At 71.0% G+C, this 115343-nt stretch carries 94 protein-coding genes, 4 tRNA genes and 1 riboswitch (2 of these 99 only partly in view); of the genes, 57 read left to right on the forward strand and 41 right to left on the reverse strand.

Annotation, left to right across the window (positions count from 1 at the left end; translation table 11 throughout):
* The 5 genes from ACZ6QO_RS02755 to ACZ6QO_RS02775 form a co-directional block, all read left to right on the forward strand.
* A protein-coding gene (locus ACZ6QO_RS02755) for an ADP-ribosylglycohydrolase family protein (RefSeq protein ID WP_465846978.1) crosses the window boundary here: on the forward strand, positions 1 to 1028 show its 3' portion. 415 nt of this gene lie to the left of the window's left edge; 1028 of the gene's 1443 nt are visible here — the last part of the coding sequence; the start codon falls outside the window, past its left edge; it ends in the stop codon at positions 1026 to 1028.
* A gap of 145 nt (positions 1029 to 1173) precedes the next feature.
* Entirely contained in the window at positions 1174 to 2082 is a 909-nt protein-coding gene (locus ACZ6QO_RS02760; protein WP_465846979.1) for a ribokinase, read from the forward strand.
* Positions 2079 to 3251, forward strand: coding sequence for a CaiB/BaiF CoA transferase family protein (locus ACZ6QO_RS02765; protein WP_465846981.1), 1173 nt, complete (start codon positions 2079 to 2081; stop codon positions 3249 to 3251). Before ACZ6QO_RS02760 ends, ACZ6QO_RS02765 begins: the two co-directional genes overlap by 4 nt.
* Before the next feature lie 116 nt (positions 3252 to 3367).
* Complete coding sequence (locus tag ACZ6QO_RS02770) at positions 3368 to 4201, forward strand: HpcH/HpaI aldolase/citrate lyase family protein (RefSeq protein ID WP_465846983.1); 834 nt, start codon at positions 3368 to 3370, stop codon at positions 4199 to 4201.
* A gap of 219 nt (positions 4202 to 4420) precedes the next feature.
* Positions 4421 to 5536: a phosphotransferase enzyme family protein gene (locus ACZ6QO_RS02775; protein WP_465846984.1), complete on the forward strand. Its 1116-nt coding sequence runs from the start codon at positions 4421 to 4423 to the stop codon at positions 5534 to 5536.
* Positions 5537 to 5557: 21 nt separating this feature from the next.
* On the opposite strand, the gene ACZ6QO_RS02780 is transcribed toward ACZ6QO_RS02775, so the two are convergent.
* On the reverse strand, positions 5558 to 5740 hold the full coding sequence (locus tag ACZ6QO_RS02780; RefSeq protein ID WP_465846985.1) for a hypothetical protein: 183 nt from the start codon (positions 5738 to 5740) through the stop codon (positions 5558 to 5560).
* Between the two features lie 22 nt (positions 5741 to 5762).
* On the opposite strand from ACZ6QO_RS02780, the gene ACZ6QO_RS02785 reads away from it, so the two are divergent.
* From ACZ6QO_RS02785 to ACZ6QO_RS02795, 3 genes are all read left to right on the forward strand, one after another.
* Positions 5763 to 6959 carry an RNA-guided endonuclease InsQ/TnpB family protein gene (locus ACZ6QO_RS02785; RefSeq protein ID WP_465846987.1) on the forward strand — a complete coding sequence of 399 codons (1197 nt, stop codon included), beginning with the start codon at positions 5763 to 5765 and terminating at the stop codon, positions 6957 to 6959.
* Between the two features lie 316 nt (positions 6960 to 7275).
* On the forward strand, positions 7276 to 8772 hold the full coding sequence (locus ACZ6QO_RS02790) for a PQQ-dependent sugar dehydrogenase (protein ID WP_465846988.1): 1497 nt from the start codon (positions 7276 to 7278) through the stop codon (positions 8770 to 8772).
* A 559-nt stretch (positions 8773 to 9331) separates the two neighbouring features.
* Positions 9332 to 10099 (forward strand): bestrophin-like domain, encoded by a 768-nt coding sequence (locus ACZ6QO_RS02795; RefSeq protein ID WP_465846990.1) that lies wholly within the window; start codon positions 9332 to 9334, stop codon positions 10097 to 10099.
* Here ACZ6QO_RS02795 and ACZ6QO_RS02800 read toward each other — a convergent pair.
* A complete protein-coding gene (locus tag ACZ6QO_RS02800; RefSeq protein ID WP_465846992.1) occupies positions 10065 to 10265 on the reverse strand; it encodes a hypothetical protein in 201 nt (66 codons plus the stop codon). The genes ACZ6QO_RS02795 and ACZ6QO_RS02800 overlap by 35 nt on opposite strands.
* A gap of 328 nt (positions 10266 to 10593) precedes the next feature.
* On the opposite strand from ACZ6QO_RS02800, the gene ACZ6QO_RS02805 reads away from it, so the two are divergent.
* Complete coding sequence (locus ACZ6QO_RS02805; protein WP_465846994.1) at positions 10594 to 11223, forward strand: hypothetical protein; 630 nt, start codon at positions 10594 to 10596, stop codon at positions 11221 to 11223.
* Positions 11224 to 11248: 25 nt separating this feature from the next.
* Entirely contained in the window at positions 11249 to 12295 is a 1047-nt protein-coding gene (locus ACZ6QO_RS02810; RefSeq protein WP_465846995.1) for a LacI family DNA-binding transcriptional regulator, read from the forward strand.
* A 415-nt stretch (positions 12296 to 12710) separates the two neighbouring features.
* On the opposite strand, the gene ACZ6QO_RS02815 is transcribed toward ACZ6QO_RS02810, so the two are convergent.
* Entirely contained in the window at positions 12711 to 13892 is a 1182-nt protein-coding gene (locus ACZ6QO_RS02815; RefSeq protein WP_465846997.1) for a TIGR03118 family protein, read from the reverse strand.
* A gap of 332 nt (positions 13893 to 14224) precedes the next feature.
* On the opposite strand from ACZ6QO_RS02815, the gene arfA reads away from it, so the two are divergent.
* The 4 genes from arfA (at position 14225) to ACZ6QO_RS02835 (ending at position 18455) form a co-directional block, all read left to right on the forward strand.
* Positions 14225 to 15727, forward strand: a complete 1503-nt coding sequence (gene arfA, locus ACZ6QO_RS02820) for an arabinosylfuranosidase ArfA (protein WP_465846999.1) — start codon at positions 14225 to 14227, stop codon at positions 15725 to 15727.
* A 223-nt stretch (positions 15728 to 15950) separates the two neighbouring features.
* Entirely contained in the window at positions 15951 to 16853 is a 903-nt protein-coding gene (locus ACZ6QO_RS02825) for a dihydrodipicolinate synthase family protein (protein WP_465847001.1), read from the forward strand.
* Positions 16854 to 17010: 157 nt separating this feature from the next.
* Positions 17011 to 17886, forward strand: a complete 876-nt coding sequence (locus ACZ6QO_RS02830) for a ribonuclease activity regulator RraA (protein ID WP_465847003.1) — start codon at positions 17011 to 17013, stop codon at positions 17884 to 17886.
* Between the two features lie 206 nt (positions 17887 to 18092).
* The gene (locus tag ACZ6QO_RS02835) at positions 18093 to 18455 is read left to right on the forward strand and encodes a hypothetical protein (protein ID WP_465847005.1); all 363 of its coding nucleotides are present in this window, start codon (positions 18093 to 18095) and stop codon (positions 18453 to 18455) included.
* Positions 18456 to 18626: 171 nt separating this feature from the next.
* On the opposite strand, the gene ACZ6QO_RS02840 is transcribed toward ACZ6QO_RS02835, so the two are convergent.
* From ACZ6QO_RS02840 to ACZ6QO_RS02855, 4 genes are all read right to left on the reverse strand, one after another.
* Positions 18627 to 19313, reverse strand: a complete 687-nt coding sequence (locus ACZ6QO_RS02840; protein WP_465847007.1) for a GntR family transcriptional regulator — start codon at positions 19311 to 19313, stop codon at positions 18627 to 18629.
* A gap of 170 nt (positions 19314 to 19483) precedes the next feature.
* A complete protein-coding gene (araD, locus tag ACZ6QO_RS02845; RefSeq protein WP_465847009.1) occupies positions 19484 to 21208 on the reverse strand; it encodes an L-arabinonate dehydratase in 1725 nt (574 codons plus the stop codon).
* A gap of 89 nt (positions 21209 to 21297) precedes the next feature.
* A complete protein-coding gene (locus ACZ6QO_RS02850) occupies positions 21298 to 22044 on the reverse strand; it encodes a Clp protease N-terminal domain-containing protein (protein ID WP_465847011.1) in 747 nt (248 codons plus the stop codon).
* A gap of 91 nt (positions 22045 to 22135) precedes the next feature.
* Positions 22136 to 23266, reverse strand: coding sequence for a hypothetical protein (locus ACZ6QO_RS02855; RefSeq protein WP_465847013.1), 1131 nt, complete (start codon positions 23264 to 23266; stop codon positions 22136 to 22138).
* Between the two features lie 220 nt (positions 23267 to 23486).
* Here ACZ6QO_RS02855 and ACZ6QO_RS02860 point away from each other — a divergent pair, with 220 nt between their 5' ends.
* Complete coding sequence (locus ACZ6QO_RS02860) at positions 23487 to 24944, forward strand: glutamate-cysteine ligase family protein (RefSeq protein WP_465847015.1); 1458 nt, start codon at positions 23487 to 23489, stop codon at positions 24942 to 24944.
* Here ACZ6QO_RS02860 and ACZ6QO_RS02865 read toward each other — a convergent pair.
* The 5 genes from ACZ6QO_RS02865 to ACZ6QO_RS02885 form a co-directional block, all read right to left on the reverse strand.
* Positions 24941 to 25777 carry a sirohydrochlorin chelatase gene (locus ACZ6QO_RS02865; protein ID WP_465847017.1) on the reverse strand — a complete coding sequence of 279 codons (837 nt, stop codon included), beginning with the start codon at positions 25775 to 25777 and terminating at the stop codon, positions 24941 to 24943. The two genes, ACZ6QO_RS02860 and ACZ6QO_RS02865, sit on opposite strands and share 4 nt — an antisense overlap.
* Before the next feature lie 259 nt (positions 25778 to 26036).
* The gene (locus ACZ6QO_RS02870) at positions 26037 to 26591 is read right to left on the reverse strand and encodes a hypothetical protein (protein ID WP_465847019.1); all 555 of its coding nucleotides are present in this window, start codon (positions 26589 to 26591) and stop codon (positions 26037 to 26039) included.
* 88 nt (positions 26592 to 26679) lie between these two features.
* Positions 26680 to 27909, reverse strand: a complete 1230-nt coding sequence (locus tag ACZ6QO_RS02875) for a Bcr/CflA family efflux MFS transporter (RefSeq protein ID WP_465847021.1) — start codon at positions 27907 to 27909, stop codon at positions 26680 to 26682.
* 238 nt (positions 27910 to 28147) lie between these two features.
* The gene (locus ACZ6QO_RS02880) at positions 28148 to 28987 is read right to left on the reverse strand and encodes an SAM-dependent methyltransferase (RefSeq protein ID WP_465847023.1); all 840 of its coding nucleotides are present in this window, start codon (positions 28985 to 28987) and stop codon (positions 28148 to 28150) included.
* Between the two features lie 102 nt (positions 28988 to 29089).
* Positions 29090 to 29623 carry an ATP-binding protein gene (locus tag ACZ6QO_RS02885; protein ID WP_465847025.1) on the reverse strand — a complete coding sequence of 178 codons (534 nt, stop codon included), beginning with the start codon at positions 29621 to 29623 and terminating at the stop codon, positions 29090 to 29092.
* A 288-nt stretch (positions 29624 to 29911) separates the two neighbouring features.
* Here ACZ6QO_RS02885 and ACZ6QO_RS02890 point away from each other — a divergent pair, with 288 nt between their 5' ends.
* Entirely contained in the window at positions 29912 to 30148 is a 237-nt protein-coding gene (locus tag ACZ6QO_RS02890; protein ID WP_465847027.1) for a DUF397 domain-containing protein, read from the forward strand.
* A gap of 140 nt (positions 30149 to 30288) precedes the next feature.
* Positions 30289 to 31191: a helix-turn-helix domain-containing protein gene (locus ACZ6QO_RS02895; protein ID WP_465847029.1), complete on the forward strand. Its 903-nt coding sequence runs from the start codon at positions 30289 to 30291 to the stop codon at positions 31189 to 31191.
* A 47-nt stretch (positions 31192 to 31238) separates the two neighbouring features.
* On the opposite strand, the gene ACZ6QO_RS02900 is transcribed toward ACZ6QO_RS02895, so the two are convergent.
* The gene (locus tag ACZ6QO_RS02900) at positions 31239 to 32879 is read right to left on the reverse strand and encodes a DUF6119 family protein (protein WP_465847030.1); all 1641 of its coding nucleotides are present in this window, start codon (positions 32877 to 32879) and stop codon (positions 31239 to 31241) included.
* 268 nt (positions 32880 to 33147) lie between these two features.
* Here ACZ6QO_RS02900 and ACZ6QO_RS02905 point away from each other — a divergent pair, with 268 nt between their 5' ends.
* The 7 genes from ACZ6QO_RS02905 to ACZ6QO_RS02935 all read left to right on the forward strand — a co-directional run bounded on the left by ACZ6QO_RS02905 (position 33148) and on the right by ACZ6QO_RS02935 (position 45412).
* Entirely contained in the window at positions 33148 to 35262 is a 2115-nt protein-coding gene (locus tag ACZ6QO_RS02905; protein WP_465847032.1) for an N-6 DNA methylase, read from the forward strand.
* A 63-nt stretch (positions 35263 to 35325) separates the two neighbouring features.
* Positions 35326 to 37362 carry a type I restriction-modification system subunit M gene (locus ACZ6QO_RS02910; RefSeq protein WP_465847034.1) on the forward strand — a complete coding sequence of 679 codons (2037 nt, stop codon included), beginning with the start codon at positions 35326 to 35328 and terminating at the stop codon, positions 37360 to 37362.
* Complete coding sequence (locus tag ACZ6QO_RS02915) at positions 37359 to 38669, forward strand: restriction endonuclease subunit S (RefSeq protein WP_465847036.1); 1311 nt, start codon at positions 37359 to 37361, stop codon at positions 38667 to 38669. The genes ACZ6QO_RS02910 and ACZ6QO_RS02915 overlap by 4 nt, the downstream gene beginning before the upstream one ends.
* Positions 38666 to 39943, forward strand: a complete 1278-nt coding sequence (locus tag ACZ6QO_RS02920; RefSeq protein WP_465847038.1) for an AAA family ATPase — start codon at positions 38666 to 38668, stop codon at positions 39941 to 39943. Before ACZ6QO_RS02915 ends, ACZ6QO_RS02920 begins: the two co-directional genes overlap by 4 nt.
* Entirely contained in the window at positions 39940 to 40551 is a 612-nt protein-coding gene (locus ACZ6QO_RS02925; protein WP_465847040.1) for a DUF4276 family protein, read from the forward strand. The genes ACZ6QO_RS02920 and ACZ6QO_RS02925 overlap by 4 nt, the downstream gene beginning before the upstream one ends.
* Positions 40552 to 40557: 6 nt before the next feature.
* Positions 40558 to 43749 (forward strand): type I restriction endonuclease subunit R, encoded by a 3192-nt coding sequence (locus ACZ6QO_RS02930; protein ID WP_465847041.1) that lies wholly within the window; start codon positions 40558 to 40560, stop codon positions 43747 to 43749.
* Between the two features lie 109 nt (positions 43750 to 43858).
* Positions 43859 to 45412: a serine/threonine-protein kinase gene (locus tag ACZ6QO_RS02935; protein WP_465847043.1), complete on the forward strand. Its 1554-nt coding sequence runs from the start codon at positions 43859 to 43861 to the stop codon at positions 45410 to 45412.
* A 76-nt stretch (positions 45413 to 45488) separates the two neighbouring features.
* Here ACZ6QO_RS02935 and ACZ6QO_RS02940 read toward each other — a convergent pair whose 3' ends face one another.
* Both ACZ6QO_RS02940 and ACZ6QO_RS02945 read right to left on the reverse strand, forming a co-directional pair.
* Complete coding sequence (locus ACZ6QO_RS02940) at positions 45489 to 45701, reverse strand: DUF397 domain-containing protein (protein ID WP_465847045.1); 213 nt, start codon at positions 45699 to 45701, stop codon at positions 45489 to 45491.
* The gene (locus ACZ6QO_RS02945; protein ID WP_465847047.1) at positions 45692 to 46510 is read right to left on the reverse strand and encodes a helix-turn-helix domain-containing protein; all 819 of its coding nucleotides are present in this window, start codon (positions 46508 to 46510) and stop codon (positions 45692 to 45694) included. The genes ACZ6QO_RS02940 and ACZ6QO_RS02945 overlap by 10 nt, the downstream gene beginning before the upstream one ends.
* Before the next feature lie 366 nt (positions 46511 to 46876).
* Here ACZ6QO_RS02945 and ACZ6QO_RS02950 point away from each other — a divergent pair, with 366 nt between their 5' ends.
* The gene (locus ACZ6QO_RS02950; RefSeq protein ID WP_465847048.1) at positions 46877 to 47809 is read left to right on the forward strand and encodes an ATP-binding protein; all 933 of its coding nucleotides are present in this window, start codon (positions 46877 to 46879) and stop codon (positions 47807 to 47809) included.
* Between the two features lie 79 nt (positions 47810 to 47888).
* Here the strand turns inward: ACZ6QO_RS02950 and ACZ6QO_RS02955 are convergent, their stop codons facing one another.
* From ACZ6QO_RS02955 to ACZ6QO_RS02965, 3 genes are all read right to left on the reverse strand, one after another.
* Positions 47889 to 51308 (reverse strand): type ISP restriction/modification enzyme, encoded by a 3420-nt coding sequence (locus ACZ6QO_RS02955; RefSeq protein ID WP_465847050.1) that lies wholly within the window; start codon positions 51306 to 51308, stop codon positions 47889 to 47891.
* Positions 51309 to 51668: 360 nt separating this feature from the next.
* Positions 51669 to 52580, reverse strand: a complete 912-nt coding sequence (locus tag ACZ6QO_RS02960; RefSeq protein ID WP_465847051.1) for a helix-turn-helix domain-containing protein — start codon at positions 52578 to 52580, stop codon at positions 51669 to 51671.
* Positions 52581 to 52735: 155 nt separating this feature from the next.
* Positions 52736 to 52885 carry a DUF397 domain-containing protein gene (locus ACZ6QO_RS02965; RefSeq protein WP_465847052.1) on the reverse strand — a complete coding sequence of 50 codons (150 nt, stop codon included), beginning with the start codon at positions 52883 to 52885 and terminating at the stop codon, positions 52736 to 52738.
* A 119-nt stretch (positions 52886 to 53004) separates the two neighbouring features.
* Between ACZ6QO_RS02965 and ACZ6QO_RS02970 the strand changes: the two genes are divergently transcribed.
* On the forward strand, positions 53005 to 53388 hold the full coding sequence (locus ACZ6QO_RS02970) for a type II toxin-antitoxin system RelE/ParE family toxin (RefSeq protein ID WP_465847054.1): 384 nt from the start codon (positions 53005 to 53007) through the stop codon (positions 53386 to 53388).
* Positions 53385 to 53723: an XRE family transcriptional regulator gene (locus ACZ6QO_RS02975; protein ID WP_465847056.1), complete on the forward strand. Its 339-nt coding sequence runs from the start codon at positions 53385 to 53387 to the stop codon at positions 53721 to 53723. Before ACZ6QO_RS02970 ends, ACZ6QO_RS02975 begins: the two co-directional genes overlap by 4 nt.
* Before the next feature lie 263 nt (positions 53724 to 53986).
* Here ACZ6QO_RS02975 and ACZ6QO_RS02980 read toward each other — a convergent pair whose 3' ends face one another.
* The 5 genes from ACZ6QO_RS02980 to ACZ6QO_RS03000 form a co-directional block, all read right to left on the reverse strand.
* Positions 53987 to 54751, reverse strand: a complete 765-nt coding sequence (locus ACZ6QO_RS02980; protein WP_465847057.1) for a DUF72 domain-containing protein — start codon at positions 54749 to 54751, stop codon at positions 53987 to 53989.
* Positions 54752 to 54872: 121 nt separating this feature from the next.
* Positions 54873 to 56399 carry an aromatic amino acid ammonia-lyase gene (locus ACZ6QO_RS02985; protein WP_465847059.1) on the reverse strand — a complete coding sequence of 509 codons (1527 nt, stop codon included), beginning with the start codon at positions 56397 to 56399 and terminating at the stop codon, positions 54873 to 54875.
* A gap of 142 nt (positions 56400 to 56541) precedes the next feature.
* Positions 56542 to 56922, reverse strand: coding sequence for a PepSY domain-containing protein (locus ACZ6QO_RS02990; RefSeq protein WP_465847061.1), 381 nt, complete (start codon positions 56920 to 56922; stop codon positions 56542 to 56544).
* Positions 56923 to 57014: 92 nt separating this feature from the next.
* Positions 57015 to 58292: a sensor histidine kinase gene (locus ACZ6QO_RS02995; protein ID WP_465847063.1), complete on the reverse strand. Its 1278-nt coding sequence runs from the start codon at positions 58290 to 58292 to the stop codon at positions 57015 to 57017.
* A 4-nt stretch (positions 58293 to 58296) separates the two neighbouring features.
* Positions 58297 to 58986, reverse strand: coding sequence for a response regulator transcription factor (locus ACZ6QO_RS03000; RefSeq protein WP_465847065.1), 690 nt, complete (start codon positions 58984 to 58986; stop codon positions 58297 to 58299).
* 99 nt (positions 58987 to 59085) lie between these two features.
* Between ACZ6QO_RS03000 and ACZ6QO_RS03005 the strand changes: the two genes are divergently transcribed.
* The 8 genes from ACZ6QO_RS03005 to hutI all read left to right on the forward strand — a co-directional run bounded on the left by ACZ6QO_RS03005 (position 59086) and on the right by hutI (position 68857).
* Positions 59086 to 59532, forward strand: coding sequence for a hypothetical protein (locus ACZ6QO_RS03005; RefSeq protein ID WP_465847066.1), 447 nt, complete (start codon positions 59086 to 59088; stop codon positions 59530 to 59532).
* A gap of 670 nt (positions 59533 to 60202) precedes the next feature.
* Positions 60203 to 61039, forward strand: a complete 837-nt coding sequence (locus ACZ6QO_RS03010; RefSeq protein WP_465847068.1) for a MurR/RpiR family transcriptional regulator — start codon at positions 60203 to 60205, stop codon at positions 61037 to 61039.
* A 123-nt stretch (positions 61040 to 61162) separates the two neighbouring features.
* Positions 61163 to 62833 carry a urocanate hydratase gene (gene hutU, locus ACZ6QO_RS03015; protein ID WP_465847070.1) on the forward strand — a complete coding sequence of 557 codons (1671 nt, stop codon included), beginning with the start codon at positions 61163 to 61165 and terminating at the stop codon, positions 62831 to 62833.
* A 119-nt stretch (positions 62834 to 62952) separates the two neighbouring features.
* On the forward strand, positions 62953 to 64182 hold the full coding sequence (locus ACZ6QO_RS03020) for an allantoate amidohydrolase (RefSeq protein WP_465847072.1): 1230 nt from the start codon (positions 62953 to 62955) through the stop codon (positions 64180 to 64182).
* A 106-nt stretch (positions 64183 to 64288) separates the two neighbouring features.
* Positions 64289 to 65623 (forward strand): formimidoylglutamate deiminase, encoded by a 1335-nt coding sequence (locus ACZ6QO_RS03025; RefSeq protein ID WP_465847074.1) that lies wholly within the window; start codon positions 64289 to 64291, stop codon positions 65621 to 65623.
* Between the two features lie 68 nt (positions 65624 to 65691).
* Complete coding sequence (locus tag ACZ6QO_RS03030) at positions 65692 to 66228, forward strand: RNA polymerase sigma factor (protein ID WP_465847075.1); 537 nt, start codon at positions 65692 to 65694, stop codon at positions 66226 to 66228.
* Entirely contained in the window at positions 66225 to 67418 is a 1194-nt protein-coding gene (locus ACZ6QO_RS03035; protein WP_465847077.1) for a TolB-like translocation protein, read from the forward strand. The genes ACZ6QO_RS03030 and ACZ6QO_RS03035 overlap by 4 nt, the downstream gene beginning before the upstream one ends.
* A 251-nt stretch (positions 67419 to 67669) precedes the next feature.
* Positions 67670 to 68857 (forward strand): imidazolonepropionase, encoded by a 1188-nt coding sequence (gene hutI / locus ACZ6QO_RS03040; protein ID WP_465847079.1) that lies wholly within the window; start codon positions 67670 to 67672, stop codon positions 68855 to 68857.
* Positions 68858 to 68966: 109 nt separating this feature from the next.
* Here the strand turns inward: hutI and ACZ6QO_RS03045 are convergent, their stop codons facing one another.
* From ACZ6QO_RS03045 to ACZ6QO_RS03060, 4 genes are all read right to left on the reverse strand, one after another.
* A complete protein-coding gene (locus tag ACZ6QO_RS03045; RefSeq protein WP_465847081.1) occupies positions 68967 to 69857 on the reverse strand; it encodes a carbohydrate ABC transporter permease in 891 nt (296 codons plus the stop codon).
* A 1-nt stretch (position 69858) separates the two neighbouring features.
* Positions 69859 to 70782 (reverse strand): carbohydrate ABC transporter permease, encoded by a 924-nt coding sequence (locus ACZ6QO_RS03050; protein WP_465847083.1) that lies wholly within the window; start codon positions 70780 to 70782, stop codon positions 69859 to 69861.
* Complete coding sequence (locus ACZ6QO_RS03055; RefSeq protein WP_465847085.1) at positions 70779 to 72140, reverse strand: extracellular solute-binding protein; 1362 nt, start codon at positions 72138 to 72140, stop codon at positions 70779 to 70781. Before ACZ6QO_RS03055 ends, ACZ6QO_RS03050 begins: the two co-directional genes overlap by 4 nt.
* Before the next feature lie 244 nt (positions 72141 to 72384).
* Positions 72385 to 73440, reverse strand: a complete 1056-nt coding sequence (locus ACZ6QO_RS03060) for a PucR family transcriptional regulator (RefSeq protein WP_465847086.1) — start codon at positions 73438 to 73440, stop codon at positions 72385 to 72387.
* 883 nt (positions 73441 to 74323) lie between these two features.
* Between ACZ6QO_RS03060 and ACZ6QO_RS03065 the strand changes: the two genes are divergently transcribed.
* The 5 genes from ACZ6QO_RS03065 to ACZ6QO_RS03085 all read left to right on the forward strand — a co-directional run bounded on the left by ACZ6QO_RS03065 (position 74324) and on the right by ACZ6QO_RS03085 (position 80582).
* Complete coding sequence (locus tag ACZ6QO_RS03065) at positions 74324 to 76210, forward strand: AfsR/SARP family transcriptional regulator (protein ID WP_465847088.1); 1887 nt, start codon at positions 74324 to 74326, stop codon at positions 76208 to 76210.
* A 101-nt stretch (positions 76211 to 76311) separates the two neighbouring features.
* On the forward strand, positions 76312 to 77745 hold the full coding sequence (locus ACZ6QO_RS03070) for an aspartate aminotransferase family protein (RefSeq protein WP_465847090.1): 1434 nt from the start codon (positions 76312 to 76314) through the stop codon (positions 77743 to 77745).
* The gene (locus ACZ6QO_RS03075; protein ID WP_465847092.1) at positions 77727 to 78767 is read left to right on the forward strand and encodes an NAD-dependent epimerase/dehydratase family protein; all 1041 of its coding nucleotides are present in this window, start codon (positions 77727 to 77729) and stop codon (positions 78765 to 78767) included. Before ACZ6QO_RS03070 ends, ACZ6QO_RS03075 begins: the two co-directional genes overlap by 19 nt.
* A gap of 164 nt (positions 78768 to 78931) precedes the next feature.
* The gene (locus ACZ6QO_RS03080; RefSeq protein ID WP_465847094.1) at positions 78932 to 79768 is read left to right on the forward strand and encodes a UbiA prenyltransferase family protein; all 837 of its coding nucleotides are present in this window, start codon (positions 78932 to 78934) and stop codon (positions 79766 to 79768) included.
* A gap of 22 nt (positions 79769 to 79790) precedes the next feature.
* The gene (locus tag ACZ6QO_RS03085) at positions 79791 to 80582 is read left to right on the forward strand and encodes an AfsR/SARP family transcriptional regulator (protein ID WP_465847096.1); all 792 of its coding nucleotides are present in this window, start codon (positions 79791 to 79793) and stop codon (positions 80580 to 80582) included.
* 66 nt (positions 80583 to 80648) lie between these two features.
* On the opposite strand, the gene ACZ6QO_RS03090 is transcribed toward ACZ6QO_RS03085, so the two are convergent.
* The 4 genes from ACZ6QO_RS03090 to ACZ6QO_RS03105 are packed head-to-tail and all read right to left on the reverse strand — an operon-like array spanning position 80649 to position 84469.
* Complete coding sequence (locus tag ACZ6QO_RS03090; RefSeq protein WP_465847098.1) at positions 80649 to 81692, reverse strand: glycosyltransferase; 1044 nt, start codon at positions 81690 to 81692, stop codon at positions 80649 to 80651.
* 3 nt (positions 81693 to 81695) lie between these two features.
* Positions 81696 to 82727 carry a glycosyltransferase family 2 protein gene (locus tag ACZ6QO_RS03095; protein ID WP_465847100.1) on the reverse strand — a complete coding sequence of 344 codons (1032 nt, stop codon included), beginning with the start codon at positions 82725 to 82727 and terminating at the stop codon, positions 81696 to 81698.
* A gap of 41 nt (positions 82728 to 82768) precedes the next feature.
* Positions 82769 to 83455 (reverse strand): sulfotransferase family protein, encoded by a 687-nt coding sequence (locus ACZ6QO_RS03100; protein WP_465847102.1) that lies wholly within the window; start codon positions 83453 to 83455, stop codon positions 82769 to 82771.
* A gap of 6 nt (positions 83456 to 83461) precedes the next feature.
* The gene (locus ACZ6QO_RS03105) at positions 83462 to 84469 is read right to left on the reverse strand and encodes a glycosyltransferase family 2 protein (protein WP_465847104.1); all 1008 of its coding nucleotides are present in this window, start codon (positions 84467 to 84469) and stop codon (positions 83462 to 83464) included.
* 202 nt (positions 84470 to 84671) lie between these two features.
* Between ACZ6QO_RS03105 and ACZ6QO_RS03110 the strand changes: the two genes are divergently transcribed.
* From ACZ6QO_RS03110 to ACZ6QO_RS03120, 3 genes are read left to right on the forward strand one after another with little or no spacing between them, the layout of a single operon-like run.
* Positions 84672 to 85895, forward strand: coding sequence for an endonuclease/exonuclease/phosphatase family protein (locus tag ACZ6QO_RS03110; RefSeq protein ID WP_465847105.1), 1224 nt, complete (start codon positions 84672 to 84674; stop codon positions 85893 to 85895).
* 18 nt (positions 85896 to 85913) lie between these two features.
* A complete protein-coding gene (locus ACZ6QO_RS03115; protein ID WP_465847107.1) occupies positions 85914 to 86996 on the forward strand; it encodes a glycosyltransferase in 1083 nt (360 codons plus the stop codon).
* 32 nt (positions 86997 to 87028) lie between these two features.
* Positions 87029 to 88114 carry a lysylphosphatidylglycerol synthase transmembrane domain-containing protein gene (locus ACZ6QO_RS03120; protein ID WP_465847109.1) on the forward strand — a complete coding sequence of 362 codons (1086 nt, stop codon included), beginning with the start codon at positions 87029 to 87031 and terminating at the stop codon, positions 88112 to 88114.
* 125 nt (positions 88115 to 88239) lie between these two features.
* On the opposite strand, the gene ACZ6QO_RS03125 is transcribed toward ACZ6QO_RS03120, so the two are convergent.
* The 4 genes from ACZ6QO_RS03125 to ACZ6QO_RS03140 form a co-directional block, all read right to left on the reverse strand.
* Positions 88240 to 88314, reverse strand: a tRNA-Val gene (locus ACZ6QO_RS03125).
* A gap of 16 nt (positions 88315 to 88330) precedes the next feature.
* Positions 88331 to 88403 (reverse strand) — tRNA-Gly (locus ACZ6QO_RS03130).
* A gap of 75 nt (positions 88404 to 88478) precedes the next feature.
* Positions 88479 to 88549, reverse strand: a tRNA-Cys gene (locus ACZ6QO_RS03135).
* A gap of 12 nt (positions 88550 to 88561) precedes the next feature.
* A tRNA-Gly gene (locus ACZ6QO_RS03140) sits at positions 88562 to 88634 on the reverse strand.
* A gap of 234 nt (positions 88635 to 88868) precedes the next feature.
* Here ACZ6QO_RS03140 and ACZ6QO_RS03145 point away from each other — a divergent pair.
* The 10 genes from ACZ6QO_RS03145 (at position 88869) to ACZ6QO_RS03190 (ending at position 101881) form a co-directional block, all read left to right on the forward strand.
* The gene (locus ACZ6QO_RS03145; RefSeq protein ID WP_465847111.1) at positions 88869 to 89147 is read left to right on the forward strand and encodes a hypothetical protein; all 279 of its coding nucleotides are present in this window, start codon (positions 88869 to 88871) and stop codon (positions 89145 to 89147) included.
* Positions 89148 to 89175: 28 nt separating this feature from the next.
* Positions 89176 to 90984, forward strand: coding sequence for a glutamine--fructose-6-phosphate transaminase (isomerizing) (gene glmS, locus ACZ6QO_RS03150; protein ID WP_465847113.1), 1809 nt, complete (start codon positions 89176 to 89178; stop codon positions 90982 to 90984).
* A 94-nt stretch (positions 90985 to 91078) separates the two neighbouring features.
* Positions 91079 to 92026: a pirin family protein gene (locus tag ACZ6QO_RS03155; protein ID WP_465847237.1), complete on the forward strand. Its 948-nt coding sequence runs from the start codon at positions 91079 to 91081 to the stop codon at positions 92024 to 92026.
* Between the two features lie 155 nt (positions 92027 to 92181).
* Positions 92182 to 93204 carry a LacI family DNA-binding transcriptional regulator gene (locus ACZ6QO_RS03160; RefSeq protein ID WP_465847115.1) on the forward strand — a complete coding sequence of 341 codons (1023 nt, stop codon included), beginning with the start codon at positions 92182 to 92184 and terminating at the stop codon, positions 93202 to 93204.
* Position 93205: 1 nt separating this feature from the next.
* A complete protein-coding gene (locus tag ACZ6QO_RS03165; protein WP_465847117.1) occupies positions 93206 to 94594 on the forward strand; it encodes an extracellular solute-binding protein in 1389 nt (462 codons plus the stop codon).
* Positions 94594 to 95598 carry a carbohydrate ABC transporter permease gene (locus ACZ6QO_RS03170; RefSeq protein WP_465847119.1) on the forward strand — a complete coding sequence of 335 codons (1005 nt, stop codon included), beginning with the start codon at positions 94594 to 94596 and terminating at the stop codon, positions 95596 to 95598. Before ACZ6QO_RS03165 ends, ACZ6QO_RS03170 begins: the two co-directional genes overlap by 1 nt.
* Positions 95599 to 95609: 11 nt before the next feature.
* Positions 95610 to 96425, forward strand: a complete 816-nt coding sequence (locus ACZ6QO_RS03175; protein ID WP_465847121.1) for a carbohydrate ABC transporter permease — start codon at positions 95610 to 95612, stop codon at positions 96423 to 96425.
* Between the two features lie 36 nt (positions 96426 to 96461).
* Positions 96462 to 97979: a glucoamylase family protein gene (locus ACZ6QO_RS03180; RefSeq protein WP_465847122.1), complete on the forward strand. Its 1518-nt coding sequence runs from the start codon at positions 96462 to 96464 to the stop codon at positions 97977 to 97979.
* Between the two features lie 139 nt (positions 97980 to 98118).
* The gene (locus ACZ6QO_RS03185) at positions 98119 to 100059 is read left to right on the forward strand and encodes a GH39 family glycosyl hydrolase (protein WP_465847124.1); all 1941 of its coding nucleotides are present in this window, start codon (positions 98119 to 98121) and stop codon (positions 100057 to 100059) included.
* A 604-nt stretch (positions 100060 to 100663) separates the two neighbouring features.
* The gene (locus tag ACZ6QO_RS03190) at positions 100664 to 101881 is read left to right on the forward strand and encodes an MFS transporter (RefSeq protein ID WP_465847126.1); all 1218 of its coding nucleotides are present in this window, start codon (positions 100664 to 100666) and stop codon (positions 101879 to 101881) included.
* On the opposite strand, the gene ACZ6QO_RS03195 is transcribed toward ACZ6QO_RS03190, so the two are convergent.
* The 3 genes from ACZ6QO_RS03195 to ACZ6QO_RS03205 form a co-directional block, all read right to left on the reverse strand.
* Complete coding sequence (locus ACZ6QO_RS03195; protein ID WP_465847127.1) at positions 101874 to 103859, reverse strand: tetratricopeptide repeat protein; 1986 nt, start codon at positions 103857 to 103859, stop codon at positions 101874 to 101876. The two genes, ACZ6QO_RS03190 and ACZ6QO_RS03195, sit on opposite strands and share 8 nt — an antisense overlap.
* A complete protein-coding gene (locus ACZ6QO_RS03200) occupies positions 103856 to 104761 on the reverse strand; it encodes an SIR2 family NAD-dependent protein deacylase (protein ID WP_465847129.1) in 906 nt (301 codons plus the stop codon). Before ACZ6QO_RS03200 ends, ACZ6QO_RS03195 begins: the two co-directional genes overlap by 4 nt.
* 144 nt (positions 104762 to 104905) lie before the next feature.
* On the reverse strand, positions 104906 to 105058 hold the full coding sequence (locus ACZ6QO_RS03205) for a hypothetical protein (protein ID WP_465847131.1): 153 nt from the start codon (positions 105056 to 105058) through the stop codon (positions 104906 to 104908).
* Positions 105059 to 105302: 244 nt separating this feature from the next.
* Between ACZ6QO_RS03205 and fxsT the strand changes: the two genes are divergently transcribed.
* Entirely contained in the window at positions 105303 to 107843 is a 2541-nt protein-coding gene (gene fxsT / locus ACZ6QO_RS03210) for an FxSxx-COOH system tetratricopeptide repeat protein (RefSeq protein ID WP_465847133.1), read from the forward strand.
* Here the strand turns inward: fxsT and ACZ6QO_RS03215 are convergent.
* Both ACZ6QO_RS03215 and ACZ6QO_RS03220 read right to left on the reverse strand, forming a co-directional pair.
* Positions 107840 to 109144: an HEXXH motif domain-containing protein gene (locus ACZ6QO_RS03215; RefSeq protein ID WP_465847134.1), complete on the reverse strand. Its 1305-nt coding sequence runs from the start codon at positions 109142 to 109144 to the stop codon at positions 107840 to 107842. The two genes, fxsT and ACZ6QO_RS03215, sit on opposite strands and share 4 nt — an antisense overlap.
* Complete coding sequence (locus ACZ6QO_RS03220; RefSeq protein ID WP_465847136.1) at positions 109141 to 110319, reverse strand: FxsB family cyclophane-forming radical SAM/SPASM peptide maturase; 1179 nt, start codon at positions 110317 to 110319, stop codon at positions 109141 to 109143. The genes ACZ6QO_RS03215 and ACZ6QO_RS03220 overlap by 4 nt, the downstream gene beginning before the upstream one ends.
* A 521-nt stretch (positions 110320 to 110840) precedes the next feature.
* On the opposite strand from ACZ6QO_RS03220, the gene ACZ6QO_RS03225 reads away from it, so the two are divergent.
* On the forward strand, positions 110841 to 111443 hold the full coding sequence (locus ACZ6QO_RS03225; RefSeq protein WP_465847137.1) for a TetR/AcrR family transcriptional regulator: 603 nt from the start codon (positions 110841 to 110843) through the stop codon (positions 111441 to 111443).
* Here ACZ6QO_RS03225 and ACZ6QO_RS03230 read toward each other — a convergent pair.
* A complete protein-coding gene (locus tag ACZ6QO_RS03230) occupies positions 111375 to 112964 on the reverse strand; it encodes an MFS transporter (protein WP_465847139.1) in 1590 nt (529 codons plus the stop codon). The two genes, ACZ6QO_RS03225 and ACZ6QO_RS03230, sit on opposite strands and share 69 nt — an antisense overlap.
* A gap of 289 nt (positions 112965 to 113253) precedes the next feature.
* On the opposite strand from ACZ6QO_RS03230, the gene ACZ6QO_RS03235 reads away from it, so the two are divergent.
* Positions 113254 to 114216 carry a tripartite tricarboxylate transporter substrate-binding protein gene (locus tag ACZ6QO_RS03235; protein ID WP_465847141.1) on the forward strand — a complete coding sequence of 321 codons (963 nt, stop codon included), beginning with the start codon at positions 113254 to 113256 and terminating at the stop codon, positions 114214 to 114216.
* Between the two features lie 63 nt (positions 114217 to 114279).
* A riboswitch (cobalamin riboswitch) is annotated at positions 114280 to 114477 on the forward strand.
* Positions 114478 to 114687: 210 nt separating this feature from the next.
* Positions 114688 to 115343, forward strand: the start of a protein-coding gene (locus ACZ6QO_RS03240) for a ribonucleoside-diphosphate reductase subunit alpha (RefSeq protein WP_465847143.1). 1627 nt of this gene lie beyond the right edge of the window; the window shows 656 of its 2283 coding nt (coding positions 1–656); its start codon is at positions 114688 to 114690; its stop codon lies beyond the right edge, outside the window.

The following is a 115343-nucleotide window of genomic DNA, read 5'->3' on the forward strand; positions in this document are numbered from 1 at the left end:
TCGGGCGGGCGGCGGGCTGCGTGCTCGGCAAGCCGGTGGAGAAGATCCCCCGCGAGGGCATCAGGGAGATCGCGGAAGCCACTGGCAACTGGCCGATCCGCGGCTGGTTCACCGCCGTCGGCCTGCCGGCCGATGTGGCGGCCCGCCGGCCGTGGAACCGGCGCAGCGCCGCCACCTCGCTGGCCGAGAACCTCGACGGCGTGCCCGAGGACGACGACCTGAACTTCCCCCTGCTGGCGCTGTCGCTGCTGGAGCGGCACGGCCGCGGCTTCACCACCGCCGATGTCGCCTCCATGTGGCTGGACGAGCTGCCGGCCGGCCGCGTGTTCACCGCCGAGCGCGTGGCCTACCGCAACCTGCTGGAGGGCGTCGAACCGCCGGGGACGGCCACCTGGCGCAACCCGTTCAGGGAGTGGATCGGTGCGCTGATCAGGGCGGACGTGTACGGCTGGGTCAACCCCGGCGACGCGCGCACGGCGGCCGAGTTCGCCTGGCGGGACGCGCGCCTCAGCCACACCGCCAACGGCCTCTACGGCGCGATGATGGTCGCCGCCATGTGCGCCCGCTCCCTGGTCGTGCCGTCCGGAGACCCGGCCGCGGCGGTGGAGGAGGTGGTGGCGGCGGGGCTGTCCGTCGTGCCCGCCGGCTCCAGGCTGGCGCGGGCCGTACGCGACGCCGTCGCCGACGCGCGTGCCGAACAGGACTTCGAGCGGGTCGTGGACCGGCTCTACGAACGGCACGGACGGCTGCACTGGGTGCACACCGTCAACAACGCCGCGCTCATCGCGGCGGCCCTGACACACGGCCGCGGCGACTTCACCGCCTCCATCGCGGGCGCGGTCGCCGCGGGCTGGGACACCGACTCGGCCGGCGCCACGGTGGGGTCCATCGCCGGCGGCCTGCTCGGCGCCTCGCGGATTCCGGCCCGCTGGGCGCTCGGCGACCGGCTGGCCAGCAGCGTGCGCGGTTTCGACGGCGTCGGCTTCGGCGAGCTCACTCGCCGCACCCTCGCCGTGGGGCCCGGATGAGCGGCACGGCGGGTGACGGTCCGTGCCGGGCCCCGGCCGGACGGGCCGCCCCGCTTCGCGCGGGCGGTGACGCCGCGGCCGCCATGGCCGGCGGGCGTGGCATGGTGATCTTCACAGTGGCGCCGGGCAGGGGAGAGGACGCGGCATGATCTCGGTTTTCGGCAGCGCCAACATGGACCTGGTGGCCTACACCTCGGTCGTGCCCGCGCGCGGCGAGACGGTGACCGGCCGCGCCTTCAGCACGATCCCCGGCGGCAAGGGCGCCAACCAGGCCATCGCGGCCGCCCGCGCCGGAGCGGCCGTCGCCTTCCTCGGCGCGGTCGGGGACGACACGTTCGGGCCGGTCATGCAGGACACGCTGGCCGCGGCGGGTGTCGACGTGAGCCGCCTGCGGGTCGTGCCCGGATCGTCGGGCATCGCGCACATCGTCGTGGACGACGATGGCGGCAACTCCATCATCGTGATCCCGGGCGCGAACGGCACGATCACCGGTCCCTCCGCCGAGGACCTCGCCGTCATCGACCGCTCCCACGCGCTGCTGCTGCAGCTGGAGCTGCCCATGGAGGCCGTGGTGGCGGCGGCGTCCCGGGCGCGCGTCCCGGTCGTCCTCACCCCCGCCCCGGCGCGGGACCTGCCCGGCGAACTGCTCGACGCGGTCGACCTCATCGTCCCGAACGAGCACGAGGCCGCCTCGATCACCGGCGTCGCCGACCCCGGCGAGTCGCTGGAGGCGCTGCTCGACCTCGTGCCCGAGGCGCTGATCACCCTCGGCTCCCGGGGCGCGCTGTACGGCTCCCGGGACGGCCGCCGGCTGCGGGTGCCCGCCGTCGCGGTGAAGGCCGTCGACACCACGGCGGCCGGCGACACCTTCGTCGGCGCGCTGGCAGCGGCCCGCGCCGAGGGCAGGCCGCAGGAGCTGGCCCTGCGCTTCGCCGCCACCGCCGCGGCCCTGTCGGTCCAGCGCCCCGGCGCGAGCACCTCGATGCCCACCCGCCCCGAAATCGAGGCGGCGCTCCTGCGTCCCGCGGCCGGCCTTCTGGAGGACCACCGATGAAAGCGCTGGAGGGCGTGCGCGTCCTCGACCTCGCGACGCTCTTCGCCGGGCCGATGGCCGCGATGCTGCTCGGCGACTTCGGCGCCGAGGTCGTCAAGATCGAGCACCCGGCCAAGCCCGATCCGTCCCGAGGGCACGGGCCCGGCGGCCTGTGGTGGAAGATGCTCGGCCGCAACAAGCGCGCGATGACTTTGAACCTCTCGGCGGCCGAAGGCCAGGAACTGCTCCTTGCGCTCGCGCGCGACGCCGACGTCGTCATCGAGAACTTCAGGCCGGGGACGCTGGAGCGCTGGAACCTGTCCTACGACCGGCTCCGCGAGGCCAACCCCGGCCTGGTACTGGCCCGCGTAACCGGATTCGGCCAGTTCGGGCCGTACGCGCGCCGTCCCGGGTTCGGCACCCTGGCCGAGGCGATGAGCGGGTTCGCCGCGATGACCGGCGAGCCGGACGGGCCGCCCACCTTGCCCCCGTTCGGACTGGCGGACGGCATCTGCGCCCTCGCCACCGCCTACGCCGTCATGGCGGCACTCCACGCGCGTGAGAACACCGGAGCGGGCCAGGTGGTCGACATGTCGATCATCGAGCCGATCCTGACCGTGCTCGGCGCCCAGCCGACCGTCTACGACCGGCTCGGCGTCGTCCCGCCCCGCACGGGCAACCGCTCGGTCAACAACGCGCCGCGCAACACCTACCGTTGCGCGGACGGTTCCTGGGTCGCCGTCTCGACGTCCGCGCAGAACATCGCCGAGCGGGTGATGCGCCTGGTCGGCAGGCCCGAGTACATCGACGAGCCATGGTTCGCCACCGGCGCGGGACGCGTCGAGCACGCCGACGAACTGGACGGGGCCGTCGCCGCGTGGGTCGGCGCGCGCACCCGCGATGAGGTGCTGGCCGCCTTCGAACGGGCCGAGGCGGCGGTCGCCCCCGTGTACGACGTGCGCGACGTCCTGGCCGACCCCCAGCTCGCCGCCCTGGACGCCGTCACCACCGTCGAGGACCCCGACCTCGGCCCGCTGCGCATGCAGAACGTCATGTTCCGCCTCTCGGGCACGCCGGGGGAGATCCGCTGGACCGGCCGCCCGCACGGCGCCGACACCGCGGCCGTCCTGGCGGAACTGGGCCTGTCGCCGGCCGACGTCGAAGCCCTGCGCGGCAAGGGCGTCGTCTAGCCCTGTGAAGGCGTCCGCCCGCCGTGTGAAGGCTTCTGTCCGCCGTGTGAAGGCGTCCGCCCGCCGTGTGAAGCCTTCCGTCCCGCGACCCCGCTCGACACCCGAGGAGTGACCCGATGCTGACCTGGCTGTACGCGCCCGCCGACCGTCCCGAGATCGTGGCCAAGGCCCTCGCCGGCCCCGCCGGCGTGGTGATCGTCGACCTGGAGGACGCCGTCGCGCCCGAGAACAAGGACCGGGCCCGGGCCGAGGTCGTCGCGCTGCTCGCCACCCCGCGGCCGCGCGTGCAGATCCGGATCAACGACGTGCGCACCCCGTACGGACAGGCCGACCTGCAGGCCATCGGCGCCCTGTGCGAGGGTACGGCGGGCATCCGGATCCCGAAGACCGAGTCGGCCGACGAGGTGCGCCAGATCTCCGGAGCCGCCCCCGGCGCTGCCCTGCACCCGCTGATCGAGTCGGCCCTCGGCCTCGAACGGGCCTACGAGATCGCCACGGCCGGCCCCGCGGTGGCGGGCATCGGGCTGGGCGAGGCCGACCTGCGCGCCGACCTGGGCGTCGGCGACGAGGCCGGGCTGGCCTGGGCGCGGTCCCGCGTCGTGGTCGCCGCCCGCGCCGCCGGGCTGCCCGCCCCCGCCCAGTCGGTCTACGTCGACTTCCGCGACCTCGCGGGCCTGGCCGCGTCCTGCCGCGCCGGCCGCGCCATGGGCTTCCGGGGCCGCGCGGCCATCCACCCGGCCCAGCTCCCGGTCATCGAGGCCGCCTACCGCCCCACCGAAGAGGAGATCGCGGCGGCCGGCCAGGTGGTGGCAGCGGCCGGCTCCGGCGCGGTCGCCCTCCCGGACGGCCGCTTCGTCGACGAGGCGATCGTCCGGCAGGCCAGAGCCGTCCTCGCCGACGCCCCCCGCTCGACGATCAGCAGGTCCGGCGGTAAGGGATCTCGGATATGAGGGTCTTCCAGTTCGCTTCGGACAGAGGCCTGAACTGACGCAGAACACGGCTTTGAGGACGTCCCGGCGGCTCCGGTTCTCGATGACGCCGCCGGTCGCGCGGACCTGGGCCCTGAGCGGGGTCCGCCCGGTGGTCCCGGTGGTCCCGGTGGGATGGGCTGGTGGCCGGCGTCCTTATGATGGGCGGCCGGTTCGTGGTCTGGGTGTCGAGGGGGGCTCATGGAGGTCTGCGGCTCGGGGGGCGTGCTCGCGGGCGGTGGGCGGGCCGGGGGCCAGCCGGTGGTCGGCGGTGCGGACGGGGCGGGTCTTCATGACCTGTCGGGCGGGGACGGCGTGCTCGCCCGCGTGGCGGAGGTCGCGCGGCGGGCCCTGCGGCGCTACGACGTCGGGCCGGACGCCGAGGTGAGCCTGATCAACGTGTCGGAGAACGCGACGTTCCTCGTCACCGGCGCCGGCCGGCGCCTGATCCTGCGGGTGCACCGCCTCGGCTACCACTCGCCCGAGGCGATCGGCTCGGAGCTCGACTGGCTCACGGCGCTGCGCGAGGAGGCGGGCGTGCCGACCCCGCACGTGGTACCGGCGCTGGACGGCGCGAGGGTGGTCGGCGTGGCCGACCCCAGAGCGGCCCCGCGCCACTGCGTGATGTTCGAGCACGTCCCCGGCGCCGAGCCCGCCGAGGACCGTCTGGCCGAGCACTTCGGCCCGCTCGGCGCGATCACCGCGCGCATGCACCTGCACGCCCGCGCCTGGCGGCGTCCCGCCGGGTTCACCAGGTTCCACTGGGACGAGGACGCCGTGTTCGGCCCGGCGCCCCGCTGGGGCAGGTGGCAGGACGGCGCCGGGGTGGACCGCGCGGCGCACGCGGTGCTGACCAGGCTCTCCTCCGCGTTGCGCGACCGCCTGGCCCGCTTCGGCAAGGGACCCGAGCGGTACGGCCTCGTCCACGCCGACCTGCGCCTGGCCAACCTGCTGGTCGACGGGCAGGCGGGCGGCGGGGGAGTCACGGTCATCGACTTCGACGACTGCGGTTTCGGCTGGTACCTCTACGACCTCGGGGCCGCGCTCAGCTTCATCGAGCATCACCCGGACGTTCCCGAGATGGTCGAGGCGTGGGTCGCCGGCTATCGCACCGTCCACGAACTCCCGCCGGGCGACGAGCGGGAGATCTGGACGTTCATCATGTTGCGCAGGCTCCTGCTGGTCGCCTGGATCGGCTCCCACCCGGCCGTCGACATCGCCCGGGAGCTGGGCGCCGGGTACACGGTGGGAACCTGCGAGCTCGCCGAGCGCTACCTAAATGCGGGCCCGGTGCTCCGGCGTTCACGCCGGGGGTGAAGACGCGCGCGGGGGTGCCCGCTAGGGCGCGACCGTGTCCTGGCCTTCCTGGTCTTGCTGCTTGATCCACCAGGTGTAGGGCACCAGGACGGCGAAAGGCCGGCCGTTGCATTCGATGATGGTGTGCTCGCCAGGGTAGTGGGCGGCGTTGGCGCGGTCGCCGATGTGTTCACGGATCGCTCGGATTCCCCTACGTTCAGTCACCGATCGGGTGACAATGAGGACCGTGCGGCTTCGTTACCGGTACCGGCTCTACCCGGATGCCACCCAGCGTGAGGCGCTGGCGCGGGCGTTCGGGTGCGCGCGGGTGGTGTTCAACGACGGACTGCGCGCACGGACCGACGCCCGCCAGGCGGGCCTGCCGTACATCTGCGACGCGGAGCTGTCCAAGCGGGTCATCACCCAGGCCAAGCAGACCCCCGGACGGGCCTGGCTGGGTGAGGTCTCAGCGGTCGTCCTCCAGCAAGCGCTCGCCGATCTGAATACCGCCTACCGCAACTTCTTCGCCTCGATCACCGGCAAGCGGAAGGGGCCGAGGGTGGCCGCGCCCCGGTTCCGCTCCAAGAAGGACAACCGGCAGACGGTCCGCTTCACCAAGAACGCCCGGTTTGCGATCACGACAGGCGGCAGGCTGCGCCTGCCGAAGATCGGGGACGTGCCGGTGCGGTGGTCGCGCCCCCTGCCGTCGCAGCCGAGCTCGGTCACGGTGGTCAAGGATGCGGCGGGCCGGTACTTCGCGTCCTTCGTCGTCGAGACCGGCCAGGAGCCGTTGCCTGAGACATCCGCCGAGGTGGGCATCGATCTGGGGTTGACGCACTTGGCGGTCACTTCCGACGGCCGGAAGATCGACAATCCCCGGTTTCTGCGCCGGGCGGCCAAGAAGCTCCGCAAAGCCCAGCAGGCCCTGTCCCGCAAGGCGAAGGTCTCGGCGAACCGGGCCAAGGCCAGGATGAAGGTCGCCAGGGCGCACGCCCGGGTGGCCGACGCGCGCCGCGACTTCGCCCACAAGCTTTCCACGCAGCTCATCCGCGACAACCAAGCGGTGCACGTGGAGAACCTGTCGGTGAAGGGACTGGCGCGCACGAGACTGGCGAAGAGCGTCCATGACGCGGGCTGGTCGCAGTTCGTCGGGATGTTGGAGTACAAGGCCGCCCGGTACGGACGGGCCTTCGTCAAGATCGACCGCTGGTTTCCCTCGTCGAAGCTGTGCTCGGCGTGCGGGGCGGTCGTCGAGTCGATGCCGCTGTCGGTCCGGTCGTGGATCTGCGCCTGTGGCGCGGCCCACGACCGGGACGTCAACGCGGCGATCAACATCCTGGCCGCCGGGCGGGCGGACAGGTCAAACGCCTGTGGAGACCAGGTAAGACCACCGCTCGCGGTGGCACAGGCCGACGAAGCAGGAAGCCACAGAGGTGCCGCATGACGCGGCACGGGCTGAATCCCCGGCCTTCAGACTTCAGGCCGGGAAGCGCGTCAACTGAGCTCCATCTAGCGCGCTCCCGTCCGGGGCGGAGCCGAGCGCACAGGACACGCCGTCCGGTGTAGGAAGTTATGGGACGTCCGATGAAACTTTCCGTGCGGACACGTCTCAGCATCCGGTACCGCCGGACGAACGCGCAGGCCATGACGGTGCAGCACGCATGGCAGGCGCGACCAATGATTGCTCGCGCCCACACCGCCGCATACGGTCGTGAACCAGGCTTTGACATCGTGCCTTACATAGCGTAGGGAGCACGCGAATGCCCGTTATGTCGGCGACGCGGAAGCGCATCGCCTCCATCCTGACCTTCATCGTCGCCGCGGTCGCCGCCGCGGCTGTCCTTGTCGTCACCCGGCCACCCGCCGCCGGAGCCCTCGCGACCGGCGGCTTCGACTTCACCCGGGCGCAGGTCGCCAACACCGGGCTGCAGGTGCCCTGGGGGCTGGCCTTCCTGCCCGATGGCAGCGGGCTGGTCACCGAACGCGACACCGCCCGCATCATGCAGGTGCGTCCCGGTGCCGCGCCCACCGCGGTGGCCACCGTGCCGAACGTCGTGCCGTCCGGCGAGGGCGGCCTGCTCGGCATCGCCGTCTCGCCCACCTATGCCCAGGACCAGTACGTCTACGTGTACTACTCCGCCGGTTCCGACAACCGCGTCGTCCGGCTCCGGCTGAACGCGCCCGGCACCCAGCAGGTCATCGTCTCCGGCATCCCCAAGGCGAGCTTCCACAACGGCGGGCGCCTCGCCTTCGGCCCCGACGGCATGCTGTACGTGTCCACCGGGGACGGCGGCACCACCTCCAACGCCCAGAACCAGAACAGCCTCGGCGGCAAGATCCTGCGCATGACGCCGACCGGCGGAGTGCCGTCCGGCAACCCGTTCGCCAACTCGCTCGTCTACAGCATGGGACACCGCAACGTTCAGGGCCTGGCCTGGGACCAGCAGGGACGGCTGTACGCCAGCGAGTTCGGCCAGAACACCTACGACGAGCTCAACTACATCGTCGCCGGGGCCAACTACGGCTGGCCGACCTGCGAGGGCATGTGCAACAACCCCTCATTCCGCAACCCGCTGGTGACCTGGACCACGGCCGAGGCGTCGCCGAGCGGCCTGGCCTACGCCAACGGCACGCTGTTCGCCGGGGCGCTGCGCGGCACGCGGCTGTGGACGGTGCCGGTGAACGGCGGCGCGACCACCGGCTCGCCGGTCGCCGAGTTCCAGGGGACCTACGGGCGGCTGCGCGCGGTCGCGGTCGGGCCGGACGGATGGCTGTGGGTGACGACGAGCAACCGGGACGGCCGGGGGACGCCCGTGAGCGGCGACGACCGCGTCATCCGGGTGCCCCCGACGGGGACCACGCCGTCTCCGTCGGCCACCCCCACCGTGACGCCCACGGTCACCCCGACGCCCACGCCGACCGTGACCCCCACCCCCACGCCCACGGCCGGGCGTGCCTGCGCGGCCACGTACCGGGTCGTGAACCAATGGAACGGCGGGTTCCAGGGCGAGATCGCGGTGCGCAACTCGGGCACCTCCGCCCTCACGTCATGGACGGTCGCCTTCACCTTCCCCAATGCCCAGACCATCACCCAGATGTGGGGTGGCCGGTACACCCAGTCCGGCTCCGCCGTTACGGTGCGCAACGAGACCTGGAACGGCACGCTGCAACCCAACGCCTCGACGACGGCCGGCTTCCAGGCCGGCTGGACGGGCACCAACGGCACGCCGACCACCCTCACCTGCACGGCCGGCTGACCAGGCCCCCGGAACGCGCGTGAAGGCGGCGCACTACAGCGCCGCCTTGACCGCCCCCAACACGATGACCGCTTGCCCCGGCCGGAGAGACCCCGGGAATAGCTCTCACCACTCATAGCGTGCTGACCGCGTGCCTTCGTCGGAGGTGCTTGTCGCCGTTCGCAGCGTGGTGACGGCTCGTCTTTGCCGGTGGTGTTTCCTCCCGTTCCTCCGGTGAGGTTCCCCATCGGCGCCGGGGCGGCGGGATGGTGGACTGCGGATGCCGGCGCCGTCCTACGGCGGGGACGCGGAGCGCCTTTCCCACCGTCGCGCTAGACGTACCGGAGGGGCGCTCTCCGATGCGGCGCCCCGTGCCGTGCGCGCGGGCGAAGGGGGCCGGAACCGCTGTACCTGCGGGGTTTCCGCTTCATGGGCACTTCCGAGGCGACCTCCGGAAAGGAAGCTGGAGCCACCTTTTCGATCACCTCCCATGGCCGTCACGTAATGTGATAGCTATGTGACGGCATGCGATCGGTAACGGGTGGTGTGCGACCGCCCGCAGAAAGTTATGGAGATGGTCATGCTCGTCAGCGTACTGGCGGTTGCGGCGGCGGTCGGTGTGGTGGCCATCGCCGCCTTTCTTTTCCGCAGGCTCGACAACGGCACCGACGACCTGCTCCCGAACGGTCCCACGGCCGGCCACGCCGGCTCAATGCTGTCGTCCCTGTTCCTCCTGGTCTTCGCCATCGCGATCGTCGTGCCGTGGACCACGGCCGACTCCGCCCGGCAGAACACCTACACCGAGAGCCGGGCGGCCGTGGAGGCCTACTGGGCCGCGGCCGGGCTCCCCGTCCCGGTGGGCGCGCAGGTGCAGCAGCAGATCCGCGACTACGTCCAGTACGTCGTCCAGAAGGAGTGGCCGCTCATGGCCGACGGCCGGCTCAGCCTTGAGGGCGCCTCGCGGCTGGACGCGCTGCGCACTCAGGTGGCGGGCCTGATCGTCAGCGGCGACGACGCCAAGAACGCCAAGAGCGCGACCATCGACGAGTTGAAAGAGCTGTCCGCGGCCCGGCGCCAGAGGTCGGCGGACGCCGAGGCCAGACCGCCCGCGGGCGTGCTGCCTCTGACGATCCTGACCGGGTCCATCGTCATGCTCTACCCGTTCCTGGCCGGCGCCCGTCCGCGCGGCAAGACGCTGGTGCCGCTGCTGATCATGGCCGCGCTGCTCGGCTTCGGCATCTACCTCACCTGGCAGATCTCGCACGTGTTCTCCAGCGGGCTGTCGGTGGGGCCCGAGGCCTTCCGCACCGCCCTCACCGACTTCCAGCGCATCCCATGGAGCGGATGATGACGGCCCGTTCGCGCGCGGTCTTCCTGGCCGTCCCGCTCGCCGCCGCTTCGCTGGCCGGCGTCGTCGTGGCCGCCGCCCCGGTGCCGCCGTCCAGCGCCGCCGCCTCCCGTCCCTCACCGCCGAACTCCCCGACCACCGCGAGCACGGCCGTGCCCGAGAACACCCCCAGTGGTACCGGCGCCTCCCGGGGCCCGGGGACGGGCGCGGGCGAGCGAAGCAGGCCCTCCAGGGCTGGGCGAGGGCGTCCATCCAAGAGTGCCGCTGAACGCGGTCACACCTCCAGGTCCGGCGGTGTGCACAGTCCTTCCCGGGACGCGGACGAGCGAGGCCGTTCGTCCACGGTGTCCCGCGGGCGGGGTCGTACAGCCGGGGTGTCCGGTGAGCGAGGCGGTTCGTCCGCGGTGGCCGGTGGGCGGGGACGCTCTTCTGGAGTCGCGGGTGAGCGGGGTCGCTCGGCCGGGGGAACCGTCCGGGTTCGGCGGGGGGTACGGGTGGTCGACCAGCCTGCGGATGACAGAGCGCTGGTCGGCGTCGAGGCGGAGGCCGGGGCGAAGGCGCGCGGCGACGCGGGGCTCGTCGGTGCGACATTGCGCGTGTCGGACGACGACGGCGGCCTCCTCGGCGTCGTTCCCGGCGTCACGCTCTGCCTTGACGTCGACGTGCTGGTGAGCCTGCGGGTCGGCGTCACCGTGGCCGGGCCGCCCCCCTGCCGGCGCGCGGCCGCTCCGCTCACGCCGACCCCGGCGCCGACCTCCGCACCCACTGCGGCGCCCACGCGCACGCCGTCCGCGCCGCCCTCACCGGCCTCACCGCTTCCCACCCCGAAGCCCTCCCGGACTCCGTCGTCCCAGCCCGCCGCTCCCGTGGTTCCGCGCGCCCCTTCCCAGCCCCAGGCGGCGCCCCGCCCGGCGCCGGCTCGGCCGCAGGCCACCCCGACGCCCTCCCCGGCCGAGCCCAGCCCCACACCGCCCGCGGCCACGCCGTCCACCGCGGTGCGCCCGCTGCGCGCCGACCTCCCTCGGTCGCGCCGCGTGCAGCCGCTCGCGACGGTGATGGTCATGGTGATCCTGTCACTGGTCATCGCGCTCGCCGCCGGCCTGGCGTTCGGCACCATCCGTTAGAGGGCGGGGTGCGTAAAATGGGGCGGTGACCACGACGGGTGCAGGCCTCGCCGAAGAAGGATCACAGCGGCACGATCTGACCGTCGCCGAGATCGCCAGGCTGGCGGGGGTCTCCCCGCCCACGGTGTCGCGGGTGATCAACGGGCATCCCGGCGTCGCGCTCAGCACTCGGCAGCGGGTCGAGGCGGTGCTCCGTGAGCACGGCTACCGCCGCAGAGAGAGCAGCACGTCCGTCGCCATCGTCGAACTGGTCTTCCACGCGCTCGAGAGCCTGTGGGCCCTTGAGATCATCCGCGGCGTCGAGCAGGTCGCCCGCGAGTGCGAGCTGGCCGTCGTGCTCACCGAGATGCAGGGCCGGCTCACCCCGGGCAGGGCCTGGACCGAGCAGGTGCTCGCCCGGCGCCCGAGCGGTGTCATCGCGGTGTTCTCCGAGCTGACCGTTCAGCAGCAGTCGCAGCTCGCCACCCGGTCGATCCCTCTGGTCGTGATCGACCCGACCGGCGAGCCGCTGCACCACACCCCCTCCGTCGGCGCCACCAACTGGAGCGGCGGCGTGGCCGCCACCCGCCATCTGCTCGAACTCGGCCACCGCCGCATCGGCATGCTGAGCGGGCCCACCCAGTGGCCGTGCTGCCGGGCGCGGCTCGACGGGTTCCGCGCCGCCATGGACGCCGCCGGCGTCCCGGTGGATCCAGACCTGGTGCGCGTCAGCACCCTGTACGTCGAGGGCGGGCTGCGCGACGGCGCCGAGCTGCTGCGCCTGCCCGACCCGCCGACCGCCATCTTCAGCGCCAACGACCTGCAGGCGCTCGGCGTCTACGAGGCCGCCCGGCGGGCCGGGACGCGCATCCCGGACGACCTGAGCGTCGTCGGCTTCGACGACCTGTCGTTCACCCAGTGGGCCGGTCCGCCGATGACCACGGTGCGACAGCCGCTGGTCCAGATGGGCGCCGCCGCGGTCCGCATGATCGCCGCGCTGGCCGCGGGCGAGGAGCTCGAACAGCATCGGGTCGAGCTGACCACCGAGCTGATCGTCCGCGAGAGCACCGCGCCCCCGCCCTCCCGCCGCTGAGTCCCGCAGCGGGGGCATGCCGCGACGATGTCCCATCTCGCCGGCTACGGAGGCCGGAGAATGCGGAGATCCGGTGTCGCGCCGGGCGCCGGGCCGGCACGGGCACGAGTGGCGGCCGACAGGGCGGACGCGACGGCCGGACGCGCGGGCCCGTCATCTCATGGCCCGGCGGCGCAGGCAGGTGTGCCGGGCCATGAGACGGGCGGTTCCCGGCACGCGTGACGCGCCGGGGCGGACCTCTCCGCCGAGGGGGACGGAGATGTCCGAACAACCGAAAGCCGGCTGCGGGGCGCGCCACCCCGCAGCCGACTTCCGCTCATTCGGGCGGGTCGTGTTGATCTTCAGGAAAGATGGTGAATCCTCGGTTGGCGGGAGCCCTCGGTCATCGAAGGGCTCGGTGGTCGTTCACCTCCTGTCAGTAGCCGGAATTGTTGGAGTTGGAGTTGGAGGACGGCGAGGCGGACGGGCTGGGCGAGGTGGTGGGTGTGGTGGAGGAGCCGGCGGCGTCGGCCGGCATGATCAGTCCGATCAGGCCGTGCTGCGCCTTCTGGACGCCGGCGGAGAACCATACGGAGTTCTTGCCGCCGACCTCGGCGGATCCCCGCTCCAGGTCCCACAGGCCCTCGATGGCGATCGCCTTGCCGTCGGCCTTGCGCAGCGGGCCGAGGTAGCGGCCGTTGCGGTAGGCGTTGATCCAGCCGTCGCCGAAGTTGCCGACCAGCAGCGCTCCGGTATAGACGCCGAAGCCCTCCGGGGCCTTGATCATCGCCCAGGGCGCGTTCAGGGCGCCACGGGCGGCGACGCGACCGGCGAAGCGTCCCGAGGCGGTGAAGCGGCTGATGAAGCCGAAGCCGCGGCCGGCGATCGACTTGCCGGTCTCGGAGTCGCGCTTGGCATAGGCGACGTAGACGGCGTCGCCCACGATCTCAACGTTGAAGGCGGAGTAGTCACGCGGCAGGCCGCGGTCGCGGAAGGCCCACTTCGACAGCCGCACCCGGCGGAAGTCGTCGTCGAAGACGTCGACCCGGTTGTGGGCGAAGTCGGCGGCGAGCAGGAACCGTCCCCGGTTGGTCGGCATCAGGGCCAGGCCCTTGTAGTCGGCGTGACGGGTGAAGGCCGCGATGATGGCGCTGGTCGGGTTCACCTCGGCGTTCCAGCCGGTGATGGCGCCGCTGGGGCTGGCGAAGATGAACGTCGCCGGTCCGGAGGCCCCCTTGCTGGAGATCTCGAAGCCTTCGGCCTCGTCGTTGAAGATCTGGCCGGTCGGCGTGCCTCCAGGGATCCAGACCTCGGTCTTCTCCTTGGTGAGCTGGCCCGCCCCGCCCGAGTACACGGTCGCCGTGCCGGTGCCCGCGTTGGAGACCCACAGCGTCTTGCCCATCGCCAGACCCCAGGGGTTGACCACCTTGGCGTCGGTGACGTCCGCCTTGCCTGCCACGTCCGAGATGAGGGGGATCTCGGCGAATCGGTTCTTGGTATGTGTGGTGGACCTGGTGGACTCCTTGGACTGCGTGGACTCAGCGTGCGCCGGGATCGTGCCGGTGGAAATGCCCAGGACGAGTGCCGCAGCGCAGAGCGTGACGATGCGTGACCGCATCAGGCCTCCTATGTCGTCTGCATGTGCGTACGGACGGAGGTACGCGGCGACCCGAGACCCGGTTCAAACCGATTTGTAATCTGTTCTGGACCCCGAACGGCGCTGTGCGCCCCCGGGGCGAAGGACTGCGCCTGCGGGGAGAAGAGACGCGCGGCGCCGTGCCGAAGCCGTGCGGCCCGCAGGCCGGGGGCGTGGCGGCCGGGACCACGCCCGCCCGCCGGTGAGATCGAATCGTTACCGCGTCCGGTCCTTGACTGCGACGATGAGAGCGCTAACAATCGGCACAAATATCTCATTTGTTAACAGACCCTCGCGAAGGTGGCAGAAGCTCCGTGAATACGGCATCCCTCACGATCGATCCCGCCTTCCGCGTCGCCCCGGTGCGGCGGCGCACGTTCGGCACCTTCGTCGAGCACCTCGGCCGCTGTGTCTACACCGGGATCTTCGAGCCGGGCCATCCCACCGCCGACGAGGACGGCTTCCGCCGGGACGTCCTGGACCTCACCCGCGAGCTGGGCGTCAGCACCGTGCGCTATCCGGGTGGCAACTTCGTCTCCGGCTACCGCTGGGAGGACGGCATCGGCCCCGTCGACTCCCGCCCCGCCCGGCTCGACCTGGCCTGGCACTGCACCGAGCCCAACCAGGTCGGCGTGGACGAGTTCATGCGCTGGGCGCGCAAGGCCGGCGTCGAGCCCATGATGGCCGTCAACCTCGGCACCCGCGGCGTCCAGGAGGCCCTGGACATCCTTGAGTACTGCAACATCGAGTCCGGCACGCACTGGTCGGACCTGCGCGCGACCAACGGGTCCAAGGAGCCGCACGGCATCAAGATGTGGTGCCTGGGCAACGAGATGGACGGCCCCTGGCAGATCGGTCACAAGACCGCCCGCGAGTACGGCAGGCTCGCCGCCGAGACCGCCCGCGCCATGCGCATGATCGACCCGGACCTCGAACTGGTGGCCTGCGGCAGCTCGGGCTCCGCGATGCCGACCTTCGGCGCCTGGGAGGCCGAGGTGCTGGAGGAGGCCTACGAGCAGGTCGACTACATCTCCTGCCACGCCTACTACGAGGAGAAGAACCGCGACCTGGCGAGCTTCCTGGCCTGTTCCACCGACATGGAGAACTTCATCGCCTCGGTGGTCTCCACCGCCGACCACGTGCGGGCCAAGCTGCGCGGCACCAAGCGGATCAACGTGTCCTTCGACGAGTGGAACGTCTGGTACATGAGCCGGACCCAGGCCGAGCAGGCCGAACGGGCGCGGCAGGACTGGCCGGTCGCCCCGCCGCTGCTGGAGGACCGCTACCACCTGGCCGACGCCGTGGCCGTCGGCGGACTGCTCATCACGCTGCTGCGCAACAGCGACCGGGTCACCGCGGCCAGCCAGGCCCAGCTCGTCAACGTCATCGGCCCCATCATGACCGAGCCGGGCGGCCGCGCCTGGCGTCAGACCATCTTCCACCCGTTCGCGCAGGCCTCCCGGTACGCCTCTGGCGATGTGCTGCGTGTGGAGCAGGTCTCGCCGGTGCACGAGACCGCCGAGTACGGCGAGGTGCCGCTGCTGCACGCGGTCGCGACCAGGGACGAGGACGTCACCACCGTCTTCGCCGTGAACCGCTCCACCGACCAGCCGCTGGAGCTGACCCTGGATGTCCGCGCGCTCGGCGACGTCCGCATCATCGAGGCCACCACGCTCAGCGACTCGGACGTCTACGCCGTCAACACCGCCGACGACCCGGACCGGATCGTCCCGCGCGCCAACCCCGACGTGGACGCCGACCCGCTGCGCGTCGTGCTGCCCCCCGTGTCCTGGAACGTCATCCGCCTGGCCCGCTGAACCCCGCCGCCGGACCCCACGGCCGCGCCCGTCACGGGCGCGGTCGGGTGGCCGCGGCCCCGTACGGCTGAGCGACCCTCCCAGCCCCGAGACGACCTGGTGGATGGCGCGTACGAGGGCGAGAGCCTCTATGCGCATGCCCGGTAGGTCGACATACCGGCATACTGATATACCAGAGCTTGGGCTGGGAGTCGTTCCATGCCGCTGAGGAAGGGGATCGGCGATGCTGGATGACGTCAGGCGCTCGCTCGCCTCGGTGGTCTCCGTACCGGTGACACCGTTCGACGAGACCGGCCGCATCGACGAGAAGGCCTACGCCGCCGTGGTCTCGCGCATGGTCGCGGCGGGCATCTCCGCAGTCACGCCGAACGGCAACACCGGCGAGTTCTACTCGCTGTCCGCCGAGGAGCCGAACCGCGTGGTGGCGCTCGCGGTGGAGTCCGCGGGCGAGGCGTGCGTCATCGCCGGCGTCGGGCACGACGAGAGGCGGGCCGTCCGGCTCGCCGTCGACGCCGCCCGGCTCGGCGCGCACGCCGTCATGGTGCACCAGCCCGTGCACCCCTACCAGTCGCAGGAAGGCTGGGCCGACTACCACCGGGCCGTCGCCGAGGCGGTCCCCGGCCTCGGGGTCGTGTGCTACCTGCGCTCTCCGCTGATCACCGCCGAGACGGTGCGGGCCCTGGCGGGCGCGTGCCCCAACGTGGTCGGGGTGAAGTACGCCGTGCCCGACCCGGTGCGGTTCGCCGAGCTGGCGCTCCAGGCGCCCGAGGTGACCTGGGTGTGCGGGCTCGCCGAGAGCTGGGCGCCGTTCTACTGGATGGGCGGGGCGCGCGGGTTCACCTCCGGACTGGCGGCCATCGCGCCCGAGCTGTCACTGGAGCTGCACGGCCTGCTCACGGCCGGTGACCTCCAGAGGGCGATGCGGCTGTGGCGGCTGCTCAAACCGATCGAAGATCTGCGCGCCCGGCGCGGCAACGCCAACAACGTCTCCGTGCTCAAGGAGGCCCTGGCCCAGCTCGGCGTCTGCCGCCGCGACGTGCGCCCGCCCATCTCCACGCTGCCGGACGCCGAACGCGAAGAGGTCGCCGCCGTCCTGCGGTCCCTGGACCTCACGGCCGGCGCGTGAGCGCACCCGAGATCACGGAGATGACGCCAGGACGGGCTGGTATGTACACGACATAAGCCGAGATGGCTCACCGAGACACGACATAACGGCATGGACGGGTCTAAAGCCGCAGAAATGCGCGGCGGGATGGCCGAGAGATGAATTGGGGGCGACGAACGTGAAAGCGCAGGGGCACGACGACCAGGACGGTCGCGACGGCCAGGGCGGTCACGACGGTCAGGGCGGTCACGACGGTCAGGGCGATCAGGGCGGTCACGACGGCCGCGACCGCCAAGAGGGTCACGACGGCCAGAACGGTCACGACGGCCAGAACGATCAGGACGTTCAGAACGGTCAGGAAGCGATCGCCGCGGAGGTCTTCGACGCGCTGAGGCGGGTGTCGACGGCGACCGTCACCACCCAGCTTTTCGCCCGCGGCCTGCGCAACACCTTCCTGGCCGGGCTGCGCCCGCTCAACCCCGCGCGCACCCGGATGGTGGGGGAGGCGTTCACGCTGCGCCACATTCCCGCCCGCGAGGACCTCGACGTGCTGTCGGTGTTCAAGGACTACGACCACCCGCAGCGGCTCGCGGTCGAGTCGGTCGGTCCGGGCCAGGTGCTCGTCATGGACTGCCGGGGCCAGACCCGCGCCGCCTCCATCGGCGGCATCCTCGCGACCCGCATGCTGCGGCGCGGCGCCGCCGGGCTGGTCACCGACGGAGCGGTCCGCGACTCGCCGTTCTTCGCCGAGCTCGACCTGCCCGCCTTCGCCGCGGGCGTCTGCGCGACCACCAACCTCGCCCGGCACCACGCGGTGGACCTGCAGGTGCCCATCGGCTGCGCCGAGGTGCCTGTCTACCCGGGGGACGTCATCGTGGCCGACGCCGAGGGCGTCGTCTGCGTGCCGCGCCACCTGGCGGCCGAGGTCGCCCGTGACGCTTTGGAGCAGGAGCGGCTGGAGGAGTTCATCCAGGCCGAGGTGGACGGGGGCGCCCCGCTGCGCGGCACCTATCCGCCGGACGAGAACACGTTGCGGCGCTACCGCTCGCGCTGACCAGGGCGCGCGGGGCGCGTCCCCATCCGGACACACCTTGTGTCCGTTCGGTCACTTTCCGCTATGGACACGGTGCGTCATAGGGCAGATACTCTCCGTGTCAACCAGTCTTCCCGGTCACTCGGGCGTCGATGGCATCACATCGCCGGCGATCCCGTGATGCCGCGGCCGTGCGAGCGGGCCGGGGAACGACATAGAGGAGAGCGATGCGCCCGAAGAAGTCCACCGCCCTCGCCCTGTCCGTCCTGCTGACGGGCGTGTGCCTGGCCACCGTCGCGTCGGCGAGCGCGGACACCACCCCGGCCGGCGCCCCGCCCGGGCCCGCCGCCCTGCCCTCCGGCTACCAGCTGGTCACGCTGCCCAACGCCAACGTCCCCAACTTCCAGCGCCGCACGCTCTACTGCCCCGGCGCCAAGAGGGTCCTCGGCGGCGGGGCCGAGGCCCGCGGCAACCGGGCGATCCTGGTCGGGTCGTTCCCCACCGATGACGGGCGAGGCTGGATCGGCCTGGGCCGCCAGGACGGCTACAACGACGTGGGCATCAGCGTCTTCGCCATCTGCGCCGACTGACCATCGCCCCACCCCGCCGGCCCCGGACGCCTCCCGGGGCCGGCCCCCTTGTGCCCGGCCGCGCCCACCCGGCGGCCGGGCCGCACGTCGAAGACCCCCGCGCGACGCCGGCTCGACCCGCTGTCCGACCCCGCCCGGCGAAGGGTCAGGAGCCGTCGCGCCGGCGGAAGGTCAGGAGCCGTCCTGTGATCGGCCGAGGTGGGTGACGGTGCGTTCGACGTGCGCCCTGATCAGGCGCTCGGCGAGCGAGGCGTCGCCGCTCGCCACAGCGGCGAGGATGTCCTCGTGCTCGGCGTACTCCTCGCGCCAGGTGGGCCAGCGCCGCCACAGCACGCTCACCGTGCCGAGCGCGGTGAGGTCCTGCAGGTTGTCCAGCTGGGCGGTGACCAGTTCGTTGTCGCAGCCGGAGTACAGCGCGCGGTGGAATCGGCGGTTGGCCAGGCTGAGGGCCGTCGGGTCCTCGCCCGACAGCAGCTCGCGGGCCTCGCCGAGCGCCTCGCGCGCGTCCCGCACGGTGCCGGCGTTCCCGGCGCGGGTGGCGCAGGCCACCGCCCACGGTTCGAGCAGCAGGCGGAGCTCCTGGGCCTTGCGCAGGTCGGCGGCGTCGAGCACCCGCACGCTGACGCCCCGGTTGGGGCTGATGGTGACGAGCCCGGTCGAGGCGAGGCCGATCAGCGCCTCGCGCACGGGGGTCTTGGACACGCCGAGCTGCTCGGCGAGCCGGCGTTCCACGAGCGTCTCGCCCGGCTTGATCCGGCCGGACAGGATCGCGGTCCTGATGGAGTCGGCCACGAGGTCGGTGCGGGTCGTCGACCGTGCCACGGGCCGCAGTACCGGTTCCTCCGGGATGTTGTACACCGGTACATCGTGCCCCACGCCCGGCGCCCCCGTTCACCCCCCTCCATCTTCCGGCCGCCGCGCCCGCGACGAAGGGAAAGAATCTACAACGTAAAGGCGGCCGCTCGGGACGACCACCCCCGTCCCGCCGGCGGTTCGTGGCGTGACCCGGCGGGGCGGGCGGATGGGGCTCAGCCCATGTCGGGTTCTGGAGCGCCTCCGGCGCCGAGGAGGAAGTCGAAGTCGCAGCCCTCGTCCGCCTGGAGGATGTGGGCCTCGAACATGGTCCCGTACCCGCGCCGGAACACCGGCTCGGGAGCCTGCCAGGCGGCGCGGCGGCGTTCCAGCTCGTCCTCGGGCACGTCGAGGGACAGCCGGCGCGCCTCGACGTCCAAGGTGATCGGGTCGCCGTCCCTGACCAGCGCGAGCGGCCCGCCGATGTGCGACTCGGGGGCGACGTGCAGCACGCACGCGCCGTAGCTCGTGCCGCTCATCCGGGCATCGGAGATGCGCACCATGTCGCGGACGCCCATCTTGAGCAGCCGGTCGGGGATGGGCAGCATGCCGTGCTCGGGCATCCCGGGGCCGCCGCGCGGGCCAGCGCCGCGCAGCACCAGCACCGAGTCGGGGGTGATGGTCAGGCTCTCGTCGTTGATGCGCCGCATCAGGTCGCGGTGCCCGTCGAACACCACCGCGGACCCGGTGTGCTTGAGCAGCCTGGGCTCGGCGGCCACGTGTTTGATCACCGCGCCGGCCGGGGCCAGGTTTCCGCGCAGGACGGCGAGGCCGCCCTCCTCCGACATCGGGTCGTCGCGCGTGCGGATCACCTTGTCGTCGTACACGCCGGCCCCTTCGAGCGCCTCGCCCAGGGAGCGGCCGGTGACGGTCGGACGCTCCAGGTGGAGCAGGTCCGCGATGCGGCCGAGCAGGCCGGGCAGGCCGCCCGCCAGGTAGAAGTCCTCCATGACGTAGGTGCCACTCGGGCGCAGGTCGGCGAGCACGGGGACGCGGCGGGAGGCCTCGTCGAAGTGGTCGAGGGTCAGTTCCACGCCGCTGCGGCGGGCCATGGCGATCAGGTGGACGACGGCGTTGGTGGACCCGCCGAGCGCGAGGACGGTGGTCACCGCGTCGGCGTAGGCCTCGGCGGTGAGGATCGCGGAGGGGCGCAGGTCCTCCCAGGCCATCTCGACCACGCGGCGGCCGGTGGCCGCGGCCATCCGGTTGTGCGCGGAGGCCACGGCGGGGATGGAGGCCGCGCCGGGCAGCGTCATGCCGAGCACCTCGGCGACCGAGGTCATGGTGGAGGCGGTGCCCATGGTCATGCAGTGGCCGGGGGAGCGGGCGATGCCCTCCTCCACGCCGCTCATCTCGGCCTCGGTGACCAGGCCGGCCTGCTTGTCGGCCCAGTAGCGCCACACGTCGCTGCCGCTGCCGAGCACCTCGCCGCGGTGGTTGCCCGGGATCATCGGCCCGGACGGCACGAAGACCGCGGGGAGGTCCATGCTGATGGCGCCCATGATCAGCGCCGGGGTGGTCTTGTCGCAGCCGCCCATGAGCACCGCCGCGTCGACCGGATGGGAGCGCAGCAGTTCCTCGGTCTCCATGGCCAGCAGGTTGCGGTACAGCATGGTGGTCGGCTTCATGAAGGACTCCGACAGCGACATCACCGGCAGCTCCACCGGGTAGCCGCCGGCCTGCCACACCCCCCGCTTGACGTCCTGCGCGCGTTCGCGCAGGTGGATGTGGCACGGGTTGAGCTCGCTCCAGGTGTTCAGGATGCCGATGACGGGCCGGCCCATGTGCTCTTCGGCGGACAGGCCGAGCTGGCGGGTCCTCGAACGGTGACCGAAGGAACGGAGCCCTTCGGTGCCGTACCACCGGTGACTTCTCAGTTGGTCGGGGGTCAGACGCTGCACGAGTCCTCCTCGATATCCTGATATATCACGATATCGGCAGCGTCTGGCCCGCCGATGCCGGGTGACCGGACGTGGTCCCCTCTGTCACCTTATGACCGGGCGGCACCTTCGCCGGGCGTCGCCGCGGGGCCCGCGCTCTGGGCGAGTGCCGCGAGGATCCACGCCTCGGCGGCGTCCTTGGTCACCCCGAGCCCGGTCAGCACCCGGGCGGCCGCCGTGTCCTCGGCGCTGAACATGGCGAGCAGCAGGTGCTCGGTGCCGATGTGGGCGTGCCCGAGGCGCAGCGCCTCGCGCACGGTCATGGCGAGGACCTTCTTGCCGTCGGCGGTGAAGGCCACCTCGGCGTCGACCGGTCCGCCGGCGGCCGGGCCGAGGGAGGTCAGGGCCGCCTCGCGCACCCGGTCCAGCGGCACCCCCTGCGCCACGACGGCCCGCGCGGCCAGCCCTTCCGGCTCGTACAGCAGGCCGAGCAGCAGGTGCTCGGCGTCGATGTGGCCGTGGCCGGTCTGGCGGGCCTCCTCCTGTGCGGCGACGACGACGTGGCGGGCGCGGGGGGTGTACCGGGCGAAGGAGGTGGGGTCGAACGGCTCGCCGCCCTTGCTGACGAACCGCTTCTGCGCCGCCTGCTTGGTCACTCCCATGCTCTGGCCGATCTCGGTCCAGGACGCGCCGGCCTTGCGGGCCTGGTCGACGAAGTGGCCGATGAGGTGGTCGGCCACTTCGCCGAGGTGTTCGCCCAGCAGCACGGCTCCGGTGAGCTGCTGGAGGGGGCCGCCGCCGGCGTGGTTGCTCTTGATGTGCTCGATCAGGTCGTCGAGCCGGACTGGTGTCTGCATGCGTCAACCATAGGTTGACGCCAGCGGCATCGTCAACCTCAGGTTGACGATGCGCCGTCCGCTCGGAGCGGAACGGCCTGCGGAACGCCCCTCACCGCCGGGCCGTCGCGGCGGCCCGGACGGCCTCGGCGAGCAGGCCATGACGGGCGGGCCCGGCCAGGCCCGCGTGGTACAGGTGCGCCTCCTGCGCGCCGGACTCCGCCAGGCGCCGCACGTGCGCGGCGATGTCCTCCTGCCGGACCGGCGGCAGCACGGTCACATAAGCGCCCACCGCGACCTGCTCGGGCAGCATGTGCCGGGCGATGCGCACCCGGTCGGCGGACTCCTGGCCGGTGGGCCAGCACTGGACGACGACGGCGTCGACGTCCTTGCCCGCCTGCGGGCCGAGGCCGGGGTTGGCGCCGGTGGCCCACGGGTCGGGGGCGGCGTGCAGGCTGACCCGCAGGCCGGACGGCAGCCCCTCGATCACCTGGTGGCGCAGCTCGTCGGCCGCCTGATGGCGCACCGACAGGATCGTGGCGGCCATCTCGGGGTCGAGGTCGTGCTCGCGGGAGCGCACCGCGGCGCGCAGGTCGCGCACCGTGCGCTCGGGGCAGATGCCGCCGGCCTCCCACCCCGCGCTGCAGGCCGCGCAGCAGCAGACCGACAGCATGCGCCGCGCCCGGGCGTCGTAGGCGCCCTCGGTCTTGTCGTGATGGCCGCCGTGGTCGGCGCCGAGCTGCCCGCACGCCTCCAGCAGCACCCCGGCCAGCGGCAGGTCGCGCACGGCCTCGGCGGCCAGCGTGGCGGCGTACTCGCGCACCTCGGCCCGTGACGGGCAGAGGGCCCACGGGTAGTGCTGGCCGAAGCAGTTGACCACGCCCACGTCCGGATGCGCCTCGCCCAGCCGCGAGCTGTGCGTGAGCACGATCCACGCCGTCACGGGGATGCCGGCGTCGGCCAGGGTGCGCGCGGCGGTGCCGAAGGGGTCGGCGTCGTCCATCCAGGCGGGCGTCCCGGGCACCAGCCGCCTGCCCTGCCAGGCCACCTGCCGGACCGGCCGGTAGAGCGCGGCGTGCCTGGCGTCCATGTACGCCCGGTCGGGATGCCAGGGGGTCGCGGCTCTCACGGTGTGGTAGGCGGCGGCAAGGTTCACCCCGTCCACGCCCAGGGTCTGCACCCGCGCGGTGAACAGCGGATCGCCGATCACGTCCCACGGATAGGCGTGTACGAGCACTCTCATGGCCATCGCCTCCCCACCCGGGGCCCCTCACCCCTCAAATGGCGTTGTCCAGGCATACCGATATACCACCGCGGAGTCAATGGCTTCGGACGATCGAGGTCGCGGCCCCGCGCACAGGCGCGAAAACGGCCGCGCGCACGGGCGTGAAAAGCAGGCATGAAAGCCCACCGCCGGGACAGGGAGGGGGTGAGACCCGAGGCCGCACATGGGGGACGACACGATGGGACAGCAGGTAGCCAAGGAGCGGTTCTCCGAGGCGGAGTACGGGCGCTTCGGGGAGCGCCTGAAGGATTCGCTCATCGCCCTGCGCGAGTTGCTGGCCAGGCCGGGGTTCGGCGCGGGGCCCGCGACCATCGGCGCCGAGCTGGAGCTCTTCCTCATCGACGAGGACGGCCGGCCGCTGCGCCGCAACAAGGAGGTCCGTGACGCCGCCGGCGACGAGCGGGTGGTGCTGGAGCTCGGCAGCTTCAATCTGGAGGTCAACCTGACCCCGGCGCGGCTGGCCGGGCGGCCGTTCAGCGCCCTTGGCGACGAGACGCGCCGGTTGATGGAGCTGGTCGACAGGGCGGCCCGCTCGCAGGGCGGCCGGGTGGTGCCGATCGGCATCCTGCCCACGCTGACCGAGTTCGACTTCACCCCCGACGCCATGAGCGACGACACCCGCTACCGGGCGCTCAGCCGGGGGATCCGCCGGGTGCGCGCCGAGCCGTTCCGCGTGCGGATCCACGGCAACGAGCGCCTGGAGCTGGAGGTGGAGGACGTCATCCTGGAGAGCGCCAACACCTCATGGCAGGTGCACCTGCGCACCTCTCCCGAGGAGTTCGCCCACGTCTACAACGCCGCCCAGCTCGCCATCGGCCCGGTGCTGGCGGTCAGCGGCAACTCCCCGGCCTTCCTGGGGCGCGACCTGTGGGAGGAGACCCGCATCGCGCTGTTCGAGGCGTCGGCGGACGACCGCGACATGGAGCGGCCGTGGCGCGTGGACGGCCGGGTCTGCTTCGGCTCCGGCTGGGTGGACAGCGGCGCCGGCGAGGTGTTCGAGCAGAGCGTCCGCGAGTACGAGCCGGTCATGCCGCTGCTGGACGAGGAGGACCCGCTGTCGGTGACCCGCGAGGGCGGCATCCCGCGCCTCGCGGAACTACGACTCCACCAGGGCACGGTGTGGCAGTGGAACCGGCCGGTCTACGACCCGGCGGACGGCGGGCACCTGCGGGTCGAACTGCGGGCGCTGCCGGCCGGGCCCACCTGCGCCGACATGGCGGCCAACGCGGCCTTCCTGGTCGGCCTGGTGACGGCGATGGCGTCGCGGCCGTCCTGGATCGGCGGCTTCTCCTTCGCGGACGCCTACCGCAACTTCTACCGGGCGGCGCGCCACGGCCTGGACGCCGAGCTGGCCTGGCCCGGGCGCCCGGACGCCGCCCCTGCCGCCCGCCTGGTCGCCGACCTGCTGCCGGTGGCGCGCGGCGGGTTGCTGTCGGCGGGCGTGGACGCCGACGAGGCGACCCGCCATCTGTCCGTCATCGCCGAACGCGTCAGGCTGCGCCGCACGGGGGCCGTCTGGCAGCGCGAGGCGCTGGCCGCCCTCGAGAACGAGCCGGGCTCGCGGGCCGCCATGCTGGCCCGCTACCGCGAGCTGGCGTTCGCCGGCGACCCGGTGCACACCTGGCCGTGCCCCTAGTCGTCGATGCCGGTGAGGGAGCTTCCGTAGCTGAGGGCGACGAGCTGGGCGACGGCGCTGTGCGCGCCGAGCGGCTCGGCGCACCCGGCGCCGACCGACGCGGCGGCCGCCGTGATCTTCTGCGGGTCGATCTCGGGGCCGATGAGGAAGGGCGCCAGCGCCAGCCGCGAGGCGCCGATGTTGCGCAGCCGCTGGGCGGCGTCGCCGACGCCGGGCGAGGCGTCCAGCGAGGCCGCCACGACCGGGAGCGTGAGGCGGGCGGCCAGCAGGACGACCGTGGCGTCCGCCGCCCGCACGGCCTCCTGGCCGCCGACCGTGGCGACGATGATGCCGTCCACCGGGGCCGCGATGTTGAACAGGCGCATGCGGTCGGCGCGTGCCAGGCCGCTCTCTGACAGCTTGACGTGCAGCGCCTCGGCGAGCAGCGGGTGCGGCCCGAGCGGGTCGGCGATCGTCGTCATGACGTCGCTCTCGGCGACGGCCTCCCGGATGGCGCGGTACACCTGTTGGTGCGGTCCGGTCACGAGCGGGACCACGATCGCCGCGGGCGACTCCTTCGGCCGGTCGGCGGCGCATTCGGTGAGCGTCTCGGCCAGGCTGGTCTTGCTGTCCCCGAGATGGATCAGCCGTACGTCGAGCTGAGGATGATCCACGCTGACGATGGTCTTGACCGCGGCGGGGACGTCGCCGCCGGTGCCGGGCGCGGCGAGGACGAGCGCGGGCGCGTCCGGGGGGAGCTGCGCGGGCACGGGCCGCCGGTGCCGGCCGGAGCTGGTCCGGAACGAGCGTTCGCGGACCGGAAGCTCCTGTGGAGCCTGATGACCATCGTTCACATCGGCGGATTTTACGGGGTATGCGGCGAAAGTTAAGTCTGATTCGCCGCGTCGCGCGATGGGAGGAGTGCCCAACTCCCGTGACATCAGTGACAAATTAGGACTCGATCCTCTGAACAGTACCAACGGTCCGTAATCATTCGAGATCATCGCGGGGGCGGCGGACTCCGCCGGAGGGCTGGTACGGGCCCCGCCGCTGACAGTTGCCTTTCCCGCGCCGCCGAATTTTTTTTCGGCGGCGGAAACACCGCCGCGCGTGTCAGTGCACGCGGTGGGTGGCGCGCAGGACCTCCAGCAGCCCCAGACCGGCGAAGAGCAGGACCGAGAGCCCGATCACCGCGTACGTCGCCGAGACGCGCGCCCGGACGCCGGACGACCACCGCGCCGCCACCGGCCGACGCCACGCGGCCGGCGCGGGGGCGACCGGGCCGGCGGGGACGTCCGATACCGGCAGAGGCGGCGGCGTGGCGGGAACGCTCGGCGTGCCCGGTCCGGGTGCCCGGGAGTCGCCGAGGTCTCGGAGCTGGCGGAGCTCGCGGAGCTCGGGATGTCGGGCGAGGTAGCCGCGAGGGAAGGTCTTCACGCCGGTGTCGCCGCAGGACGGGCAGCGGGCGCCCGACCATGGCGGCTGCACCAGGAGTTCGGCGCGGAACCAGACGTCGGCGTCGTTGCCATGGCTGTCGGTGAGATGCCGGACGAGGTACTCCTCTTCCCACACCGTCAGGCAGCGGAGGCATTCGAACGGCCAGGTCTCCCGAGTGCTGAAGCCTTCGTACACCAGGACCACCCCCAGGGCGCGCGTGTCTTGTGACATGGCGCCGCCCGATTCGAGTGTGGGCGTCACGCCGGTTGATCGCAAGACCCGGTACCGACACCTACCGTTCCGGAGTGGTCGCTCGCTGTCAGGCCGGTCCGGCCGCCTCCCGTCCGCTCGGACGCCCGCCGCTGGCCAGCACCGCCAGGGCGAGCACCGCGCACGTGCCCATGACCAGGGCCGTCGGGACGACGTTCTGGGCGCCGCCCGCACCGGCCAGCGGGGCCATGACCGCGCCGAAGGCGAACTGCGCGGTCGCCATCAGGGCCGCGGCGGTCCCGGCGGCGCGCGGCGCCCGGGAGAGCGCGACTCCCGAGGTGTCGCCGAGCACCAGGCCCAAGGAGGCGACGGCCAGCAGCAGCGGCGGAAGGCAGGTGTCGATGGTCAGCCATCCCGTGACGGCCAGCACGCCGAGCGCGATGGCGCAGAGCAGCAGGACGGCGAGCCCGGCGCGCGCCGGCCACAGCGGCCGGAAGCGGTAGGCGAGCCGCGCGCCCAGCGCCGCGACCAGCACCAGGGCCAGCGCGTTGAGCGCCAGCGTGGCGGCGACGGCCGCGGTGTTCGGCCCGAACAGGTGGCGCAGGAAGAACGGGGCCGCGGCCAGATAGGCGGTCAGCGCGCCGAACGCCAGGACGAACGCCAGAGCGGGGGCGAGGTGACCGCGGTCGCGCAGCAGGGCGCGGTCGGCTCGCGGGAGCAGGGGGCTCACCGTCCGGGCGTGCGGCGGCAGGGTTTCGGGAAGGGCGACCAGCGCGGCCAGGAACATCGCCAGCGTCAGCAGTGCCAGTGCGCAGAACACCGCCCGCCAGCCGGCCGTGGCGACCAGGACGCCGCCGACCGCGGGGGCCACGACGGTCACGGCGGCGAGCAGCCACATCTGGCCGGCGAAGGCGCGGACGGCAGGGCGCCCCCGGGCGAGGTCGGCCACGACGGCCCGTCCGATCACGACGCCGGCGGAGCCGGTCAGCCCTTGGACGAACCGCGCGCCGATCAGCACGCCCACGGTGGGCGCGAGCGCGCACACCGCCCCGGCGATCGCGCAGATCGCCAGGCAGGCGAGCAGCGGGCCCCTGCGGCCATAGCGGTCCGACAGTCGCACCAGGGTGAGATGGCCCACGGCCATGCCGAGCAGGAAGGCGGAGAAGGTGAGCTGCACCGCGATGACACCGGTGCCCAGCTCACCCGCGATCAAGGCCAGCCCCGGAAGGTACATGTCGCTGCCGAACGGCACGAACACCGAGACCAGGCCGAGCACGACGAGCCACTGCCGGGCAGGGCTCGTCACCCGGGGGGCGCCGACGATGGTGGTAGCGGTCATGGCGACTCCCTTGGCCGTTCCCCGCGGCGCCCGGGCCGGTCGGCTCTGCGAAGCGCGCGGTGCCGTCCCTGGCCACGGTACGCCTGCCACCCGCCCGAGCCCGGATCCGGGCCGCCCCGGCCGGGAAGCCGGGGGTATCGTCGCGCCCCAGGCAGGTCAGGAGCGCTTCGCGGCTCTGGCGCGATGAGGCCGATCGCGGCTCTGGCGCGATCAGGCCGAGGAGGCTCGGGTCGCCGGGTCAGGCGTCCTTGCGGCCGACGCCGCCGACCGACCAGACCGCGCGCGTGCCGGGCGCCGGCCTGGGGGCGAGCCCCCAGTCCGGGACGTAGACCACTCCCGGCGGGACGAGCGAGAGGCCGTCGAATAGGCGCTCGACGTCGGCCTTGGTGCGCTGCTGGTTCCTGCGGGCGTGGCCGGTGACCACGCGGCGGTTCTGGTAGATGCCGGCGAGCTCGGCGGTGGCCTCGGGCCGCAGGTCGGAGACGCTGTGGCCGATGGCCACGTAGCCGCCCGTGGCGATGGCGTCGCGGAAGCGGCCGACGATGCGGGCGGCCAGCTCGTCCTCGGAGATCACGTCCAGTGCGAACAACAGCAGGACCGCGACCGGTCTCCCCAGGTCGATCAGCGACTTCAGGCGGGGATGGCCGAGGATCTGGCCGGGGTCGCGCATGTCGGCCTCGATGACCGCCGTCCGCTCCTCGTCCTCCAGCAGGGCCCGGGCGTGGGTGACGACCACCGGGTCGTTGTCGACGTAGACCACGCGGGATCCGGGCGCCGCCGCCTGGGCGATCTCGTGGACGTTGCCCTGCGTGGGCAGACCGCACCCGACGTCGACGAACTGCCGGACGCCGCGCCCGGCCAGGTAGCGCACCACGCGCTCGAGGAACCTGCGGCCCTCCCGGCACATCATGGGCAGCTCGGGCGCGACGGAAAGGGCCAGGCGCGCGGCCTCGCGGTCGGCGGCGAAGTTGTCCTTGCCCCCCACGAAGTAGTCATAGATGCGGGCCTGATTGGGGATCGTCGGATCGAAGCCGAGCGGCTCAAGTCTCGGGAACTTCGTCATCACACCCCAATTCACCGGATTCGAGGGTAGCGCCGCTCGTAGCACGATATCGGCGTTCCGGGCATCCGATCGCGGGGGTGACGGCATGGCCGTCGGGGCGCGGAGGCGCGCTCGCCTTCAGCGGCAGACCTCCAGGCGCCGTGCCCGGCGGGCGGGGTCGCGGGGGAGGGCGAACCCCGCCCAGACGGCCTTGCCGGGGCCGCCCGCCGGCGCCCAGCCCCATCGGCTGCTGATGCCCGCGACCACCTGCAGTCCGCGGCCGCCCTCCGCGTCGGCGTCGGGCTCGCGGGGGGTGGGGGAAAGGTCGCTCGGGTCGGTGACGACGCAGATCACCGACTCGCGGGTGCGGGCGAGGACGACGCTCACCGGGTCGGCGGAGTGGACGGCCGCGCGGCCGCTCAGCCCGTGCCTCAGCGCGTTGATCACCAGCTCGCCGATCACCAGCTCGACGTCGTCGACGAGCTCGTCGAGACCCCATTCGCGCAGCGTGGCGGCGGTGAACCTGCGCGCGGTGCGGGCCGGATAGGAGTCTTCGCGCAGTTCGCACATTGCGAGCAGGAAACGGCCGCCGTCCTGGGCGCCGGCCGGGGCCCATGAGCCGGTCGGAGCCCGCGTACCGCGCAGGGACAGGGCGCGGCCCAGCTCCTCCAACCGCTCTGCCCACCCTTCGTCCCGTGTCTGAGCTGGTTCAGCCAGTCGTGTTCTGCACCCAGTCATAGGGAAGCCTCAGAGGGTTTAGGGCATATCGCCGGGGGGTTTACGCCTCATGCCCATATTGCTCCTGTCTGCTGTGCAGATGCAAGTACCGATGCACGTGCATCCGCACACCGGTATGCTGAGCCGCAGGGTGAAACCAGCCCGTATGGGGCTTCGTTCGGATGAAGGCCCTGCTTGGCAACAATGTCAAAGTTCGTCGGCTTCGGGGATGTGTGAACAAGGATGGATGAAATCGCCAACGGTGTGGCCGCGTCCGAGCTCTCGGGCGCGCGGTGGCGTAAGAGCGCCTACAGCAACCCCAGTGGCAACTGCGTGGAGCTCGCCGAGCTCCCGGACGGCGGGGTGGCCGTGCGCAACTCCCGGCATCCCGCCGGGCCGGCCCTGATTTACAGCCGGGGAGAAATCGCCGCGTTCATCCAGGGCGCCAAGAACGGCGAGTTCGATGACCTGGCACTTTGATGAAAGGAACGGCTACTCAGTGTGGAAAATCGTAGCCTAAGGGTGATGTTGGGGTATATCCGGATTGCTCCGTCAGAGGTATCGTGAACTTCTCTGTGACCGCGAGAAGACGAGTAAGACCCCTGTTCTAAGGACTGGCCATGATCACAGCCCGAGCCGAAGGGGACGAGACCCCGCTCAACCTGATGGCTCGGGAACGGGGCAGCTCCACGGTCCTGCGCATCCTGCTCGGCTCCCAGCTCCGGCGGTTGCGCGAGAACCGCGGCATCACCCTGGAGGCCGCCGGGCGCTCCATCCGCGCCTCGCACTCCAAGGTCAGCCGCATGGAGCTGGGACGGGTCAGCTTCCGCGCGCGCGACGTCGCCGACCTGCTCACCCTGTACGGGGTGAACGACCAGGGCGAACGCGAGGCCCTGCTGTCGCTCGTCTCCCAGGCCAACCGCCCCGGCTGGTGGCACAACTACGACGACATCCTGCCCAACTGGTTCGAGGCGTACGTCGGCCTCGAAGAGGCGGCCACCCGCATCCGCTGCTATGAGGTGCAGTTCGTCCCCGGTCTGCTGCAGACCCCCGAATACGCCCGTGCCGTCGTCCGGCTCGGCCACCCGGAGGACGCCGAGGAGGTCCAGCGGCGGGTCGACCTGCGGATGGCCCGGCAGAAGCTCCTCACCCGGGCGAACGCCCCCCACCTGTGGGCCGTCGTCGACGAGGCGGCCCTGCGCCGGCCGCTCGGCGGGCGCGAGGTGATGCGCGGCCAGCTCAGGCACCTCATCGAGGCCGTCGCCTCGCCCAACATCACCGTGCAGGTCATGCCCTTCAGCGTCGGCGGCCACGCCGCGGCGGGCGGCCCGTTCAGCATCCTGCGCTTCTCCGAGCGCGACCTGCCCGACGTGGTCTACCTGGAGCAGCTCACCAGCGCCATCTACCTCGACAAGCGCGAGGACCTCGACCGCTACCAGGCCGTCATGGAACGCCTGTGCATCGACGCCATCCCCGCCACCGAGACCAAGAAGGCCCTCACCAGAATCCTCGCCGAGCTCTGACCGCGGTCACCCCCCGGGCGTGACGGAGCCCTGACCCCCCGAGACTCTCACTCGGCGGGGATCCCGACGACCTCCACGTCCACGCCGTAGAGGGACCTGAGGGTGGTGGCCACGTTGATCAGGGTGACCTGGGCGAACGGAAAGAGGCTCGACGGCGTCAGCGTCCGGCCGGTCTTCAGGTGGATCGCGAAGATCACCTTCTTGGGGCGGTAGTCCAGGGGGACGCCGCGCGTACCGCCGCTGACCTTGGTCACGAGTTCGCTGAACCGCCGCCGCGCGTCGGCCTGGGTGAGGAGCGTCTCGACGGCGACGAGTCCCTGAGCGAACAGGTGGCTCAGGGAGTCCGATCCGCTCGCGGGCTTGACGCAGATGAGCTCGTCCGCGGGCCCGAGGAGGTCGCAGACCTCGACGCCCTGGTGGCTGTGGAGCGCCGTTCGCACGCCCTCGCGGTCCAGGCACAGGTACGAGGTCCGCCCCAGCTCGTGCTGGACCCGCAGGTTGTAGTGCCTTTCGTGCTCGCCCTTCCGCCATGCCGGCAGAGACGTGGACGGGGCCAGGTCGATGAGCTCGCCGACCTGCCTGCCGACGCCGTCGAGGTAGTCGGCCCCGCTCTCGTGCCACGCGCCGTCGATCAGGAAGTACTGGTGGGCCTCGATGGCCAGGCGCGCCTCCAACCAGCGGATGGCGGCGGCGCCGCCGAGCCTCCCGGTGCCGTCGCGGCCGTCCGCCAGTTCGATGCGTCCCGCCCGCAGCGCCTCGGTGGGGGCGGTTCCGTTCAGGACGCGGCAGCGGTTCAGAATGTCCTCCGTCTCAAGGCTCCGCCTGCCCCGCAGCCATGCCGAACCGATCTTGATGTTGTACGAAACGGTCTCGTCCAGCTTCGTGGAAAGCTCGACCGGTACGGCCAGGGCGAGGGGAACCTCGGTCTTTCCGCGCAGCCCTTCGTCCAGGAGGGCTTCGAGGCGGCTGATGACGGCGGCGTCCCGCACCGGCTTGATCGCCTCGATGAAGGCGAAGTCAGGGTGCACGTCCATCGCGCAGACCTTGATGATCTGCTGGAGGAGGGCGATGAGCTTGGTGTTGTCCAGCGGGATGGGCAGGCGGAGCCCGGTGGTGGAACCGTCGACGGTGATGGAGTCGCCGTCCTCCAGGCCCAGGACGTCAGCGTGCAGCTTGCCGCCGAGCTTCTTGACGATCTCGGCGTGCCGCCGGACGCCGACGCTGCCGATGGAAAGGCCGGACGGGACGAGCGTGGCGTCCTGACGGCCCTGGCGCACCGTCGACCGGCGGACGATGTCGCGTACGCAGTCGGGGTCGACTGCGCGGATCGCGAACCGCAGCCCGAAGTCCGGGTCCTTCAGCTCGTCCGGCACGAGGCGGTACCCCTCACCGAATCCGATGGCGAAGACCTGCTCGTCGAGCGCGATGAGCAGCAGCGCGGCGGGCTTCTTCGCGTCGAGCGGGGTGTCCTCGCCGACGAGCTGGGAAAGGTCGCCGGACCATTCGACCTTGGGGATCATGAAGTGCCCGCGCACCAGGTAGGCGACCGCGTTCCCGGGGAAGTCGGGAAAGAGCGGGGCGAACGCGAGCTCGTCGAGGAGCTTTCCATCGAGTGAGCCGAACAATCCGTCGAGATCGGGCTCGACGTCGAGCAGGTGGTACAGCGTGACAACGCGCTTCTCAGCCAAGGCCGGCTCCACAGGAGAAGAGCCGTGCCGTCGGGGCACGGCCGGTGGGGAAGAACCTGGAACTCTTGCTCGCGGTGCTGAAGGTGCTGTCGGCGTGGACAAGGGCTTGACGCCACGTGGGACCACAGGCGTCGCTACACTCACTCACGACTCTGAAAGCATCTCTAGGACAGCATGAAGTGAAAGCACTGTCAAACACTATGTGCGAGTTGGTCGTGTGTATACAGTGGAGCTTGCCCGTATCCCCCTCGAGCGTTGGCAGGACGAAGTGGTAGGACACAGGTCCGAGCGGCTGACGGCCGCGGAGATATCCCGCCTGGCGGGGGTCACGCGCGCGACGGTCAGCAACTGGCGGCGACGTCATGCCGACTTCCCGCAGCCGAGCGGGGGCGCCGAGGCAAGCCCCACCTACGACAGGAAGGCCGTCGAATCATGGCTGGCGGCTCGCGGGCAGCTCCCGGAGGCGTCGCCGCTGGACCGGCTACGGGTGGAACTGCGCGAACTTCCCCGTGACGTCGTCATCGAGGGCATGCCCGCCATCGTGGCCGGTGCTTTGCTGATGGACGCCGCGGAGCGCCGGAAGCTGGGTGAGCTCTCCGACGGGGAGCTGCTTCGACGGGTGGACACGGACCTGCGGCAACGAGTGCGGGAGGCGGCGCGGAAACCGGCGGCTGTCCGGCCCGGCTCCGAGCGTGATCCGTTGAAAGCGTTCACGCCGCCCGCGTTGCGCGCCGCTATCAGGTCGATGAACGAGAGCGGCGCACTGGAGACACTCGACGTGCTCCGGGAGTGGCTGCCGGCGGACAGCGGCGTACGTGGCCTGTACAGCACGCCCGAGCCGCTCGCTGATCTGATGGCCGACCTCGTGGCTGGGAAGTCATACCCTTCGAACGTCTTAGACCCCGCCTGTGGAGCGGGCGGACTTCTGGCCGCGGCGGGCCGCCACGGAGCGGAGCGGCTCGCCGGGCAGGATCTTTCCCCACTGCAAGCCGATCAGGCGGCCATCCGCCTCAGTGTTCTCGCCCCTGACGCCCAGGTTCAGGTACGTGCCGGCGACAGCCTGCGGGAGGACGCGTTCCCCGGGCTGACCGTGGACGCCGTGCTGTGCAACCCGCCGTACGCCGACCGCGAGTGGGGCCACGACGAACTGGGGTACGACCCGCGTTGGGAGTACGGCGTGCCCCCGAAGGGGGAGTCCGAGCTGGCCTGGGTCCAGCACTGCCTGGCCCATCTGGAACCGGACGGAACGGCGGTCGTCCTGTTGCCGCCCGCCGTGGCAGAACGGCCGGGAGGACGGAAGGTACGGGCCGAGCTCGCACGACGCGGAGCACTGCGCGCCATCGCGGCGCTACCGCCTGGGACGGCGCCGCCTCCGCATGTCGGGCTGCATCTTTGGCTTCTGCGGCGACCGGTGACGGGCAGAGCGGAGGCGTCATCGGTGCTGTTCGTGGACACGGCGTCGGACGCGTTGTCCGGCGAAGGCCAAGAGGACGTTCTCAGCGTCGTTCTCGAACAGTGGCGGAAGTTCGCGGACGCGCCAGAGGACTTCGCCGGTACTCCGGGGGTCTCGCGTGCCGTTCCCATCCTGGAACTGGTCGACGACGCCGTCGACCTGAGCCCGAGCCGTCACGTCCGCGCCGCGCCCGTCACCGGCGCTCCCGACCGGCACGCCGAGGACGCGCGCGCCACCCGCCTGCGGCTGCGACGAGCGATCGGCGCGCTCGTCGTCCTGAACCAGGGAGAAGACTGGAAGCCCGCCGGTGTGCGGCCCGCGACCTGGCGGACGGCGACGGTCGCCGACCTGCTGCGCGGCGGGGCGATCGAACTGCACCGGGCGAGGCCCGCCGTACGTGACAGGCAGTCCACCGGCTCCACCACGCTCACCGGACGCGACGACCAGCCGGTCCTGACCGCCGGCGACGTGACCGGGGGTCGACCGGCTTCCGGTGACGCCCAGGAGAGTCATCTCGCCGAGCTCGTGGAGATCCGGCGTGGGGACGTCCTGCTCCCCGAGATGCCGCACGGCGGCTCCGGCACGGCACGGGTGGCCGACGAGCACGATGAGGGCGCGCTCCTCGGCCCCCACCTCCATCTCTTCCGGCCCGACTTGGACCGGCTCGATCCGTGGTTCCTCGCGGGATTCCTGTCGGCGGAGGACAACGTGAACAGCACCGCCACCGGCAGCACGATCGTGCGAGTCGACGCGCGGCGGCTGCGGGTGCCGCTCCTTCCACTGGAGGAGCAGCGCAGGTACGGCAAGGCGTTCCGCAGGATGGCCGCGCTGCGACGCGCGGCCGACCTCACCGCGAGGGTGGCAATGGAGACGGCTCGGCAACACAATGCCGGACTTACCAGCGGGACGCTGCTCCCGCCCGAAGAATGACAGGGTGACACAGGGCGCTCACCGCTCCCAGCGACCAACCCCCAGAGCCTTGGAAGGAAACCGTTGAACCACGACAAGGTCGCCGAACTCGTGAACCACGCATGGTCGGTCGCCGATCTGCTGCGCGGCGACTACAAGCAGGCCGACTATGGCAAGGTCATCCTGCCGTTCACCGTGCTGCGCCGCCTCGAATGCGTGCTCGCGCCAACGCGGGACAAGGTCCTGGCCGAGGTCGAGCGGCTCTCCGGCCGGGACATCGACATGGACCGTTTCCTCCGCAAGGCCTCCGGCCACAGCTTCTACAACATCAGCTCCTACACGCTCAAGGCGATCGCGGGTGACTCGGGCCAGACGGCCAAGCATCTGCTCGCCTACATCGGCGCGTTCTCCCCCAACGCGCAGGAGGTGATGGAGAAGTACGAGTTCGCCCAGCAGATCAAGAGGCTGGACGCCGCGGACCTGCTGTACAAGGTGGTGGCACGGTTCGCCGACCTGGATCTTCGGCCCGTGGAGCGGGACGATGAGGGCGACGTGGTCACCGACGAGCGGGGCACGCCCGTGGTGGTGGTCTCCAACCACGACATGGGTTATGCCTTCGAGGACCTGATCCGTCGCTTCGCGGAGCAGTCCAACGAGACGGCCGGTGAGCACTTCACCCCGCGCGAGGTCATCGAGCTGATGGTGAACCTGTTGCTCGCCCCGGACGACGACGCGCTGACCATCCCCGGGGTCTCGCGCACAGTGCTCGACCCTGCCTGCGGCACGGGGGGCATGCTCACCGCCGCCGAGGAGCACATCCGCGACCGCAACCCTGACGCGACGGTCCACGTCTTCGGACAGGAGCTCAACCCGGAGTCCTGGGCCATCTGCCGTTCCGACCTGATGATCAAGGGGCAGAACCCGGAGAACATCAAGTTCGGCAACTCCTTCAGCGACGACGGGCACCGGAACGCGACCTTCGACTACATGCTCGCCAACCCGCCGTTCGGGGTGGAGTGGAAGAAGGTCAAGGACGATGTGGAGAAGGAGCATGACGAGCTCGGGGAGAGCGGGCGCTTCGGCGCCGGCCTGCCGAGGATCAACGACGGGTCGCTGCTGTTCCTCCAGCACATGATCTCCAAGATGAAGGAGGTCGAGAAGGGCGGCAGCCGCATCGCCATCGTCTTCAACGGCTCCCCTCTCTTCACCGGCGCCGCCGAGTCCGGCGAGTCGAAGATCCGCCAGTGGATCCTCGAGAACGACTGGCTCGAAGCGGTCGTCGCGCTGCCCGACCAGCTCTTCTACAACACCGGCATCTCGACGTACTTCTGGATCCTCACCAACCGCAAGGACGCGGACCACAAGGGCAAGGTCGTCCTGCTGGACGCCCGCGACCACTGGGCCAAGATGCGCAAGTCCCTCGGGGACAAACGGAAGTACCTCACCAAGGACCACATCGCCGAGCTGACCCGCCTGTACGCCGAAGCGCTCCAGGTGGCGGCCGACCCGGAGCACCCGCTGCACGGCAAGGTGAAGGTCTTCCAGAACCAGGACTTCGGCTACCACCGCATCACCGTGGAACGCCCGCTGAAGCTCCGCTTCGAAATCACCGACGCGACCCTCGCCGCCGCCCGCGAATCCAAGGCACTGGCGAAGCACGTGAAGGTCGAGCATGTGGTGGACGCGCTCAAGCCCCTCCTCGGGCAGACCTGGAAAGAGAAGCTGGTCGCCTTCAAGGCGGCCCGCGAGGCGATGGCCACGGGCGGCGTGCTCTGGCCCGGCTCGCAGCCTTTCCTCGTCGCCTTCCGCGACGCCATCGGCGTCCGGGATCCGGAGGGCGAGGTGCAGATGAAGAAGGGCGCGCCCGAGCCGGACGCGGAACTGCGCGACTACGAGAACGTCCCGCTGGACCAGGACGTGGAGGAGTACCTGCGACGCGAGGTCCTCCCACACGTCCCCGACGCCTGGATCGACCACACCAAGACCAAGACCGGCTACGAGATCCCCTTCACCCGCCACTTCTACGTCTACAAGCCGCCTAGGCCACTCGCGGAAATCGACGCGGAACTCAAGTCGCTTGAGGCCGAGATCCAGGCTCTCCTCGGCGAGGTGACGAGTTGAGCGTTCGTGTTACAACACTGCGTGCCGCTGCCGAGGTGACACTCGGTCGTCAGCGTTCCCCGCAACATGCCGAAGGGCCACACATGGTGCCGTACCTCCGCGCGGCCAACGTGAAAGACGGCGTGCTCGACCTCAGTGATATTCAGTCGATGAACTTCACGCCTAGCGAGCAGAAAACCTTCGGCCTCCGGCCAGGCGATGTCCTCGTGACGGAGGGGAGTGGCAGCCTCGGCACAGTTGGCGCAGCTGCCGTCTGGCGTGGCGAATTGAGCGGGATGGTCTGCTTTCAGAACACTCTCATCCGCCTGCGTCCACGTGATGGAGTCGAAGCAGAATACTTGGGATGGTGGGCGCGTGCAGCTTTTGCTTCCGGTGTTTTCGCATCTATTGCGTCTGGTGCGAATATCTATCATCTCAGTGCCGAACGTGTGCGGTCTCTATCGTTCCGGCAACCTCCGCCACATGAGCAAGGCCGCATCGCAGAATTTCTCTCTGCCGAGACTGCGCGCATCGATCGTTTCATCTCTTATCGTGCTGCGCGGCGTGCGATACTTCACGAACGGGGCTATGTTGATACTTCGGAGATTCTGATCCCCGGCATCCTAGGTAAGCCGCTTGGAGTCTGGCCCTGGATGTGGCTACCGGAGCTTCCCGTCGATCGGCCCTTAGTGCGCCTCGGCTATGTGTGCCGCCTGCAAAATGGCCTGACGGTGGATAGCAAACGCAGCATTGATGGTGATTTCGTAATTCGACCGTATCTGCGAGTGGCGAACGTGCAAGCAGGGCATGTCGATCTAGAAACGGTAACCGAAATAGCGGTATCAAAAGATGTGGCGGCGCGCAGCACTCTTCAGTCTGGAGATGTGCTTATGACGGAGGGTGGAGACCTTGACAAGCTCGGCCGGGCGGCCATCTGGCGAGACGAGTTGCCAGGATGCCTCCACCAGAATCATATTTTCGCGCTGCGTCCTGAAGTTGACCGATTGGATGGTGATTATCTGGCTGCAATGACACGAACACTGCACGGGCGCTGCTATTTTGAAAGCACCGGTACGAAGACCACTAACCTGGCATCCACTAACAGCAGCAAAATCCTCAGCTTCCCGATCCCGCTTCCGAGTGTGGCGAAGCAGCGTGATCTGGTACGACAAATCAACGCTGCGACCGAGGCCCTGGAATCGATGGACAGACTGCTTGATCGACAGGTGAGGTTGCTGGGAGAGCGGCGGCAGGCGCTGATCACGGCGGCTGTGACGGGGGAGTTCGATGTGTCCACGGCGAGTGGGCGAGGGATAGATGTCGCATGACCGGTGCCGATGAGAAGACGTCGACTTTTGTGACCCGGGTTCGGGTGCTGGGGTTTCGTTCGCTTGCGGAATGTGATGTCCGGCTTGGGCCGCTCACCATCCTGGCCGGGTTCAACGCGTCGGGGAAGTCGAATTTCCTGGACGCGCTGCGGTTCGTGTCCGATGCGCTGGCGACGTCTCCCGGGCGGGCGCTGTCCGCGAGGGGTGGCCTCGATCGGGTGTTGTGTCATGCCCCGGACGCGGGAGTGCGTGCCGAGACGTTCTCGATCGAACTGGACCTGCGATTCGGGTCCCGGAGCGGTCGCGTGCGGGCGGGTTCGTATGCCCTGGAGATGGGAAGCGCGGCCCGCGTCAAGAATCCGGTCGTGCTCCGCGAGGAGTGCCGGGTCGAGCTGGCCGACGGCAGAACGGAATTCTTCAGGCTGACCCCGGAGGGCTTCGAAGGCACTTCCCTCGCTTCGGACGGCGAGGAGGCTATTCCCGGAGGGCGGGACCGGTTGTTCCTTCCCGCCTCAGGGTTCGCCGCGCCGTTCCGTGAGGTCGAGTCGGCGCTGCTCGACATGCGGTTCTACGAGTTGGACTCCGCCGTACTGCGCGGCATCGACGATGACACCCAGCGGCATGCCTCGCTGGGCCCTCGCGGTGAGCATCTCGGCCATGTGCTGGGCGTGCTGGCAGAGACGGCTCCGCACATCAAAGAAGATGTCGACGCGTATCTGCGGGCCATCGTCCCGCAGGCTCTCGGCATCGATGAGCGCAGAGAAGGTGAGTTCTCCACGGTACGGGCGAGGTTCTGGTCCGGTGAGCCACTGCTGGAGTTCTGGAATGCCGTCAACGCGGGGGCCGTTCAGGAGGGCGATCCGCATGTAAACGTCTTCCAGCGGCAGGAGTTGTCCGAAGGCACGCTCCGAGCCGTCGGCGTGCTGGCCGTCATGTTCCAGCCCGGTGCCCGGAACGGGGCCATCCCGTTGATCGTCATCGAGGAGCCGGAGACGGCCGTCCATCCGGCGCACGTGGCGGCCCTGTTCGACGCGATGCACGATGCCTCCGCCCATACGCAGGTCATCGCCACCACGCAGAGTTCGGACCTGCTGGACACCGAAGACGTGCGGCCGGAGCACCTGCGCATGGTGGAGATGGTGAACGGCGTGACGCGGATCGGCGAGTTGGGCGGGCACACCCGCCGCTATCTCACCGAGGAACCGTCTCGGTTGGCCGAGATGCACCGGCAAGGACATCTGCGACCCGCGGACCCTGCCGAGGAGGGAAAATGAGCGCTCATGGGCGTTCCCGGCGGATCGCGGTCATCGTCGAAGGACACGGCGAGGTGAAGGCATTGCCGATCCTGCTCTATCGGCTCGCCGCCGAGATCATGCCGGATCCGTGGCCGGAGTTCCTTCGCCCCTATCGTGTCGGGCGCGATTCCTTAGTGCACAGCCACGGTCTTGAAGTCGCCGTGAACGACATCCTCGCGAAGGCCGGCGGGGTGGACGGGCTCCTCGTGGTGTTCGACGCGGACGACGACTGCCCTGCCACGATGGGACCGGAACTCCTCAGGCGTGCCCGAACCGTCCGCGAGACGCTTCCGGTCGCGGTCGTGCTGGCGAACCGGGAGTTCGAAGCATGGTTCCTGGCGGCGGCTTCGTCGCTCGGTGGAGCCCAAGAGCTGCACGTGGACGTTCAGACGCCCCCGGAACCGGAGAAGATCCGGGGCTGCAAGGAGTGGCTGACCAGGCATCGTCCCAAAGGTGCGCCGTACAAGCCGAACGTGCACCAGGCCGGTCTGGCGATGCGATTCGACCTCAGCTTGGCACGTGCCAATTCTCCGTCCTTCGACAAGTTCTGGCGGGACGTCGAGTACCTGATCACTGGAAAGAGGTAGCCCCCGATGAGTCCCATTCACCACGAGTCGGTGTTCGGCGATGCGATCGTCTCGGCGATGGCCGCCAACGGGTGGGAGTTAGGTGACCCCGCCGGCTACCGGCCCGAGTTGGGGCTGGACACGGGCGAACTGTTCGCCTTCATCGGCGCCACGCAGATCGATGAATGGAACGAACTGCTCATCGCCTACGGCGGGGACCCCGACGCCGCGCAGCAGGGGTTCGCGAAGCGGCTCGACCAGGCCATCTCCAACGACGGTCTCCTTGACGTGCTGCGCAAGGGGGTCAAGGACCGCGGGGTCCGGATCCGGGTGGGCTACTTCAAGCCGTCCCTGGTCACCTCCGACGCCATCCTGGCCGAATATCGGCAGAACCGGCTGACCGTGGTCCGGGAGCTGGCGTACGCGACCAAGCAGGCGGACCACGGCAACCGGCTCGATCTGACCCTCTTCCTCAACGGCATCCCGGTCGCGACGGCCGAGTTGAAGAACCCGCTCACCGGTCAGAGCGTGGAGCAGGCCAAGGAGCAGTACCGCACCGAGCGTGACCCCACCGAGCCGATCTTCCTCCGGCGGGTGGTGGCGAACTTCGCGGTCGACCCCGACCTCGTCTTCGTGGCCACCCGGCTCCGAGGCGCCAAGACGGTCTTCCTGCCGTTCAACCAGGGGTCGGAGGGGCCAGGCAACAAGGGTGGCAAGGGAAACCCGGCCGCGGCCGGTCCCGGAAAGTACGCCACGTCCTACCTGTGGGAGCAGATCTGGCAGCCGGACAACTGGCTCGACCTGCTGGAGCGTTTCGTCCACCTGCACAAGGAGAAGGGCGCGGACGGGCGGACGACCAAGAAGCTGATCTTCCCCCGTTACCACCAGTGGCACGCCGTCAGGAAGCTGACCGAGCACGCCGCCCGGCACGGCGCGGGACACAACTACCTGATCATGGCGTCGGCCGGGTCGGGCAAGTCGAACACGATCGCCTGGCTGGGGCATCGTCTGTCGTCGTTACACGCCTCGACCGACGTCTCGATGCTGGACCCGGACGCGGTCGCGGCCGGTCTGAAGCCGGGAACCCCGGTGTTCGACAAGGTCGTCATCATCACCGACCGGCGGAACCTCGACGCGCAACTCCGCGAAACGGTCGGCAGCTTCGAGCAGACGGCCGGCCTGGTGGTGTCGATCGACGAGAACCGCGGGTCGAAGTCCGAACAGCTCGCCCAGGCGCTCTCCAAGGAGAGCGGCAAGATCATCACAGTGACGTTGCAGACCTTCCCCGCGCTCATGGACTACCTGAGGCGCACGCCGACCGAGATCAAGGGGCGCCGCTTCGCGATCATCGTCGATGAGGCGCACTCCTCTCAGTCCGGCGACGCGGCCACGGCCGTCCGCGACGCCCTGCGGGATCTCGGCCTGGACGCGGACTCCGACGATGAGGGCGCGACCACCGCGAGCGCCGCGCCGGATGGCGCACAGAGCACCGCTGCCAAGCTCAAGACCAGGGCCGCCAGGCGCGGCATGAGCCCGAACCTGTCGTACTTCGCCTTCACCGCCACCCCCAAGGCCAAGACACTGGAGCTGTTCGGGACGCTCGGCGGCGACGGCGTCTACCGTCCGTTCCACACCTACGCGATGCGGCAGGCCATCGAGGAGGGCTTCATCCTCGACCCGTTGCGCAACTACATCACCTACGACACCTACTACAAGCTGGTCAACAACAACCCCGACGAGCGGGAAGTCGATCCCGCCAAGGCGAATCCGTTGCTCGCCAGAGCCGCGTACACCCACGAATCCACGGTGGCGCGGCACGCGCAGGTGATCGTCGAGCACTTCCGCGCGCACACCGCCGGCCGGCTCGGTGGCCGTGCCAAGGCGATGGTGGTGACCTCTTCCCGCCTCAGCGCCGTGCAGATGGCCAGGAAGATCAAGCAGTACATCGGCGACCGCGGCTATCCGGGGATCGGCGTGCTGGTCGCGTTCTCCGGGACCCTCGGCTACGAGGGGGAGGAGACCACCGAGACGAAGGAGAACGGCGGGTTGCCGGAGGCCGCCCTGCCGAAGGCGTTCGGCTACACCCGGGCCGACGACAAGGCCGTGGCATCGGGCGCGTCCGGACAGCCCGAGTACCGGATCCTCGTCGTCGCCGAGAAGTATCAGACCGGGTTCGACCAGCCGTTGCTCACGACGATGTACGTCGAGAAGAAGCTGACCGGCATCAACGCCGTGCAGACGCTCTCACGGCTCAACCGCACCGCCGACCGCAAGTCGCAGAGCGATCTGGCCGTGTTGGACTTCGCCAACGAGGCGGAGGACATCCGAAACGCCTTCCGGCCGTACTTCGAGCAGGCGACGACCTTCCCCACCGATCCGAACCTCCTCTACACCGCGCAGACGAGGGTGATGTCGGCGGCGATCCTGGTCGAGGCGGAGATGGACGCCTTCGCCGCCGCCTACCTGGTGGCCGAGGAGCGGGCGGCCGGTGACCAGGCGAAGTGGGTGAAGCTCCACGCCGAGCTCTACCGGCACCTGGCGCCCGCCTGCGAGCGGTTCTCCGCGTTGCTGCACAGCGATGACGAGGAGGAGCGGGAGACGGCGGACAAGTTCCGCGCGGACCTGGACGACTACGTCCGCAAGTACGCCTTCCTTGCGCAGATCGTTCCCTACAGCGACGCGGACCTGGAGCGTCTCTACCTCTACGGCCGGCACCTGCTGACCCGCCTGGACCGGCGAGAGGACGGCAGCGTGGACATCGGCGATGTCGACCTCTCCCATTTGCGGGTCGAGAAGATCGGGGAGTTCGACGTCAGCTTGACCTCGGAAGGCGAGGCCGTCCTCGGTGGCTTCGGCGGCGGAACCGGTGGTGGCAGGGAGCCGGAGAAGTCGCTGCTGTCGGAGCTGGTGGAGAAGTTCAACCAGCGGTTCGGTACCTCGCTCACCGAGCAGGACATCATCAAGCCCCTTGAGGAGGCGATGAAGGAGCCGAAGGTCCAACTCGCCGCCGTGGCGAACGTCGATGAGGAGAACTTCGGCCAGGTCTTCGATGAGGTCTTCGAGGACAAGATGATGGATCACCTCGACACGATGGCGGACCTCGGCCGCAAGTACTTCGCCCCGGACCCCGACTTCCGCAGTTCCCTCAACCGCAGCGCACGCAGCGCCGCGTGGAACCTCATCCGCCGGCAGCAGGGCATCGTCGACGACGTGGCGTAACACCAGCGGTGAGCTGTGGGATGTCTCTGAGGGCGACGGACACCGGATCGACGACGATCAGCAGCGATCCGCACATGCTGCACCACGATGTGAGACGACCGGGAGAACGGTGAGATCACGGAAGATCGCAGGCCGATACGAGCTCGTCGAGGAGCTCGACGCCGGGGCGATGGGCCAGATCTGGCGGGGGTACGACGCGGTACTTGACCGCGAGGTCGCGATCAAGCTGATCCTCCCGGAACTCGTCTCCTACCCTGAACACGCCGACGTGCTGACCAGGAGGTTCCGGCGGGAGGCCAGGGTTACGGCCCGCATCGGCCATCACGGTGTCCCGGAGGTGTACGACGCGGTTCTGGAGCGTTCGGTCGCGCACCTGTACCTGGTGATGGAGCTGGTGCACGGCACGCCGCTCACCAGGTTCATCTCCCCGGACGAGCCGCTGCCCATCTCATGGGTGGCGTCCGTGGTGGCCCAGATCTGCACCGTCCTGTCCTACGCGCACGCGATCCCTGTCGTCCATCGTGACCTGAAGCCGGACAACCTGATGGTCGCCGCCGACGGGACGGTGAAGGTCCTCGACTTCGGCATCGCCGCGATCTTACGTCCGGACACCACCAGACTGACCGAGGCCGGAGTGCCCATGGGGACGGCCCGCTACATGTCCCCAGAACAGGTCCAGGCGGTGCAGGTCACTCCGCGCACCGACCTGTACGCGGTCGGATGCATCCTGCACGAGCTCTGCGCCGGGGAACCCGTGTTCGATGGGGGTGAGAACGGCGCTCGTCTCATGCGGCAGCACGTCTTCGAGCAGCCACGGCCGCTGCGGCGGCTCCGGAACGACGTGCCAGAGGAGATCGAACGGCTGACCCTGGAACTGCTGGCCAAGAGACCAGAAGAACGACCCGCCGATGCCCAGGCGGTCTTCGAGCGGCTGATCCCGTTCCTGCCGGCCCCGGGCGCCCGCCCAGAGGTCGCCGAGCGAGGCGGGGCACGACTCCCCGACCCCACTCGCCCGTACCGCAACCCCTGCGCGCCGCGTCCCCGGCCTGATCAAAGCCTCGTCGAGGGGAGCGAGGCGGCGCCCGTCTCCGCGGCTGAGGCGCTTACGGCCCTCGCGGACGCGGAGGCCGAGTCCGACGAACTGCTCGACGAGGATCGGTACACGCAGGCCGCCGACGTGCTCAACGCCGTGCTGAAAGCGGCCTCCGATGCCCTGGGTGCGGACAATCCGCGGTTGCTGCGCCTCCGGCAGCGGCGGGCAGCGATTCTGGTGATCGGCGGCGACTTCCGGCGCGCCCTGCCCGAGTTCGACAGGCTCGCTGCCGCGTACGCGCGGATAGCGGGCCCTGGGAATGTCGACACCCTGGAATGCCGGCGGCAGGCGGCCTACTGCCGTGCAGAACTGGGGCAGGGGACCGCGGCTCTCGAAGAGCTGCGGCAGGTGCTGGCACGGTTCCAAGCCGAGAGGGGCGACGGGGACGAGACAGTGCTGGATCTGCGACGAGACATCGGCTACCTGCTCGCCGCCGAAGGACAGGTGAAAGACGCCATCGCCGTCCTCCAGCCTCTGCACGACGACCTCGCCGTCCTCTACGGCCCCGACGACGACCGAAGAAGGGAGATCACAGACCTGCTGGCGCGCCTCCGGCCATCAGCAGGCTGAACTGACCAGGTTCGTGCCGATACAAGGAGAAGCCCGTGGCGGTGGCCGACGGGCTTCTCCTGGTCGGGCGTAGAGATCAGAAGTCGAATTCGCCCTTCTTCGCTCCGTCGACGAAGGCGTCCCAGACGCTCCTGCTCAGCACGAACGGCGCCTTCTCAGGGGCTTCGGTGTCCCGCAGCCCGACCCGCCCGCCGGACAGCGGAGCCACTTCCAGGCAGTCGCCGCCGTTGGAGCCGCTCTTGGTGGCCTTGCGCCAGGGGGCGCTTTGCAGTTCGTCACTCAAGTCCATAGCTTCTCCGCCTCTCTGATCAACTCGATCGAAACATGTTGGGGCAGCGCCTCAGCTCGGATGGTGTCATATCGGCTGTGGACGGCCTTGACATCTTCTAGCCGATTTGTCACGTGTCCGTGAGTCGCGGAGTCGATATATACCGTATCCGCACCTCCTGGAAGCTGCGCGATGACAAATCCCCCGAGGAGTCCTGTAGTCCCTCCGAGAGCCAGGGGGACGATCTGGATGCCGACTCGGGGCGATTTGACCGCTTCCGCGAGTCGCGAAAGTTGTGCGCGCATAACATCCTTGCCACCGATTGGACGGTGGAGGATGCCTTCGTCGAGCACCGCTCGAAACAGCGGCGCGGTGGTGCCGGTGAGGATCGCTTGTCGTTCGAGTCTCCCCGCTACAAGCTTCTCCACCTGCTCATCGGTGATGCCTGGTTCTCCGCGTATGACGACGCGTGCATATTCCTCTGTCTGAAGTAGGCCCGGTACGTAGAGCGGTTGCCACGTGTGCAGGGTGTGGGCCTCCTTTTCGATGTCCAGCCAGCCACGGAACCAGCCAGGGGTGGCCTGGCCGGTGACGCGTGTCCACAGACGGACCAGTTCCCCGCCCATCTCAAGGGCGCGGTCACAGCGTTGCACGAAGTCATGGCTTGGCGTGCGCTGCCCCCTCTCGATGAAGCCGATCAGGCTCGGGCTGAATCGAACGGCCTGTGCCAAGCGCTCCTGGGACAACCCGGTTCTTTTTCGATGTTTGCGCAGTTCGGCGCCGAACAAGAGCGGCTTAACGGTGGGGTCGGGCTCGGGGGGTACGGACATTTCGGCTCCGTCCGATGAGGAAACGCTACTTCCCAACACAAGCAGCACTTAATCGCTACAGGAAGTCCTGCTGTGTGCGGGGCCTTTTGGTGCACAAAGTAGCTGGTCGAAGGCACCCTGTGAAGTGATTTCGGGGCAAGCGCGAGGTTGGGAAAGGCTCGGCTCGTCCCTGTTGAAGTGAGTTCTATTTCGCCCGCAATATCAAGCATTCGCTATATCCAGACAAGAGGGGATAAGGATGGCTGTCGGGAGAGCGGGAAAGCGTGGTCTCGGTGGTCCGTTCCTCCGGCCATCGGATAGGGATCTGTCACTACTCCGCCACTCTCCGCGGGCGATCTACATGCCGGATCTGAGCGGGGGAGCGGCGTGACCGATCACGAGGACGGGATGCGGCAGCGGGGCAGGCATCGGCGGGGAGTGGTCGTGGGGCAGGTTCGCCCGGGACGGTGGGATCTGGCCGAGCGGGCCGCCGCGCGGCAGTTGGACCAGATGGAACCTGCCTGGGCCGTCTGGTACGGGCTCGGTGCGCGCCGCTTCTACGCCGCCGCCGTCTGGGCCGCGTCCGAACCCCTGATCGTTCAGGCCCGCACCGCCGACGAACTGCGCGACCGCATGCGGGAGGCCGAGTTGGGTGATTTGGCGCGTGAGGCCGAGCGGCGCGAGGTCGTACTCAAGGCCGAGCGGGCCGCATGGGCGCGTCGCCCACGGCCGCCGACGGCGCTCGTGCCCCGCCAAGCCTTGCCCGAACGGCCGGGAATCGTGCGCCGCCCGCCCCTGCCCGCGCGGCCCATGCCGCGTTCGCCCCTGCCAACGCCGCACCCACCCCGAGGAGCGAAGATGCCCGACAGCACGCCGGACGGCGCGCGTACAGTCTGCTGGCAGTTGCCCGACGACCTGTCGATGATCGGCAAGACGCGGAGCATGGTGAGGGAGGTTCTCGCCTCCTGGGCGCTCCAGCCCTTCGCCGAGGACCTGATCCTGGTGGTCGGTGAACTGCTGGCCAACGCGCTCACCTACGGGGAGCCACCGGTCATGCTCGCCCTGTCCGCCGAGGGTGGCGAACTGCGCGTCCAGGTCACCGACCACGCCGCCGAACAGCCTCGCCACCTGCACCTGGGCATCGAGGCCGTCCACGGCCGTGGCCTGACCATCGTCGAGGCGCTGGCCCACGAGTGCGGCGTCACCCCGCTCTCCGGCCTCTCTGGCATCTCCGGTAAAACCGTCTGGGCTTGTTGGCGCCTGTCGCCGACGGCCGAGGCTCCGGGAGGGAACGAGCCGGTCAGCTCGCCGGCGAGCTGACCGATACACCTGAGGCGGCGTTAACGTGAACATTCGCCGGCGTGCGGATCTGCTCCGTGCGGTGGCGAGGTCATCGCACTCAGCTCTCGGAAATGGGACTGGAACCGGGTGGCGCAGGCTTCGGCGGTTTTGTCGCGGCTGCTGGGATGGGCAGTACTCCAGCACCGCTCAGAGTGTCTCTGCTGATCAACGGCCCTGCGCACACCTCCTCCAGCAGCCGTTCCTGCTCCGGGGCCAGCAGCACGCATCCTGTCAGGACGGACAGCAGGGCCAGGAACTCGAACGTGAGATCTCGGCTCCAGGAGACAGGGGTGATGTCATCCAGATCCGATGAGCGGCGCTTACGCCTGGGGCGCACCGTCCGGTCGTTCAACCAGCGCCACACCACACGGCGACCGGAGACCGTAAAGTCGATGACCTCCTTGCGCACTGGGGCGAAGACCCCGTTGCCGACAGACAGCGATTGTGTGTCGGAATCGTAGGCGAGGCGTTCAGGGAGCTGCTCCGGAAGGGATCTCACCGGCGTCAGACACTTGATCCCGAAGCGTTCGACCAGGGCGCGTTCGGAGCGCATGCGCCCCGCAGCGGGATCGTCGAAGCGGCCGCCGTATGTGTGGAGCCAGAGCAACTCACGTCCGATGAGCACTGCGCGGTTCCACAACATCGGATCCGCGGTGAGCGGGACTCGCACACCCGGCTGCCGTAGCTGCTTCTGAAATCGGGAGGTGTACCCGGGATGTGCGGTCACAGCGGCGATGTAGGCCAGCACGTCTTCCGGGGAGGTGGAGATCCCCAATGCGTCGCCGAGGTGGCTGAACAGCTTCCTGGTCATGTTCGGAGTACTGCCCGTCGAATCGCGCCAGAGTGGACGGACCCCGCCTCCGCCCCACCCGCAGAAGTGGTGGAGGTCGGGGACCAGTCCAGTGAAGACCAGAGCCGGACCATCCTCGATGCCGTGGGCGTCCTGCTCGGAGACATAGACCTGGTGCTCCGAACGGACCTGCCAGAGCGGGGGACGGGCCATGACCAGAAGCCGATTGTCGGGAATCAGCCACTGGCGATCGAACGAGCGGTAGGCGACTCGGATCGGCTCAGGACAGGGGCCGGACTCCTCCGTCAGCGGGTGCCGGAGATGTGGGAAGCCGGGCAGGGGGTTGACCTGGCTATGCAGGGTTCGGTCCCGCCCTTCCCGAAACAGCTCTCGACGCTCCTCTACCGGGACCGCGAGGAACGCGCGCCAACGGTGTCGAAGGACGTCGGCGGTGGGCGCGTAGACCCAGGTTCGCCCCGGGGTGACGCCCCGCGAGCGCCATGGCATCAGTTCGCCGAGCGAAGGGTACGCCGTCCATTCGGGGTCAGCGGCCCGGAGGAAAGTGTCCTGCCAACCGATGCCGCATGGCTGCCAATCTCGACTCGTCGTGGTCAGCTCCGCCAGCGCCGACTCTTTTTCCTCGCGGGTCCCATGCAGCGCGCAGTAGCGGACGTCGGCCGGTTCCGACTCATCACAACGTGCCGTCCGGGCGAAGATCAAGATGCTGAGCTCACGGCCCACATCGGGTCCGAAGATTCGGGTTCGAGCCGGCGGGCGGTTTCCCTCGGGAGTGAGCTCGATGACCCAGCCCAGGTCGCACTTGCGCCGCAGATACTCACGCAGACCACGAAAGGCGTGGCCTCTGATCACACTCGACGGGACGATGAAAGCCACCACGCCCGCCGGCATGTGCCATTTGGCCTCGAACACTTTCCAGGTCGCCCAGCGCAGAAAGTACCAGGGCATCCCATGCAGGTCTGACTCGTAGCGGCCGAGGCCGTTGGCTCTGAACTCGTCGAGGGAGGGGCGTTCGATGACGGCCCCGGGCCCCGGCAGTACCGTCCGCGGGCGCTCGATCCACGGAGCGCGGCCCTTCGCGTTCTCCACGTGTGGTGGGTTGCCGATGACGACCATCACCGGAACCTCGCGTTTGATCTCGTTCGCCCTGTCCCGAGACTCCTCGATCACCCGATAGGCTGCGCCGAGCTTTCGCTGTACCTGGGTGGGGTCGGCTAACGCGTCGGTGAGGAACCTCAGGGCCTCGGTCGGGGTCTCGACCTCGAATCGGGTCTTGAAGGAACCATGGATGCGGAGTTCGGCCACTGCGTATGGTGCAACCTGGATCTCGAATCCGATGAGCCTGTCAGTGACAAGCTCGTTGACGTACTCCTCCCGTGTGCCGGGTCCGAGCTTGTCATCGACCCGGTCGGCCACGCAATTGATGATCTCGACCAGGAACGTGCCGGTCCCCATCGCCGGGTCCACGATCACCACGTCGTCGGCGAATCCCCATTCCTTGTCGAGATGCTCACGCAGCACCTCGTCGACGAGGCCGACCATGTGTCGAGCGACTTCGATCGGGGTGTAATACGAGCCGGTGTCCTTACGGAGCGCGGGGTCGTAGGTCGCCAGAAAGCGCTCGTACAGGTAGACGTAGGCGTCCGCCGGGCTGACATCAAGGTCCTGGAGGTTGGAGACGTTGATCACGCGGCGTAGGGTCTCGATCGTGTCCAGTTCCTCATCCGCTCCGTTGATGAGCGCAGCGAACGCTTGTCCCATCAGTAGGTGCCGCTTTCCCAGCTTCTGGGCGATCTCGTGGTAGGACTCGCCGACGAGGTCGATGCCCTCTGAACGGGCCAGTAGCAACGCGAACGTGACGGTCTGCGCGAACGCGTCGGCGAAATGTTCATTGTCGAGGCCAGGGAACAGCAGGTGCCGCCAGTCGTCCGCCAACAGCGCGAGCCGCATCTGGGACCGCTTCTTCAGCGGTTGAGTGATCGCAGTGTGAACCTCGTCCTTCAGCAGGCCGCACAGCCCGCCAACGATCCTCACCAGCGAGCCGAGCGTTCGGGGGGATTCGGGCTCCCAGAGCAGAAAACGCCGGATGACGCCGACGAGTTCACCGACGGACGGCGCCGACGGACGGCGCAGTTCGGAAACCGTGTTCGAGAGCCTGATGATCGGCGAGATACGCTCTCCGAACGAGTACTGGCCCCAGGTGACTCCGTCGGTGTAGATCACGTTCGGGAGCGAGCGGAGTTTGTTCCATTGATCCCGGTCACCTTTCCCTGGGCGCCACTCCGGCGTTCCGGGGACACCTTTGCCGGGTTTCTTCAGCTCGATATAACCGACTCGCACCTGTCCGATGTTCACCGCGTAGTCCGGTCGAGCGCGGAGATGCTCTAGGCGCACCTCGCCGTAGGGGACGGCCTCGACACCGATGAGCTTTCCGAGGTCCCGCAGCAGTATCTCCAGGGGGCCACGAAGCTGGTCCTCCTCTGCTCCGCCCAGCCCCCTTTTCTCGGAGATCGTCCGGCCAAAACGCGTCACGATCGCTTGTGCGGCGGTCTCGGTGTAGGGCTTGAGGGCTTTCGTCACACCCACCTCCAGCAGATGAGTCACCCAGCACTTCACCGTGACCGCTGAACCGGGCCGCATCAATACGCCGGATAGGTAGGTCCTGCTCATTGGCCACATCCGGCCGAGCCATCTCGATCGGATATGAGATGGTCCGGCTCGCCGCGCCGCTCTGGCCCTGCACGGAGGCGCTCTCGGCACCCACTCCGCACGTGCAACGCCGTCGGTGCGTGCCTGGCCGTACCGGGCCTGTCATGGGTGCCGGAAGGTGCTCGACGCCGGGCCGGCCGAAGACGCGATACGGCTGGCCGACCTACCCGTGACACGCCGGCGGCTTTCGCCCTCCGGGGCCGTGAGAACGAGGCATCCCGCCCGAGGTGCTCCACCCTCGCGATCAGGTGGTGGAGATGCCGACGATCGCATCGGAGCCGGCGTCAACGTGGCGGTTGCCGGCTCGCGGTCCGTGTGGGGTCAGCTGTGGGCGCGCATGGCGGCGATGAGCCAGTCGAACGCGGGGATGACCGACGGGCCCGGGTCGCGACCGCCGAGAATGGCCAGCAGGTGCCAGTAGCGCTCCACCTGGACATCGGCGAGCGTCCGAAGACGCTCGCGCAGCTCGCCCCGTTCCGCCGCCGGTAGGTCAGGCTCCACGATACGGTCGAGGACCTCCTTGCCCGCCGCCGTTTCCGGGGCTGTTCCTCCGGCCAGGGCCTGGCCGGCCTCCTCCAGCACCCGCCGCCTCAGGTCGAAGCCGTCCTCGATCGGCGGTCCGGAGACCCCGTTCAAGACGATGCGCCGCAGCCGGGCCCGGAAACCCTCGTCGGCGACCAGCTCGCCCAGTTCCAGCCACGCGTCGATCTGGCGGGCGTCCGGCTCGTCGGGCAACTCGGAGGGGAGCTCCCGCATCCACTCCGCCACGATGGCGGCGTCCTCCCGCGGGCCGATCCCAGCGAAGATCTCCGCCACGAAGTCGTCGATGACCCGCTGCCGTTCGGCGGCCGACAGCCGGGCGAGTTCGTGCGTCATCACGGTCTCCTCTATGGTGCCGCCGCGCTCTGCGATGCCGTTCATCACGGCGCGGCGCAGTCTCAGGGTGCGGATCTCCGCGTCGAGGGCACGGACGTGCGCCTTGGCGACCTCGGCGACCGACACCTGGTTCGTCAGGATCGCCTGGACGGTCTCCAGGCCGATGCCGAGGTCGCGGAGCGTCCGGACCAGGTCGAATCGGGCGACGGCCGCCGCGTCGTACAGGCGGTACCCGCCCGCCGATCGGGCCGTCGGGGGTACGACGCCGATGTCCGACCAGAACCGGATGGTGTGCACCGACAGGTTCGTACGGCGCGCGATACTGCCGACGGTGTAAAGCTCCGCGCTCTCGCTCACGGCACCGACCCTGCACCCTCGCCCCACCCGAGAGTCAACCGGCGCCCTACTTCCTCAGGCCACCCGGCCATGAGCGCGCGGCACCCGACGGCCTCATCCGCCGGTTCCTGTGGAAACCCGCGGCGATGGCCGACGCCCGCCATGGCGTCCCGAGGCTAGAAGTCGAACTCGCCGTTCTTGGCGCCGTCGATGAAGGCGTCCCAGGCGCTTGCGCTGACGACAAAGGGTGCCTTCTCCGGGGCCTCGGTGTCGCGCAGCCCGACCCGCCCTCCGGTCGGCGACGCCGACGACTTGAGCGACCGCATACGGAGGCCGAGGTTGACGACCTGCTGCGCGAGGACTTCATCTCTTCATCGGATCGCCCGCTTGCTTCTGTGACCAGAATGGCCCCATCTTGCTGCTAATTTAATGCCAGGGTTAAGCTATGGAGGAGGCTGGATGGGAGGTCGTCCTGGTCGTCGAGGTGGCCGACTGGTACGACCAGTTGTGTCGGGACGATTGGGACAGCGCTGAGCAGGTCGAAGACGCCATCGACATGCTGTCAAGGGTGGGGCCGACCCTTGGCCGGCCACTGGTCGACCGGATCAAAGGAGCCGAGAACCATCATCTGAAGGAGCTGCGGCCGGGGTCATCGAAAGGGAGCGAGATCCGCATCCTGTTCTCGTTCGACCCGATGCGCCGTGCAGTCTTGCTCGTTGCAGGGGATAAGGCCGGCGACTGGGGCCGATGGTATGACACCCATGTACCGCTGGCGGAAAAGCGGTATGCGGCGCACGTGGCGGAGCTGGCAAGCAGGGAGTATGAATGAGCGCGGCGAACTGGGATGAGGTGAAGCGGCGGGCGCGAGAGCAGCGCCGAGCTTCAGGGTTGCCCTTGCGGTCGGATTCCGAAAAAGAGGCCGCGATGGAAAGACTCGCGGCGGAGGTGCGAGCGCACAAGCTCGCAGAGATCAGGCGCGAGCAAGATCTGACCCAACGGGACGTCGCCACAAGCATGGGCGTCTCCGGGCCACGAGTCTCCGCTATCGAACACGGAGAGGTCGACCACATCGAGGTGGCCACCTTGCGCTCCTATGTCGCGGCTCTCGGTGGACGGCTTCGCGTGGTCGCGGAGTTCGGTGACACGGAGTACACCGTGGCTTGATTCGGGTCCTGGAAAGACCGAGGCGGGTGTCCCAGCGCCGGCACGCTCACCTGATCTGGAACGGCACCGTCCGGGGCCGGGCGCCGAAGGGGCTGGCAAGTCCACGGTCCGACGTCCACGGTGAGCATGATCCGTGAGGAGCGCCGCGCCGCGGAGCGCATGGCGCCGCTTCGTCCAGGACGGGACAACAGGGCGGCTGCTGCGCGCCCGTTGGGGTCAGGAGCCATATGAGCCTGTGGTCGTCCGCCGGGCGGGGCGAGAGGTCAGGAAGGCGGGGCCGGCGGGGTGCGGGTGACGGGGAGGCCTTTGGCGCGTGCCAGGTCGGCGAAGTGGGCGGCGTTGCGGACGGCGGCGCCGTTCGGGTCGTTGTTGAAGTACACGTAGACGTCTTCCCCGGCGTCCCAGGCGTCGCCGACGCGGTGCAGCCACGATCGCAGCGACGCCTCGCCGTACGCCGGCCACGGGTGGGCGCGGCCCTGGTGCAGGCGGAGGTAGCCCCACCCGGCGGTGCGCCACAGCGGGGTCACCGGACGGCCGAGGACGTCGGCCCAGCACAGGGCGGCGTCGTGGGCGGTCAGCACCTCGCGCACCGCGCCCGTCCACCAGGAGTCGTGGCGCGGCTCGACGGCCACGCGCACATGGCGTGGGAAGCGGCCCAGGCAGGCGTCGAGCCGTTCGGGGTCGGCCTTCAGGTTCGGCGGGAGCTGGACCAGGATCGGCCCGAGCTTGGGGCCGAGCCCCTCGGCCGCGTCCATCAGCCGCCGGACCGGCTCCTCGGGGTCCTTCAACCGCTTGATGTGGGTGAGGAACCGGCTGGCCTTGACCGCCATCACGAACCCCTCAGGGGTGCGGTCGCGCCAGCTCTCGAACGTCTCGCGCGACGGCAGCCGGTAGAAGGCGTTGTTGTTCTCCACCGTGCCGAAGCACTCGGCGTACCGCTCCAGCCACACCCGCTGCGGCAGCCCGGCGGGGTACAGCACGTCGCGCCAGTGCTTGTACTGCCACCCCGAGGTCCCCACCAGCAGCATCAGAGCCTCCGCTTCGTTCCTCCTCTTTCCCCCTTCCCCGGCGGTCCGGGCCCATGTGACTTCGGACGAACGGTCACTCCTCCCAGCGCGTCTAATCTCGGCTCGGCCCGGCCGTCCGTCGTCAGATCGCGGCGAAGGTGTCCAGAAGGGCCGCGGCGGTCTCGGTGTCGGCGGTGAGGGGACGGTCCTCGTCGCGGGGGTCGAGGCGCGCAGCGGCGAGGATGTACGCCGCACCGGCGGGCGTGGCGGCGGTGGCGGGACCGAGGCCGCGCCGGCGCAGCGCCCGGACGGCGGCCACCAGCTCGCAGGCCAGCACCAGGCGGTAGGACGAGGCGGCCCGGAGCGTCTGCCGGGCCGACTGGGAGGCGAAGGCGGCGTGGTCCTCGACGCCACGGGACAGTACGGCGTGGCCCAGCGCCGCCGGCATGGCCGCGTTGCGCAGCTCGGCCAGCGCGGAGTTCGCGGCGTACTCCAGGATCATGACGCCCGAGCTTCCGGCCGCGGCGTCGGCCAGGAAGGGGCGCAGGCCGGTGAACGCGGGCTCGACCAGCGTCGCCAGCCGGGCGGTGGACAGGTGCGCCGTGTGCAGGAGCGCGACCCGCAGGTTGTCCAGCGTGAGGCCGAGGGGGGCCTGGTGGAAGCCGCCGTGGTGGTGGACGGTGCCGCCGGCCGCGGAGATCAGCGGGTTCTCGGCCGCGGCGTTGATCTCGACCCCGAGGACGCGTTCGAGCGCGGCCACGGCCTCGACGGCCGGCCCGTGCACCTGCGGCAGACACCGATACCCGAACGGATCCTGAATCCGCGCCGCCGGCGCCGGGGAGGGCGCCTCTTCGCCTTGTCCGGTTCGCGGGATCCGGGTGGGCGCGTTCTCGTCGGCCCGCGGGGGCGCCGGGGTGAGGAGGCGGCGCATCTGGGCGGCCACCTCGACGGAGCCGGGATGCGGACGGGCGGCGTGCACGCGCTCGTCATAGGGCTCGAAGCCGCCGTCCACCGCCAGCAGGGAGAGAGCGGCGACCACGTGGGTGGCGCGGAGCAGCGGCGCGACGTCCGCCCAGGCCAGCGTCGCCTGCCCGATGGTCAGCGCGCTGCTGCTGCAGAAGGCGAGCGCGTCGCCGGCCGCCAGGGCGATCGGTGCGGGAGGCTCGCCCCGCCCGCCGCTCCAGGGCCGTTCGCCGATCAGTGTGAGGCCCGTCTCGGCCAGGGCGGTCAGGTCGCCGGTGCCGATGGCGCCGAACTCGTGGACCTCCGGCAGGTGCCCGGAGTTGAGGGCGGTGGCCAGCGCCTCGGCGAATGCGGGGCGCAGCCCGGCTCCGCCGGCCATGATCTGGTTCGCCCGGACGGCCATCATCGCGCGTGCCTGCTCGGCGGGTATGCGGGCGCCGGCGCCGCCCGCGTGGCTGCGCAGCAGGCGCAACCCGTGGGCGTCCCCGTCGGCCGCCGCGACCTGCTGGGTGCGGTTCGCGCCCACGCCGGTGGTCCGCCCGTAGACGGGCCGGCGTCGCGCGATCTCACCTGCCGCCTCGAAGGCCGCCGCGGCCCGCTCCAGGCCGTCCGCCGCCAGGTGCACCGGCGCGCCGCCCCGCGCGATGCGCGCGATGTCGGCCGGGCCGGTCCGGGAGCCGTCCAGGGTGATAGTCCGTAATGTCATATATGAGCCCTCAAGGCCCACATTACTGGCCCTTTCCAGGCCAGAGGACGATCAGAGCAATGGGCGGCGGCTCGACGGCCATGCCCGCTCACAGGCGCCGGTACCGGGCGGCCGCCCCCCGGTCCGGCTCCGCGGCGGGCCGTCAGTCGTCGTCGTCGGCCTCGTCGGTGTCGTCATCGGCGTCGTCGGCCTCGTCGGCGTCATCGTCCTGCGCGTTGGTCAGGACTGCGCCGGAGGTGGCGTCGACGGTGATGTCGTGCTCGGTTCCGCCGGTGGCGGCGATTTCGAAGTCCCAGACCTGCTTGCCGTTCTCGGTGTCGAGTTCGGCCGAGGTCACGGTGCCGCCCGGCACCTTCGCCAGGGCCGTCTTCTCGGCCTCCTCCCGCGACACGGCCGGGGCGGACGCCGAGGCGGAGGGGGAGGGCGTGGGGGAGAAGGCGTCCTCCTGGGCGGCGAGGGCCACTCCGCCGGCGGTGAGCGTGGCCGCCGCGGCCAGACCGGCGATGATCATTGACTTGCGCATCCGAGCCTCCGGTGCGATCGAGGTTTCTCTGAACACCTGTGAGGCTGCCGGAGCGAGGGATAGCGCGGCGTCTGCGGAACGCTAACGCCGGGTTAACGCGACGGAGGGCCGAGTACGACGGTGACGGCGGCGCCACCCCCGGGCCCCGGGCCGAGCGTCATGGATCCGCCCGAGCGGCCGGCGGCCCGCCGGACGATGTCCAGCCCGAGACCGGTCGACTTCCCGCCGCTGACCCCGCGCCCGGACGGCTCGCCGGCCGCGAACCCCGGGCCCTCGTCGGAGACCTCCAGCAGGGCGCCGCCGTCCGGCCGGGGACGCAGCCGGACGGCGAAGGCCGTGCCCTCCGGCGTGTGGGCGAAGACGTTCTCCAACAGGGCGTCGACGCAGACCGCAAGGGCCTCCTCGGGCAGCCCGACGCGGAGCGGAGGCCCGGCCACGTCGCGGTCGACGCGGCGTCCCTGTTCGCGGGCCAGCATGGACCAGTGATCCAGCCGCCCGGCGATCACCTCGGCGGCGTCGCACGAGCCCGACGCCTCGTGCCGGGAACGGCGGGCCTCCTGGATGACCCGCGTGACCATGCGCTCCATCCCCTCCACCGCGGCGGCCACCCGGGCGGTCTGCTCGCAGGCGGGCAGGCCTTCCACCTCGACCCGCAGTACGGTCAGCGGCGTGCGCAGCTGGTGCGACAGGTCGGCCACGCCTTCGCGTTCCTGCGCCAACAGCTCGCGGATCCGGCCGGCGAGATGGTTGAGCGCCGCCGTGACGTCCTGGATCTCCGAGGGCCCCTGCGCCACCGCCCGGGCCGTCAGGTCACCGGCGGCCAGGCGGTGGGAGACGCCGGCGAGCCCGGCGATGGGGCGGATCAGCGAGCGGGCCAGCCTGTCGGCCACGGCCAGGCTGATGAGGAGCAGCCCGAGCCCGAGCAGCCCGAGGATCAGCCACGCCCGGCCGACGCCGCGCGTCAGCTCGGCGTCGGGGACGAAGGTGCGCACGACGGCCGTGCCACCGGGGCGTCCCTGCACCGCGACGACGATCTCCCGGCCGCCGGTCGCCTCGGCGGTGAGGCTGCGCCCGGTGAAGGCCAGCCGGACCGCGTCGGACGGGGCGGCCGGCGCGCCGACGACGGCGCCGCCGGGCAGGAAGAGGGTGACGGGCGAGCCGTCGTCGTTGTTGGCCTGCTCGACGGCCAGGGCCACGGTCTCCTCGCCGCCGGCCGACACCACGGGCACGAGCGACTGCGCGCGCACCAGGGCGTCGGCGGTGGCCCGGTCGGCGGCCAGTTGCATGGCCAGCAGGGCCAGCGGCACCAGGAAGGCGACCAACGCCAGCGAGACCGTCGAGGCCACGAGCGCGAGCAGGCGCCGCCTCACCGTCTCACCGCTCCGGGTCCACGAGCTTGATGCCGACGCCGCGCACCACCCGCACGTACCGGGGCTCCTGCGCCGACTCGCCCAGCTTGTTGCGCAGCCACGAGAGGTGGACGTCCACCGTCTTGTCGGCGCCGCCATAGGGCACCTGCCACACCTCGGTGAGCAGCTCCCGTTTGCCGACCACCTCCCCGGGGCGGGCGGCGAGGTAGCACAGCAGGTCGAACTCCTTCGGCCGCAGGTCCAGGACCCGGCCGTCCACGCTGGCCTCGCGGCTGCGCGGGTCGACGCGCAGCGCGCCCACGATGAGCGGCCGTCCGGCCTCCTCCTCGTCGCCTCGCAGACGGCGCAGCACCGCGCGGATGCGCGCGTCGAGCTGGACCGCGCCGAAGGGCTTGACGAGGTAGTCGTCGGCTCCGGCGTCCAGGACCCTGGCGATCTCGTGCTCGTCGTCGCGCGCCGTAGCGACGATGAGCGGGACCGGGCTCACCGCGCGGAGCATGCGGACGACTTCGTAGCCGTCCACGTCCGGCAGGCCCAGGTCGAGGATCACCAGGTCGGGGCGTTCGTCGACGGCCATGCGCAGGCCGGACATCCCCGAGTCGGCCGAGCTCATGGCGTGGCCGCGTTCGGTGAGCGCGCGCATGAGCGCGGACCGCACGGCGGCGTCGTCCTCGATCAGCAGCAGTTGCGCCACGAGCACACGCTACAGCCGCCGCCGGCGCCCTCCGCCCGTCGAGGGGCCGGCGGGCGGGTGGGGTCGCCGAGGTGGGAGCGGGCTGGCAGGCTGGGGAGCATGAACCGCCGACCGCAGCTCGCCGTGCTCGGGTGGGTCGTCGTGGCCGGCCTGACCACGGTCATCAGCACCTGGGCCGTCTCGCTGCTCGGGGAGGGCCTGTCCGACCGGGTGGTGACGCCGGTGAGCCGCGCCGACGTGGCGCGCGCTCTGTCCACCGCCACCGCCGCCCCCCGCTGGTCCGCGACGCCCGGCGGCACCCCGCCCGCCCGGGCCCGCGCGTTCACCACGGACGGGGGCTCCGTCGTGGCGGCCTGCGAGGACGGCCGAGCCGTGCTGGTCTCGTGGAGCCCGGCCCAGGGGTACGCCGTGGACGACGTGACCGCCGGCCCCGCGACCACCGCCTCACTGGAGTTCGAGTCGGACACCCGCACCGTGAAGGTGAACGTCGCCTGCCGGCAGGACACCCCCGAAATGTCAGCCACCCAGGATCAAGAACACGACTGAACCTCCCCGGGGCGGTATCGCGCCTATCCGAACGACTGCGCCTTGTGGTGCTGCGGTGTTCATTTACCTTGACCGTGCCGAAGATCTCGTCGCCCCCGTGGATGCGTTTTCTGGCGCCGAAGCGGCCGTTCATGGGTACGGCGAAACCGGCGCCACCCTTACGGCGGCCGGCCCGGCGAACGCTCGTGGACACCGCACTAAATGGTTCGAGCCTTGCCCGGGCGGAGCCGGCGGAGTGGGCAGCCTCTGGCCGGTGAGGGTCCCGGCTCTGAAGGAAGAGACCGGGCTGCCGTGGCGGCAGGCCTTCGCCGCTTGACATAGGAACATTCATCGGCGATCGTGCATGAAAGTTTGCTTTCGGCGGCGCGTGCGCACAGGTATATGCGCCATGGGCCGAAGCGTGGCAAGAGGCCGGACGCGTAACGCGCGGGGGCGACGGGCGGCGGGCGTAGGGGAGGCGCGGATGAGCGGGACTCCGAGTGCGGCTTCCGAGACGATTCCGGCTGCGGCCCCGGGAACGGTCGAGCCGGGAACGGTCGCCCCCGGTATGGGTGCTCCAGGGACGGGTCCCTCGGAGGGGGCTGCCCCAGGCGCGGTCGAGCCGGGAACGGTTGCTCCGGGTGTGGGTGCTTCGGGGGCTGCGGCGGTGGGGGGCGAGGACGCGTCGCGGGTGGCCGCGCGGCTGCAGGAGCTCGTCGAGGGGCACCGGCTGTCGCCCTCTCAGCGGCGGATCGCCCGTCACCTCATGGAACGCCCGCACGAGGCGGTGTTCCTGACCGGCAACGACATCGCCGAGGCGGTCGGCATCAGCCAGCCGTCGGTCACCCGTTTCGCCTTCGCGCTCGGCTTCGCCGGCTTCCCCGAGTTCCGCGATCACCTGCGGGCCGCGCTGCGCGACGGCCAGGACGTCCCGGCCGCGCCCGCCGCGCTGAACCCGGTACAGGCCATGATCGAGTCCGAGCTGCGCAACCTGGAGCAGTTGCGCGACGGCCTCGCCGACACCACCCGCCTCACCGAGGTGGCCGGTGCGCTGGCGGCCTCCCGGCCGCTCCCCGTGCTCGGGCTGCGGGTGTCGGCGCCGCTGGCGCACCTGTTCGGCTACCTTGCGTCCAAGGCGCACCCCGACGTCCGGGTCATCGATGCCCCCGGGTCCACCATGGAGGACCGGCTCAGCCGGGCGGCGGACGCCGGGGCCGCGTGGGTGCTCGCCTTCGGGCTGCCCCGCTACCCGCGCGAGCTGCGTGACGGGCTCGTGTGGGCCAGGCGGGCGGGGCTGCGGGTGGCGCTGGTGACCGACCACGCCGTGGGCCCGCTGGCGGAGCACGCGGACGCGGTGCTGGCGGCGCCGGTGAGCTCGCGGTTCGCCTTCGACTCGCAGGCCGCGCCGAGCGTGCTGTGCGCGGCGCTGGTCCACGCGATGCTCGGGGCGCTGCCGACGCCGGAACAGGCGTCCATCGAGGAGTTCGAGAACAGCGCCGCCGAGCGCCGCCTCTTCTTACCCGACTGATTACCCGACTGACGGCCGGCCGACGGCGGCCGGGGTGATGCGGGACGCAGGGAAGACATAGGGATGGGTGTGAGCAGGTATGACGAGGATGGGGACGATGGCGCAGCGAGGAGATGACGGGCGATGAGCGACCAGGGCCGGCGGGTGATCCGCTCTCCACGTGGCACCGAGCTGTCCTGCCAAGGCTGGCAGCAGGAGGCCGCGTTCCGGATGCTGCACAACAACCTCGACCCCGAGGTCGCCGAGCACCCCGACGAGCTGGTCGTCTACGGCGGCACCGGCAAGGCGGCGCGCGACTGGCCGTCCTTCGACGCCATCGCCCGCACGCTCCAGGGCCTCAAGCAGGACGAGACGCTGCTGGTCCAGTCCGGCCGCCCGGTCGGCGTCATGCGCACCCACGAGTGGGCGCCGCGCGTGCTGCTCGCCAACTCGAACCTCGTCGGCGACTGGGCGACCTGGGAGGAGTTCCGCCGGCTGGAGGCCCTCGGCCTGACCATGTACGGGCAGATGACGGCCGGGTCGTGGATCTACATCGGCACGCAGGGCATCCTGCAGGGCACCTACGAGACGTTCGCCGCCGTGGCCGCCAAGCGGTTCGGCGGCACCCTCGCCGGGACGGTGACGCTCACCGCCGGGCTCGGCGGGATGGGCGGCGCCCAGCCGCTCGCGGTCACCATGAACGGCGGCGTCGCCATCTGCGTCGACTGCGACCCCTCGCGCATCGCCCGGCGCATCGAGCACCGCTATCTGGACGTCCAGGCCGGCGACCTGGCGGACGCGCTGCGTCTTGCCGCCGAGGCCCGCGAGGCTCGCCGCCCGCTGTCCATCGGCCTGCTCGGCAACGCCGCCGAGGTGCTGCCCGAGATGCTCGCCATGGGCGCCCCGATCGACATCGTCACCGACCAGACCTCCGCGCACGACCCGCTGTCGTACCTGCCGGCCGGCATGGCGTTCGATGACATGCGCGAGCAGGCCGCCAAGGACCCTGCGGCCTTCACGGTGCGCGCCCGCGAGTCGATGGCCAGGCACGTGGAGGCCATGGTCGGCTTCATGGACGCCGGCGCCGAGGTGTTCGACTACGGCAACTCCATCCGCGGCGAGGCCAAGCTGGCCGGCTACGCGCGCGCCTTCGACTTCCCCGGCTTCGTGCCGGCCTACATCCGGCCGCTGTTCTGCGAGGGCAGGGGCCCGTTCCGGTGGGCGGCCCTGTCGGGCGACCCGCGGGACATCGCCGCCACCGACCGGGCGATCCTCGATCTGTTCCCCGAGAACGAGTCGCTGGCCCGCTGGATCAAGCTGGCCGGCGAGCGGGTCGCCTTCCAGGGGCTGCCCGCGCGCATCTGCTGGCTCGGGTACGGCGAGCGCGACAAGGCGGGCGCCCGGTTCAACGAGATGGTCGCCTCCGGCGAGCTGCGGGCGCCCGTGGTCATCGGCCGCGACCACCTGGACTGCGGCTCGGTGGCCTCCCCGTACCGCGAGACCGAGGGCATGCTCGACGGCTCGGACGCGATCGCCGACTGGCCGCTGCTCAACGCCATGGTCAACGTCGCCTCTGGCGCGTCCTGGGTGTCCATCCACCACGGCGGCGGCGTCGGCATCGGCCGGTCCATCCACGCCGGGCAGGTCGCCGTCGCCGACGGCACGCCTCTCGCCGCGCAGAAGCTCGAACGCGTCCTGACCAACGACCCGGGCATGGGCGTCATCCGGCACGTGGACGCCGGGTACGACCGCGCCGCCGAGGTCGCCGCCGAACGCGGCGTGCCCGTCCCCATGGCGGGCGAGGCGGCGAGGTGACAACTCCCGGCGAGGAGAGAGGAACCGCGGACGGGGCTTCCGGCGGGGCGAGAGGGACCGCGGGCGCGGGTTCCGGGGAGGCTCGGGAAGGTGTGGCGAGCGCGTCCTGCGGCGGGCCGATGAGTGTGCAGGACGGGCAGGGTGGACCGCTCCGTCCGCGCTTCGAGCGGATGTGGCGCGATCTCGCCGGCGTCGGAGCGGCCCCCGGCGGCTACCGCCGGTTCGCGTGGACGCCGGTGGACCTCGCCCTGCGCGCGTGGTTCCGCGAGCAGGCGCAAGCCCGGGGCATGACGTGCGAACGCGACCGCAACGGCAACGAATGGGCCTGGTGGGGCACCCCCGGCCCGGGGGCGATCGTCACCGGCAGCCACCTGGACAGCGTCCCGGGCGGCGGCGCCTTCGACGGGCCGCTCGGCGTGGTCTCGGCGTTCCTGGCCGTCGACCTGCTGCGCGAGCGGGGCGTCGAGCCGGAGCGTCCCATCGCGGTGGTCGACTTCACCGACGAGGAGGGCGCCCGCTTCGGCGTGGCCTGCGTCGGCAGCCGCCTGCTGACCGGGGTGCTCGCCCCCGGGGACGCCCGCGCGCTGCGCGACGCCGACGGGGTGACGCTCGACGAGGCCATGCGATCGGCCGGCGCCGACCCGGACGCGCTGGGCCGCGACGAGGAGGCCCTGGGCCGCATCGGCGCCTTCGTCGAACTGCACATCGAGCAGGGACGCGGGCTCGCCGACCTGGACGCGCCGGTCGGCGTGGCCGGCGCCATCTGGCCGCACGGCCGCTGGCGGTGCGCCTTCCACGGCAAGGCCGACCACGCGGGGACCACCCGGCTGGCCGACCGGCACGACCCCATGCAGCCGTTCGCCGCCACCGTCCTGGCCGCCAGGCAGGCCGCGCTGCGGCTCGGCGCGCTGGCGACGTTCGGCAAGGTCATGGTCGACCCCAACGGCACCAACGCGATCCCGTCCAAGGTCGAGGCCTGGCTCGACGGCCGTGCCCCCGACGCGGAGACCGTTCGCGAGCTGGTGGTCAAGGTCACCGCCGCCGCCGAGGCGGCGGCCGCCGAGCACGGCGTCCGGGTGGAGGTCGCGGAGGAGTCCTGGACCCCCGAGGTGCGGTTCGGCGGCGAACTGCGCGAGCGCCTCTCGGCCGCCCTCGGCGGCGTCCCCACCCTGCCCACCGGCGCGGGGCACGACGCCGGCATCCTGTCGGCGTACGCGCCGACCGCGATGCTGTTCGTCCGCAACCCGACCGGCGTCAGCCACAGCCCCGCCGAGCACGCGGAGACCGCGGACTGCCTGGCCGGCGTCGAGGCCCTCGCCGCCGTCCTTGAGGACCTCGCATGCCACTGAGGGTTCCCTCGCGCCGCACGGCTTCGCACTCCCGCGCCGGCCATCCCGGCCACCATGGCCACCCTGGCACCACGGGCATCGCGGCCGCGAGAGGACGTCGGCGCCGATGACCACCGTCTTCTACGCCGACCACGCCTGGCTGGGCGGGGACGCCGCGGTCGCCGGTGTGGTGATCGAGGTCAGGGACGGCCGGATCACGGTCGTCCGCCAGGGGGAGTCCTCGCCGCCGCCCGGCGCCGTACGGCTGCGCGGCGTCACCGTCCCCGGGTTCGCCAACGCCCACTCGCACGCCTTCCACCGGGCGCTGCGCGGGCGCACCCAGCGCGAGCGCGGCACCTTCTGGACCTGGCGCGAGCGGATGTACCGCGCCGCCGCCCGCCTCACCCCCGACGGCTACCACGCCCTCGCCAGGGCCGTGTACGCCGAGATGGCGATGGCCGGCGTCACCTGCGTCGGCGAGTTCCACTACGTCCACCACGACAACGGGGGACGGCCCTACGCCTCGCCCAACGTGATGGGGGAGGCGCTGATCGCCGCCGCGGCGGACGCCGGCGTCCGCGTCACGCTGCTGGACGCCTGCTATCTGCGCGGCGGTTTCGGGATGCCGCTCGAAGGCCCGCAGCTGCGCTTCGGCGACGGCGACGCCGCCGCCTGGGCGCGGCGGGTCTCGGCCCTGGAGGGCGGGCCGCACGCACGCGTCGGCGCCGCGATCCACTCGGTGCGCGCGGTGCCGCCCGAGGAGGTCGAGACGGTGGCCGGCTGGGCCCGCGACCGGGGCGCGCCGCTGCACTTCCACCTGTCGGAGCAGGTCGCCGAGAACGAGGCGTGCCTGTCCGCCTACGGCCGGACTCCGGCGGAGCTGCTGGAGGAGAACGGCGCCCTCGGCCCGGCGTCCACGGCCGTGCACGCCACTCACCTCACCCCCGCCGACGTCGACCGGCTCGGGGCCTCCCGCACGGGCGTGTGCATGTGCCCGACGACCGAACGCGACCTCGCCGACGGCATCGGCCCGGCCCGCGCGCTCGCGGAGGCGGGTTCGCCGCTCTCGCTCGGCAGCGACAGCAACGCCGTCGTGGACCTGCTGGAGGAGGCGCGCGGCGTCGAGATGGACGAGCGCCTGGCCACCCGGCGCCGAGGCCACTGGCGGGCCGCCGACCTGCTCCGGGCCGCCACCTCCGGCGGGCACGCCTCGCTCGGCTGGCCGGAGGCGGGCCGCATCGAGGCGGGCGCCCCGGCCGACTTCGCCACGCTCGCGCTCGACACCGTGCGGACGGCGGGCTGGTCGCCGGACTGCCTGGTGGAGACGGTGGTGTTCGCCGCCACGGCGGCCGACGTCCGCGACGTCGTCGTGGCCGGCCGGCTCATCGTCGCCGACGGCCGCCACCTGACCGTCCCCGACGTCCCCGCCGCCCTGTCCTCGGCCATCGCCCCGCTCATCTGACGACCGGCGCGTACGGGCCGCGCCGTCCGGCGATGCAGCGGATCGGGGGCGGGAGGCGTTGTAAAGGCATGGACAACAAGACGGCCGCTCGCGCGCCCTCGCCGCCCGGGGCCGCCACGGCGCTGGCGGCCCTGTACGGCGACCACCGGCTCTCGCTGGTGCGCCTGGCCATGCTGCTGGTCGGCGACCGGGAGAGCGCCGAGGACATCGTGCAGGACGTCTTCTCCCGGCTGCACGCCAAGCGCCCTGAGACCTGCACCCTGGCGTACGTCCGCGTCTGCGTGCTGAACGCCTCCCGCTCGGCGCTGCGCAGGCGCGGCGTGGCCGCCCGGGTGACGCGGGCGCGGACGGCGGACCCGGCGGACATGGCCGGCACGGTGGACTCCGCGGAGACGGCCGCGCTGCTGGGAGAGTCGCGGCAGGAGATGCTCGCCGCGCTCGACCGGCTGCCCAGGCGGCAGCGGGAGGTCCTCGTCCTGCGCTACTACCTCGACCTGTCCGACGCCGACATCGCCCGGGCGACGCGCATCGGGGAGAGCAGCGTGCGGTCCACCGTCTCAAGGGGCTTGGACAGACTGCAGCGCGAACTGGGAGGAAAGGCATGACGAGCATCGAGGACCGGCTCAGGGACGCGCTGGCCGCCAAGGCCGAGACCGTGCGGGACGACGGGGAGTTCCGCACCCTGCCCGCGCCGCGCCCGCGTGAGCGCCGGTGGCGGGCGCCGGTGGCGGTGGCGGCCGCGATGGCGGCCGTGGCCGTGGGCACGTTCGTGGGGACGCGCACGGTCACGGTCGCGCGACCCGTACCCGCGGTGACCCCGGCATATCCGACACCCCACATCGGCCCCCTCGCGCCGCCGATCAAGCAGGTGTGGCCGGGCGCGGTGCACGAGATCCCGGTCACGGGGCCGGGCGGCAGGGTGTTCGAGCCCAGCGCGTTCGCCGGCGACCGGGTGGTGGTGGGGCGGGGGCTCACCCGCAACCGGCTCGACGGGCTGTGGTCCTACGACCTGGACCGGCGGAGGTTCACCAGGATCGCGTCGCTCACGGACCCGAACACGATGGACGGGCCGCCGGTCGCCGGCGACGGGTACGTGGCGTGGTCGGTGTACCGTGACCGCAGGACGGAGATCTGGACGGTGCCGGTCACCGGCGGCGTCCCGCGCCGGATCGCCTCGGTCACGGCCGCGCTGACCGGTGACGGCTCCTACCACGGGATCGACCTCGCCATCGCCGACGGCATGGCCGTGTGGTCGCCGTCCGGCGGCGGCGTCTACCGGGCCCCGCTGACGGGCGGCGGCGCTTCCCTCATCAGCGGCACGAAGGGCTTCAAACTGGTCGAATGGCCGTGGGCCGGGTGGCCTTCGCGGGACGCGCCTACGGACACGACCGTCCCGCGTCCCACGGAGCACCTGAAGAACGTGGTCACCGGCGAGCTCAGGGACGCGGTCCCTCCCGCCGGGCGATCGTCGTGGGAGGCCTGCGGGGTGAGCTGGTGCCACAACAACCGGGAGACGTGGCGCCGCGACGGAACCGGCCTGCGCGAGCTGCCGGGGACGGCCCACGGGGAGCTCTACTCGGGACGCTTCGTCCTGATCGGCCAGAAGAACCGCGCCGGGAAGGGGGCGAGCGCCGTGCACGACCTCGCCACCGGACGCACCGGCCTGCTGTTCCCGACGCCGACGCGCCGGGGCGACAAGGCCTCTCCCACCCTCTACCTCCAGGATGGCGTGTTCTGGTACCGGACGGGGCGGGGCACCCAGGTTCTGGTCGACCTGGCCGCCGCCGGCCGGTGAGACGCGCCGGGGAAGGCGCAGGCCGCCGGTCCGGGCAGGCCCGGCGGCGCCGTCACCCGGGGGTAGGAGATCATGGTGGTGCCGGCGGGGTCCGGGGTGAGCAGGGGAGCGAGTGCGGGAGATGAGCGCGAGATGGACGCCGAGGGCGGTTACGGGCCGCATGGCGCGAGCGAGGCGGGGATGAGCGGGTCCGGGCCGCATGGTGCGAGCGGGGCGGGGATGAGCGGGTCCGGGGCGCGGGCGGGGCGGGCATGAGCGGCTTCGTGATCGACGGCATCGGGGCGCTGGTCACCAACGACCCCGGCCTCGGCCGGGGGCCTCTCGGCGTCGTGGACGACGCCGCGCTGCTCGTCGAGGACGGGCGCGTCGCCTGGGCGGGCCGAAGGACGCGCCTGCCCGAGGGCGCGGGGGACGAGCGGTACGACGCGGGCGGCAGGGCGGTCATCCCCGGGTTCGTGGACAGCCACGCCCACCTGGTGTTCGCCGGAGACCGCACCCGCGAGTTCGAGGCGCGGATGTCCGGCCGCCCCTACACCGCAGGCGGCATCCGCACCACGGTCGCGGCCACGCGCGAGGCGAGCGACGACGCGCTGCGGGCCAACGTGCGCCGCCTGGTCGCCGAGGCGCTGCGTTCGGGCACGACCACGATCGAGTGCAAGTCCGGATACGGCCTCACGGTGGAGGACGAGGCGCGGAGCCTGCGCCTGGCGGCCGAGCACACCGACGAGGTCACCTACCTGGGCGCCCACGTGGTGCCGCCGGAGTTCGCCGGCGACCCCGACGCCTACGCCGAGCTGGCCGCAGGGGCGATGCTCGACGCGTGCGCCCCGCACGCGCGGTGGATCGACGTCTTCTGCGACCGCGGGGCGTTCGACGGTGACCAGACCAGGGCGATCCTCGCCGCGGGCAAGGCGAAAGGCCTGGTGCCGCGCGTGCACGCCGGGCAGCTCGAAGCCGGGCCGGGGGTGGGCATCGCGGTCGAGCTGGGCGCCGCCTCGGCCGACCACCTGACCCATCTGACCGGCGCCGACGTCGAGGCGCTGGCGGGCGGCGACACGGTGGCCACGCTGCTGCCGGGCGCAGAGTTCTCCACCCGTTCCCCCTACCCGGACGCGCGCCGGCTCATCGACGCCGGGGCCACGGTGGCGCTGGCCGCCGACTGCAACCCGGGGTCCAGCTACACCACGAGCATGCCGTTCTGCGTGGCGCTGGCCGTGCGCGACATGCGCATGACGCCCGACGAGGCCGTGTGGGCGGCCACCATGGGCGGCGCCCGCGCTCTGCGCCGGACCGACGTGGGCCGCCTGTCGCCGGGCGCGCGCGCCGACATCGTCGTGCTGGACGCCCCCTCGCACGTGCACCTGTCCTACCGCCCCGGCGTCCCCCTGGTGACGCGCGTCTGGAAGGACGGCCGGCCGGCGGCGTCCTCGTCCGGGTGAGGGCGGCGCGCCCGCGCCGCCGCTCCCCAGGTACGGACGAAGCCCCGGCGGCCGGTGCCGTCGGGGCTTCGTCATGGGCGGGTGCGCGGCCCGCCGGGGTGGCGCGGGGCTACTTGCCGAAGCCGGCGGTGAGGCCGCTGAGGAGCTGGCGGCGGCCGACGACGTACAGCACCAGGATGGGCAGGGTGGTCAGGACCACGGAGGCCAGCACGGCCGGGACGTTGACGCCGTGGTCGCCCTGGAAGGTCCACAGCGCCAGCGGCAGCGTCCGCTTGGTCGGGTCCTGGGTGAGGATCAGGGGCAGCAGGAAGTTGTTCCAGGTGTGCAGCCCGTTGTAGATCGTCACCGTCACCACCGCCGGCCGGGTGAGCGGGAACGCCAGGCGCCACAGGATCACCCACGTGCTCGCGCCGTCCATCCGCATCGACTCGAACAGCTCTTTGGGCACGTCGCGGATGAAGTTGGCCAGCACCAGCACCGACAGCGGGATGGCGAAGGCGATCGACGGCAGGATCATCGCCGTCAGCGTGTCGTACAGCTGGAGCCGGATGATGATCAGGTAGATCGGGATGATCACCGCCTGCAGCGGGATGGCCAGGCCCATCATGAACAGCCCTCTGACCCCGCTCAGGAAGCGGCCGCCGCCGCTGCGCACGATGGCGAAGGCGGCCATGAACGAGAAGGCCACCGCGGGGATGATCGCGCCGGCGGTGACGATGACGCTGTTGATGAAGTACTGCGCGAAGTCCGCCTCGATGACGGCCCGGTAGTTCTCCAGGGTCGGTTCGAGCGGGGGCGCGAGCGGGTTGGCCGCGTAGTAGCTCGACTGGGCCTTGAAGCTCGTGATGACGATCCAGTAGATGGGCACGATGACGATGACCAGCCACAGCCAGCCGGCCGCGCCGCCCAGCCAGTTGCGGTGGCGGGTCGGCTTTCCGGCGCGGCCCTGGTCGCGGCGCTCGGCCGTGCGGTCGGGGGCCTCGACGACGGTCGTCCCCATGTCAGGCTCCGTCCATCTGGCTGGTGCTGTCGTTTCCGCCGCCGAGCCGGCGCAGCAGCAGCGCCAGAACGAGGCCGACCAGGACGAGGATGACGGCGATCGCGCTGGCCGGGCCCATGAGGTTGGCCTGGAAACCCCGCTTGTACATGTCCAGGGCGAGCACGCGGGTCGCGTCCCCCGGGCCGCCGGCGGTCAGCACGAAGATCAGGTCGAAGAAGGTCAGCGACCCCACCACCATGAGCGTCGAGGAGGTGATGATCGTGTACTTCAGCTGCGGCAGGGTGATGCTGAAGAACGTGCGGACGCGCCCGGCGCCGTCGATCTCGGCGGCCTCGTACATCGACTTCGGGATCTGCCGCACCCCGCCCTGGTAGATCAGCGAGTGGAACGGGATGTACTGCCACGACACCACGAAGATCACCACGCTGAAGGCGAGATGGCCCTCTCCCAGCCAGTCCTGGCGCAGCAGATCGAGTCCGAGCCCCGCGCCGAGGCCGAAGTTCGGGTCGAGCAGCGCCTTGTAGGCGACGGCGATGGCCGCCGAGCTGAGCAGGAGCGGGATGAAGTACAGCACCGCCAGCACCGCGCGGTAGCGCTGGGCGCCGGCCAGGAACACCCCGAGCAGCAGGCTCATCGGCGTCTGGACGGCCCAGGAGGCGGCCACCACCAGGAACGTCACCCACAGCGCGTGCGGGAGCCCGGGGTCGGACAGGACGGCGCGCCAGCTCGTCAGGCCGGACGGCTGGATGACGCCGACCTGGTCCCAGGTGGTGAAGCTGAGCAGCAGGACGCCGATCAGCGGGATCACGGCGAACGCGACGAAGACGAGCAGGGCGGGCAGGGCCAGCCACGCGAGGGAGCGCTCCCCGCCGCGCGTGGCGGCGGACGGGTTCCCTCGCGGGGCGGGGGCCGCGAGCGTGCTCACTTGCCGATGACCGCGTTCATGTTGGTCGCGAACTGCTGGGGGGAGATGGACAGCTGGAAGAGCTTGGAGATGTTGTCCAGCAGCACCTCGGCCGCCGTCGGGCTGAGCGCCTGGTCCCACGACTGGGCGAACACCTTGGCGTTGCTGGCGATGTCGTACTGGAACTTCAGCCACTCGGCGTCCTTGGAGGCCGCCAGCAGGCTGTCGGTGCCCTTGACGATCGGCACCGACCCCGCCTTGTCGATCCAGTCCTTGACCTCCTGGTCGGTGGACAGCCCGGTGGCGAGGAACTTCTTGGCGATCTCCTTCTCCTCCGGGGTGGCCTTGGAGGAGATGGACAGGTACTGGGCGGGGTTGCCGACGGTGTCGGAGATGTCGCCCTTGCCGCCGTCGATCGGCGGGAAGTTCATGTAGCCCAGGCCGCCGCTCGGCACGAAGTCACCGCCCTGGTCCTTCTGGACGCCGTAGGACCAGGTGCCGTGGAGCATCATCGCGGCCTTGCCGGTGTACAGCAGCGCCTGGTCGGCGTTGGAGTCGGCGGTGATGGAGGAGAAGCCCTTGATGAAGCCGCCGGCCTTGACCAGTTCCTGCACCTTGGCCAGGGCCTCCAGGGAGGCCGGGTTGTTCCAGGCGTCCTTCTCGCCGTCGAACACGGCCTGGAAGACCTCCGAACCGCCGATGCGGTCGTACAGGAACTCCAGCCACATCATGTTGGTCCAGCGCGACTGCCCGGCCAGGGAGAACGGGGCGATGCCCTTGGCGTTGAACTTGGGCACCAGGTCCATGATGTCGCCCCAGGTCTCCGGGGGCTTGGCGCCGACCTGCTCGAACACCTTCTTGTTGTAGAACATGACGATCGGCTGCACGCGCTCGATGGGGAGCGCGTAGACCTTGCCGTCGATGGTGCCGGCGGCGAAGGCGGAGTCGAACAGCCGGTCCTTGACCGCGGCGTTCTGCTCCAGCCACGGGGTCAGGTCGTCGACCTGGCCGGCCTGCGCGTAGCTGCGCAGGGTGCCGCCGCCCCAGCCGAAGATGAGCGTGGGCGCCTGGCCGGCGCCGATCGCCGTCTTGACCTTGGTCTTGTAGGCGTCGTTCTGGAAGGGCGTGGCGGTGATCTGGCCGTTGGGGTTGGCCTGGTTGAACCGGTCCACGACCGCCTTGCGGATGCCCTCCGCGGGCTGCGTGGACAGGTACCAGTAAGTGGCCTTGGGGCCGTTGCCCCCGCCGCTGCCGCCGGCGCCGCCGGCGCCGCCGCTCGTGCCTGGCCCGGAAGTGCCGCAGGCCGCGAGCGCGGCTCCGAGGGGCAGGCCGAGCGAGAGGCTGAGGAAGGTGCGGCGGGATGTTGACCTGGGCTCCACGCTGATCTCCGTACTCGAGCACCGCGGACCGGCCGCGGCTCCATGGGCGTCGATGCGGCGGTCGGCGGGCCGCGCGACCGGCGACATTCGCTGCCGGTCAGCTACTCATTTGGAGGCGGCTCGCCGAAACTTTTCGATATGTATGCGACATTATGGACGGGCTCGCCAATCTAGATTTCCGCATGTCGGCCTGTCAAGACACGCTTTCATCACATCGAAACATTCCGAAATGTTCGGGACTGCGTTAGCTCATGTCAGGAGCCTGTTCGGGCCAGCCCCCGGACAGCACCCGGGTGACGGCGGTGTTCAGGATGCGCACGCCGTGGGTGGAACCGGGGTTCAGGCCGGTCAGCTCGCGGACCCGCCGCAGGCGGTAGTCGAGCGTGCGGGGATGGATGTGCAGGGCGGCCGCGGTGAGCAGCCGGTTCATGTCACAGCGATAGTAGACCTCCAGGGTGGTCAGCAGGTCGGGTCCCGCGCCCAGCCGGCGGGCCATCCCGCGCAGCCACTCGTCGACCTGGGGAAGCTGGACCGCGCCGAGCTCGACGAACACGTCCTGCATGCCGTGGACGCGGCGCGGGACCTTCTGGACGGGCGCCACCTGGCTCACCTGACGGGCCAGTGAGAGCGCGCCGGCCAGCGCGTGGACGCGCCCGGAGGCCGAGCCGGCCGAGCAGGGCCGGCCGATGGCCATGGAGAACTCCCGGGCGAGGGCCAGTGCGCGGTCCGTCGCCGTCGCCGGCGCGCCGCCGCCTTCCGGCACCAGCGCCACGAACTCCCCGCGGGAGGGCCAGGCCAGGGGGATCCGGTGCGCCCCGACCAGCGTGTCGACGATCTCGTCCCGCATCCGCTCCGCCCAGCGGAACGGCCGGCCCGCGACGCGCACGACCGTCACCAGGTAGCGCTCGGGGACGGGCATACAGATGTTGTCGGCCAGGTCGGGGGCGGCCGGGTCGTCGGCGAGGAGCATCTTGGCGAGGAGCTGGACGCGGGTGACCAGGGGCAGGTGCTGCTGCTGTCCTTCCATGTACCCGCGGGTGTAGGCGTTCTGCGCGATCACCCCCTGGGGCGCGACCCAGCCGAGGGTCTGCATCAGGGCGTCCAGGTCGTCGGGGCCGGCCGCGTCCTTGATCTCGCTGAGCGTGAGGCTGGAGTGCAGGACGAGCACCCGCCGGTGGGAGGCCAGGGACACGCCCGTCTCGCCGCGCTCCCTGCCGACCGACGCTATGTAGGCGAGGTCCTGATCGTCGAAGGGCTGGTCGTCCTCGGCGAGGGAGATCATGCGGCGGCGCAGGATCACCGCGAAATCCATTAAAGAGCTGCGCCCGCGGGAGGCCGCTGACATCATGCGGTATTCGGACAGTTCCCGTGCGTAGACTTCCACCGCATGACGGGCGTTGGCGTCAAGCCTATTGCGCAGCACGCCGAATAAGTTTCCCATGTGAGCCCTCGGTCGGTCAGGGACGCGGGTCGCAAGGGATGCTACAGATCAAGTCCTGACATAGGCCACCCTGGCCGGAATAGTCCGAAATGCGGATTACCGGTGTCCGCTTACGTGACATCACGAAGCTCCCGATGCCGACGGCGAGCGTGTGGTCAATAGATTTACCGAACTTCGTGAAGAATGATGAAGAATCCGGTCCGCGCTACGTGAGTTCGGGCGGCGCTACCTACTGTTGTGCTGCCGTCGCCGCTGTGCCAATGGCCGCCACTCCGCCGAGGGTTCACCCCTGCCGCCTGCGGACACAGGCCGCCCGTGCAATGGAAGGAAGGCATCCGTGCCCGATCTGATCGGCATCGAAACCCGGGCCGCAGGACCGGTCGTGCGGAGGCGACGAGGAATCCGGACCGGCGCGAGCGCGCCGTAGGAGTCGACGGTCATACGTTTTCGCCGGAACGTGAAAGTTTCAGATCGCGGGCCGGCATGGACGATCCTCACAACCCGCGTCCCGGAGGTTTCCCATTATTTCCCCCATGTTACGAATGCTAGAGATCCATCGTGTGAGAGCGCTCCCACGGCGGGAGCGCGAGGGTCCGGACATTCCAGGTCGGTAATCGTCTCCGTCCTTTCGGGTGGGTGCCGCTCGAAGGCCAGTCCTGTCGATCATGACCGTGCAGAACACGGCTCATGAGCATTTGTACGGTTCATGTCGGTGAACGCTGTGCGCTGCAGGGTGATAGGGATGGAATTCAAGATCCTCGGACCGATCGAGGCCAGGGCGTCCCACGGGAAGCCGATCGAACTCGGGCGGCGAAAACAGAGGGTGCTGCTCGCCGCCCTGCTGCTCAACGCGGGCACGGCGATCCCCAGCCAGCGGATGCTCGACTGGCTGTGGGGCGAGCGGGCTCCCGCCAACGCCGAGGCCAACCTCTACACCTACATCTCCGCGCTGCGCAGGGCGCTCGGCGCTCCGTCCCGCATCGAGGCGGGCTCCCAGGGGTACGTGCTGAGCGTCGCCCCCGGCGAGATCGACGCGACGTTGTTCGAGGAACTCGCAGCGCAGGGGCACCGGGCGCTGTCAGAAGGGCGCAACGATGTCGCGCTCGAACGGCTGACCCGGGCCCTCGGCCTGTGGCGCGCCGAGACCGTCCTGGAAGGACTGCCGCTGCCCGCGCCGCTGCGCGGGGCGGCCGCCCGGCTGGAGCGGCTGCGGGCCACCGTCGTGGACGGCTCGCTGGAGGCCAGGCTCGCGCTGGGCCGCCACAGCGAGGTGCTCGCCGACCTTGAGACGCTCACCCGCAGGGATCCGCTGAACGAGCGGCTCAAGGCCCAGCTCATGCTGGCCCTGTACCGCTCCGGCTGCCGCGCCGACGCGCTCGCGGTCTACCAGGCGGCGCGCAAGACGCTCGCCGCGGAGCTCGGCATCGATCCCGGCCCCGACCTGACCGTCATGCACCGGCGGATCCTCGCCGACGACCCCTCCCTGGCCCCGCCGCCGGCGGTCGCCCCGCGCAGGATCCTCGCCCCGGCCGAGCTGCCGATCGACCCGGCCGCGTTCACCGGGCGGACCCGCGAGATCGCCCGGCTGCGGACGGCGCTGACCTCCGAGGGCGCCGGCGCGGTCGTCGTCTCCGCGGTCATCGGTGCGGCCGGCGTCGGCAAGTCCGCGCTCGCCGTACACGTCGCCCACCAGGCCGCCGACCGGTTCCCCGACGGGCGGCTCTATGTGAACCTGCACGGCTCCACCCCCGACGTCGCGCCCCTGCGCCCGGCCGGCGTCCTCGCCCGCCTGCTGCGCTCCCTCGGCGACGACTCCGCCGCGCGGGCCGACGTGGACGAGGCCGCCGCGCGGTTCCGCTCGCTGACCGACGGCAGGCGCCTGCTGCTCCTGCTGGACAACGCCCGCGACGCCGCGCAGGTACGGCCGCTGCTGCCGGCCAGCCCCGCCTGCCGCGTGCTGATCACCGCCCGCCGGATGCTCACCTCGCTGGACGCCGTCGCCCACCTTCGCCTCGGCGTCATGGCCGACGACGAGGCCCTCATCCTGCTCAGCCGCCTGATCGGCGAGGAGCGCGTCGCCGCCGACCCGCCGGCCGCCCGCGCGATCGCGCAACTGTGCGGCGGCCTGCCCCTGGCGGTCAGGATCGCCGCCGCCCGGCTCGTCGCCAGGCCCGGCCTGTCGCCGCGCGCCCTCGCCGGCCGTCTCGCGGTCGAGGAGCACCGCCTGTCGGAGCTCCAGGCCGACGACCGCGCCGTGCGGGCGTGCTTCATGATGAGCTACCGCGGCCTGGACGCCGAGGAGGCCCGGATGTTCCGGCTGCTGAGCCTGCTCGGAGCGGCCGACATCGGTCTCGGCGCCGCCGCGGCCCTGGCCGACCGCCCGCAGGACGAGGCCGCCGACCTGCTGGACCGCCTCGCGGACGTCCACCTGCTGCACGCCTGGGCCCCCGGCCGGTACCGCATGCACGACCTGCTGCGCCTGTTCGCCCGCGAACGTGCCCGGCAGGAGGACACCGAGCAGGAGCGGGCCCAGGCCGTGCGGCGGGCGCTGCGCGCATCTCTGGCGCGCGGCGACGCCGGCCTGCGCACGGACGCCGACCTACACACATTTGTATGGAGCCGGGCATAGCACCAGTCCACACCATGGCGACATGTCTCTCTTCTTCTCACCGCGGAGGAGAAGGCCGGCACCTTGCGGAATCCGTGCGAACGCGTAAGGGATGGGCGGACGTGTCTGAGCTTATCGGCGTCGAAGAGTGTGAGAACCTCACCGTAAAACAAGTCCAAGACCTGTACAGACGGCATGTCAGCCGCAGTCAGGTCAACCTGATGACCTCCTTCGGCTTCGGCCGCGAGCTCGTCGAGCGCGCCGAGGGCGCCTGGATCTGGACGCGCGACGGGCGCAAGATCCTCGACGTTACCGGAGGGGTCGGCGTGCTCAACCACGGCCACAACCACCCCCGGATCCTGGCGGCGCGCCGGCGGTACGCCGACCTGCGGCGCATGGAGGTGCACAAGGCGTTCTTCTCCCCGTACGTCGCCGCGCTGAGCCACAACGTGGCCGCGCTGCTGCCGGGCGACCTGAACATCTCCTACTTCCCGAACTCGGGCGCGGAGGCCAACGAGGGCGCCATCAAGATGGCGTACAAGTACCACGGCGGGCGGCGCAACACCATCCTGCGGTCCGACATCAGCTTCCACGGCAAGACCCTTGGCGCGGGAAGCCTGACCGGGTCGGCCGAGAACTCCTTCCGCTTCCCCGGGCTGCCGGGCATCGTCGTCTACCCCTATGGCGACATCGCGGCCGTACGGGAGGCGATCGACGCGGCGCGCGGCCCCGACGGCACGTGCGACATCTACGCGATCATGGCGGAGCCGTTCAGCGCGTCGAGCATGCGCTGCTGGTCGGAGCCGGATCTGTACGAGCTGCGCCGGCTCTGCGACGCCAACGACATCATGCTCATCTTCGACGAGGTGTACACCGGGTGGGGCAAGACCGGCAGCCTGTTCTACTTCATGCGCTACCCGGACCTGGCGCCCGACATCCTGGTGTACTCCAAGTCGCTGGGCGGTGGCAAGGCGTCGATCGCCGGGTACACCGCGCGCGAGCCCGTCTTCCGCAAGGCCTATGACCGGCTCTCCGACGTCATCCTGCACAGCACGACGTACTACGGGTTCGGCGAGGAGACCGTCACCGCGATCGAGGCGATCAACGTGGTCGTCGAGGACGACTACCCCGCCCGGGCGCGGCAGATCGAGCGCCTCCTGCGGCCCGGCCTGGAGAACATCCAGAAGCGCTACCCCGACGTGGTCGGCCGCGTCTCCGGCACGGGGTCGCTGTGGGGGGTGTTCCTGACGGGCGGCCCCAAGGTGCTCGACCTGGCCGGCAAGCTGGCGCCGGGGTTCTCCGGCGATCCGCAGTTCCGCACCAAGCTGATCACCCTGTCGGTGATCGCGGAGCTGTACCGCGAGCACGGGATCGTCTCCTACTACAGCCCGAACGCCGACAACCCGCTCGTCGTCGCGCCGACCCTCGCCATCGAACCCGCCGACGTCGAGTACTTCCTGGACGCCCTCGACAAGACACTGGCCAAGGGGCTGCCGCGCCTGCTCGGCCGGTTCGTGCGGGAGAAGGTGGGGTCGCGATGGTCTACCGGGTCGTAGTCACCGGCAGCGCCGGGATGCTCGGCGGCAACCTGGCGCGCCGGCTCGTGCTCGAAGGCCACGACGTGACCGGCGTGGACGTGCGCGCGCTGCCCGTCCCGCTCGAAGGAGCGCGGCACCGGCTCGGCGACGTGCGCGACCTGTCGCTGATGACCGAGGTGATGTCCGGGGCGGACGCGGTCGTGCACTGCGCCGGCGCGCTGCCCAGCTACCCGGCCGAGCAGATCCACGACCTGATCGTCAACGGCACCCACACCGTGCTGGAGGCCGGGCGCCGGGCCGGCGTGGCGCGGCTGGTCCACATCTCCTCCACGGCCGTGTACGGGCTGCCGAAGCTGGTGCCCACGCCCGAGGACCATCCGCGCGAGCCGGTCGACCCCTACACCAGGGCCAAGACCGAAGCGGAGGAACTGGCGGACAAGTACCGCGCCGGCGGGATGTGCGTGCCGATCCTGCGCCCGAAGACCTTCCTCGGCCCGGGACGGATGGGCCTGTTCGCGATGCTCTTCGAGTGGGCCGAGGAGGGCCGCAACTTCCCGATCCTCGGGCGCGGCGACGTGCGCATCCAGATGTTCGCCATCGAGGACCTGGTGGACGCCGTGGTCGGCGTGCTCGACGCCCCGGACGCGGTCGCGAACGACACCTACAACCTTGCGGCGGCCGAGTTCGGCACGCTGCGCGAGGACTTCCAGGCGGTGCTCGACGCGGCCGGCCACGGCAAGCGCGTCGTCTCGCTGCCCGCCCGCCCCGCCCTGGCGGGACTGCGGCTGCTGGAGCGCAGCCGGCTGTCGCCGGTGTACGGGCGGCTGGTGTACAAGCTGCTCGCCGACTCCTACGTCAGCATCGACAAGGCACGCGAACGGCTCGGCTTCCGTCCCCGGCTGTCCAACCGGGACGCGATCCTGCGCACGTACGCGTGGTGGCGGGAACAACGCGCGACCGGCGCACCGCGCGGCGCGGGCCAGACGAGCCGCGACGCGTGGCGGCAGGGCGCACTGTCCCTGGCGAAAGTCTTCTTCTGAGCTGACCGGGGTAGATCATGCACGTCGTCGAATCGGCAGACGTCCCAGAAAGCCCGCAGCGACCTGAGCCGGCACCGGGCCGGGCGGTGGAGGCCCGCCCCCGCCGCTTGGCGGACCTCGCCGGTCTCATACGCCCTTCGCACGCGGCCAAGGCGATCCTCCTGGTGCCACTGGCGCTCATCGGCGCCTCCCCGTGGACCCTCGCCGAGGTGACCGGGATCATGGAGGCCACGGTGGCGTTCATCCTGGCCTCCGCGGCGGTCTACATCGGCAACGACATCGCCGACCGCCACCGCGACCGCCTGCATCCCGTCAAGCGCCATCGCCCCGTCGCCGCCGGCCGCGTGGGGATCCCGACGGCGTGTCTGTACTGCGCCGTCCTGCTGGCGCTGCTCTTCGTCATCGTCGTCCAGGCGCCGGCGTCGTACCTGCCGCTGCTGGTGTACCTTCCGATCAACGTCGCCTACAGCCGCTTCCTCAAGCACATCCCGCTGGTCGACGTGGGCACGGTGGCGGTCGGCTTCGTCCTGCGCGTCCTGCAGGGGTATGAGGTCACCGGAGGGCGGGTGCCCGCCTGGCTGCTGGTAACGGTGTTCTCGATGTCCCTGCTGCTGCTCATCGGCAAGCGGCGCATGGAACTGCTGGAGACCGGGGCCGTGCACCGGCCGGCCCTTCGCGGCTACTCGATGGAGCTGACCAACTGGCTGCTCCAGATCGCCTCCGTGCTCGCCCTGGTCTCCGGCCTGATGTATCTGCGCGATGAAGGCCCGTTCGGTCCGGAGCACGGACAGACGGCGATGCTGCTGTCCCTCCCATTCGCGCTCTTCGCCCTCTTCCGCTACCTGCAGATCCAGCTGGTGGACGGAGACGGCGGCGACCCGGTCCGCGTCCTGCTGCGCGACCGCGTCATGGTCGCGAACTCGATGTTGTGGGCCGCCACCTTGGGCGTGACGCTCCTGTTCGTCCGCTACCCGTCCCTGGCGGCCGCCGTCCCGTTCTGACAGCGACACTGGAAGGAAGGCAATGGACCTGCGCTTATTGGGACCGGTCGAGGTGACCGCCGAGGACCGCCGCGTGCCGCTGGGGCCGCCCCAGCGGCGCGCGGTGCTGGCCGCCCTGGCGGTCGACGCCAACCACCCTGTTTCGCTGGGGACGCTGATCGAGCGCGTCTGGGATCTTCCGCCCGACCGGGCGATCGACTCGCTGTACGCCCACATCGCCCGCCTGAGGCGGGCGCTCGCGGCGACGCCGGTGTCCATCGAGCGCCGTGGCGGCGGGTACGTGCTGGAGGCCGACCCCGAACGGGTGGACGCCCACAGGTTCGCCCGGCTGGTGAGACGGGCGCAGGCCCACGCCGGCGACGACCTCGTCCAGGCCGCGCTGCTGGGCGAGGCCATGGAGCTGTGGCGCGGGTCGCCGCTGACCGGCATCCCGGGGGACTGGGCCGCCCGCATGCGCTACAGCATGGAGCAGCAGTTCGTCGGCGCGCTGACCGCCTGGGCGCAGGCGCACCTGCGGATGGGACGCGCCGACATGGTGGTCGCCGAGCTCACGCCCCTGGTGCCCCGCCATCCGCTCGCCGAGCCGCTCGCGAGCATGCTGATGCGCGGCCTGTGCGCCCTGGGACGTACCGCGGAGGCGGTGGCCCTGTACGCGCGCCTGCGCGGGTACCTCGCCGACCATCTGGGGATCGAGCCGGGGCCGGAGCTGCGCGCGCTGCACCAGAGCATCCTGTGCGGCGACCACGAGCCGCTGACGCGGACCACCGGGCGGTCCGGGACGCGCGAGCTCCTCCTCGCCCAGGTCACCGGCTGATCGGCTCCATCACGCGCCCGCCCCGGCCGGGGAGTCCGGCCGGGGCGGGCGCGCGCGTGAGCGCCGTCAGGTCGCCGCCTCCCCGGCCGGGGAGGGCAGCATGTGCAGGTCGGTGTCGTAGAGCCGGCGGAACCTGGCCGAGCACAGCCACCGCACGACCCCGGCCGCCACCCCGGAGGCGATCGCCAGGTTCACCAGGAAGTGCACGGCGCCGTAGTAGAGCAGGAACAGCGTGCCGCGTCTGCGCAGCACGAACCGGTACATGCCGAGGTCGGCCACGATGGACACGGCCAGGGCGAGGGCCGGCAGGGCGGCGCCGGCCGGGCCGAGCAGCACCGCCACCGGCACCGCGGCCACCGCCGCCAGCGCGGCGAGGCTGCCGCCGGCCCGGCTGGAGGTCTCGAACCCGCGGGCGAAGCGGCGCCGCTGGGCGTACAGCGGCACCCGGGCGCGCCCGCGCTTGTACAGCTTGCGCAGCAGCTTCGGCAGCCTGTCGTCGTGGTCGTGCCGGGAGCGCACCGCGCTGGTGAGCACCATGTCGTACCGCTGGGTGAGGCGGTGACCGTAGTCGACCTCCTCGGTCTCGCGCAGCTGGGTGTTGAACGGCCCGATCTCGTCGTACACCTTGCGGGGCATGGCGACCAGCGCCGGGAACAGGAACGAGATCGAGCCCTCGGAGCTGGCCGTCCAGTAGTAGTACTGCAGCGCGCGGTACTCCTCGACCAGGCTGTCGCGGATCAGCGGCTCCGGGTCGTGGATGCTGCACACCGCGCCGAGCCCCGGGTCGGCGGCGAGCATGCCCACCGCCACCTCGACGGAGTCGGGGTAGGCGGCCACGTCGGAGTCGACGAACACCAGGATCTCGCCGCGGCTGTGGGCGACGCCGAGGTTGCGCGCGCCCGCCACCCCCATGTTGCGCTCGGTGCGGACCACCCGGACGCCGAGCCGCTCGGCGACCGCGACCGAGTCGTCGGTGCTGCCGTCGTCCACCACCAGCAGCTCGATCGGCCGGTAGGTCTGTTCCAGCATGGCGCGCAGGCAGAGCTCCAGCGAGGTGGCGTAGTTGTAGTTCGGCACGATCACCGAGACCAGGGGAGAGGGATCGGTCATCGCTCACACCCCCACGGGCGCGGACGGCCCGGTCACGTCGTAGGTGTGCCGGAACCGGCTGGACACCGCGCACTGGGCGGCGCCGGCGAACACCGCCACCCCGACGGTGACGTTCACCAGGAAGTGCACCGCGGCGAAGTAGACGGCGAACGGCAGGCCGGCGTAGCGGCGCACGAAGCGGTACATGCCGAGGTCCGACGCGATCGAGCCGAGCAGCAGCCCGATCGGCGCGAGCAGCCAGACCGGCCCGAGCACCACGGGCAGCGGAACGGCGGCCACGGCGAACAGGGCGGCGAGCGCCCCCCACCCGCGGCTGCTGTTGGCCGGGCCGCCGTTGAAGTCCGGGCGGCGCAGGTACAGCGGGATGTGCAGGCGCGCCCGGTGGAAGAACTTCGACAGCACCACGCGCAGCCGGTCGTCGTGGTCGTGCCTGCCCCGGATCCGGTTGTCGAGCACGATCCGGTACCCGAGCTGCGTGACCCGGTGGCCGTACTCGGCGTTCTCGCTGTGCCGCAGCGCCGGGTTGAGCGGCCCCACCTCGTGGAAGACCTCCGCCCGCATGGCGAACAGCGCGGAGTAGATCGTGGTGATGTCGCCCTCGTCGCCGGAGATCCAGTAGTGCAGCTGAAGGCTGCGGTACCGCTCCACCATGCTGTCGGGGATCAGCGGCTCGGGGTCGTAGGTGCCGCACACCACGCCGAGCGTGGGGTCGGAGGTGAGCAGGTCCACCGCGTGCTCGACCACGTCCTCGGCCAGCGCCAGGTCCGAGTCGAGGAAGAACAGCACCTCCCCGCGCGCGTGCCGCACGCCGACGTTGCGCGCCGCGGGCGCGCCGATGTTGGTGTCGGTGACCAGGACCCGCACCCCGTGCCGGTGGGCTATCTCCACCGAGTCGTCGGTGCTGCGGTCATCGACCACGATCACCTCGATGTGGGGATAGCTCTGCCGTTCCAGCGCGCTCAGGCACAGATCCAGCGTGCGGGCGTAGTTGTAGTTGGGCACGATGACCGAGACCAGCGGCCGTCGCTCTTCCATGGTCGATTCCCCCTTGGGGTCCGCGGACGGCATGGCGCCCGTCACCTGGTCCGGCGCAGGAGCATGGGCGCGGCCCGGCCCCTGCCGCTCTGGGTGAAGTCCGAGGTGTTGTTCACCCTCGGGAACGGCTCGTGCGGCACCGGGACGTCGAGGAACTCGCAGAGCGGCTCCCATCCCTCGCTGACGTCGAAGACGAGCAGCCGCTCGGCCGGGATGGCCGCGACGACCCTCTCGGTGTGCGCCCGGAACAGCTCGATGGCGCGCGCGGGCTCGCGGTCGGCCGGCGTGGCGAAGGTTCGCGCGTCGAGGGTGGTGTCCACCATCCTGACGAACGCCGCGAGGTCGGTGCCGAGCAGCCTCGACAGCAGGACGGCCGCTCTGCCCGCCGGCGAGTCCATGCGCCGCCGCTGCATGAACAGCGTCTTGTTCATGCTGGCCACCCAGCGTTCCGGGTCGCGCACGGTCAGGATGACCTTTGCCTTCGGATAGTGCTCGGCGAGCTCGCGCCAGTGGGCGGAGGTCGGCCCGTCCACGCACGACTCGTAGCCGACGAGCAGCTCGTCCCAGTTCACCGGGCGTTCGCCGGCGGCCCTGAGCCAGGGCCTGATCTGCTCGGGATGATCGAACATGTCCACCATGTGGTGGCACGGGCCGAAGCCGAGCCGTTCCAGCGCCGTCTTGAGAGATAGCGTGCCCGTCCGGCCGAAACCGGTGCCGATGACATGCATGGTCGCCTAGTCCTGGGCGGCCAGCAGCTGGGCGGGCTTCTCCAGGCGCGAGAGCGCGAGGCGCTGCACGACGCCCAGCGCGCCGCCGAGGGCGCCGGTGAAGGTGACGGCGAGGTGCACGCCGGAGAAGTAGAGGCCGAACGGGACGCCCCGCTGCGCGAAGGCGAAGCGGTGGGTGCCGCCGTCCAGGGCGATGGCCGCGGCGACCAGGACGGGCGGGACGACCGCGCCGATGCGGCCGGCCGCCATGGGCAGGGCCAGGGACGGGACGGCGGCGAGCAGCAGGACGCCGCCGAGCGCGCGGGCCCTGGAGTCGCCGGGGGTCTCGCCCTTGCGCCAGTCCATCGCGCTGATCCGGGCGCGGCGGAACACCTTGCTCAGGATCGTCCGCACGGTGGCGTCGTGGTCCTTGCGACCCCGCACCGCGTCGGTGAGCTTGACGTCGTAGTGCTCCTTGACCCGGACGCGGTAGTCGGAGGAGACGGTCTCGCGCAGCCGCGGGTCGAACGGGCCTACCTCGGCGAACACCTTGGCGGGCACGGCCAGCACGGCCGCGTGCAGTTCCAGGGTCGGCCGGTGGGCCGGCATCCACCAGCGGTACATCTGCAGCGCGCGGTACTGCGCGGCGAGGCTCTGGGACACCAGCGACTCGGGCAGCAGGATGCCGCCCAGGGCGCCGATCGACGGATCGGCGGCGAGGATGTTCACCGCGTTCTCCACGGCGTCCGGCTCCAGGGCGATGTCGGCGTCGAGGAAGAGCAGCACCTCGCCGGTGGCGTGCTCGGCGCCGAGGTTCCGCGCGGGGGTGGGGCCGCTGTTGACCTTGGTGCGCACCACCTTGGCGCCCATCGAAGCGGCCACCTGCGCCGCGTCCTCGGTGCCGCAGTCGTCCACCACGATCGCCTCGATATTCGGATAAGTCTGGTTGTTCACCGCATCGAGGCACAGGCGTAACACGTCGGACCGGTTGTAGCTGGGAATGATGACCGAGACTAGCGGGCGCTCCCGACTCATGATGTGCTCCAGTGGCTAGAGGCCGTTGTTCGGACAGGTATGTGGGACCTCGCGTCCGATGCACGCTAGCCAGGCGGGCTTGTCCCATTCTTGTCGCGCGTTCCGCGCCGGCCGCGCGCCCTTTCGCAGGGCGGCCGTTGACAAGGAAGCGACAAGAAAGGCTCAGTACGTTCAACGCTGGCCTACTCACCGAGGGGTGCCGATGAGCGACCCGGACGTCGCGATCGAGGAGCAGATCACCGATGCGCCGTCCCAGCCCGACGTGGGCTGGACGACGCGCCTGAGAAGTTTCGTCCGCCCGCGGCGGCGCTGGTGCCTGGGCACCAAGCTGGTCGTGACCGCCTCGGTGGCGTGGTCGGCGTTCGTGGTCTGCCACCTGCTGGCGAGCGGCCGCGCGTCGCTGTGGGCGCCCGTCGACCTGATGCCGCCGCTGCTGTTCCTGGTGGTCCCGGCGCTGCTGATGGTCGTGGCGCCGCTGGCCCGCCCGGTCCGCTGGCGGATCATGTCGCTGCTGGTCGTCACGGGGGTGCTCGGCGCCGGGCTGAGCGGGGTCAACTACGCCACCCTTTGGTACACGCCGCCGCCCGCCCCGCCGGGAGCCATCACGGTGGCCGCCTGGAACACCGAGTTCTGGGACCAGGATTGGCGCACCGCCAAAGGCGACCGGTACTCGCCCGAGTTCTACGACTATCTCCACAAGCTGAACGCCGACGTCTATCTGCTGATGGAATATCTGTACGTCGACACCACGAAGGGCGACATGCTGTCCCAGCGCTGGACGGCCGACCTCGCGCTGCGCATCGACAAGATGGCGGAGCTGCGCCGCGAGTTCCCGGGCTACCACATCGCGGTGTCGGGGGAGCAGATCACGCTCTCGCGGTTCCCGATCGTCGGGCAGCGCGGCCTCGACCTGCGTCCATGGCTGCCGGCCGGCCAGAAGGAGATCCCCGAGGCGTTGCGGCAGTGGCCCGAGGGTTACACGGTCGAGACGCTGCGCACCGACATCGACGTGAACGGAAAGGTCGTCTCCTTCTACGACGCGCAGGTTCTCGCGCCCCCGCTCGAATGGCGGCTGTACAGCGCCGATTCCCGCGGAGCCAACGAGTACAAGATCCTCCGGCGGGAGGCGAGCTACCGGGCGATCCGCGCGGACATCGAGGCCAACCCGAACCCGGTGGTGCTCGGCGGCGACCTGAACACCTCTCCGGCGATGGGGATCCGCCGCCTGCTGCCGGACAGGCTGGTCGATCACACGCCGGCGCTCTCGTCGCTCTACCCGGCGACCTTCGAGGAGGGGTCCGCCGAGCTGTGGCGGATCGACTGGCTGTACACCACCCCGGACGTGACCGTGCACGGCTACGAACTGCCCGGCGCCGCGGGGCTGTCCGACCACCGGGCCCAGCGCGCGGTGTTGTCGGTGAGATGACCAACGAAGGGAACGGACATGCCTGACGGGATGGACTGGCGTGGTGATGTCGCGGTCATCGTGCCGAACTACAACAAGAAGAAGACCCTCCGGGCCTGTCTGGAGTCGGTGTACGCGCAGACGTACGCTCCGGCCGAGGTGATCGTCGTCGACGACGTCAGCACCGACGGCTCGCTCGAGATAGCGCGGGAGTTCCCCTGCACGATCATCGAGCCGCCGCGCAACCAGGGGCCGGCCGGAGCCCGTAACCTCGGGGTGGCGAGCAGTTCCGCCCCCCTGTTGTTCTTCGTGGACTCCGACACGGCGCTGGAGCCGGACGCCGTCGCCAACGCGGTCAAGCTGTACCGGGAGACGCCGGACGCCGGGATGGTCCAGGGCATCTACGCCGCCGAGCCGTTGTACGACGACGGCCCGGTGGAGCGCTACCGGGTCATCTGCGAGCACTACGAGCGCAGCCAGACCACGGCCACGTTCCTGTCGTGCACGCTGATCCCGCGTCACGTCTTCGAGGAGGCGGGGCGGCTGGACGAGCGGCTGCGCGACGGCGAGGACTTCGAGTTCGGCACGCGGGTCCCGGCCCGTTACCGGCTGGTGGTGACCACGTCCGTGGTCACCAAGGCCGACGACGAGGACCGCTTCTGGGGGTGCCTGGTCGAGCGGTTCGTCCGGTCCACCACCCTCCCGGTGATCATGGTCAGGGCGCGGCGGCTGCGCGGGGAGGGCAAGACCGGCTTCCAGCTCAACATGATCGGGACGGGCCAGCACAAGCGTCGCAAACCGCCCGCGCTGTCCTCGGCGTCGGCGACGGCCACCTTCCTCACGCTGCCGCTCGCGCTCCTCAGCCCCTGGCTGCTGGTGGTGCCGGCGCTGACGCTCACGGCGTTCCTGCGGGCGAACGGCAGGTTCATCGGCTTCACCCGCCGATACCGGGGCGCCGGCTTCGCGCTGTGGGTGAGCTGGATGCAGCTGTGCTTCCACACGGCGTTCTTCCTCGGCGCCTGCGTCGGGCTGCTGCGCGTCGCCTACGAGCTGAGCCGCCGGCGGGGAGAGCCGGTCAGAACCGGCCTGTCCCCGGCGCCGTCGGCCGGTGCGCGCGAGTGAGGGGCATCAGGCCTCCCCGGCTGCCGCGTGCGGTGAAACGGACGCTGATCGCGGCGTTCGTGCTGGTCGCCGTGGCCGCGATCGTGGTCACGCTGTCCCGGCTCGACTGGAACGTGGTCGCGGTCCTGTTCGCCCGGCGCGACGCGGGGGAGATGAGCCTGCTGCTGACCGGCGCGTTGCTGGCCAGCACGGCGGGGCTGTCGTTCGGGTTCCTGGCCTGGCGCGCGGTGCTGCTGGAGATCGGCCCGCCGGTGAGCGAGCCACGGGTGGTCCGGATCTTCTTCGTGGGCTTCCTGTCCAAGTACGTGCCGGGCAGAGTGCCCGGCATGCTCGCCATGATGAAGGTGTCCACGGCCAACGGCGTCACCTTCGGGCGGCTGCTGAGCGCGTCGGCGCTCGTCATGAGCCTGGTGCTGCTCAGCGGCTTCACGGTGGGGCTGCTCGCGGGCGTGCAGATGCTGGGCGCGGGGGCGGCGTGGCTGGGGGGCGCCGCCGTGCTGATCGTCGTCGTCCTGGTGCGGCCGCAGCTGATCAACCAGGGCGCGGCGCTGCTGCTGCGGCTGCTGCGCCGGCCCGGGGCGGCCAAGTCCGCCTCGGGCCGCGGGATACGGCTGGCGGTCGCCTGGCAGAGCCTGTCATGGGCGGTCACCGGACTGCACCTGTGGCCGCTGGCCATCGCCATGGGCGCGCCGCCGGCGCGGTCACTGGCGCTGTGCGTCGGCGCGTTCACCCTCGCCACGTCGCTCGGCATCGCGGCCGTCTTCATCCCCGACGGCATCGGCGTCCGCGAGGCGGTGCTGACGGCCGCGCTGACGCTGGTGCTGCCCGCCCCGGCGGCCGCGGTGGTGGCGGTGGCCAGCCGCCTGGTCTCCACGGTCAGCGAGATCGCGCTCGGCGCGGTCGCCCTGGCCGTCGCCGAGTACCTGATCCGCCGCCGGCCGGACGCCCGGAAAGACCAGAAAGACCAGAAGGACCAGGAAGACCGGCAAGAGCAGCAAGACCGGCAAGCCCAGAAGGGCGAGGAAGCCGAGAAAGATCGGGAAGCCCCGTCCCGTCAGGCCGGCCCCGCGCCTACCGATGTCGACCGGCGGACGTCCCGTAGCCCTTCCGTCCCGTAGGCCTTCCGCGGCGCCGTTCACGACCGGGGCCGGCGCCAGGGAAAGCCTGGTCGCCGCCCTGCGGCCGGTGGCGGCGAAGACGTCCGGGAAATGAGAAACCCCAGGCCGGAGGCCTGGGGTTGGAGTGGTGGGCGATACTGGGATTGAACCAGTGGCCTCTACCGTGTCAAGGTAGCGCTCTCCCACTGAGCTAATCGCCCTCGATGAGGAAACCAGAGCGGACGACGGGATTCGAACCCGCGACCCTCACCTTGGCAAGGTGATGCTCTACCAGCTGAGCCACGTCCGCATGCTCACTCGGGCGGTGACGCCTTCGTGATGCCTGTACAACTTTACCGGATCCCGGCGGTGCGAGATCCCGTCGAGGTGGAGACGGGATTTGAACCCGTGTACGCGGCTTTGCAGGCCGCTGCCTCGCCTCTCGGCCACTCCACCAGGATCTTTCCGAGCGGACGACGGGATTCGAACCCGCGACCCTCACCTTGGCAAGGTGATGCTCTACCAGCTGAGCCACGTCCGCGTGACCACGGAGGAAACCGCTCTCCGGGTACGCAGATGACTCTAGCGCGTCCCCGGGGCCCTCGTGCACACTCCACGCGGAACAGGGGAGGGTGCGGGGTGGCGGATCCTGGCCGGCACCAGGCGTTCGACGCGGCGAGATGAGGCTGGATCGAAGGGCTCAAGTGCGTGTCGTTGCCCGAAATCGGGCAAGATTCTTGGCGTGCCGCCGATTTCCTGCGTAAAGTCCTGCCCTGTGTCAACGGCAGTGCAGCATTCCCATGAAGATCTGATCGCACATCTCATCCGCACCACCTCGCTCGGTCCAGGAGAGGCCGCCCGGGTGGTGGCGGAGGTCGTCGCGTACTTCTCCGAGTCCGTCGAAGAGTACGTGCGGCGCCGCCACGGCGAGATGAAGGCGCGCGGGCTCACCAACGAGCAGATCTTCCCCCGCATCGCCGCCGAGCTCTCCTCCCGACCTGTCGTGGCTCCCGAGTTGTCGCTGCGCCAACTGCGCCGCATCGTTTACGGCTAGCGCCAAGGAGATTTATATGTGTGGAATCGTGGCATACGTCGGACCGAAGGACGCGGCGCCGATCTTGCTGGAGGGCCTCCAGCGCCTGGAGTACCGCGGCTACGACTCGGCCGGTCTCGTGGTCGGCAACAAGGGCCTCAAGATGCGCAAGGTCAAGGGCAGGGTCGCCGACCTGGCGGCGGCCGTCCCCGCGCGGTTCAAGGGCGGCCTCGGCATCGGGCACACCCGCTGGGCCACCCACGGCGTGCCCAACGACGTCAACGCCCACCCCCACCTGGACACGGCGCAGCGCGTCGCGGTCGTGCACAACGGCATCATCGAGAACGCCGGGGAACTGCGCGCCAAGCTGGAGGCCGACGGCGCGGTCTTCGTCTCCGAGACCGACACCGAGGTCCTCGCCCACCTCATCGCCCGCACCGTCGAGGACGCCGACACCCTGGAGGAGGCGGTCCGCAAGGCGCTCAAGAGCATCGTCGGCACCTACGGTATCGCCGTGCTGGACGCCCAGCGCGCCGGCGAGATCGTGGTCGCCCGCAACGGCAGCCCGATCGTGCTCGGCATCGGCGAGAAGGAGATGTTCGCCGCCTCCGACGTGGCCGCCCTGATCCGCTACACGCGGCAGGTCGTGCACCTGGAGGACGGCGAGCTGGCCGTGCTCAAGGCCGACGGATTCCGCACCTTCACCATGGACGCCCGCGCCACCTCCAAGGAGCCGCTGACCGTCGACTGGGACGCCGGCCACTACGACACCGGCGGCTACGAGCACTACCTGCTCAAGGAGATCTCCGACCAGCCCGAGTCGGTGGCCCGCACGCTGAGCGGCCGGCTGGACGGCCGGTTCAACATCGCCCACCTGGGCGGGCTGAACCTCGACGCCCGCGAGACCCGCGCGTTCCGCCGCGTGAAGATCATCGGTTGCGGCTCGGCGTACTACGCCGGGCAGATCGGCGCCCAGCTCATCGAAGAGCTGGCCCGCATCCCCGCCGACGCCGAACCGGCCTCGGAGTTCCGCTACCGCAGCCCCGTGGTCGAGCACGACACGCTGTACGTCGCGGTCAGCCAGTCGGGGGAGACCTACGACACCCTGGCCGCCGTGCAGGAGCTCAAGCGCAAGGGCGGCCGGGTGCTCGGCGTGGTCAACGCGGTCGGCAGCGCCATCGCCCGCGAGGTGGACGGCGGCGTCTACCTGCACGCCGGGCCCGAGGTGTCCGTCGCCTCCACCAAGGCCTTCACCTCCACCGCCGTGGCGTTCGCGCTGATCGCCCTGCACTTCGGCCGGGTGCACGACCTGTCGCCCGCCGACGGGCGGCGCATCGTCGAGGGCCTGAAGCGGCTGCCCGACCAGATCGCCGAGATCGTCAAGCAGAACGAGGCCATCGAGGCGCTGGCCCGCAAGTACGCCCCCCACCCGAGCATGATGTTCGTCGGCCGGGTGCGCGGCTACCCGGTGGCCCGCGAGGGCGCCCAGAAGCTCAAGGAGGTCTCGTACGTGCACGCCGAGGCCTACCCGGCGAGCGAGCTCAAGCACGGTCCGCTTGCCCTCATCGGCCCCGACATGCCGACCGTCGCGATCGTCCCCGACGACGAGCTGCTCGACAAGAACCTCACCACGCTGGGCGAGATCCGCGCCCGGGGCGGCAAGGTGCTGATGGTCGGCCACCGCGTGCCGGACGTCAAGCTGGCCGAGGACGTCATCGTGGTGCCCAAGAACGAGATCGAGCTGGACCCCATCCTGCTCGGCATCCCCCTGCAGCTGTTCGCCTACCACGCCGCCGTGGCCCTCGAACGCGACGTGGACAAGCCGCGCAACCTCGCCAAGAGCGTCACGGTCGAGTAGCCCGCCGTCCCCGCGCGGCGTCCGTCCAGTGCGGGCGCCGCGTGCGGCATTTCGGACATCTAGGCATGAGTCGTAGAGTTTCCGAGTGAGCAATATGGAGCGGGATCCGCACGAGACCGTGTGCGGAGGCCAGGACGGCGCCGCCGAGGGTCCGGTGCGCGAGCTGCTGATCGGCCGGGACGTGGTCCTCGGCGGCACGCGCGGCATGAAGGTGACCAGGACCCTCCCCGGCCGCGACCGCCGGATGGTCGGCGCCTGGTGCTTCCTGGACGACTACGGCCCCGAGCCGGCGACCATGAGCGTCGGCCCCCACCCGCACACCGGCCTGCAGACGGTGACCTGGCTCATCGAGGGCCAGGTGCTCCACCGCGACAGCCTCGGCAGCGAGCAGCTCATCAGCCCCGGCCAGCTGAACATCATGACGGCCGGCCGCGCGATCTCGCACGCCGAGGAGTCCGTGGTCCCGGGCACCATGATCCACGGCGTGCAGCTGTGGGTGGCCCTGCCGGAGGCGTCCCGCGCCACAGACCCGGCCTTCGAGCACCACGCGGCCCTGCCGGTGCTCACCTCGTCCGGCGTGACGGTGACCGTCATCGCCGGCGAGCTCGCCGGCCTCGCCTCGCCGGCCGGCGTCCACAGCCCTCTGGTCGGCGCCGAGCTGGCGTTCGGCGAGCAGGCGAGCATCACCTTGCCGCTGCGCCCCGACTTCGAGTACGCGGTGCTGGCCCTGTCCGGCGACCTCGACGCCGACGGCGTGCATCTCGCTCCCGGGCCGCTGCTGTACCTCGGCAGCGGCCGCTCGGAGCTCGTCCTCACCTCCCGCGGGGCGGCCCGCGCGCTGCTGCTCGGCGGCGAGCCGTTCGAGGAGGAGATCGTCATGTGGTGGAACTTCGTCGGCCGCGGCCACGAGGAGATCGAGCGCTTCCGCAAGGAATGGGAGGAGGGCACCGCGTTCGGAACCGTCGCCGGCACCGCCCTCCCGCGCATCCCCGCGCCGATCATGCCCGGCACCCGGCTGAAGCCCCGGGGCCGCCGCAGGTGAGAGCCGGTCCCTGACGGACACGCCGGGCGTGTCCTTGTTGTGCGGGATTGTTTACCTGCCGGGAACGCGGGCATGAAACTCGCCACTGTAAGCGCTTCCATCAACCCCCTACGCTCGTCCCGTCGAGTGGAAGCGCTTACATCGCAGGAGGTCGGATGGACGGGCCAGACGCCCCGGTGCCGGGCGGCGTGACGATCTACGAGGTCGCGCAGCGCGCGGGGGTGTCGATCGCCACGGTCTCGCGGGCGCTGCGGGGGACCGGCCCGGTGGCGGACGCCACCCGCGAGAGGGTCCTGCGCGCGGTCGAAGAGCTGCGTTTCACGCCGAGCCGCGCCGGAGTGAGCCTCGCGGAGGGCCGGCACGCCGCCAACGGCATCGTCTTCCCCAACCTCTCGGGGCCGTACTTCGCCGAGGTGCTCATCGGCTACGAGGAGGTCGCCTCCGAACTCGGCCGGTCGGTCGTCATCCTGTCCGCCAAGGGGCGCGGCTCGGTCCGCGACCTGGTGCGCGAGCTGGCCGGACGGGTCGACGGCCTGGCCGTGTTCGGCAGCACCGTGCCCGGCGACGTCGTCGACGAGCTGCTCGCCTCGGGCCTGCCGCTGGTGCTCATCTCGCACGCCCGCCGGCCGGGCGCGGTGACCCTGCGCAGCGAGAACGCCGCCCCCGCGCGGGAGCTGGCCGCGCACCTGCTCGGCCACGGCCACCGCCGCTTCGCCTTCCTCGGCGCGCCGTACACGACGGGCGACGACGTGGACGAGCGCTGGCAGGGCGTGCGCGACGTCCTCGGCGAGGCGGTCGAGCCGGTGGCGACGGCCGAGTACACCGTCGATGCCGGGTACGAGGCCGCGCTGCGGCTGCTGGACGGCGGGCGGCGGCCCGAGGCGGTTATCTGCTCCGACGACGAGGTGGCCCTCGGGGTGATCCTGGCCGCCGAGAAGCTGGGGCTGTCCGTGCCGCACGACGTCGCCGTGACGGGATGGGACGACATCATGGCCGCCCGCCACGCCCGGCCCGCGCTGACCACCGTGCGGCAGCCGATGCGCGAGCTCGGAGCCCAGGCCGCCCGCGCGCTGGACCGGCTGATCGCCGGCGTGGAAGCCGAACCGGGCCACCGCACCCTCGACACCGAGCTGATCATCCGCGGCAGCTGCGGGCCGCACCCCCAGGGAGGTCACTGAGTTGACGGCGTACACGACCACGGCACATGGCACGAAATTCCACAAGACAGCAGCACACGGTACGAATTCCCGCAAGACGGCGGCACGCGGGACGGCGTCCCGCCACCGGAGCGGCGGCGCCGGAACCCCGCGCGGCAGGCGGGCCCTTACCGGGCTGCTGGCCGCCACCCTGCTCGTCCTGCCCGCCTGCGGACGCGGCACCGGCGGCGCGGCCGAGAAGCCCAAGGACGTCAACACCGCGGCCAAGGTGACCGGCTCGCTCGCGGTGTGGGCCATGGGTTCGGAGGGCGAGGCGCTCGCCGCGTTCGCCAAGCGGTTCGAGCAGGCCAACCCCGGGGTCACGGTGACGGTCACGCCCATCGGCTGGGACGTGGCCCACGACAAGATCACCGCCTCGATCGCCGCCCGCGCCACCCCCGACGTCAGCATGATCGGCTCGACCTGGATGGGCGAGCTCGCCAAGACCGGCGCGGTGGACCCCACCCCGTCCAACCTGATCGACGAGGCGGCGTTCTTCCCCAGCGCCTGGGACACCGTGGAGGTGAACGGCACGGCGTGGGGCGTGCCGTGGTACGTGGAGACCCGCGTGCTGTACTACCGCAAGGACCTCGCGGCCAAGGCGGGCCTCACCCCGCCCGCCACGTGGGAGGAGACCAAGGCCTTCGCCAAGGGCCTGCGCGAGGCCGGCGCGACACAGGGCATGAACCTCAACTACACCGTGGGCTCCTGGCAGGAGATCCTCCCGCTGGTCTGGCAGCAGGGCGGCTCCATCATCGGGTCCGACGGCAAGTGGACCTTCGACACCCCCGAGATGGTCAGGGCCCTGGAGCGGCAGCGGTCCTACTTCACGGAGGGCCTGGCCTCCAGCAAGGTCGACCCGGCGTCGTTCCCCGCGAGCTTCTTCAAGGGCAAGGTCGGCGCGTACTTCTCCGGCCCGTGGATGATCGCCGCCATGGAGAAGGACGGCGGCCCCGGCTTCGCAGGGAAGTTCGACGTCGCCCCCTACCCCAAGGGCGGCGCGGGCGGCACCAGCTTCATCGGCGGCAGCGACCTGGTGGTCTTCAAGGAGTCCGGGAACAGGGACGCCGCCTGGCGGTTCGTCCAGTGGCTCAGCGAGCCGGCCACCCAGGCGGCCTGGTTCGAGACGGTCAAGGACCTGCCCGCCGTCCAGGCCGCGTGGCAGCGCCCCGAGCTGACCGCCGACAAGCGCGTCGCCGTGTTCGGCGAGCAGCTCAAGGACGCCAAGACGCCCCCGCCGTTCCCGACCTGGGACCAGATCTCCAAGGTGATCGACCAGCAGGTGGAGAAGGTCGTCCTCGGCCGGTCGGCCCCGAAGGACGCGGCCAAGGCGGTCCAGGCGCAGGCCGACGCGGTCGGCACCGGCCTGTGATGGCCGCCCTCGCCTCCGGCCTGGCGGCCGGCGACCGGCGCGACCGCCGCGAGCGGCGCGGCGCGGACCCGGGCCTCGGCGCGCCCGCCCGCCCGCGCGCCGGCCGTGGCCGTGGGGCGGCGGCGTCCGGCCCGCCGGGGAAGACCGCCCGGGCGTGGCTGTTCTCCTCGCCGTTCCTCGCGGTGTTCGCCCTGATGTACGCGCTGCCGCTGCTCGCGGGGCTGGTCATGGGCTTCACCGACATGCGCAGCACCGACGTGCGCGACCCGTTCGCGGTGAACTTCGTGGGCCTGCGCAACTTCGAGCGCCTGTTCCAGGACGAGACCATGCGCAGGGCGGCGGCCAACACGCTGTTCTTCGTGGTCACCACCACGCCGCTGACCATCGCGATGGGCCTGGGCGCGGCCGTTCTGCTGAACTCGGGCATCACCCGGCTGCGCACCTTCTTCCGGCTCGGCTACTACCTGCCCTACGTCACCAGCATCATCGGCGTCGCCGTGGCCTGGCGGCTGCTGCTGGACCCCCAGGCCGGCCTGGTCAACAACCTGCTCGGCGCCGTGGGCGTGGACGGCCCCGCCTGGCTGCTCGACGAGCGCACGGCGCTGCCCGCTCTGGTCGTCATGACGGCGTGGCGCAACTTCGGCTTCGACATGGTGGTCTTCCTGGCCGCGCTGCAGGGCGTGCCGAAGGAGCTGTACGAGGCGGCCGACGTGGACGGCGCCGGCGCGTGGGCGAGGTTCCGGCGCATCACGGTGCCGATGCTGCGCCCCGCCCTGCTGTTCTGCGGGGTCTACAGCGCCGCCGGGTTCATGCAGTTCCTGGAGGAGCCGCTGGTGATGACCAGGGGAGGGCCGCTCAACTCGACGATGTCGGCCTCGCTCGCCATCTTCGACCAGTTCGGCTTCGGCGACTACGGCTACGGCGCGGCGGCGGCGACCGTGCTGTTCACCGTCATCGCCGCGTTCTCGTTCGCCCAGTTCCGATGGCTGCGGCCCGGGAGGTGAGGAGCGTGACCGTGAAGCGAGCACGCGTCGCGGCGCTGTACGCCGCGCTCACGATCGGGCTGGCCGCCGTCGCCGGCCCGTTCCTGTGGACCCTGCTCGGCTCGTTCAAGTCCGACACCGAGCTGCGGCGGGACCCGCCCACCTTCCTGCCCGTCCAGTGGATCGGCGACAACTACGCCGCGCTGTTCGAGCGGATGGACGTCGTCAGGGTGACCGCCAACAGCGTCATCGTCGCGGCCGTCGTCGTCACCGCCAACCTGCTGTTCTGCTCGATGGTCGCCTACGCGCTCACCAAACTGCGCTTCTCCGGCGGGCGCGTCGTCTTCGGCCTGGTGCTGCTGCAGATGATGGTGCCGGGCATCGTGCTGCTCATCCCGCAGTTCGTGACGGTCGCGAGCCTGAACCTGGCCGACACCTACGCGGGCATCGTGCTCCCCGGGCTGGTCACACCGCTCGGGGTCTTCATGATGCGGCAGTTCATGGGCGAGATCCCCGACGAGCTCGTGCACGCCGCCCGCGTCGACGGCGCGGGGGAGTTCCGCATCTTCTTCCGCGTCGTGATGCCGCTGTGCAGGCCGGTGCTCGCCACGCTCGGCCTGATCACCTTCATGACCTCCTGGAACGGCTTCATCTGGCCGGCGGTGGTCGCCCAGCGAAAGGAGATGTACACCCTGCCCGTCGCGCTGGCCGGCCTGTCGGGCCGCGAGACCGTGCACTACGGGCTGCTGCTGGCCGGGGTCGTCGTCGTCATCGCCCCCGTCCTGCTGCTCTTCGTCTTCCTCCAGCGCTACTTCGTCCAGGGCGTGGCCACGGCCGGGCTCAGATGACCCCCCGCCCGATCAGTCCAGCGATCTGAGGTGCCCATGCGCAAGTCAGTCCTCACCTGCACACTCGTCCTCGCCCTGGCCGCCGGGACGGGCACCGCGTCCGCCGCCGGGGCGGACTCGCGCACGGCGGTGCTCCGCCGGTACGCCGCCGACACCTGGCGGTCCATGACGGCGATGGTCGACCCCGGCACGGGGCTGCCGGCCGACAAGGTGTCCGGCGACCTGTCGGCCCGCGCCAAGGTGACCTCGCCGACCAACGCCGGCACGTACCTGTGGAGCACGCTCGCCGCCCGGGACCTGCGGCTGATCGACCGCCGCCAGGCCGCCGCCCGCGTCGGCCGGGTGCTGGACGCGCTCGGCCGGCTCGACCACGACGCCGCCACCGGGCTGTACTACAACTGGTACGACCCGGCGACGCTCCAGGTGGTGCGCACCTGGCCCGACACCGGCGACCCCGTCCGGCCCTTCGTGTCCAGCGTCGACAACGCCTGGCTGGCCACCGCGCTGACGATGGTACGCAACGGGGTGCCCGAGCAGGCGGCCAAGGCCGGCGGCCTGCTGTCGCGCATGGACTTCACCGCCTTCTACGACCCGCAGGCCCGGGCCGACGCCGGGACCGGGCTGATGACCGGCGGCTACTGGCCGCAGCGGCCGGAGGGCTGCTCCCAGGAGACCGACTACGCGGGCACCGGCACGACGGTGTACTCCACCTGCCACCGTTACGGCGCCATGTCCGAGACGCGCATCGTCAGCTACGTCGCCATCGCCCTCGGCCAGGTGCCCGCCACCCACTACTTCGGCCTGTGGCGCACCTTCCCCGACACCTGCGACTGGGGCTGGGCCGACCAGAAGCCCCAGGGCGCCTGGCGCACGTACCAGGGCATCAAGGTCTTCGAGGGCACCTACGGCTATCGCGGCATGCGGTACGTCCCCACCTGGGGCGGCAGCATGTTCGAGGCGCTGATGGCCGACCTGGTGGTCCCGGAGGAGAGGTGGGGCGCGCGGAACTGGGGCCGCAACCACCCCGTCCACGTCGCCGCGCAGATCGAGCACGGCCTGAACGAGGCGAAGTACGGCTACTGGGGCTTCTCGCCGTCCGACGACCCCGCCGGCGGCTACCGCGAGTACGGGGTGGACCCCCTCGGCATGGACACCGACGGCTACACCTCCGACGAGGAGCGCACCTCCACCGACCCGGGATTCGGCGACTGCCGGCCCGCCAAGCCCGAACCGGACCACTACGGGGACGGCGTGGTGACGCCGCACGCGTCCTTCCTCGCGCTGCGGTACGCGGGGGACAAGGCGCTGGACAACCTCGCGCGGCTGCGGGCCGGCTTCGACTCCTACGGCCCCGGCGGCTTCTACGACGCGGTGGCGGTGCGCAGCGGCAGGGTCGCCAAGGAGTACCTGGCCCTCGACCAGGGGATGATCATGGGCGCTCTCGGCAACGCCCTCGCGGACGACGCCCTGCGCCGCTACTTCACCCCCGGCGGGGCGGAATGGCGCCTCAAGCCCGTCCTCGGCCTGGAGGAGTGGGCCTCCCGCCTGCGCTGACCCCGCCCACAGCCCGTCCCCGGCCGCCCGCGTCCCGCCCGGGCCGCCGCCCGCGCCCGACGCGACGGGCCACCGGCAACAACGTGACCACCGGCGACGACGGAACCGGCGAACCACCATCGATCGGGGAGAAGACGACATGACCGACTCCGCCCGCACCGACTGGCGAGAGCGCATCTACCGGAGCTCCGGCGACGCGGCCGAGGCCGCCGGCGTCGCGCCCATGACGCCGGACGTGCCGCGAGGGCTGCGCGCCTACGCGGGCGCCGGGCACGTCACGCTGGAGTGGGAGCCGGTCGAGGGAGCGATCGGCTACGTCGTCCGCCGGGGCGAGGATCCCGGTGGACCCTTCGCCGACGTCAAACCGCCCCACGTGGACGTCGCCGGCGTGCCCGCCGCCCGGTACGTCGACACGGCCCTGACGCCCGGCCGGGCCGTCCACTATGTCGTGGCCGCCCTCGGATCGACGGACGTCCTCGGCGCCTTCACCACCTCCGTCCCAGCGACCCCACACAACGGCCGCGACCGGGTCGTCGCCGTCCAGGCCGCCGCCGTCGAGATCGACGCTGTCCGGGGTGACGCTGTCGGCGCCGACGCTGTCCGAGCCGATGCCGTCGAGGCCGACGCTGTCCGGGCCGTCGCCATCCGGGTCGACGCCGCTCGCGTCACCCGGCCGCTGCCCAGGCCCTGGCGGGAGATGATCGGCTCTGAGCACCTGTCGCACTTGCTGAGCGCGGAGGAGACCGGCGGCCGTCCTATCGGCCCCGAGCTGGCCGAGGCGCTGCGGCTCGCGCACGAAGAGCTCGGCGTGCGCGCCGTGCGCGCGCACGCCATACTCGGCGACGACCTCGGTGTCTACCGGGAGGTGGACGGCGCGCCGGTGCACGACTTCACCGGCGTGGACCGGGTCTACGACACGCTGACCGGCCTCGGGCTGCGGCCGGTCGTCGAGCTCGGCTTCATGCCGCGCGACCTGGCCGCCGACCCGGCCAAGACCGTGTTCGACTACCGGGCGATCATCTCGCCGCCCAAGGACTACGACCGCTGGGGCGACCTGGTGCACGACCTGGTTCGTCATCTGGCTGACCGCTACGGCCTGCGCGAGCTGGTCGAGGAATGGTCCTTCGAGGTGTGGAACGAGGCCAACCTGGAGGTCTTCTGGAGCGGCACCCCACAGGAGTACCTCCGGCTGTACGACGTCACCGCGGCGGCGGTGAAGAGCGTGCACCCCCGCCTGCGCGTCGGCGGCCCCGCCAGCGCCGCGAATGGCTGGGTCGAGGAGCTCATCGCCCACACCGCCCGCTCGGGCGCGCCGCTCGACTTCCTCTCCACCCACACCTACGGCAACGCGCCCCTGGACTGGCGGCCGGTCCTGGCCAGGTACGGCAAGGAGGGCACCCCGATCTGGTGGACCGAGTGGGGCCCTACACCGACGCACTTCCACGGCGTCGGAGACGGCCCGTTCGGCGCGGCGTTCGTCCTGCACGGGATGCGCTCGGTGGCGGGCAGGGTCGAGGCGCTGTCGCACTGGGTGGCCTCGGACCACTTCGAGGAGCTCGGCCGGCCGCCGCGCCTGTTCCACGGCGGGTTCGGCCTGCTCACGATCGGCAACCTGCGCAAACCGCGCTACCTCGCCCTGGTCCTCGCCCAGCGGCTGGGCGACCACGAGCTCGCCGTGGACTTCACCGGGGACGTGGCCGGCGTGGAGGCTTGGGCGGCCCGGCACGACGACGGCAGGGTGGGCGTCCTGCTGTGGAACGGCACCCTCGACCACACCAAGGCCGGCGGCGCCCCCCTCCTCGGCCGCCGGGTCACCCTCACCCTCACCGGCCTCGCCGACGTCCCGCACGTGCTGACCCACCACCGCATCGACGAGGACCACTCCAACATCGAGGCCGCCTGGACCGCCATGGGCGGCGGCGACTGGCCGGCCCCCGACCAGTGGCCCACCCTCCACACCCGGAACACCCTCGACGAACTCCACCCCCCGACCCCCGCCCACCCCCAAGCCGGCACCCTCACCGTCACCTTCGACCTCCCCATGCCCGCCATCTCCTACCTGGAGGCCCGCCCCGCTTGACGCGAGAAGTAGCGGGCAGCGTCGGAACGCGAAGTGCCGGGAGTACGGTCCATCGTCGTTGTGGCCGGGCCCGGCCCTGGCTCGTACCCGGTCACCGCCGACCCCCATGGCATCTCATGGCCACCCCGGGAAGCAGGTGTCCTCACCCGTGCCTCCGTCGCGCGGGAGCCGGCGGGGGAGCAGCATGGAACAGCAGTGAGGACGATGAGCATCCGCCCGCGATGAAGGTCATGACCGCCGAACTACGCCGATCACATGGTCACCTTCGGGTGCGCGCCGTCCGCGACTCGGCTATTCTTTCGGCGTTCGAGTGACTTAAGTTACATCTGAGGCACACGAGGCTCGCGATCACTGCGCGCCTCGTGTTTTTTGTGGCCAGATCTTCTCCTGTCCGCCCGCTCTTCCCAACTGTTCAGACTGCCCTTCCCCAATGTTCAGACTGCCAACGGCGAGTGCCGTCACACAGATCGACCCCCATGCCGTTGGCTGTGAGGCGGCAGTTCGAAATGGGGGAGGACGCACGGCCATCGGGACCAGAACCGGACGCCGCCCGGGCGCCGGTCGTCGAGGGCCCTGCCGCGGCTCATACTCAGGTCGATCCACCATGGTGAACTTCCGCCTGGTCTGGCGGGCGTCGGCTCTCTCCATGGCGGCCTACCGCATGCTGGGCGTCGTCTACCCGCTACTGGCGCTGCAGGTCACCGGGTCCGCCGGGGTTGCCGGATGGGTGGCTTTCGCCTGGACCATCCCGGGTGTCGTGCTGTACATCCCCGCCGGCGTCCTCGTGGATCGGTGGCCACCCCGCGTCACCATGATCGGCGGCGAGGCGCTCCGCGCTGTCACCGCCGCTGTTGTCTGCCTGATCCTCCTGGTGGGCGCCGTCCCCGTGTGGGTCCTCGTGGTCGCCGCCGTGGTCGAGGGCGCCTGCTGGGTCTTCCAGAGCAGCGCCGAGACCGTGCTCGTCCCCTCGCTGGTCGAGCGCAGGCAGCTCAACGGCGCCTACGCCCGCACCGAGACCAGCACGCACATGGCGGTGATCCTGGGCAGGACGCTCGGGGGCGCGCTGCTGGCGCCTTGGCCCGCCGTTCCCCTCGGCCTCGCCGCGGTGTGCTTCGGAGTGTCCTCGGCCATGGTCAGGCGAGTTCCCGAAGATGTTCCGCGCGAAGCGAGGCGGCGGAGGTTCGTCGTCGAACTGCTCACCGGCGTGCGAGAGCTCGGCCGTCATCCCTTTCTGAGGGACGCCATGGTCGTGACCGTGCTCAACAACCTGGTCGCGAACATTCTCATCATGGTCTACCTGGTGGGCTCGGAAAGGTCCTACTGGGAGGTCGGTCTGGTCGTCGCCGCCGGCGGGCTGGGCGGGGCGCTCGGGGCCGGCCTCACCATCCGCCTCGCCCGTGAGAGCCTCACCCTGCGGCACCAGATGATGGTGCTGGTGGCCGCGGCGGCCGTCGCCTCCGTCGGACACCCGGTGTTGTTCGGGCTCGCGACCTTCGTGATCGGATTCTCCGGCGCCGTCACGAACGTCGCCGTCCGCACTTTCGAGGCCGAGCACATCGACTCCGGCAACCTCGCCAAGGTCGCCGGAGTGTCGAGATTCGCCGCGCGCTGCGCCGTCAGCGCGGCCGGCTCCATCGGCGGCGCGCTGGTGGTGGTCTTCGGGTTCGCGGGCGCCGTCCGCGCTCTGGGGTACTTCATCGTGGCCGCCACCGTGGTTCTCGGGCTGATCTGGTGGTACAGGGAACTGCGCGCCCGGCTGCTCCTCGCCGTGGTCGCCGTCACCGTGATGCTCAAGGACGCCGAGCCCAGGAGCCTCAGCTGAGGATCTCGGTGAGGTGCGGGGGCAGTTTCGGGTTTCGTGCCTCTTTCGCTCGCGCGGCCAACGACGCTGCCTGCGCGGAATCGCCCGCGATCTGCTTGACCCGGGCGGCGTAGAACAGGATCGGTCCGTGGCCCGCCGCCTCGTACAGCACCTCGTCGATCTCCGCCACGGCCTGGTGAACCTCGCCGCCGTCCGCCAGGGCGTACGCGCGAGCGGCTCGTGCCGACGGCCACTGCAATGGCTTCACGTACGCGAAATCGCGCAGCGCGGCCGCGGTCCGTCCGAGGCCGGCGAGGATCTCGCCGCGCGCCTGGCGGGCGGCCGTTGAGCCGCTCTCGCCGATCACCTCGTCGAGCAGGCCGCAGGCCGTCTCCGGCCGGCCGCCGTGCCACCAGGCCCAGGCCAGATCGGTCAGAATGCCCGTGTCGCCGGGCGCCCTGCCGCGCGCGGCCTCCAGCTCCTCCATGGCCTCGGTCGCGCGTCCCTGCGCGAGCATGAAGCGGCCGATGCCCGCGAGAAGGCGGCCGACGGCCGCGGTGGCGTTGACGGTGTCGAACAGCCGCGCCGCCTTCCTGTAGTGGGCGACCGCCCGGCCGAGGTCTCCGTCCTCGTCGGCCACGTTGCCGAGGAAGGTCTCGGCCTCGCCCTGGAGGCGGGCGTCACCGCCGCGCTTGAGCGCCTCTTCCACGAGTCGCACCGCCATGCCGAGATCGCCGTCCTTCAGCGGCGGCTCCGCGGCGCGCAGGCCTTCGCGCAGGGAGGCGGGGCGGCCGTCCTCAGGGACGACGCGGTGGCCGCCTCGCCTGATGGGATCCATGAGCCGGTCGTGCGAGAGCACGCACCGCCTTGGCGTCGTTTCATGGTCGACGCGCAGAAGGTACCGGTCGACGAGCGCCCTGACCACGACGTTCTCCATCCCGGCGGCCGTCCCCCTGCCTCGGCGGGCGGTCCTGCGGTCATCGGCTTCTGGGGTGAAGTTCTGCTGGAGCCACAGGCGCAACCCCACGGCGTCGCCGTCGTAGTAGTCGCGGGCCACCTCCTCGATCACCCGGTCGCAGAAGGCGGCCAGTGATTCGTCGGCGTTCGCGAAACGACGCACGTGGTCGCCGGTGATCACGCTGACATCAGCGGGCAGGGCCTGCCACATCGCCGAGCACACCACCTGCAGATGGACGGGCTCCACGACCTTCGTGTCGACCTCCACCTGGCCTGCGCCCGCCCGGCCCACGCGCACCATGCGCAGGTCGTCCACCAGGGCGCGCGCGGCGCCGTCGGCGAACCACCGTCCGGTGCCTCGCAGCGGACCCTCGGCCGCCTGGACGGCCGCCTCAGGTTCCAGCGCGTCCAGCGCGTACTTGGTGAAGTCGGTGTCCGCCAGCTCCTTCCTGCGCTCCCACAGCGCGTCGAAGTGGTCGTCGCGGACCGAGATGAGCAGCCGCAGGTAAGGATCGTCCCTCAGCGCCTGCGCGAGCTGCCCGAAGAACCACTCCCGATAGGGCGGGCGGTGCGCGAACTGATCGAACAGCTCTTCCGCCTGGTCGATGGCGAGCATCGTGAGGGACGGGTCGCCGTAGGGTTCGGAGCGTTTCGGCAGGGCGCCGAGAAAGGCCGGGATCGTCTCGGCGACCAGCCGGGCCGGGGTCTCATCGGGCGACCAGGATGACAGCAGCGCGAAGACGAGCGGGTTGTGGTAAGGAGTCTTGGCGGTGGGTTGGGTGGAGACGCGGGACACCCGGCCGGTCGGCAGCACGCGCATGATCGTCTCGTCCAGCAAGGGCATGATGCCCGCCTGGATGAGGGAGGTCTTGCCGACGCCGGAAGGCCCGTGCAGGATCGTCAGGCGCCGGGCCTGCCACAGGTCGCACACCTGGCGCGACTCGCGTGAGCGCCCGAAGAAGCGCCCGTCGTTCTGTCTGCGGAAGGGGCGGAGCCCGATGTACGGCTCGTGCGCCGCCGCTCCCGGGGCGGTGGGCGTCACAGTTCCCACTCCATCCGCTGCCGTAGCTGCTCGCAGAACTCCTGTGCCGACCCCCAGAAGATGTAGATCTGCCATCTCTCAAGATACTTGGACAAGTACAGCCGGGCGTTGTGCTCGGCGTCGCGCCGCCTGCCGTGCCCGTCGGGGGTGAGCTGGACGCTGAGGTGGCTGCGGCGGTTGATGCCCGGCACGGCGCGCAGCAGGCCGTTGAACAGCACGCGGAAGGTCCAGTCCCTGAGGCTGTAGCCGATGAAGAGCAGCGGCCGGGTCGTCAGTGCCCTCAGCACCGAGGGCGGAAGGACGCGCTCGTCATTGCCCGGGGTGGTCACCAGGTTGGTGACGAACTCGAGGTAGTCGTCCTCGGTGACGACGATGGACGCGGGGTGCTCCAACCGGCCGTGCAGGTGATAGACGAGAGGGGCCTCCGGCTGCGGATCGTAGCCGGCCTCGTCGAGGAAGAGTTTCCGCGAGTATTCGACGTCCGGGTGCCAGGGGCACATCGCGGCGTTGGGGCTTTTCCCGGCCGCCCTCAGCGCCTGGACGATGTTGTCGTCGTAGTTGGTGGTGATGTACACCCGCAAAGGGAACTCGGCGAGCAGCGTGTGCGGATCCAAGAGGTCGCCGCGGTCGGGCGGCCCCACCCGGCGTGACTGCGCGAGCAACTCGTCGCAGAGCCGCCTTTTGACGTGGACGGCGTCGTTGTTGGCCTTGAGCACGGCGAACTGCGTCACCCGTGCCAGGTCGCGGTCGTCGTCGAACGGGTAGGCGTGCTCGTCGGCCCATTTCTCGGCGATGCTCCCGGCGGTCGGGAGCGCGCGCACGCTTGCTCCGGCGCCGAGGAACGGCGTGCAGTCGCCGTCGCGCAACTGGCCGATGAGCCGCTTCCACCCATCCTCGTCCATCGCCGGCCTCCTGCCATGCGCGGTGTTCCCCGCACGGACGAAGGCCGGGCGCCGCGGTCGCCGCACCCGGCCTGCGGACAGGACGGGGGATAACGTCACATGCACCTTTCAGCGGGACCAGGCCGACGGCGGCGAGCCGATCGGTCAGATGGAACTGTCGAAACCCGCCGTAGGCGGAGCGTCGGCGGGATCGAGGATCATGTCCCTCAGAAGTCTGTGCAGGACAACATTATCGATGCACCCGAGATCTTTCAGGCTGATCTGGGTGACGTCGACAAGACCGTTCGAGGACGTCATACGGGCTCCTCTGCTGCGATACGCGACGGCGGGACATTCAGTTCCACCGATCATGACCTCGCGAATTTCGGCCGTCCGATTCACCGCATCGAACTGTGCGTGGTGAACACGTGCGACCGGAAACGGCGGTGCGTCCTTAGTGCTGCAGACAAATGCCGGCCAGTGCAATTCTGTTATGCCCGGCCCGGCGAATCAACCTTTAGAATGACGTCGAAGCCGTGATCTCTTCATACGGAGGCGGCCGATGACGGAGACTTCACACGCCGCGCACACGGTGCCCGACCGCAGGCCCGAGGTCTGGGAACGTGTACCGCGCCGCAACAAGCATTTCACCGGCCGTGAGGATCTTCTCCGGGCGGTCCGGCAGGAACTGCTGGAGAAGCGGTCGGTCACCGCGGTCGTTCCCCAGCCGCGGGCCCTGCACGGCCTGGGCGGCGTCGGGAAGACCCAGCTCGCCGTCGAGTACGCCTACCGCTACCAGTCGCACTACGACCTCGTGTGGTGGATCTCCGCGGACCAGAGGGTGCTGGTGCCGTCCTCGCTCGCGGCCATGGCGCCGTACCTGGGGCTGCCGCCGGCGGCGGCCACCGGCGTGGACGAGGCGGCGGAAGCCGTTCGAAGGGCGCTCGAGCGCGGTGTGCCCTACCGGCGCTGGCTGCTCGTCTTCGACAACGCGGAGGAACCCGAGCACCTTGAGGGATACCTTCCGCACGGCACCGGGCATGTATTGATCACCTCGCGCAACCCGCTGTGGGAGAACCACGCCGACACCCTCCCCGTCAACGTCTTCACCCGTGACGAGAGCATCGCCTTTCTGCGGCAGCGCCTTCGCAGGCCCCTCGATCACGACGAGGCCGACCGGCTCGCGGACAAGCTCGGAGACCTGCCCCTCGCGCTGGAGCAGGCCGGCGCCCTGGCGTACGAGACGGGAATGGCGGTCGACGAGTACATCGAGCAGCTCGACGAGCAGGCGAGCCGGCTGCTCGACGTCAACAAGGCCCCCGGTTACCCCCTGTCGGTGACGGCCGCCTGGAAACTGTCGGTGTCCAAACTCGGCGCACGGCTTCCGCAGGCGGTCGAAGTCCTGCGCTGCTGCGCGTTCTTCGGCCCGGAGCCCATCCCCCGCGATGTGTTCCGCGTCGCCAAGAACGCCGAACTGCCGCGGCTGGGCGAGATCCTCACCGATCCCATCATGCTCAGCAAGGCGATCAGCGAGCTCTCACGCTATGCCCTCGCCAAGATCGACTCTGCCACGCGGACCATCCAGGTGCACCGGCTGATCCAGGTGCTCCTCCGAGACGAGCTGACGGACGAGGTCAAGGAACAGTTCGGCCACGAGGTGCATCTGCTCCTCACCAGAGGCGCCCCCGCCGATCCGGACCGCAGAGAGAGCTGGCGCCGGTTCGAGGAACTGGTCCCGCACATCGAGCCCTCGCACCTGTCCGAGAGCGGCGATCGCGACGTGCGGCGCTTCGCGCTCAACGTCGTCCGCTATCTCTACACGACGGGGAACTACACCTCGGCACTCGACCTCGCCGAGAAGTGCATAGCCGAGTGGACCAAGGCCGACGGTGCCGATCACCTCGATGTGCTGCTGGCGCACAGGCACCTCGGCAACATCGTCCGCCAGCTCGGCCGCTACGCCGAGGCGTACGAGATCGACCGCGCCACCCGCGAGAAGATGATCCAGAAGCTCGGCGCCGACCACGACGCGACGCTGGCGATCACGAACGGCTACGGCGCCGACCTGCGCGCGAGGGGACGCTTCCGCGACGCGCGCGAGCTTGACAAACAGTTGCTGGAGACCCACCAGAGGTTGTCCGGTCCTGCCACGCCGGGCACGCTGCGCGTGCAGAACAGCCTCGCCCTCGATTACGCCCTCACCAGCGACTACGAGAAGGCGCGGGCCCTGCATCAGGACACCTACCTCGCGCAGCTCGACGCGGGCGACGAGGTGCCGTCGACGTCCCTGCTCGTGTCGTGGAACGGGCTGGCACGCGTCACCCGGCTCTGCGGCGACTTCGCCGAAGCGTGCGACCTGGGAGAGGAGGTCTACGCCTTCGGCATTCACGAGTTGTCGCTCGACCATCCCTCCACGCTGCTCGCCGCCAAGGATCTGTCCATCGCCCGGCGCAGGCGCGGCGACCTGGACGAGGCTCTCGAACTGGCAGAGGAGACCTACGGCAGGTTCAAGCGGCTCCTCGGCGAGGACAACCCTGACACGATGGCGGCCGCGGTCAACCTCTCCAACACTCTGTGCGCGTGTGATCGCATCGAGGATGCGATCGACCTGGCCCATGAGGTCATGACGCGCTATCCGCGGGTCTTCGGTGAAGACCATCCTTACGTCCACGGCTGCAACGTGAACTTCGCCCTGCTGCACCGCCTGAGCGGCGACCCGGAGCAGGCGCGTGCGCTGGACGAGAAGTCGCTGGAGGGGCTGGCCGCCACGGTCAGCCGCAACCACGACTACAGCCTCACCTGTGCGGTCAATCTCGCGAGCGACCTGGCGGACCTGGGGGATGCCGCCGCGGCCAGGAAGCTCGGTGACGACAGCCTCAACCGTCTGACCAAGAAGTTCGGCGCCGAGCACTACATGACGATGGCCTGCCAGTCCAACCTCGCGCTCGACATGATCGCCGACGGTGCCGTGGAGGAGGGCGAGCGGCTTCGTGAGCAGACCCTGCACCAGTACCGCAGGGCCCTTGATCTCGGTCACCCGGATGCCAGGACCGCGCTGGACGGGCGACGGGTCTACTTCACCTTCGATCCGTCGCCGATCTAGGCCGGGCGGGCGTTCCGGTGCTCCCAGGCGGCGCGGTGCGCTTCGGCGGCGCGACGGGCCTTGGCCTGGGCGGCGGCGGGGACGTGCTCGGCGCGCCATTCCTCCAGCGTGGCGCGCATGACGGCGACGAAGTCGCGTCCCCGCTCGGTGAGCCCGCCGCTGGTCAGCAGCGTCGTCGTGACGGCGTACACGCCCTCCCTCCACCGGGCGAAGTGGACGTCGGCGTCACCCCCGTCCGGGCCGCCGCGCTCGCGGCGCCAGAACCCGGCCACCCCCATGAACGCGTACGCGCCCTGGAGCAGCCCATAGACGGGCCGGGGGTCGTCGCGCCACGGGGCGTACCCGGTGAAACGCCGGCCTTGGCGGGTCAGCGGGACGACGTCCATCAGGGCGGTCAGCTTGGCGTGCTGGATCTCGTGGGCGAAGGTCGCGGCCAGCGTCACCCCTGAGACGGGCCGCGACAGCGCGACGGTGCCGAAGGTCTCCCGGGCCGTGCCGCTGTTCTGGCCGCGGGCCGGAGACACCAGCGGGGTCAGCACGGTGACGGCTCCGGCCACCTCCTCGGCCACGACGGGGTGGAGGTCGAGCAGGACGCGCCACGCCTCGTCCAGGCAGGCAGCCCAGTGCTCACGCTCGGCGGCGTCCATGCGCCCACGGGCCGCGGAGATCTCCGGCCAGCGGTATCCGTCGAGGTCGTCGATGGTGAGGTCGAGCCCGGGCGCGGGGGACAGGCGGTGCAGCACCTGCCATCCGGGCCGGTCCCCGGCCGGGTCGGCCTCGACGCGGGTCCGTCCGACCGCCAGCACGGCGCCCCGCCCGGCGGGGCGGACGGTGACGTCCACCGGCCCTTCGAAGCCGGGATCCAGCAGGACGCGCCCGACGCCGGGCAGCACGAGCCCGTCGTGGCCGGCCGGGACGCGGATCCGGCAGGCGGTGCCCGACCGGACCGCCACCGCGAGCGCCACCGCGGCCAGCCGGCCGGGCGCGGACACGGCCGGCTCCCCGCCCACGAGCGCCGCGTAGTCGCGCAGCGCCCACGCTCCGACCGACGGGTACCGCAGCGCCCGGCGGACCACGCCCGGGGCCGCGGCCTCGGCGTCCGCGAGCGACGCGTAGGCGTCCGCGGCGAGCCCGGCCTGCTCGTGGCCGGCTCGCGTCGCCTCGGCGACGATGCCGCGGATCAGCAGGCGGTTCCTGCTCTCCTGCACGGCGCACAGGTGGCGGACGGCGTCGGCCCCGCCGCCCCCGGCTGCGAGGCGGGCGAACAGCTCGTCGCCGATCCGCTCGCCGGCCGGTCTCATCGGCCCCCCTTGAGCCGGGCGATGTCGCGGGCGAACCTGTCGTGGATGTGTGTGATGAGCCGATACAGGTCAGGGCAGTAGACGGAGGCCCCGGAGAACCCGTCGGCGTCACTGTAGCGGTGGGCGTACATGCCGCCTCCACAGATGGAACGGATGTCGCAGGCGGCGCAGACGGGGCCGAGCGCCCGTTCGCCGAGCTGCCTTGCGACGACGGACGGATGGAGCAACGCGTCCTCAAGGCTGTCGCGGAGCACGTGGAATCCGGTGGCGCCGGCACCCTGGTAGGCCGACTTGAGGATGTCGGACTGCTCGATGCCGCCGTCGGTCTCGATCACCAGCATGCGCGCGGGGGACAGGCCGACGGCCTCCGTGCGCGAGGGCCGTCCGGCCATCAACCGCATGATCTCCCCGAAGAACCGCACGTCCGTCTCATCACTGGCCGCGCCGTACCACCGGTCGAAGATCGGGATGAGCCAGTCGGCGTACGGCGTGGTGGCGGCGCCGGGATCCCGGAACGGGGGAGGGGTCGACCAGTTGCCGTGCGGGAGCAGGAAGTCGATCGCCGGCGGGTCGAACTCGACCAGGGCCTCGTAGGTGGCGATGGGGTCGTTGCGCACGTCGATCGTGCACAGCAGGCCGGCGAACAGGTGGTGGAACGGCCCGTGCGCCAGCCGCCGGAGGGAGGCGGCCACCGCCGCGTGGCTTCCGCTGCCGTTCGCGAATTTGCGATGACGGTCCTGGCCCTGTTCGTCCCCGTCCAGGCTCACGCCGATCCGGACCCCGAGGTCGTCGAACAGCCTGAGGAAGCCCTCGTCCAGCCGGACCCCGTTGGTCTGGACGGTGACGCGCACGTTGGTGCCGGTATCGGCCGCGCGCCTGACGGCCCGGACGGCGTGGGAGATGAGTTCCGGCCCGGCGAGCAGTGGCTCTCCGCCGTGCAGGACCACCTCGATCTCGGCCAGGTCGTGGCGCCGCGCGTGGTCGGCGATGCGGCGCGCCGCGTGGTCCATGATCGCCGGTGACATCCGGCGCGGCTGGTCGCGCCAGCTCTGGTCGGCCATCTCGTAGACGTAGCAATGCCGGCAGGCCAGGTCGCACCTGCTGTGAATCTTCAGTATGAACTGACTGAAGGGAACCGGCCGCCAGCCCGACGCCAGCACGGCCTCGACATCCATGGACGCCGGGAAGAGCGAGGATCGCGGATCACGGCTTCCTGGCAAACGCCGCAACCTCTGAGTTGATCGTTTTTTCCTTCATCATTCCCGTCCGTGAATCGTGCTCGCTGCGGAAAGGCGAAGGGCTGCTCGTCCTCCTATCTGGCAGTGATTTTCGGCTGAAGTCAAGGTTTGCGGTCTTTAGAGATATTTTCGGCATTTGAGGTGGATCATTAGGTTATGTCGGGAAATGGTGGCCTACATTACGGCCCGCCCACCTGATCAGCCGGGAAATCCGGGGTACGCCAAGCCCGGACACGGTGCGCGGTCATCGTTCACTGCCAGGCGGACATTGGGCATCTCGGCGACCTCGGCCGGACCGAGCGTGTCTGATCGTTGAGACGGCCGGGCCTTGGGAGCATCGAGACGAGTGTCCGCCCACGTGGGACAGGCTGACGGCCGCCTACGGCAGACTGGTGAGGGCCGGGTTCGTGAAGGCGGCCCGGGTCCGGGCCACTTGGGTGACGCATCGAGGAGGGGCTGTGCCGCGGATCAGCGCGCCCACCGTGGCACAGCATCGGGCCGCGCAGCGGCGTGCGCTGCTCGACGCCGCGCGTGCGATCCTCGCCGAGGGCACCGGCACGGCGCCCGGCCCGGCCGATGTCACCGCCCGCGCCGGGCTCGCCCGCTCGTCGTTCTACCAGTACTTCCGGTCACGCCAGGACCTGCTCGACGCGCTCGTCCAGGACCTCTTCCCCCGCTGGTCGCAACGGGTCGTCGGCGAGATGGCCGAGGCGTCCGGGCCCGGCGAGCGGGTGCTGGCCTACGTCGACGCCAATCTGCGCCTGGTCGCCGAGGGGGAGCACACGATCGCCCGCGCCCTGGCCGCCGTCGCCCCCGGCGCGGGACTGGACGCCGGCAGCGAGGCCATGCATCAGCGGTTGCTGCGTCCGCTGGTCGACGCGCTCGGCGAGATGGGCGCTTCCGACCCCGCGGCGATCGCCGAGATGGTCAACGCGGTGGTCTACGCCGCCTCCCGCATGATCGAGTCCGGCTCGGCGGAGCAGGACGTGCGGTCACGTGCCCGTGAGCTCCTCGCTCCCTACCTCCTCAACGGCCGGCCTGACGGCGGCGCCGCGCGGTAGTGCGAAGGTCGCGAGCAGCCCCAGCACGAGGACTCCGGCGGCGCCGAACAGGACGAGACGGGTGGCGTCGACCATGGCCGCGGTGGCGGCGGCGCGGATCGCCTGGCCGCCGGGGCGGGCGGCGAGCGTGGGGATGATCGCACCGGCGGACTCGCGCACCGCCGTGCTCACCGCGGCGCGCTGCCGGCCGGTCAGGCCCGGCGTCCGGGTCAGCCGGTCGGCGGTGCCGGTGCCGAGCAGCACGATGAGCATGGTGCCGAGGGAGGCGATGCCGAGCGCGGAGCCGACCTGCCGCACGGTGCTCTGCATCCCGGAGGCCTGCCCGCTCTTCTCGACCGGGACGTCGTCGAGGATCACGCTGGTGAGCTGCGCGGTGGCCAGACCGACCCCGGCGCCGTAGAGGAACAGCCATCCGGCGATCGTCCAGGAGGTCATCTCCGCGCCGACGCACACCCCGAGCCCGGCCACGGCGACGGCCTCGATCGCCAGCCCCGCTCGTACGACGGCGCGGGCCCCGTAGCGGCGGGTGAACTGGGCGGTGGCCCCGGACGACAGGAACGTGCCGATGGCGAGGGCGAGGATCAGGACGCCGGTTTCCAGGGCGCTGTAGCCGAGCGCGCCCTGCAGGAACAGGGGAAGGGCGAACAGCAGCCCGAACTCGCCCAGGGCCACGACCAGCGCGGCGATGCTCCCATAGCGGAAACCGCGGATGCGGAACAGCGACAGATCGAGCAGCACGGGCCGTCCGGCGCGGGCGCGGGCGCGTCCGTCGACGACGAGCAGGGTCAGCGCGACGGCGGACACGGCGAAGGCGACCGGCGTCGGTGACACGGCCCACGGCCACTGCCAGTCACCGAAGCGGGCCCGCGGCGAGGTGCGCCACCATCCGAACCGTTCGCCCTCGATGAGGGCGAACACCAGCGCCCCGAGGCCGATCATCGAGGCGAGGGCGCCAGGGACGTCGGCGCCCCTGGTGGCGTGCGGATCGGTGGTCTCGGGCACGTATCGGACGGTGCCCGCGATCACCACGAGGATCACCGGCAGGTTCAGCAGGAACGCCCACCGCCAGGACAGCTCGGTGGTGAGCCATCCGCCGGCGAGCGGCCCGACGGCGGCCATGCCGCCGATGGTGGACCCCCAGATGGCGAACGCGACGCCGCGGTCGCGCCCGGTGTAGGTGGCGTTGACCGTGGCGAGCGTCGCGGGAAGGATCATCGCGGCGCCGACGCCCTGCAGCAGGCGACCGGCGATGAGCACGCCGCCGCTCCCCGCCAGGGCGGCGATCAGGCTGGAGGCGCCGAAGAGCAGCAGACCGGCGATGAACAGTCTTCGCCGGCCGAGCAGGTCGCCCATCCGGCCGAAGAGGATCAGCAGAGCGGCCAGGGACAGCGGGTAGACCGAGTTGATCCACTCGGCCTGCGAGGCGTCCAGCGACAGATCCCGGATGATGGTGGGGACCGCCACGTTGACGATCGTCGCGTCCATGATGATCAGTGAGACGCCGAGCGCGATGAACGGCATCGGCGCCCAGCGGCTCCGAGCCGGCGCCGGAGCGTCCCCGCCTGTTCCCGTGTCGCCGGTTCCCATGGTGGTCCCACCCTTCCTGGTCCTGCGGTCGGCCCATGTTACCGACATAGTGTCAGCAAGTCAGCGTCAGGCGTGGCGTCCCGCACGGGGGATCCGGTGCCGGCGCACTCGCACCGGCGTCGCGGTACGGGTGCCGCGAGCCGGCCGGACCACCTCCCCTGTCTCGTGTGGGTGTGTCGCGAACTGGGCATTTAGTGGGATATCGGGGGAAAGGGCGTGAAGTATGCGTCGTCGGCAGGTGCTCGCGCTCGGGGCCGGGCTCGTGGCGCTGGCGGCGGGATGCTCCGACCCTTCCGAATCGCGCAGGCTCGCCTCGGCGACGCTGCCGGTCGTGGTACCTGGGCCGTACGGTGGTGAAGCCGATGGCGTCGCCCAGGCCCTCAAAGGGGTGGCCGAGCGGGACGCCCTGGTGGGGGAGCTGCGACTGGTGAACCGGCCGGCGCACGTCGCGCTGACGGAGTTCGGCCGCGTGCGGCACGCGCGTCAGGTGCTGATGGCCGAGCCCGAACTGGTCGGCACGGTCCGGGCCGTGCGGCAGACGGGGGCGTTCGCGGGCACCACGCCGCTGGCCCGGCTGTGCGGCGAGTGGGAGGCGCTGGTGGTGCCGGGCGGCTCCCGGCTCAGGTCCTTCGGCGCGTTCGCCGACACGATGCGCCGCGACCCGTCCAAGCTCGCGCTGGGCGGCCGGGCCGAAGGCGGGGTGGACCACGTCCTGTTCGGCATGCTGGCGCAGAGCCTCGGCGTGGACGCGCGCCTGCTGCGCTACGTCGCCTACCCCACCACCGGTGAGGCGGTCGCCGCGCTCGCCGGCGGGGAGGTGGCGGCGGTCCTCGCCGGCCACAATGGCGTGCGCGAGGCTCTGCGCGCGGGCGGGCTGCGCGCGCTGGCCGTCTCCTCGCCCGACCGCATCGCGGGCCTGGACGCGCCGACGCTGCTGGAGTGCGACACGCATCTGTACTGCGCGAACTGGCGAGGGCTCCTCGGGCCCGGCGACCTGCCCGACGACGACCGCGCCGCGCTCATCGGCATGTGCAGCGAGGTCGCGGGCTCGCGGCGGTGGAGCGAGCTGTGCGCCAGGAAGGGCTGGGCGCCGCTGTACCTGGAGGGGGATGACTTCGGACAGTGGCTCCGCGTCGAGACCGCCCGCCTCGGCCGCGCCCTCGGCGAACTGGGCCTGCGCGTGTGAGGGCGGGTGGGTGGTGTTGGGACACAACCTGTGGGGGTTGTTGCGGTCGCGGCCACTAGATGTAGGATCCTGCTCGTCGCTGGTTCGCCCTTCGGGGCGAGGTAAGAGGGAACCCGGTGCGATTCCGGGGCTGCCCCGCAGCGGTGAGCGGGAACGAAAGCCGTCATGTCAGCACTGGGCGCGCAGCCTGGGAAGCGACGGCCGGTAGGCACGAGCGAGGCGCCCGCGAGCCCGAAAACCTGCCGGTGACGTTGTAGTCGTCCAAGGCCTCGAGGGTGGGCCGCGTGACGGGGTCCTCCGGCGTGCCCGCACATCGCTGCCGCTCCGGTCGTGCTCCGACGCGTGCCCTCGCACGGGGATTCGAGCGCACGAGGAGAGACAGACCACGTGACTGTGACACGCGATTTGCCGCCGCACCACTCGCCGGACTCGCAAGACTTGTCGGACTCGCCGCGGACGGGTGCGGAACGGATGAGCGGGGAGCGGGCCGGCGAAGGCGGTCGGCCGGCGGGAGACAGGCGGCTGGCCATTGAGGAGGCGGCCGCGCGGGTCATCGCCGATCCGGCCAACTCCCGGGTCGCGGCCGGCCTGCTGGCCGAGGAGATCGCCGAGGAGGCGGCGGCGCACGGGGTGCGCTCGTTCTCCGAGTCGGTCGCCGCCACGCACGAGGCGGGGCTGGTGCAGGACGCTCTCGCGGAGTTCGTCCGCGCCCACGCCGCCGCGCTGGACGCGCTCGTCGACCCCGAGGGGGACGCCCGGTTCGAGTACTTCGGGCTGCGCACCGTCTACGACCGCTACCTGCTGCGCCACCCGGTCACCCGGCGCGTGCTGGAGACGCCGCAGCACTTCTTCCTGCGCGTCGCGTGCGGGCTGTCCGACACCGTCGCCGAGGCCGGCGAGCTGTACCGGCTGATCTCGACGCTGTCGTACCTGCCCAGCTCGCCGACGCTGTTCAACTCCGGCGCGCGCCGCCCGCAGCTGTCGTCGTGCTTCCTGCTCGACTCGCCGCGCGACGAGCTGGAGGCCATCTACGAGCGGTACGGCCAGGTGGCGCGGCTCTCCAAGTACGCGGGCGGCATCGGCATCTCCTGGACCCGCGTCCGTTCGCGCGGCTCGCTGATCCGGGG

This window comes from Sphaerisporangium sp. NPDC049457, assembly GCF_055586705.1.

What these genes read in the sequence shown, in the direction of transcription:
- ACZ6QO_RS02760 (WP_465846979.1), top strand. Translation starts at nt 1,174, where the DNA reads ATGATCTCGGTTTTCGGCAGCGCCAACATGGACCTGGTGGCCTACACC.
- ACZ6QO_RS02765 (WP_465846981.1), top strand. Translation starts at nt 2,079, where the DNA reads ATGAAAGCGCTGGAGGGCGTGCGCGTCCTCGACCTCGCGACGCTCTTC.
- ACZ6QO_RS02770 (WP_465846983.1), top strand. Translation starts at nt 3,368, where the DNA reads ATGCTGACCTGGCTGTACGCGCCCGCCGACCGTCCCGAGATCGTGGCC.
- ACZ6QO_RS02775 (WP_465846984.1), top strand. Translation starts at nt 4,421, where the DNA reads ATGGAGGTCTGCGGCTCGGGGGGCGTGCTCGCGGGCGGTGGGCGGGCC.
- ACZ6QO_RS02790 (WP_465846988.1), top strand. Translation starts at nt 7,276, where the DNA reads ATGCCCGTTATGTCGGCGACGCGGAAGCGCATCGCCTCCATCCTGACC.
- ACZ6QO_RS02795 (WP_465846990.1), top strand. Translation starts at nt 9,332, where the DNA reads ATGCTCGTCAGCGTACTGGCGGTTGCGGCGGCGGTCGGTGTGGTGGCC.
- ACZ6QO_RS02815 (WP_465846997.1), bottom strand. Translation starts at nt 13,892, where the DNA reads ATGCGGTCACGCATCGTCACGCTCTGCGCTGCGGCACTCGTCCTGGGC.
- ACZ6QO_RS02825 (WP_465847001.1), top strand. Translation starts at nt 15,951, where the DNA reads ATGCTGGATGACGTCAGGCGCTCGCTCGCCTCGGTGGTCTCCGTACCG.
- ACZ6QO_RS02835 (WP_465847005.1), top strand. Translation starts at nt 18,093, where the DNA reads ATGCGCCCGAAGAAGTCCACCGCCCTCGCCCTGTCCGTCCTGCTGACG.
- ACZ6QO_RS02850 (WP_465847011.1), bottom strand. Translation starts at nt 22,044, where the DNA reads ATGCAGACACCAGTCCGGCTCGACGACCTGATCGAGCACATCAAGAGC.
- ACZ6QO_RS02855 (WP_465847013.1), bottom strand. Translation starts at nt 23,266, where the DNA reads ATGAGAGTGCTCGTACACGCCTATCCGTGGGACGTGATCGGCGATCCG.
- ACZ6QO_RS02860 (WP_465847015.1), top strand. Translation starts at nt 23,487, where the DNA reads ATGGGACAGCAGGTAGCCAAGGAGCGGTTCTCCGAGGCGGAGTACGGG.
- ACZ6QO_RS02870 (WP_465847019.1), bottom strand. Translation starts at nt 26,591, where the DNA reads ATGTCACAAGACACGCGCGCCCTGGGGGTGGTCCTGGTGTACGAAGGC.
- ACZ6QO_RS02875 (WP_465847021.1), bottom strand. Translation starts at nt 27,909, where the DNA reads ATGACCGCTACCACCATCGTCGGCGCCCCCCGGGTGACGAGCCCTGCC.
- ACZ6QO_RS02890 (WP_465847027.1), top strand. Translation starts at nt 29,912, where the DNA reads ATGGATGAAATCGCCAACGGTGTGGCCGCGTCCGAGCTCTCGGGCGCG.
- ACZ6QO_RS02895 (WP_465847029.1), top strand. Translation starts at nt 30,289, where the DNA reads ATGATCACAGCCCGAGCCGAAGGGGACGAGACCCCGCTCAACCTGATG.
- ACZ6QO_RS02920 (WP_465847038.1), top strand. Translation starts at nt 38,666, where the DNA reads ATGACCGGTGCCGATGAGAAGACGTCGACTTTTGTGACCCGGGTTCGG.
- ACZ6QO_RS02925 (WP_465847040.1), top strand. Translation starts at nt 39,940, where the DNA reads ATGAGCGCTCATGGGCGTTCCCGGCGGATCGCGGTCATCGTCGAAGGA.
- ACZ6QO_RS02930 (WP_465847041.1), top strand. Translation starts at nt 40,558, where the DNA reads ATGAGTCCCATTCACCACGAGTCGGTGTTCGGCGATGCGATCGTCTCG.
- ACZ6QO_RS02940 (WP_465847045.1), bottom strand. Translation starts at nt 45,701, where the DNA reads ATGGACTTGAGTGACGAACTGCAAAGCGCCCCCTGGCGCAAGGCCACC.
- ACZ6QO_RS02945 (WP_465847047.1), bottom strand. Translation starts at nt 46,510, where the DNA reads ATGTCCGTACCCCCCGAGCCCGACCCCACCGTTAAGCCGCTCTTGTTC.
- ACZ6QO_RS02955 (WP_465847050.1), bottom strand. Translation starts at nt 51,308, where the DNA reads ATGAGCAGGACCTACCTATCCGGCGTATTGATGCGGCCCGGTTCAGCG.
- ACZ6QO_RS02965 (WP_465847052.1), bottom strand. Translation starts at nt 52,885, where the DNA reads ATGCGGTCGCTCAAGTCGTCGGCGTCGCCGACCGGAGGGCGGGTCGGG.
- ACZ6QO_RS02970 (WP_465847054.1), top strand. Translation starts at nt 53,005, where the DNA reads ATGGAGGAGGCTGGATGGGAGGTCGTCCTGGTCGTCGAGGTGGCCGAC.
- ACZ6QO_RS02975 (WP_465847056.1), top strand. Translation starts at nt 53,385, where the DNA reads ATGAGCGCGGCGAACTGGGATGAGGTGAAGCGGCGGGCGCGAGAGCAG.
- ACZ6QO_RS02980 (WP_465847057.1), bottom strand. Translation starts at nt 54,751, where the DNA reads ATGCTGCTGGTGGGGACCTCGGGGTGGCAGTACAAGCACTGGCGCGAC.
- ACZ6QO_RS02985 (WP_465847059.1), bottom strand. Translation starts at nt 56,399, where the DNA reads ATGACATTACGGACTATCACCCTGGACGGCTCCCGGACCGGCCCGGCC.
- ACZ6QO_RS02990 (WP_465847061.1), bottom strand. Translation starts at nt 56,922, where the DNA reads ATGCGCAAGTCAATGATCATCGCCGGTCTGGCCGCGGCGGCCACGCTC.
- ACZ6QO_RS03005 (WP_465847066.1), top strand. Translation starts at nt 59,086, where the DNA reads ATGAACCGCCGACCGCAGCTCGCCGTGCTCGGGTGGGTCGTCGTGGCC.
- hutU (WP_465847070.1), top strand. Translation starts at nt 61,163, where the DNA reads ATGAGCGACCAGGGCCGGCGGGTGATCCGCTCTCCACGTGGCACCGAG.
- ACZ6QO_RS03020 (WP_465847072.1), top strand. Translation starts at nt 62,953, where the DNA reads ATGAGTGTGCAGGACGGGCAGGGTGGACCGCTCCGTCCGCGCTTCGAG.
- ACZ6QO_RS03025 (WP_465847074.1), top strand. Translation starts at nt 64,289, where the DNA reads ATGACCACCGTCTTCTACGCCGACCACGCCTGGCTGGGCGGGGACGCC.
- ACZ6QO_RS03030 (WP_465847075.1), top strand. Translation starts at nt 65,692, where the DNA reads ATGGACAACAAGACGGCCGCTCGCGCGCCCTCGCCGCCCGGGGCCGCC.
- ACZ6QO_RS03035 (WP_465847077.1), top strand. Translation starts at nt 66,225, where the DNA reads ATGACGAGCATCGAGGACCGGCTCAGGGACGCGCTGGCCGCCAAGGCC.
- hutI (WP_465847079.1), top strand. Translation starts at nt 67,670, where the DNA reads ATGAGCGGCTTCGTGATCGACGGCATCGGGGCGCTGGTCACCAACGAC.
- ACZ6QO_RS03045 (WP_465847081.1), bottom strand. Translation starts at nt 69,857, where the DNA reads ATGGGGACGACCGTCGTCGAGGCCCCCGACCGCACGGCCGAGCGCCGC.
- ACZ6QO_RS03065 (WP_465847088.1), top strand. Translation starts at nt 74,324, where the DNA reads ATGGAATTCAAGATCCTCGGACCGATCGAGGCCAGGGCGTCCCACGGG.
- ACZ6QO_RS03075 (WP_465847092.1), top strand. Translation starts at nt 77,727, where the DNA reads ATGGTCTACCGGGTCGTAGTCACCGGCAGCGCCGGGATGCTCGGCGGC.
- ACZ6QO_RS03085 (WP_465847096.1), top strand. Translation starts at nt 79,791, where the DNA reads ATGGACCTGCGCTTATTGGGACCGGTCGAGGTGACCGCCGAGGACCGC.
- ACZ6QO_RS03090 (WP_465847098.1), bottom strand. Translation starts at nt 81,692, where the DNA reads ATGACCGATCCCTCTCCCCTGGTCTCGGTGATCGTGCCGAACTACAAC.
- ACZ6QO_RS03095 (WP_465847100.1), bottom strand. Translation starts at nt 82,727, where the DNA reads ATGGAAGAGCGACGGCCGCTGGTCTCGGTCATCGTGCCCAACTACAAC.
- ACZ6QO_RS03100 (WP_465847102.1), bottom strand. Translation starts at nt 83,455, where the DNA reads ATGCATGTCATCGGCACCGGTTTCGGCCGGACGGGCACGCTATCTCTC.
- ACZ6QO_RS03105 (WP_465847104.1), bottom strand. Translation starts at nt 84,469, where the DNA reads ATGAGTCGGGAGCGCCCGCTAGTCTCGGTCATCATTCCCAGCTACAAC.
- ACZ6QO_RS03110 (WP_465847105.1), top strand. Translation starts at nt 84,672, where the DNA reads ATGAGCGACCCGGACGTCGCGATCGAGGAGCAGATCACCGATGCGCCG.
- ACZ6QO_RS03115 (WP_465847107.1), top strand. Translation starts at nt 85,914, where the DNA reads ATGCCTGACGGGATGGACTGGCGTGGTGATGTCGCGGTCATCGTGCCG.
- ACZ6QO_RS03155 (WP_465847237.1), top strand. Translation starts at nt 91,079, where the DNA reads ATGGAGCGGGATCCGCACGAGACCGTGTGCGGAGGCCAGGACGGCGCC.
- ACZ6QO_RS03160 (WP_465847115.1), top strand. Translation starts at nt 92,182, where the DNA reads ATGGACGGGCCAGACGCCCCGGTGCCGGGCGGCGTGACGATCTACGAG.
- ACZ6QO_RS03170 (WP_465847119.1), top strand. Translation starts at nt 94,594, where the DNA reads ATGGCCGCCCTCGCCTCCGGCCTGGCGGCCGGCGACCGGCGCGACCGC.
- ACZ6QO_RS03180 (WP_465847122.1), top strand. Translation starts at nt 96,462, where the DNA reads ATGCGCAAGTCAGTCCTCACCTGCACACTCGTCCTCGCCCTGGCCGCC.
- ACZ6QO_RS03185 (WP_465847124.1), top strand. Translation starts at nt 98,119, where the DNA reads ATGACCGACTCCGCCCGCACCGACTGGCGAGAGCGCATCTACCGGAGC.
- ACZ6QO_RS03190 (WP_465847126.1), top strand. Translation starts at nt 100,664, where the DNA reads ATGGTGAACTTCCGCCTGGTCTGGCGGGCGTCGGCTCTCTCCATGGCG.
- ACZ6QO_RS03200 (WP_465847129.1), bottom strand. Translation starts at nt 104,761, where the DNA reads ATGGACGAGGATGGGTGGAAGCGGCTCATCGGCCAGTTGCGCGACGGC.
- ACZ6QO_RS03205 (WP_465847131.1), bottom strand. Translation starts at nt 105,058, where the DNA reads ATGACGTCCTCGAACGGTCTTGTCGACGTCACCCAGATCAGCCTGAAA.
- fxsT (WP_465847133.1), top strand. Translation starts at nt 105,303, where the DNA reads ATGACGGAGACTTCACACGCCGCGCACACGGTGCCCGACCGCAGGCCC.
- ACZ6QO_RS03215 (WP_465847134.1), bottom strand. Translation starts at nt 109,144, where the DNA reads ATGAGACCGGCCGGCGAGCGGATCGGCGACGAGCTGTTCGCCCGCCTC.
- ACZ6QO_RS03220 (WP_465847136.1), bottom strand. Translation starts at nt 110,319, where the DNA reads ATGGATGTCGAGGCCGTGCTGGCGTCGGGCTGGCGGCCGGTTCCCTTC.
- ACZ6QO_RS03230 (WP_465847139.1), bottom strand. Translation starts at nt 112,964, where the DNA reads ATGCCGTTCATCGCGCTCGGCGTCTCACTGATCATCATGGACGCGACG.
- ACZ6QO_RS03235 (WP_465847141.1), top strand. Translation starts at nt 113,254, where the DNA reads ATGCGTCGTCGGCAGGTGCTCGCGCTCGGGGCCGGGCTCGTGGCGCTG.